The following is a 114,648-nucleotide window of genomic DNA, read 5'->3' on the forward strand; positions in this document are numbered from 1 at the left end:
CTCAGTGGTCGCCGCGACGAGGATGACCCAGCCGTTCTCGACACCGGGCAGGAGAGCATCCTGCTGTGCCTTCGTGAACCGGTGGATCTCATCGAGGAAGAGAACGGTCGACAGCCCATACAGGTCGCGACTGGTCATCGCCTCGTCCATCACCTGTCGGACGTCGCGGACGCCGGCCGTCACGGCGGACAACTCGACGAACCGGCGACCTGAGCTGTGCGCGATCGACTGCGCAATGGTTGTCTTGCCTGTGCCGGGCGGGCCCCAGAGGATGACGGACACGGAACCTTTGTCGCCGGACTTGCTCGTCGCGAGGCTGACGAGTGGCGACCCTGGCTTCAGCAAGTGGCGCTGGCCGGCGACCTCGTCGAGGCTCTTCGGGCGCATCCGGACGGCGAGCGGCACACTGCCTGAGTGCAGCGCCGCTGTCGTATTAGCCATGATGCAAGGCTAACCCGCCGACACCGTGCTCAGCGCACCGGTGCCGCCGACCATTTGGTACGCAGACCGGGGTGACCGTAAAGTTTCAGCAGGGTGAGGAAGCCACAGGCTTCTCCCCCGCGCGACTGCGCACCCGCACCCATGGAGGATCCACGTGGCACCCAGCAGAATCGATGACCGTGCGTCCCGAGCGAACCGTGAACGTCTCAGGGGGTACAAGGCCCGCCAGGCCATGCACGAGTATCGGATCCACCGTCGTGTGCGCGACAACTGGATTGCTGTTATCGCGATCGTCGCGGTGGCCACAGGCGCCACGTTCGCCCAGCTCGCCTATTTCACTGCTGGCCCAGGCAACCCGGTCGCCACCGCTGAGCCCGAGCCCACGGAAACGCCAGCGCCCACCGGTGAGAACGTCGGAGACGTGCCTGATCCGGCCCTGGCCGAAGGCCGCACCTGGACCGGCGCACTGACGATCAACGATGTGCCGCTCGCGATCGAACTCGACGGCGCGGCAGCACCGCAGGCCGTCGCATCCTTCATCTCTCTCGCCCAGAGCGGGTTCTACAACGGCGTTCCCTGCCACCGGCTCACCAACGGCGGCTTCTTTGTGCTCCAGTGCGGTGACCCCGAGGGCGACGGCAGCGGTGGCCCCGGCTACAGCTACGGGCCGGTCGAGAACGCGCCGGCAGACGATGTCTACCCCGCCGGCACCATCGCCATGGCGCGGCAGAGCGGCAACGCATACAGCAACGGCAGCCAGTTCTTCATCGTCTACGAAGAGACGAGCATTCCATCGGATGCCGCGGGCGGTTACACGGTCCTCGGCAAAGTCACCAGCGGACTCGAGGAACTGAAGACTGCAGTGGTCGAGAAGGGCATTGAGGGTGGCGCCACAGACGGCCCGCCGGCCGTCCCGGTCTCGATCACGAGTGTCACCGTCGAATAGCTATCCGGCCCCAAGCCCCGACGTAATAGGCTTGAGCAGAGTTTCCGGTCGCACGCGAGTGTGACACCCACAGCAAGGTGAGGCACGTGTCTAATTCAGAGCAGCAACCATGGGGCCGCGTCGACGAGTCCGGCGCCGTCTTCGTTCGCGAGGGTGACGACTGGCGCGAAGTCGGCCAGTATCCCGATGGCACGGCCGAAGAAGCCCTCGCCTACTTCGAGCGCAAGTACGTCGACCTGGCCGGCCAGGTGACCCTTCTCGAGCAGCGCGTGAAGCGCGGAGCGCCGGCGGCGGATGTAGCCACGGCGGTCGCCCGCCTCGCCAAGAACCTGGACGGCGCCAACGCCGTTGGCGACCTGGAGGGCCTGAAGGCGCGTGTCGCCGCTCTTGACACCACCGTCGGCGAGCTGACCGAGCAGCAGGGCGAAGAAGCGAAAGCGGCCGTCGCCGAGGCGCTGGCCGTGCGCACCGCGATCGTGCAGGAAGCTGAAAAGCTGGCCGCGCAGGACCCTGCGAAGGCCCAGTGGAAGAACACAACCGAGCAGATCAATGCTCTGTTCGCCCAGTGGCAGACGCACCAGCAGGAAGGTCCGAAGCTGCCCAAGGGCGAAGCGAACGACCTTTGGAAGCGGTTCCGTTCCGCCAAGTCGACGATCGAGCAGAACCGCCGCGCGTTCTTCGCTGAACTCGACACGGTGCACCGAGATGCCAAGTCCCGCAAGCAGGCGCTGATCGAGAAAGCCGAAGCGCTGGTTGAAAAGGGCGTCGACGGCATCCCCGGCTACCGGGCGCTGCTCGACGAGTGGAAGCAGTCCGGTCGTGCAGGCAAGCGTCATGATGACGCGCTGTGGGCGCGCTTCAAAGCAGCCGGTGACGCGATCTACGCGGCGAAGTCCGAGGTGGATGCCCGCGACAACGCTGAATTCCAGGGGAACCTCGAAGCGAAACTCGCTCTTCTCGAAGAGGCAGAACCGCTTCTGGCCGAGACCGACCGCGACAAGGTGCGTTCGACGCTCGCCGACATCCAGCGCCGCTGGGATGACATCGGCAAGGTTCCCCGTGACCAGGTCAAGAATGTCGAAGACCGTCTTCGCAAGGTCGAGCAGCACCTTCGCACCATGGACGACGACCACTGGAAGCGCAACAACCCCGAGACCAAAGCGCGAACCGAGGGCCTCGCCGGACAGCTGAACGCCGCCATCGCGAAGCTCGAGCACGAACTCCAGGAGGCGAAGGCATCCGGAGACCAGGCCAGGATCACCGAGGCCACCGACGCGCTCGAAGCCCGCAAGCTCTGGCTCAACGCGCTCTCCTGATGTCGACGTCCGCTCAGCGGTCGAGCCGTCGGCGGCCGACCCCTCCTCCGGCAGCATCCGATCATCCCCGACGGGTGGTGCTCGTCGTCTTCGTCGCGGCGGCCATCGCGTTCGGGATAGTGAGCGGACTCAGCTACGGAAAGCGGTACCTTGCCGAGCCCGTCGACCTGTGGTGGGGCGACCTGATGCTCGAGCAGCGGACGGATGCCGGGCTCTTTCTGGCCTGGATTCCCGCCGTCATCGGCGGCCCGATTCCGATGCTGATCATCGGGCTGGCGATGGTGGGGACGTTCCTGTACCTGCGCTGGAAGGTCGTCGCGCTCACGGTGGCTGCCGCGATGGTGACGTCTGTGGCGATGGCCGCACCGCTCGCCGCTGCGGTCGCCAGGACCCGTCCGGAGACATCCCTCGCAGAGACGGTGCCAACGTCGTTCCCGTCAGGGCACACCGCGATGGCGGCCACGGTTGCGCTGGTTCTGGCCCTCATCTTCCGTCACTGGTTGCTGTGGGTTCTCGGAACGGTGTGGGTCGTCGCCATGGCGTGGTGCCGCACCTACCTCGAGGCACACTGGCTGACTGACGTCATCGCTGGGGCGTTGCTCGGTATCATCGCCGGATCGGTGGCGTGGCTTGCGATCGAGACGGTCCGCCGACGTCGGACACGGACGAAAGAGGAGCAGGGGATGACGGAGTCGCTCCGGTCCTGAGCCCGGGACTCTCCACACCGGCAACGCCAGGTCCGGCTCTACACAGGACCGCTGCACGGAGTTCGAGAGCCGCTGTTAAGGTGCAGGCTTTCCGGCATGGACTGCTTGCCGCCCGTCCTCACCCCGGGAACACTTCCGAACGCCGAACTCGCGGCAGCGAGGCTCGATGGTGAACTCTTCGCCGTCGACGAGGGGTGGGTGTGTGCAGACGAGCCAGACCGGCCCGAACTACGGGCGAGTGCGGTTGCTGCGCTGCTTCCAGCATCGGAGAGCACCCGCCGTCTCATCATGATGGGATTGACGGCGGCGTGGCTGCACGGTGGGACGGATGCTCCACCGCCTTGTCACGAAGTCTGTACGCGACTCGAGGAACGGGCGGCGCTGCGGCTGCCTCGGCGTTTTCTGTTCCGGGAACTGTCACTGACCGAAGCCGACGAGTGCCTGGTCGGATCCCTCCGGGTCACCACACCGGTTCGCACGGTGTTCGACCTCGCGCGGCGCGCTTCGGCGCGAGAAGCTGACCGCTACGCGATCGATAGCCTCGTTAGGGTGTTCGGTATCGGTCCCGACGACGTGGCCCGTAGCATCCGCAGCAGACTGCCTGGTGCGGGGCTTGCCGTGGACCGGATCGCGCTGGCTGCGGCTCAGCCGCCGTTGACCCGATACACGTCGTAGACCGCATCGATTCGGCGGACAGCATTGAGAACCCGGTCGAGGTGGGTGGTGTCCCCCATCTCGAACACGAACCGGCTGATCGCCAGCCGATTGGTGGACGTCGAGACCGTCGCGGAGAGGATGTTGACGTGGTGCTCACTGAGCACCCGAGTGACGTCACTGAGGAGTCCGGCACGGTCAAGCGCCTCGACCTGGATGTTGACGAGAAAGACGCTCTTGGACGTCGGTGCCCACTCAACGTCGATCATCCGTTCCGGTTCCTTCAGCAGTTCCTGCACGTTGTGGCAGTCGCTGCGGTGAACCGATACACCGGACCCACGGGTCACGAAACCCACGATGTCGTCGCCGGGAACCGGGGTGCAGCACTTGGACATCTTGACGAGGATGTCGGGAGCACCACGCACAAGCACGCCGGAGTCGCTGTGCGGCAACCGCCGGGTGCGCCCGCGGACCGGGAAGTCGATGGCCTCGACCTCGGCTTCGCTGTCGCCCTGCAGCAGGGCGGCGACTTTCTCGAGCACCGACTGCGTGGAGACGTGGCCTTCGCCGACGGCAGCGTAGAGCGCCGAGACGTCCTCGTACTTCATCTGGGCAGCGACCTCGGCGAACGAGTCCTGGCTCATGAGCTTCTGAAGCGGAAGGTTCTGCTTGCGCATCGCGCGTGCGATGGCATCCTTGCCCTGCTCAATCGCTTCGTCGCGGCGCTCCTTGGTGAACCATTGACGGATCTTGTTGCGCGCGCGCGTGCTCTTGACGAAGTGCAGCCAGTCCTGGCTGGGCCCTGAGTCAGGGTTCTTCGAGGTGAACACTTCGACCACGTCGCCGCTGTTGAGTTCGGTTTCGAGCGGCACGAGCCGTCCGTTGACCTTGGCACCCATGGTGCGGTGCCCGACCTCGGTGTGCACACCGTAGGCGAAGTCGACCGGGGTCGCGCCGGCGGGGAGACCGATCACCCGACCCTTCGGCGTGAAGACGTAGACCTCTTTCGCGCCGATCTCGAAGCGCAGCGAGTCGAGGAACTCCCCCGGGTCGGCTGTCTCTGCCTGCCAGTCGGAGATGTGGGCGAGCCAGACCATGTCGTTCTCGTTGGCCTTCGCCCCGGCGCTCTTGCCGTTGACGTTCTCTTTGTACTTCCAGTGCGCGGCGACACCGTACTCCGCGTGCTGGTGCATCTCGTGTGTGCGGATCTGGATCTCGACGCTCTTGCCGCCCGGCCCGATCACCGTCGTGTGCAGCGACTGGTACAGGTTGAACTTGGGCGTGGCGATGTAGTCCTTGAACCGGCCGGGGATCGGCGTCCACCGTGCGTGGATCGCACCGAGCACCGCGTAACAGTCACGCACCGAATTCACGAGAATCCGGATGCCGATGAGATCGTAGATCTCGTCGAAGTCACGACCGCGAACGATCATCTTCTGGTAGATCGAGTAGTACTGCTTCGGTCGCCCGACGACCTTGCCGCGGATCTTTGCTGCCTTGAGATCGTCGTTGACCGAGTCGATGACCTGGTGCACGAGCTCTTCACGCTGCGGGGTGCGTTGTTTGACGAGGCTTTCGATCTCGGCGTAGAGCTTGGGGTACAGGACGGCGAACGAGAGGTCTTCGAGCTCCCACTTGATCGTCTGGATACCCAGGCGGTGTGCGAGGGGCGTGTAGATCTCGAGCGTCTCCGTCGCCTTCTTCGCAGCCTTCTCCGGCGGCACGAAGCCCCAGGTCCTGGCGTTGTGCAGGCGGTCGGCGAGCTTGATCACGAGCACGCGGATGTCTTTCGACATCGCCACGATCATTTTCCGGACGGTCTCAGCCTGAGCACTTTCGCCGTACTTGACCTTGTCCAGTTTCGTGACGCCGTCGACGAGCATCGCGACTTCGTCACCGAATTCGGCGCGCAGCTCGTCGAGCGGATAACCGGTGTCCTCGACGGTGTCGTGCAGGAGCGCGGCGGCGAGGGTCTTCGGGCCGATACCTAGATCGGCGAGGATCTGCGCCACGGCGACCGGGTGAGTGATGTACGGTTCACCGCTCTGCCGCTTCTGTCCCCGGTGCGCCCGCTCAGCGACAGTGTAGGCGCGCTCGATGATGGAGAGATCGACCTTCGGGTGGTGCATCCTGGCGGTGCGAACGAGCCGGTCGACCGCGCCGGCCGGCTGGGCCTTCGAGAAGATCCGCGGAACAAGGCGGCGCAAGGAAGCGCTTGACGATTGCGTCTCAGTCATCGCTTGCCTCCTTACGCTCTATTATCCCGCGAGAAAGGGGTGGTCAGATCGCAGGTGCGATGACTGGCTCCACCGAACGCTTACGGGCATCCAAAATCCTGGCGTCACGCTTCCGGATCTCCGGTTCGTTCTGCCGGAACAGCGCGTACAACGGCGCCGCAACGAAGATCGTCGAGTAGGTGGCGACGATGATTCCGACGAACAGCGACAGCGAGATGTCGCGGAGCGTTTCGGCCCCGAGAATGAAGTCACCGATCAGGAGAATGGATGCCACCGGCAGTGCCGCCACCACGGACGTGTTGATCGAGCGCACGAGGGTCTGGTTCACTGCGAGGTTCACCGATTCGGCGAATGTCCGCGAGGAGTTCTCCCCGTCCTCTGTGGTGTTCTCCCGAATCTTGTCGAAGACGACGACGGTGTCATACAGCGAGTAGCCGAGGATCGTGAGGAAGCCGATGATGGCTGCCGGGCTGATCTCGAACCCGCTGGCCGAGTACACGCCCAGGGTGATGATGAGAACGTCGAGCAGCGCGATCATCGCCGCCGCCGACATCTTCCAGGTGCGGAAGTACAGCGCCATGATCAGGAACGCGAGCGCGAGGAAGATCAGGAGACCGGTGATCGCCTGTTTGGTCACGTCCTGGCCCCACGAGGCACCGATGAAGGACGTCGTGACGGCGCTCTCATCCACGTTGAACGCGGCAGCGAGAGCTGCGGCGACCTCGTCGGTCTGCTCGTTGGTCAGCTGGTTCGTCTGCACTCGGACCGAATCGTCGCCCACTGTGGTGACCTTCGCCACGGCGTCAGGAACGACGCTCGCGACGGCATCGGTCGCCTTGTCCTGGTCAGCGGATTCCACCGGTGAGATGGTGAACTGCGACCCACCCGTGAACTCGAAGCTCAGGTTGAAGCCGCCCTTGACCACCGGGACCAGGATCGAGGCGAGCACGAGCAGGATGGCGACGCTGAACCAAACCTTGCGGTTCCCAACGAAGTTGAAGGAACGCTTCCCCGTGTAGAGGTCGTTACCGAATGTGGTCAGGCTTGCCATTAGGAATCCTTCTCCTGGCTCTTTGTGCCGCCCGAAGCGATCAGCTCGGCCTGTTTGCGTTCTGCGATCGTCTGGCGCTTGGTGGCCTCACGACTGGACTTTGCTGCCTTCACCTTGTTGACCTCGGTCGGGGCACGGAACTGCGCCCGACCCCGGTAGACAGCGCCGAGCGCCTTCGGGTCGAGGCCGGAGAGCGGGTGACCGCTGGAGAAGAACCGGGTGCGCGCAAGGAGCTGGAGCATAGGGTGGGTGAAGAGGATAACGACGATCACGTCGATCACGGTGGTGACACCGAGGGTGAACGCGAAGCCCTTCACGTTGCCAACGGCGAGTACGTACAGCACGACGGCGGCGAGAAGGTTGACGCCCTTCGACGCGTAAATCGTGCGTTTGGCGCGCCGCCAGCCGGCTTCAACCGCCGACTCGAGTCCGCGGCCATCCCGCAATTCGTCTCGTATTCGTTCGAAGTAGATGATGAACGAGTCAGCCGTGAAGCCGATCGCCACGATCAAACCGGCGACACCGGCGAGCGAGAGACGGTAACCGTTGCGCCAGGACAGGATCGCAATGACGAGGTAGGTCAGTACTCCGGCGATGATGAGCGACGCGATGGTGACGAAGCCCAGCATGCGGTACTGAAAGAGGGTATAGATCCCGACGAGGATAAGGCCGATGATGCCGGCGAGAATACCGATCTGCAGCTGGCTCGAGCCGAGCGTCGCGGAGATCTGATCGGAGCTCTGCACGGTGAAGCTGATCGGCAGCGCGCCGTACTTCAGCTGGTCGGCGAGGGTCTTCGAGGACTCCTGGGTAAAGTTTCCGGAGATCTCGGGCCTGCCGTCGGAGATGACGGCGAGGGTCTGCGGCGCAGAGATGACCTGGTTGTCGAGCACGATCGCGAACTGGTTCTGCGGGCTCTCCAGGCCGTTCAGGCGGCTGGTCACCTTGGCGAACTGCTCGGTGCCCTCGCGGTCGAACCGGAGGTTGACAGCCCATTCGCCGGTGGTTGCGCCGGACTGGGTGGTGCGCATCCCGTTCGTGGCGTCGGTGATGTGCGAACCCTCGACCTCGACGGGGCCGAGGATGTACTTGACACTGCCGTCGACCTCACAAGCGACGATCGGCTGATCGGCTGGCTGGACGACGCCGGCTTCGACCGGCTGGCTGCAGTCGAAGGCCTGGTACTCGGCCTGCAGTGCCGGGGTGATCTGGCTGAGGTCGCTGGGGCTGGTCGGTTCTGCCGTTGGTGTGTTCGGCAGGGCGGGGTCCGGCGTCGGGTACGGGGTCTCGGTTCCGTCTTCGCCCACGAAGGTGTTCGAGGGCTGACCGGCGACGAGCACCGGGCGGAATTCGAGCTTCGCGGATGCCTCGATACGCTTTCGGGTCTCCTCATCGGCCTTACCGGGGATGGAGACGACGACGTTGTTGCCCTCGGTGTTGACTTCGGCTTCGGACACACCGGAGGCGTCGACACGCTGGCGGATGATCGACACAGCCTGGTTGAGCTGGTCCGATGTCGCCTGGCTGCCATCCTCGATGTTCGGCTGGAGGATGATCTGCGTGCCGCCCTCGAGGTCGAGCGCGAGCTTAGGCGCCCAGCTGGCGTTGCTGGTGAGGATGCCGCCGATGAGGATGGCGAGGAGGCCAAGGGTGATGACACCCAGCCAGGTCAGGGAGCGCCTGGCCATGCGGGTAGGCGACAACTTCGACTGTGCCAACGGCGTACTCAGCTTTCTATGACCGCCCATTCCCGCAGGAGGGCGGGACGGACGCTTCGAGGTGGTGCAGACTTCGGGACGGGCGCCGACAGGGCGCCGCGTCCCTCACGAAGACTACTGGTCGGTGTTCTTCTCACGTGAATCAGAAGCAGGCTTGGTGTCCGTGGTGTCGGCGCTCTCGCCGAACTCGGGCGCTGCAGGGTATGTGGGGTGGTCTTCGTTGACCTGCTCCGGAGCGCTGTCGGAGACATCGTCAGCTTCAGCAGGAGCCACTTCGTCGTCGAGGAAGCGGACGATGGTCTGCTTGTGGACGGTGAGCACGTTGCCCGGGCTTGTCTCGACCTGTACCTTGTCATCGTTCACGCTGAGGATGGTGCCGAAGACACCGAAGTTGGTCATCACCTCTGCACCGGGGACGATCTTCGTCTGCTTCTCTTCGAGGTCCTTCTTGCGCTTCTGTCCGTTGCGGAACATGAAGAAGATGAGGACGGCGAGAATGGCGAGCATGCCAATGCTGAGCGGGTCAAGAATCATGAGTTCTGTGGAGCCTTCCGCGATGAGATCACCGCAAGGTTAGGGATGGGGCCGATAGGCCAATTAAGGATTATAGAACATCGGGCAGTAGAGAACCCTGAGTGTAGGCCACCCCGAAGTGGGCAAACGCCTCTGGAGTCGCCATCCGCCCGCGCGGTGTTCGGGTGATCAGGCCGATTCGCACGAGGAACGGTTCAACCACGCTTTCGACGGTTTCGGCTTCTTCGCCGACGGAGACGGCGAGGGTGTTCAGCCCGACGGGCCCTCCCCCGAACCGGGTCAGCAGAATTTCCATCACCGCACGGTCGAGCCGGTCCAGCCCGAGCTCATCGACGTCGTACAGGTTCAGTGCGGCTCGGACGGATGCCATGTCGGCGTCTGCTCGGTGGACGAGAACGTAATCGCGCACCCGGCGCAGCAGCCGGTTGGCGATGCGTGGGGTTCCGCGGCAGCGGCCGGCGATCTCGGCGAGAGCGTTGTCGTCGATTGGGAAGTTGAGCATCCGCGCCGCCCGCTGCAGCACCTGCTCGAGTTCGGGTGCGTCATAGAACTCGAGGTGTGCGGTGAAGCCGAAGCGGTCACGGAGCGGGTTCGGCAGAAGGCCGGACCGCGTGGTCGCACCCACGAGGGTGAACGGCGCCAGGTCGAGCGGTACCGACGTTGCCCCCTGCCCTTTGCCCACCATGATGTCGATGCGGAAGTCCTCCATGGCGAGGTAGAGCATCTCTTCAGCGGAGCGCGCCATCCGGTGGATCTCATCGATGAAGAGGACTTCGCCCGGCACAAGGCTGGAGAGCACGGCAGCGAGGTCGCCGGCGTGCTGGATCGCGGGGCCGCTCGACATCCGGAGAGGCTTCTGGCTTTCATGCGCGACGATCATGGCCAGGGTTGTCTTGCCGAGACCAGGAGGGCCGGCGAGCAGGATGTGATCGGCGGTGCGGCCCTGGAGTGCTGCTGCCCGCAGCAGGAGTTCGAGCTGGCCGCGGACCTTGGTCTGCCCGACGAATTCGCCGAGGCTCTGCGGGCGCAGAGCGCCCTCGAAGACCAGTTCGGCGTCGGATTGCGGCTCAGGGTCGGTGAGGTCGAAGTCGCTCATGCGCGGACCGCGGATGCTGCGCCGTGCTGGGCGGGACCGAGCTGGGCCAGTGCGAGGCGCAGGAGCGTCTGCACGGGGAACGTCGCGGCATCCGGGTTCGAGGAGATCACGTTGGCGACGGCGTCGACGGCGACCTTCTCTGACCAGCCGAGCCCGACGAGGGCGACGACCACCTGGTCACCGGTTGGCGGAACCACGGTGGATGCTGCAGGTTCGGTGTGGGCGATGAGTTTGCCGGCGAGGGACACGACGATGAGTTTCGCCGTCTTGGGGCCGATGCCGGAGACCTTGCGGAAGACAGCGTCGTCCTCGGTCGCGACAGCGGTCGCGATCTGTCCTGGGCCGAGAACGGAGAGTACGCCGAGGGCCGACTTGGGTCCGACCCCGGTGACCCCGGTGAGCAGTTCGAAGACGGAGAGTTGCTCACGGGTTTCGAAGCCGAACAGGCTCATGGAGTCCTCACGCACGATGAACGAGGTGTGGACGAACGCCTGGTCGCCGACACGGAGGGCGAGGGCATGTTCGGGGGTGACCTGGACCGCATAGCCGATGCCGCCGACCTCGAGAACGACGTTGCCGCCGACGGCTGAGAGGACTGTTCCACGTACGCTTGAGATCACGCTTCCAGCCTACGTTGGGCATCCGACAGAGGAGGGATCGCCACGCTGCCGCGGGTTGACTCCGGATGCTGGCGGCGGCGGGAGTGGCGTCGGTTCGTCCGTCCCAAACGCCGGTTCTCCGGCGGGGTTGTCGACTTCTGCGCCCGATGAGCACGCAGCGCCGTGCCCCAGCTAGCGGCCGCCCCTGGCCGCCTTCTCGGCCTTCGCCCACGCCTCCTGGGCGGGCGTGAGCGTTGTCGCCGCTCCCCCGGATGCAGGGATGCCTCCCCGCCAGGCGTGACAGATGGCGAGTGCCAGCGCGTCGGCGGCATCCGCCGGCTGCGGCGGTTCGGCGAGCCCGAGCACGCGGGCCACCATGGTCGCGACCTGCTTCTTGTCAGCAGACCCGTATCCGGTGATCGCCGCCTTCACCTCGGACGGCGTGTGGAGTCCCACCCGCAGGTCCCGCTTCGCGGCGGCATGCAGTGCAAGGCCGGACACCTGGGCGGTTCCCATCACCGTGCGGAGATTGTGCTGCGCGAACACCCGCTCCACTGCGACCGCCTGGGGCAGGAACTCGTCGAGCGCGTCATCGAGACCCCGCCCGATGACGAGTAGCCGCTGGTCGATGGGCGCATCGATGGCGCTCCGAACGACCGTGTACGACACCAGCCGTGCCTTCCGGTTGGGTTCGACGTCGACGATTCCGATCCCACAGCGTGTGAGGCCGGGGTCGACGCCGAGCACCCGGAGGGTCACCGCCTAATCGTCCTCGGTCTGAAGCTCGGCCTGGGCCTCAGGCGACAGGTCGTAGTTGCTGTAGATGTTCTGCACGTCGTCGGAGTCCTCGAGCGCGTCGATGAGCTTGAAGATCTTGCGCGCGGTCTCGGCATCGACTTCGACCTTGAGGTTCGGCACGAACGCGGCGTCGGCCGAGTCGTAGTCGATGCCGGCTTCCTGCAGCGCCGTACGGGTGGCGACCAGGTCGGACGGCTCGGTGAGGATCTCGAAGGTTTCACCCTCGTTGACCACTTCTTCTGCACCAGCGTCGAGGACGGCGGTGAGGACGTCGTCTTCGGTCGTGCCTGACGCGGGGACGACGATGATGCCCTTGCGTGCGAAGTTGTATGCGACGCTTCCCGGGTCACCCATGGTGCCGCCATTGCGGCTCATGATCGTGCGCACGTCAGCGGCTGCACGGTTCTTGTTGTCGGTCAGACACTCGATGAGCAGGGCGACACCGTGCTGGGCGTAGCCCTCGTACATGATCGTCGTGTAGCTGACCGACTCACCCGACAGACCGGCGCCACGCTTGACCGCGCGGTCGATGTTGTCGTTGGGGACGGAGGTCTTCTTCGCCTTCTGGATTGCGTCGACGAGCGTCGGGTTGCCTGACAGGTCGGCGCCGCCCATCTTCGCGGCGACCTCGATGTTCTTGATGAGCTTCGCGAACGCTTTGGCACGGCGTGAGTCAGTGATCGCCTTCTTGTGCTTCGTCGTCGCCCACTTGGAGTGTCCGGACAATGTGCTCCCTTACTGGATGGCTAACCGCCCTAGTCTAAATCACCCGGCAGGGCTTGCACGGGTTCAGGCTGCGTGTGCGCGAACCTTGTCGAGGAAATAGGCGTGGAACCGGATGTCTCCGGTCACTTCAGGATGGAATGCGGTGCCCAGCAGGTTACCTTGCTCCACTGCGACGACGCGACCGTCGGCGAGTGAGGCGAGCGCTGTGGCCCGCGGTCCGAGTGTGTCGACCACGGGGGCCCGAATGAAAACGGCGTGGACCGGTTCGCCCCCGAGAACGGGAACGTCAAGGTCGGTTTCGAAGGAGTCGAGTTGCGAGCCGAAGGCGTTCCGGCGCACGACGACGTCGAGCCCACCGAGCGTTTGCTGCCCCGCGATGCCGTCGGTGATGCGGTCGGCAAGGAAGATCAGCCCGGCACAGGTCCCGTAGACGGGCAGACCCGATGCGATCGCCTGCTTCAGGGGCTCGGCGAGGCCGAACGTTCTGGACAGTTTGTCCTGCACGCTCGACTCACCGCCGGGCAGGATCAGCCCGTCGACGGCGGCCAGTTCCTCTGGCCGCCGGACGTTGACGACATCCGCACCGAGTCCACGCAGAACGATCGCGTGTTCCCGGAAATCTCCCTGGAGGGCGAGGACCCCGATTCGAGGCGTTCCGCTACCAGCCACGTTCGGCGAGGCGGTGCGGCGCGGCGAGATCGGAGACGTTGATGCCGACCATGGCTTCACCGAGTCCGCGTGACACTTCGGCGATCACGGAGGGGTCGTCGAAGAAGGTGGTTGCCTTGACGACGGCTGCCGCGCGCTTCTCCGGGTTGCCGGACTTGAAGATGCCCGAGCCGACGAAGACGCCATCGGCGCCAAGCTGCATCATCATCGCGGCATCCGCCGGGGTTGCGACGCCGCCGGCGGTGAAGAGGACGACGGGGAGTTTGCCGGTCTCCGCGATCTCGGCGACGAGCTCGTATGGTGCCTGCAGCTCCTTGGCCGCGACGTACAGCTCGTCCTTCGACATCGAGCTCAGCTGGGCGATCTCGCTCTTGATCTTGCGGATATGTTTGGTCGCCTCAGAGACGTCGCCGGTTCCGGCCTCGCCCTTCGAGCGGATCATCGCCGCGCCTTCGTTGATGCGGCGCAAAGCTTCACCCAGGTTGGTCGCACCACAGACGAACGGCACGTTGAAGTCCCACTTGTCGATGTGGTTGACGTAGTCGGCGGGGCTGAGCACCTCTGACTCGTCGATGTAGTCGACGTTGAGCGCCTGCAGAACCTGAGCTTCGACGAAGTGGCCGATGCGGGCCTTCGCCATGACCGGGATGGAAACCTCGGCGATGATCGACTCGATCAGGTCGGGGTCGCTCATCCGGGCGACACCACCCTGCGAACGGATGTCCGCGGGCACGCGCTCGAGGGCCATAACGGCGACTGCGCCGGCGTCTTCGGCGATACGCGCCTGCTCGGCTGTGACGACGTCCATGATGACGCCGCCCTTCAGCATTTCTGCAAGACCGCGCTTGACGCGGTTGGAACCCTGTTCGCCGGTGTTGTTGCTGTTAGTCATAGTGATTTCATCCTAGATCGTTGGGAGAGGAGCGTGCGGCCACGTTTCGCCGGCACGGGTTCAATCGGTGGGCCAGGCCTCCGCGATGGCGGCGCGGACGTCACCGAGGAGTTGAGGCAGCGCTTTCGTCTTCGCGATGATCGGCAGGAAGTTCGAGTCCTGCGCCCAACGCGGAACGATGTGCTGGTGAAGGTGCCCGGCGATGCCGGCGCCGGCGACGATGCCCTGGTTCATGCCGATGTTGAAGCCGTCATTCCTCGACACGGTTCGCACCACAGTCATGGCCGTCTGGGTCAGTGCGCCGATCTCGGCCACTTCCTCAGGCGTTGCTTTGTCGTAGGTCGGGATGTGGCGGTACGGGCAGACGAGCAGGTGGCCGCTGTTGTACGGGAACAGGTTGAGCAGCACGTATGCGTGTTTGCCGCGCGCGACGATGAGGGCATCCTCGTCGTCCATCTGTGGGGCATGGCAGAACGGGCACTCGTCCTTGTCCGGCTGTTGACCGTGCTGGATGTATACCAGACGGTGTGGCGTCCACAACCGCTGGAACTCGTCGGGAACCCCGGCCAGGTGCGCTGCAGACTCGACGGAGTCGGCAATCGGCGCAGCCTGTTCGTTCGGTTCTTCGTGGTCGCCGAGTCCTAGTCGAGCCATGCGGTAGACACCTGCGCATGGCTTGTGATGGACGACACGATCCGTTCGATCGCCTCGTCGACGGGGATGCCATTGAGCTGGGATCCGTCGCGGAACCGGAAGCTGACCGCGCCGTTGGCCCGGTCGTCCTCACCGGCGATGAGCTGGAACGGGATCTTCGCTTTGGTGTGGGTGCGGATCTTCTTCGGCATCCGGTCGTCGCTGTGGTCGACCTGCACACGGACGCCGCGCTTCTTGAGCTTCGCGGCGATCTCGTCGAGGTATGGCGCGTACTCCTCTGCGACGGGGATGCCGATCGCCTGGATCGGAGACAACCAGACCGGGAACGCGCCGGCGTAGTGCTCGAGCAGGATCGCGAAGAAGCGCTCGACCGATCCCAGAAGCGCACGGTGGATCATCGCCGGGCGCTGGCGGGTGCCGTCGGCGGCCGTGTACTCGAGTTCGAAGAGTTCCGGCTGGTTGAAGTCGAGCTGCACCGTCGACAGCTGCCAGGTGCGTCCGATGGCGTCACGCGCCTGGACGGAGATCTTCGGGCCGTAGAACGCCGCTCCACCCGGATCGTCGACGAGCTCGAGACCGGAGTCAAGGGCGACGTCGCGGAGAGTCTGGGTGGCGCTCTCCCAGACGTCGTCGTCTCCCACGAATTTGACCGGGTCCTTCGTCGAGAGCTCGAGGTAGAAGTCGTCGAGACCGTAGCCGCGGAGGGTTTCGAGCACGAACTGCAGCTGGCGGCCGACCTCGTCCTTGATCTGGTCCCGGGTGACGTAAATGTGGGCGTCATCCTGCGTGAGGCCACGGACCCGGGTGAGGCCCGAGAGCGTTCCGCTCTTCTCGTAGCGGTAGACGGTGCCGAACTCGGCTAGCCGGAGCGGAAGCTCCCGGTAGCTGCGCCCACGCGCCCGGAAGATCAGGTTGTGCATCGGGCAGTTCATGGGCTTCAGGTAGTAGTCCTGGCCCTGTTTGGTGACGTTGCCGTCGGCATCCGTCTCCACGTCGATGTGCATGGGTGGGAACATGCCGTCGCGGTACCAGTTCAGGTGCTGGCTGATCTCGTACAGGTGCCCCTTGGTGATGTGGGGTGTGTTGACGAGTTCGTAGTCGTTCTCGATCAGTTGTTCGCGGAGGTAGTTCTCGATCTCGGAGCGGATGATGCCGCCCTTGGGGTGGAACACGGCGAGGCCGGACCCGATCTCGTCGGGGAAACTGAACAGGTCGAGTTCTGAGCCGAGCTTGCGGTGGTCGCGTTTCGCGGCCTCCTCAAGGCGGGACTGGTACGCCCGGAGTTCGTCCTTGGTGGGCCAGGCCGTTCCGTAGATGCGCTGCAGCTGCGGGTTCTTCTCCGAACCACGCCAGTAGGCGGCAGCAACGCGAGTGAGCGCGTAACCGTTGCCGATCATGCGGGTGTTCGGCAGGTGCGGGCCCCGGCAGAGGTCCTTCCACTCGGTATCACCCGTCTTCGGGTTGACGTTGTCGTAGATGGTGAGCTCCGCTCCCCCGACCTCGACGTTTTCGTTGTCCGCGCCCTCGGCCGACCCGCCCTTGAGGCCGATCAGCTCGAGCTTGAACGGCTCGCCGGCGAGTTCTTCACGGGCCTCGTCGTCTGTCACGACCCGGCGGACGAAGCGCTGCCCCTGGCGGATGATCCGGTCCATCTCCTTGGACAACGCCTTGAGGTCCTCAGGGGTGAACGATTCGGCGACCTGGAAGTCGTAGTAGAAGCCGTCGGTGATGGGCGGCCCGATGCCGAGCCGGGCATCCGGGTTGACCTTCTGCACGGCTTGGGCGAGAACGTGCGCCGCCGAGTGGCGCAGAATGCTGAGACCGTCGGCAGAGTCGATCGTCACCGCCTCCACATCGTCGGTGTCGGTGAGCGTCGTCGCCAGATCCTTCAACTCGCCGTTGACGCGCATCGCGACAACGGAACGGTCGGTAAATCTCTCGAATCCGTCAGACACCTGGTTTGCTCCTCTTGTAGTAAGACTCTCCAACTTTAGCGTCGTCGGGCATGACGCTCGTGCCGGTGCCACGCTGAGGTGCTCGCGCCCTAGAGTGAATGCACCCGACGATCAAGAGGAACCGCACCGTGCCCCAACCTTCAGCGCAGCGCACACCGATGGAATCCGCCGACGGGCGGCGTCCGTGAGCGCTCGCGACAGGACCGAGTTTGTCTTCGGCGACCTCACCATGCTTGTCCGGCGGTGGGATTCCGGGCCCGGGGCCGGCGATTCAACGTTCGTCCTCGTCCACGGCATCGGGGTGTCATCACGCTACTTCGAGCGGCTGGCCGAAGAACTCAAGCGCTTCGGCACCGTGTTCGCCGTCGACCTGCCCGGTTTCGGGGCTGCCCCGCGACCTCCACGGCAGTTGACGATCGAAGCCGGGGCCGCCCTGCTCGCCGAATTCGTCCGCTCCGAACAGCTGGGGGGCGCTGTGCTCGTCGGGCACTCGATGGGCAGCCAGTTCGTGGTCGAGACCGCGGCCGTGCACCCGACAGGGATCGGGGCGCTGGTCCTCGCAGGACCGGTCGTGGACGAGCGCGCGCCGAAGCCGTGGCAGCAGGGAATGCGCCTCGGCCGTGACATGCTGCGTGAGACGCCGAGCGCGAACTGGATCGTCGCGACCGACTACGTGCGCAGCGGCATCCGTTGGTATCTGAGGGAGCTTCCCGTCATGCTCGGGTACCGCACCGAAGAAAGACTGCCGCTCGTCTCGGTTCCCGTGCTCGTCCTGCGCGGCGAACGCGACCCGATCGCCCCACACGGCTGGTCGGCCAGGCTCACCGAAACGGCGCGGGACGGCAGGCTCGTTGAGGTGCCGGGGGCCGCGCACGTCGTGCAGCATACGCGGGCAGGGGACGTGGCGGGAATTCTCGCCGACTTCGGCGCCCGCATCCCCGCTATCGAGCCGACGTCTCAGCCACGAGAGCCTCGGCGCTCTTAGCCGGGATGGCTGCGCGTTTCGCCCGGCGAGGCTGGAGGGTTCTGGTCGGAAGCTCCGGTCCGTTCCACACCTTGAGAATCGCCCATGCGACGGCAGTGATCGGAACGGCCAGAATGGCGCCGATGACTCCACCGACGATCGTGCCGGCGGTGAGGGCGACCAGGATGACGAGCGGGTGGAGCTTGAGCGACTGGCCCATGACGATCGGCTGGAGGAAGTTGCCCTCGAGCTGGTTCACGCCGACCGCGATGGCGAGAACGATGAGGGCCGTGACCGGACCGTTCTCTGTGCCGACCAGGGCGACGAGCGCCGCAAGGAGGCTCGCTAGGGTGGCGCCGACGATCGGGATGAAGCTGCTGACGAACACGATGACCGTGAGCGGCAGCGCGAGTGGAACCTGAAGGATGACCAGCCCGAGGCCGATGAAAAAGGCGTCGACGAAGGCGATGATCGCTGTGCCGCGAACGTAACCGCCGAGCACCCGAACCGAGGTTCGACCGATTCGCTTGCCGCGTTCGAGCCGTTCCCCGGACAACGGTTTGAGGAAGAACCTCCACATTTCGTCGCCGTCCTTCAGGAAGTAGAACAGGACGACGATGGCGAGGACCAGACCCGTGACGATGTTCGCCGCCACGGAGACTCCGGCGAGTGCTCCTGAGCCGAATTGGCTGCTGGTGACAAAGTCGATGACCGTGTCAGTGGCATCCTCGATCTGTTGCGCATCGATCGGAAGCGGTCCATCCTTCAGCCAGGCGATCAGGTGGTCGATGCCTTCGACGGCCCGGCGGGCCAACTCATCCCACTGGTTTCGGACGGCGAAGACGATCAGTGTGATGACACCGCCGAAGAAGATTATTCCGGCGAGCAGTGTGACCCAGGCCGCGAGGAGGCCGGACATGAACCGTCGCAGCCAGACGATCGCCGGCGCGGCGGCGGCTGCGACGATCAAAGCGATGAGCACGGGGATGACCACGAGCTTCAACTGGATCATGCCGATGACGGCCACGGACGCAAGCGTGATGATCACGAGAATCTGGACGCTGCGGGTGCCGATGTGGCCCAACCGGTCGGTCCACAGTTCGCGGACGGACTTGTCGTGGCCCTCAGGGCGTTGAATCTCCGGTCGTTGGATCTCTGGGCTCATTTTCACAGAGTAGTTTGTGCATCCGTTCTGCCCGGTGGGGTTGCGCGGCGTGTGGGCGGCCGTGAGTATGCGGTCTCTTCTGATTGCCCACACGCAAAGCCCGCATTCTTGGCCGCTGGTCACGGTACTTTGCAGGTCGGGCACCGTCAAGGTATCGACGGCAAGGCTGGGGAGGCGTAGTAAGGGGGAATGAAGGCACTCACCTGGCAAGGCAAACGCTCCGTCTCAGTCGAAACCGTCCCTGACCCCACGATCGAGAAACCCACGGATGTTGTCATCCGCGTGACCTCCACCGCCATCTGCGGTTCCGACCTGCACCTCTATGAGATGCTCGGCCCGTTCCTGTCGAAGGGCGACGTGCTCGGCCACGAAACGATGGGAGTCGTCGAGGAGGTCGGCGGAGCGGTTACTCGCCTCTCTCCCGGCGACCGCGTGGTGATTCCTTTCGTCATCGCGTGTGGCGACTGCTACATGTGCGCTCGTGGGCTCCACACCCAGTGCGAAACGACGCAGAACACCGAGAAGGGCACCGGTGCCGCGCTTTACGGCTACACCGAGTTGTACGGGTCTGTGCCCGGTGGGCAGGCAGAGCGGTTGCGCGTGCCGTTGGCAGACTTCAACGCCACGAAAGTGGGCCACGACCTGCCGGACGACCGGTATCTGTTCCTCAGCGACATTCTCCCGACCGCCTGGCAGGGTGTCGTCTACGCCGATCTGCCGTCCGACGGCATCCTCGCTGTGATGGGGCTGGGACCGGTTGGGCAGTTCGTCGGCCGGATCGGGAAGTACCTGGGGCATCGCGTTCTCGCGGTCGAGCCCGTGCCCGAGCGCCGGGAGATGGCGGAACGCTACGGCATCGAGACGTTCGACCTGACCGACGACATTGTGGAACGGCTCCGCGACGCCACGGATGGGCGAGGTGCGGACTCGGTTGTCGAAGCGGTCGGGATGGAGGCTCACGGGAGCCCCGGTGCCGCGTTCGCGCAGAGTGCGGTCGGTCTGTTGCCCGATCCTCTCGCGAAGAAACTGATGGACACGGCTGGCGTCGACCGAATGGCCTCGCTCTACACGTCGTTCGACTCCGTCCGCCGTGGCGGCACCGTGTCGTTGAGCGGCGTGTACGCGGGCGAGGCCGACCCGCTTCCGATGAAGACCCTGTTCGACAAGCAGGTGAGCATCCGGATGGGACAGTGCAACGTGCAGCGTTGGCGGAGCGAACTTCTGCCACTCGTCGAGGACCCGGCCGACCCGCTCGGCGCAGAGGATCTCGTGACCCACCGGGTTCCCCTGGACAAGGCGCCGCAGATGTACGAGATGTTCCAGAAGAAGGAGAACGGCTGCATCAAGGTTGTGCTGAAGCCGTGATACCTGAGCGTGGTCACCTGCTCCGGTCAGGACCACTCGGCGCGCCGGGTGGATCCGTCCGGAACAGGTGATGACGCGGCTGGCGCGAGATTTCCGCGTCAGAGGCGACTGCGCTTCAGGATGTCGTCGCTCGGTTTGGTCGGTTCCTCGGACGCGCGGCTCGACTCGACGTCTCCGTCCTGCCGTGAGCGCGGCGCATGCGGTCCAGGGGTCGCCGGTCCGATCCGGTGTTAAACGATAGAAGCCCGGACATTTCTGTCCGGGCTTCTTCTGTGTGAGCGATACTGGGATCGAACCAGCTGGAGCGCGGCGCATGCGGTCCAGGGGTCGCCGGTCCGATCCGGTGTTAAACGATAGAAGCCCGGACATTTCTGTCCGGGCTTCTTTTGTGTGAGCGATACTGGGATCGAACCAGCGACCTCTTCCGTGTCAGGGAAGCGCGCTACCGCTGCGCCAATCGCTCATGCTAATTGCTATGGTAATTCAGTTTTGAGTGTGAGGTGGCGACGGGATTCGAACCCGTGTGGACGGCTTTGCAGGCCGCTGCCTCGCCTCTCGGCCACGCCACCGCGTGTGGTTGCCCACATGCCGTGGTCAACCCGAAGGCTAACCCCAACACTCGAGCGGATGACGAGATTCGAACTCGCGACCCTCACCTTGGCAAGGTGATGCGCTACCACTGCGCCACATCCGCATTTGCTCGCATTCCTGCGTGCTTGAAAGACTCTACTTGATGATGAGCCGAGAAACAAAATCGAGTTACCGTGTTGTCATTTCGCGGCACAAAGACGCGAAAACGGATCCCATGTGGTTCGCGAGCCGGGTCCGGTTCCGGTACGATGAGACGTCGTCGTGAACCGTCAGGTTCGCGTGAAATGGGCGATTGGCGCAGTTGGTAGCGCGCTTCCTTCACACGGAAGAGGTCATCGGTTCGAGTCCGGTATCGCCCACCAGGTCGGCCCGCGGACATCCGTGGGCCTTTTTTCGTTGCACCCCGGGCTGGCAGGCCCAGCACGGGTTGCTCCGGCGAAAATGGCTGGCGAATGTGACGCGAACCAGCCATTATCGACCGAGCAGGCGTCGTTCCGACCGATGTCGACCGAGGCCGGCGACGGAAGCAGGGAGCCGCACGCATGATGCACGATGACGAGGTCCTGATCGACGCAGGGCTCGTTGGTCGGCTTATCGCCGATCAGTTCCCTGAGTACTCCCACCTGCCTTTCCGCGAGGTCCGCTCGATGGGCACGGTGAATGCGGTGTTCCGGATCGGAGGGCGGCTTGCCGCCCGGCTCCCGCGCGTGTTCAGGTGGTCAGGCGACCTGGAGAACGAGCTCGCCTGGCTCCCCGTGCTCCGGCCGCAGCTCCCGCTACCCATACCCCGGCCGGTCAAGACCGGCCGCGCTTCGGATGACTTCCCGATGACCTGGGCGGTCTACGAGTGGATCGACGGTTCGCCGTATGTCGGTGGCGCTATCCACCACGAGGTTGCGGCCGCGCGTGACCTCGCTCGTTTCGTTGCTGCGCTGCGCCGGATCGACCCGACGGGGCTCCTCCAGCGGGCTGAATGCCGCTCCTTGAGCTCGACGCCGTCACTCGTGACGCCCTTCACGCATCCTCCGACGTCATCGACGCTGCGGCGGCCACGGCGGCATGGGACATCGCTCTGGACGGCACGAAGTGGGCGGAGCAACCGGTATGGATTCACACAGACCTGCTCAGGCCGAACCTTTTGGTGAACGACGGCAGGCTGACAGCGGTCATCGACTGGGGCGGAGCCGGCGTGGGCGATCCTGCCGCGGATGTCATTGCCGCCTGGAGCGTCTTCGGTGAGGCCGGCCGCCGGGAGTTCCGGAACGTACTGCAGGTGCAGGACGATGTGTGGAACCGCGCTCGTGGCTTCGCGCTGCACCAGGCTGTCATGATCATTCCCTACTACCGGCAGACGAACCCGGAGTTCGCGAAGATCGCTGCGCGCACCATCAGTGAGATCGTGCACGAGGCAACCTCCTGAACGCGGAGAAGTGCCGTGCACCGGTTAGCGGTACACGGCACTTCCGCCTGAGAGCCCGGGTCAGCCGAGATATGACCTCAGCGCCTTGCCGTCCAGGCTCACTTTGACCAGCTTGGCGACGGGCAACGGGCCCTCAGGGCCGAGTTCGAATGTGTCCGTGGTGAGGTACAGGTTCTTCCCTGCGATCTCAATCGCCGCCGGAGACGAGATCGGGAACTGCGTAACCGCCCCGTCGCCCCACGGCGGGACGACGGAAACCTGGCCTTCGCCGTCTGCTCCACCGAACAACTCCGTGACGAACACGACGCCCTGCTTCGAGACCGCGAGATTCGTCGCGCTGACGAAGCCCTCGGCGAAGGGTTGCACGTCGCCGGACCAGGGGTTCACCTTGTAGACGACTCCGCGCGCGCCGAGGCTCGCATCCTCGGGCCCGCCGGGAAGAGTGCTGACGTACAGCCAGCCCTTTGGGCCCACTTCCACGTCGGTTGGCACCGGCTCGAACCGATACGAGTGGCCAACAACGCACGCCGGCATGCCGAAGGCCTCGGCGGTTTCGGCGGTCACAGCCACCGGGGCCGTCGGAGGAAGTACCGCAACGGTCGAGACGTTCCCGTCGTAACCGACTTTGAGGATGGCGTTCATCCCCGCATCCGCGACATAGACACCCTCTCGCGTAGCCAGGGACGCATATGGGTGTGTGTCGACGGCGCCCTCGTACGTCGGCTGCGAGAACTGCGACGTCGGGTCGGGTACGAATTGAGAGGCGCAGCTTGCGGGCAGATCCACGAAACCGTAGGTGTTGACGGCGTCGGGATTCTCCTGCTCCTCGTGAGCGAAGAGGTCAGCGACCTGGACCGGTTCCTGCCCCTTTGAGACCCTCATGAGCACAGCCCGCGTGTGATCCTGCGCGACCTGTGCGTAATACACGGTATTGCCGCGTGCGCTGACGGCGCTGATCTCATCACCGTCGCCGCCCAGAACGTCAGTCTTCTCGCCGCTAGCTGTCACCCTGGTGAGAGTGCCTGGGAAGTTCTGCGTGATCCATGCGGCCCCATTCGATTGGACCTCGAGAGAGAACGGTGCCATCAGCCCGTCGGCGAGCACCTCCTGGTTGGCGACGATCGGTGGATGATCGCCGTGGGCCGACGCCGGCGTGGCGAGGGCGACTGTGGTGAGGACAGCAGCGCAGACCGCAGCCGTCAGGGTCGTAACTTTCACTCCATGCTCCTTTGCGATGTGGTGACAGAGCACGTCACGACGACATCGCGGGGGCAGGATGACACTCTCTCGACAGGGCAGGTGACAGGCGCATCTGAGCGAAACAGTCATGAGCATTGCTCATGTTCAGCAAACCGTATCGACGATAGCTCGGCTTGTCGAGCCCTTCGCTTGCAAGAGCCGGCGGTCAGTCCAGATATTTGGTCGTGACGAGGATAGCGCGGTGGTCGGATGCTCCAGCCGGGAGGGTCTTGACGTCGTCGATTCCCATGTTGACGCTCGTCACGAAGTCGAAGTGGCCGCGGAAGATCTTGTACCGGGAGTAGGTCCGCGAGTTACTCAGGGACAGCTCGTAGCCCATCTCCTGAATCCTGCGGCGGAGGTTGTTCTTGAAGATCGGGTAGTTGAAGTCGCCGACCATGACCGTGGGAATTCCCTCAGCGAGGGAATGGAGTTCCGCATGCGCCGTCTTGATCTGATGCCGACGCAGCGAGTTAAGGGCTGTCAGCGGCGCCGCATGAAACGATGCCACGAGCATCTCGCGGCCGGCCTCCTTGTCAATGAGCTTCGTTGCCAGGAGTCGTTCGGTGGCCGGCGAGAACAGCCGGTCGTGCAACGACTTCTTCAGTTCGAACGCCGTCGTGGACACCGGCGAGAACCGGTCGACGTTGTAGTAGATCGCAAGTCCGAGCCGGTTCCCCCGAGTGGAGTCGGCCAGCCGCAGGTTGCCCACTTCCGCCGGCAGAAGATTGCTGTCCGCTTCCTGGAGGCACAGGACATCCGCGTCGTACAACGTTTCCAGGCCGAGAAGTTCAGCGCTTGCCGCGTGCTTGCGGAGGTTGTAACTGATGATTCTGATGAGATACCCCGTCCGGACGAATCGATTGGAAAATTCTAACGCTGTGCGGAGACCGTTCGGTTCAGTGCCAGCCGTAGCGAGCAGTGAGGATATCAGCCACGCGCGAGAATCGGGCGGCATCCAGGGCCGCGGCTTCGCGACGCATCCCGTCGGGATACACGCGGAAGATCCGCTCCACGCCGACCCAACTCGGCCTTCCCTGCGAGTCCCAGCTCCCCCGGCCGATGGAAACGAAACTCGACGCATCGCCATGGGGTTTGCTGGTCAGCGCCACCGCCATTACCTCATCACCCTGCCCCGCAGCGACCAGCAACACCGGGCGGTCCTTCCCCCGGCCGTCACGCTCCTCGTACGGCACCCAGGTCCAGACGATCTCGCCCGGATCCGGGTTGCCATCCGTAGACGGCGAATACGCCATCCGAACGGGCCCGATCCTGCTCGGGTCCACCTCGACGGTGGCTCGCGGACCGAAACGGCCGGGCTGATCCTCGCCAGACGGCTCCTGTCCGGCTGGAGTAACCGGCGGCCGGGCGTGGGGTTCGGCAGGCCGACTCAGCAGGCGAACGACGGAATGGACAAGTCGGCCGAGGGATGCCATCAGTGGCGTTCCCCACGATCGCTCGCGCGTTGGCGTGACGGGGCAGGTCGACGGTTCAGCTCTCGGCAGATCATGCGCTCATCATAGTGGCGGGCATCGAACACCTTGATGTGACAAGAACGGCTCGGCCTGATGCATGTGGCGCACGGAACGACAGAACGGGATGCCGCTGTAGGCGGCATCCCGTTCGGGCAAGGTGTCGATCTGAGGAGCTATACGACCTCGAGGGCGTATCCCTCTTCGCCGTGGACCGACGTGTCGACGCCAGCGATTTCGTCTTCGTTCTTGACCCGGAAGCCGAGAGTCTTCTGGATCGCGTACCCGACGACGCCGGCGACGAGGAACGAGTAGACCAGCACCGCGAAGGCGGCGATGAACTGCACGGCGAGCTGCTGGAAGCCGCCGCCGAGGAACAGGCCGGTTTCGGTGGCGAAGAAGCCCAGGTACAGGGTGCCGACGAGGCCACCGACGAGGTGGATGCCGACGACGTCGAGTGAGTCGTCGAAACCGAGCTTGAACTTCAGTTCAACGGCCAGGGCGCAGATCGCACCGGTGAGGACACCGAGGAGGAGTGCCCAGCCCGGGGTCAGGTTCGCACAGGCGGGGGTGATGGCGACGAGGCCGGCGACGGCACCCGATGCGGCGCCGACCGAGGTGGCCTTGCCGTCCTTGAGTTTCTCGATGACGAGCCAGCCGATGATGGCTGCCGCGGTCGCGCCGAGTGTGTTGATCACGATGAGACCCGTGTTGGCGAGTCCGTTGAGCCATTCTGCGCCCGCGTTGAACCCGAACCAGCCGAACCAGAGGATGGATGCGCCGAGCAGCGTGAGCGGTACGTTGTGCGGCTTCTGGATGCCCTTCTGGAACCCGACCCGCTTGCCGAGCACAAGTGCGAGGGCGAGGGCGGCGGCACCGGCGTTGATGTGAACAGCGGTTCCACCGGCGTAGTCGATGACACCGATTCCCGCGTCTTCACCGAAGAGCGCGGTGCCGAGGTTCATGATCCAGCCGCCGCCCCAGACCCACGCCGCGATCGGGAAGTAGGCGAGTGTCGCGAAGATGCCGGCGAACAGCATCCACGACCCGAACTTCGCGCGGTCGGCGATGGCGCCGGAGATCAGGGCGACGGTGATGATCGCGAATGTGGCACCGTACGTGGCGCCGAGGAGGTTCGTGTTCGCGTCCGCACCCTGGGAGAGTGCCGTCAGCCCGAAGTCGGCGAACGGGTTGCCTGCGAAGTCGAGCGGGTTGGCGACCGCGCTCATGTTGAACCCGTAGAGAATCCACAGGACGGTGATGAGGCCGAGTGCGCCGAAGCTCATCATCATCATGCTGATGACGCTCTTGGCTTTTACAAGGCCGCCGTAGAAGAATGCGACGCCAGGGGTCATCACCAGCACCAGGGCGGTGGCTGTGATTCCCCAGGCAATGCTGCCGGTGTCCATAATCGTGTCCTTAAGTTCTCTCGAGTGCATCGGGCTGCCGACGGGGAACGCTGAGCGTTTGTCGGTGTATAGCCAGCTTGGATGCCGGACGTTTCGAGAGCGGTGTACCCGATGTTTCGGGTCTGTTACACGGAGGGCGCCTCTGTAAAAAGAACGTTTCGCAGGTCAGGGAGCCTCGGCCAGCGCGATCATCCGTGACATGGAGCGCAGGTACTTCTTGCGGTACCCGCCCGAGAGCATATCTCCGCCGAACACCTGGTCGAGTGGGATGCCCGTGGCCGAGATCGGTATCTGGGCGTCGTAGACCCGGTCGATGAACGCAACCAGGCGCAGCGCCTCCGTCTGCGAGTGCAGCTCGTGGACGTCCCGCAGACCGATCCGGTCAATGCCGTCGATCAGCTTGATGTACTTCGAGGGGTGGACGGTGGCGAGGTGGGTGATGATCTCATCGAACGAATCATCCGACATCCGCTCCCCCGCATCCGCTGCACCATCCAGCCTGCTGCTGTACGCGTCTGCATCCAGGACCCCGGCGTGGCCGTCGGTCGAGCGCCGCCTGAAGTCGTTTCCGTCGATCCGCAGCGTTGTGAAATGACTCGACATGGCGTGGATCTCGCGCAAAAAATCAGACGCGGCGAACCGGCCTTCACCGAGGGCGTTCGGCGGAGTGTTGGACGTTGCGGCCACTCGTGTGCCTGTCGCCACCAGGTCGGTGAGCAGTCGGGTCATCATCATGGTGTCGCCCGGATCGTCGAGTTCGAACTCGTCGATACAGAGCAAGGCGGACCCGGTGAGCGCCTCCACCGCCTTCGCGTAACCGAGGGCGCCGACGAGGGCGGTGTACTCGATGAACGTGCCGAAGTACTTACGCGGCCCCGGTGCCGCGTGCCACAGGGCGGCGAGCAGGTGGGTCTTCCCAACGCCAAACCCGCCGTCGAGGTAGACCCCGGGCTTGACCTCGGGCTCCTTCTTCCGGCGGCCGAAGAAACCGGAGGCCTTCGATGGCGCCCAGCTGGCGGCGAACGACTCGAGGAGGGAGACCGCCTCTTCCTGTGATGCGAAATCGGGATCCGGGCGGTAGCTGGCGAAGCTGGCATCCGTGAACTGGCGTGGCGGCACCAGGCTGGCCGCGATCTCCTCACCGGTGATTGTCGGCGTGCGGTCGGAGATGCGGAGGCGTGCCGTCTCAGCGGTCTGGCTCATGGGAGAATACCTCGTGTGTCGAAGTCTTTTCGGCGCTGCTTTGCTCGATCCGAGAAAGCTGCGTATCTTCGCGAGAAGAACGAGTCCCAAGCCTAAGGCAGGCGACGCGCCGCACACACACGCCCAGCGACCCCGGAGGTAGACCATGTCCATCGAAACCGACCAGTCCCCCGCCTTCGCCGAGTACGCGCACCCCGACCGCCTCGTCACAACCGAGTGGCTGCAGGAACGCCTGGGAGCCCCAGGGCTTGTCGTCGTCGAGTCCGACGAGGACGTCCTTCTCTACGAGATCGGTCACATCCCGACTGCGGTGAAGATCGACTGGCATACCGACCTCAACGACCCGGTGCTGCGGGACTACATCGACGGCGTCGGCTTCGCCGAACTTCTCTCCGGCAAGGGCATCTCGCGTGACGACACCATCGTTCTCTACGGCGACAAGAGCAATTGGTGGGCGGCTTACGCGCTCTGGGTGTTCACGCTGTTCGGTCACCGTGACGTCCGGCTCCTCGATGGGGGTCGCGACAAGTGGCTCGCCGAAGGTCGCGAGATGACGACGGATGTCCCGGAACGCCCGCGCACGGACTACCCGGTGGTCGAACGCGACGACTCCGTCATCCGTGCCTATAAGGACGACGTCCTCGCCCACCTCGGCAATCCGCTGATCGACGTGCGCTCCCCGGAGGAATACAGCGGTGAGCGCAACACGGCTCCCGCCTACCCCGAGGAAGGCGCGCTGCGCTCTGGGCACATCCCAACCGCGAAGAGCGTGCCCTGGTCGAAAGCGGTAGCCGAGGACGGCACTTTCCGTCCTGTCGCCGAACTGAACGCCATCTATCGGGACGAGGCCGGACTTCAGGACGGCGACGACGTCGTCGCGTACTGCCGCATCGGCGAACGCTCCAGCCACACCTGGTTCGTGCTCCAGTACCTTCTCGGGTTCGACAAGGTGCGCAACTACGACGGATCGTGGACCGAGTGGGGTAGCGCCGTTCGGGTCCCGATCGTGATGGGCGACGAGCCGGGCGAACTCCCTCGCTGACCGATGCGAGCGATCGGGACACTCGGCCCGCCGTCAGGTCCCCATGGGAGGATGGAGAAACCATGATCGAAACTCTCCCCGCCCAGGTAGCCGAGATCCGTGACGAGTTCCTTGAACTCGACGAGAAATCGCGGCTGCAGCTGCTGCTCGAATTCTCGATGGAGCTGCCCGACCTGCCGGAACGGTACGCAGATCACCCCGACCTGCTTGAGCGCGTTGTCGAGTGCCAGTCCCCGATCTTCATCTTCGTCGAGGTGGCCGACGACGGTGTGCACCTGCACGCAACCGCTCCACGCGAAGCGCCAACGACGCGCGGATTCGCGAGCATCCTCGCCCAGGCCATCGACGGCCTGACGGTCGATGAAGTTCTCGCGATCCCCTCCGACTTTCCGCAAATGCTCGGCCTCGGCAAGGCCGTCTCTCCGCTGCGGCTCAACGGCATGAACGGGATGCTGCAGAGAATGAAACGGCAGCTGACGGAGCGCGCGGCGGCCTGACTCGGGGTTCACCCGAGAGTTGCGGCCCAGTCGCTGATCGCCGATGTCCAGCGGTCCTCGTCGTAGTTCCACAATTTCGTGTGCCTGGCGCCGGTGAACGGCGAGAAGGTGACGAGATCCGGCCGCGCCGCGGCGAGGTCATGCGACGCGGACGACGGGACGAAACCGTCATCGTCGCTGTGCAGCACGAGAACCGGGACGGTGAGTTCATCCGCCCGGCTGACGACGTCCAGCCCCGGAAGGTTCACGGCCGAGTCGAGGCCGGTGAGCGCGCGTCCCCACGGACTGGTGATCGCCAGAATCGCGGCGAGGCGGAGCGGAACCGGGATCCGTCCGGCATCCGCCTGGAATTCCAGCACCCGGGCCCAGTCGAGCACGGGAGACTCCAGTGCGATGCCCCGGAGAAGCCCTTTGTGAGCACTGCGCAGTGCGGTTTGCACGGCGATGGTGCCTCCCATCGACCAGCCCATGAGGACCACGTCGCTCGCCCCATGCTCCGCGGCCAGATCGAGGGCAGCGTCGACGTCCTCCCATTCGGTGTCGCCGAGCCTATATAGGCCGTCAGCGCTCGGCGGAGCGTCACCGTCGTTCCGGTACGACACGAGCAGGGCGGAGTAACCCGCATCCCGCCAGACCGGAACGGCACGGAGGCATTCACTTCTCGTGGTGCCTCGACCGTGCACAATGACGACCCAGCGGCCGGTCTCTTCCTCGGCGGGGAACAGCCACGCCGGGGCGTTCCCGGCGTGCGTCGGAACGTTCAGGTGCGTGAAATCGAGACCCAGTTCTTCTGGGCGGGAGTAATACCACCCGCTGAAGGTGGCCGGGCCGCTTGCGGGCAGGTGGTCTGCCGGTGTCTCAAGCCGCCTGGTCACCGTCCCGCCGTTCGTGGAGAGGACGTCCCCGAGACGCAGGTACCGCTCTGGTTCGCCGTAGAACAGGCCGTAGCGGCCAGGAAGCTTTGTGTCCGGGTTCGACCCGAGGGTGATGGTCGCGTTTTCGGCGTCGATGGCCAGAACGTCGCTTTCCCGGAACCGGGTGCGTGCCGGCGTGACCACGCGCCGAGCCACCGTGCCGACGGCGATGACTGCGCTGGTCGCGAGCGTCAGGAGGATTCCGCCGAAAAGCACCACAAGCCGTCGGTTGCGCGCCGGGGAGACCGGGCCGTTTCGGACGGCGTGGCTGTGACGTTTCATTGGCAAGTAACTCTAGTCTGCAAACGTGGCTGATATCCCGATGGGCACCGACGTGCCTCCTGAGTTCCAAAAGGCGCTGGACTCGGTTCGTCGCGCTAAAGCACGGCCTGAACTCGCCGTCACCGAGATCCCCGCGCCGGGCAACCTTGCCCCGTACAGCGTGGCCCTTTCTGCGGACGTCACACCGTCACGGCATGGCGCGGACTCCGAGCTCGGCACCGGACGATTCATCCTCCTCTACGACCCGAGTGAACCCGAAGCGTGGGGTGGTGCTTTCCGGATCGTCTGCTTCGTTCAGGCTCCCCTCGAAACCGACATCGGCCTCGACCCGTTCCTCGCTGAAGTCGCATGGTCCTGGCTTGTCGACGCGCTCAACGCGCGGTCCGCCAAATACGGTGCAGCGTCAGGGACCGCCACGAAGATCATCTCCACCGGTTTCGGCGAGCTGGCAGCGCAGGGCGACGGCGCCCAGATCGAATTGCGTGCCTCGTGGACCCCGTTGGAGAGCGACATCTCGTCACATGTGGAAGGCTGGGGTGAACTGCTCTGCATGCTCGCAGGGCTCCCACCAACAACCGAAGGTGTCACTCTGTTGTCTAGTCGCAGGACGGCGCGTGACTGAACGCCACGTCATCGAGTCGAGGGACGAATACCTCGACGCCGTACGAACCATAGCGGCAGGGAGCGGTCCGATCGCCGTCGACGCCGAACGGGCATCCGGGTACCGCTATTCCCAGCGCGCCTACCTCATCCAGCTCTACCGGCGTGGCGCAGGACTCTTTCTTTTCGACCCACCGGCGATCGGCCGCTTCGACGAGCTGAATGAGGCGATCGCTCCCGCGGAATGGGTTCTCCACGCGGCGAGCCAGGACCTCGCGTGCCTCCGGGAAGTCGGCCTCGACCCGGTCCGCATCTTCGACACCGAACTCGCCGCACGGCTTCTCGGTTTTCCCCGCGTTGGACTGGGCACCGTCGTCGAAGAGCTCCTCGGAATTCACCTGGCCAAGGAGCATTCCGCCGCCGACTGGTCGACCCGGCCGTTGCCGACGACGTGGCTGGAATACGCCGCACTCGACGTTGAGCTCCTCGTCGATGTCCGCGACAAACTCGCGGACATGCTCGACGAGGGCGGCAAACGCACCATTGCCGCCGAGGAGTTCGAGGCCACCCTGGCCAGGCAGCCCAAGCTGCAACGCCAGGACCCGTGGCGTCGGCTCTCCGGTCTCAACACGGTTCGCGGGGCACGGAACCTCGCCATCGCCCGTGAGCTGTGGTTAGAACGGGATGCGTTCGCTCGCGAAAGCGACATCGCCCCCGGCCGCCTCGTCCCCGACTCTTCGCTGGTGGCCGCGGTTCGGGCAGAGCCGCGAAGCCGTGCCGCGCTGGCTGCGGTGCGGGAGTTCAAAGGGCGCGCGTCGCGGAGCGAACTTCCGCGATGGTGGGCCGCGATCGAACGTGGGCTCACGACAGATGACCTGCCGCCGATCCGTGGAACATCAGGAGAAACGATGCCTCCCGCACGGAGCTGGGCCGAGCGGAACCCCGACGCCGACGCCCGCCTCAAAGCAGCGCGGACATCGATTGCGGCGATCTCAGAGGACCTCGCCATCCCGATCGAGAATCTCCTCACGCCCGAACTCCTTCGGCGGGTGGCGTGGAACCCGCCCGAACCGGTGACCGCCGAAACGATCGGCGACGCCCTCGAATCGCTCTCGGCACGCCCCTGGCAGATTGAAGCTACTGCACAGGCAATCGCCTCCGCGTTTGTAGAGTCAAGCCAATTGGCGTCGGAGGCTCCGAAACCCGAGTCGTAGGAAGAATCAAAGGATTCCGGCCACGATTTCGCGCATCTCTAGGATCGGGGTGAACACGAAATTGGAGGCAAAGTGGCCGAATTAGCCGACGTCTTTTTTGTCGATGGTGTGCGGACCCCGTTTGGTCGCGCCGGAGAAAAAGGTCAGTACTGGAACACCCGCGCGGATGACCTCGTCGTCAAAGCGATGATCGGGTTGCTCGAACGCAACCCGGATGTTCCGAAGGAACGCATCGACGAGGTCGGGATTGCGGCCACAACCCAGCAGGGTGACCAGGGCCTCACCCTCGGCCGCACGACAGCGCTCCTCGCCGGTCTTCCCCAGTCGGTTCCTGGCTACGCCATCGACCGGATGTGCGCAGGCGCGATGACCGCCGTGACCCAGATTGGCAGTGCGATCGCGTTCGGCGCATACGACTTCGGCATCGCCGGCGGTGTCGAGCACATGGGACGTCACCCGCTCGGCGGTGACGCCGACCCGAACCCGCGTTTCCTCAGCGAAAAGCTCGTCTCGGCGGATGCTCTCGACATGGGCAAGACCGCTGAACGCATTCACGACCGGTTCCCCCACCTGACCAAGGAACGCGCCGACCGCTTCGGTATGCGCAGCCAGCAGAAGCTTCAGGCTGCATACGACGCAGGCAAGATCCAGCCGGATCTCATCCCGGTTGCGATCCGCAGCGAATCGGGCTGGGGCCTCGCGACCCGCGACGAGGGTACCCGCCCCGAAACGACCATGGAGGGACTCGCGACCCTCAAAACGCCGTTCCGTGCCCACGGACGGGTGACGGCGGGAACCAGCTCACCGCTCACCGACGGCGCGACGGTGAGCCTGCTTGCCGGCAGTTCCGCGGTCAAGGAATTCAAGCTCAAGCCGAAGATGCGAATGGTGAGCTTCGCTTATGCCGGCGTCGAACCGGAGATCATGGGCATCGGTCCTGTGCCGTCGACCGAGAAGGCGCTCCGGAAGGCCGGGCTCACGATCGATGACATCGGGCTGTTCGAGTTGAACGAGGCATTCGCCATTCAGGTCCTGTCGCTGCTCGACCACTTCGGCATCGACGATGACGACCCGCGGGTGAACCAGTGGGGCGGCGCTATCGCCATCGGTCACCCCCTTGCAGCATCCGGTGTTCGCCTGATGACCCAACTTGCCGCCCAGTTCGCCGAGCGCCCGGACGTGCGCTATGGCCTGACCGCCATGTGCGTCGGCCTCGGCCAGGGTGGAAGCGTCATCTGGGAGAACCCGAACTGGAAGGGAAAGAAGTAATCGATATGACCGACTACTCAACCATCGATTTCAGCCCGCTTCTCGCCCACGCCGCCAACGAGGTCGTCACCCACTCCTTCGTGCGAGACGTGTCACTGCCGGATGGCACCGTGATCGCTCTCATCACCCTCGACAACGGACGGGACCACACCCGCCCGAACACCCTAGGCCCCGTCACGCTGATGGAACTGGGCGGCGTGCTCGACGCACAGCGTGCGCGTGCCGCTGCGAAGGAAATCGCTGCAGTCGCGATCATCGGCAAGCCGTTCATTCTCGCGGCTGGCGCCGACCTGAGCAAGGTCAGCGAGGTCGAATCCCTGGAGTCGGCCCGCCTTCTCGGGCAACTCGGCCACTACGTCTACGGCAAGCTCGACACGCTCGGCGTGCCGTCGTTCGTTTTCATCAACGGCCTCGCGCTTGGTGGCGGCCTCGAGATCGCGCTCAACGCGACGTACCGGACGGTTGACGCGTCTGCTGCCGGCATTGCCCTGCCGGAGGTCTTCCTCGGATTGATCCCCGGCTGGGGCGGCGCCTACCTTCTGCCGAACCTGATCGGGATCGAGAACGCCCTGAAGGTGATCATCGAGAACCCGTTGAAGATGAACCGGATGCTGAAGGCGCCTGAGGCGTTCGAACTCGGCATCGCCGACGCGATCTTCCCTGCGGCATCCTTTTTGGAGAACTCACTCGCCTGGGCGGGCAGTGTGCTTGCGGGGAAGACCAAGGTCGCCCGCAAGAACGTCCCAGGGAAGGTCGAGCGTTTGGTCAAGTGGGACGTTGCCATCGGCATCGCCCGCAAGATGCTCGAGTCGAAGATCGGAACCGTCCCTGTGGCGCCGTACGTCGCCCTGGACCTCCTCAAGGCAGCGAAGAGCGGCACCCGCGCTGAAGGGTTTGAGCGGGAGGACGAGGCACTCGCAAAGCTGGCCTGCGGCGACCAGTTCCAGGCCAGCGTGTACGCGTTCAACCTCGTCCAGAAACGTGCGAAGCGACCGGCAGGAGCGCCCGACAAAGCACTCGCCCAGAAGGTCACCAAGGTCGGTGTGATCGGTGCGGGACTCATGGCCAACCAGTTCGCGCTGCTCTTCGTGCGCCGCCTCCAGGTGCCTGTGGTGATCACCGATCTGGATCAGACCCGCGTCGACAAGGGGATCGCCAGCATCCGCGGCGAAATCGACGCGTTGCTGCAGAAGAAGCGCATCTCGCCCGACGAAGCGAACCGTCTGAACGACCTCATCTCCGGCACGACCAACAAGAGCGACTTCGCGGACTGCGACTGGGTCATCGAAGCGGTCTTCGAAGAGCTCGGTGTGAAGCAGGACGTTTTCGCCGACGTCGAGCAGTACATCTCCGACACGGCGATCCTCGCCACCAACACGTCATCACTCTCGGTTGAACAGATCGGTGAGAAGCTGGCACACCCGGAACGACTCGTCGGGTTCCACTTCTTCAACCCCGTAGCGGTCATGCCGCTGATCGAGGTCGTCCGGACACCGCAGACCACCCCGGAGGCTCTGGCCACCGCGATGGCGACCGCAGCCAAACTGCGCAAGAACGCTGTGATCACCAGGGACACCCCCGGTTTCGTTGTGAACCGGGTGCTCGCCAAGCTGCTCGGTGAGGCGATGTACGCAGTGGACCACGGCACGCCGTTCGAGGTCGTCGATAAGGCGGTTGCCCCGCTTGGTCTGCCCATGCCGCCGTCCGAGTTGCTCGACCTCGTTGGGCTCAAGGTCGGCGCGCACGTCCTCGACACCCACCACAACGCCTTCCCGGACCGGTTCTACCGCAGCGAGAACCTGCACAAGCTGGCGGAGTACGGCACCCTCCTCGAGAAGGACTCAAAGGGCAAGGTCAAGGGTTTCGACAAGGGCGCGCTCAAGATCGTCTCCGGAGGTAAGGAACCGCTCACGGCGGATGCCATCCGGCTGCGTCTCGTCGACGGGCTCGCCGACGAAATCCATCGCATGCTGGAGGATTCTGTGGTCGAGGGCCCGGAAGACATCGACCTGTGCATGATCCTCGGTGCCGGCTGGCCGTTCCACATGGGAGGCGTTACGCCGTACCTCGACCGTGAAGGTGCGAGCGAGCGCGTCTTCGGCGGAACGTTCCACGAGCCGCCCATCCGCGGCATCCAGGACTAGGTCAGAGGACAGGAAAGGGACGCGGGGCTTCGGCCTCGCGTCCCTTCGTTGTCTGGCTGACGGGCGGTCGCCCGGTACGCCGCCGGGTTACTGGACGGTGTGCGGGTATTCAGCCGAGCGGCCCTGGAACTCAAGGATCGCCGGGTTCTGCACGATGCCGTCGCGGATCTCTATCGCGCGGCGGATCGTCTGGTTCTGGTCCTCGTCGGTGGGCCCATCCATCACCGTGCTGAGGAATGGCAGCAGCGCTTCGCTGATCTCCCACGTTGCCGAATTCCAGAGGTGTGACGGGGTGTGGTCGACGGCGTAATAGCGGATGTGGTTGCCGACCTCGAATATCGGGTCGTCGAACGACGTCATCTTCGCCCATTCGAAGCCCATTCCCTCGTCGCAGGACACGTCGACGATGAGGCTCCCGGGGCTGAACAGGTCGAGGTCGGCGGTCGACAGGTAGATGACCGGGTTGTTTGGGTCCTGCAGGGTGCAGTTGACGACGATGTCGTGCCCGGCGAGGTACGGTGCAAGCGGTTTCCGCCCGTGGTCGGTCACCACGTTCGACAGAAACGCTCCCTCGTCGTCCTGGTCGAACTGCACGAGGGTGGCGGAGTGGATCGGGAAGCCGACGGCGGCTCGTTCACGCGTGGTCAAGACCTGAACGTCGTGCACCCCAAGTGCGTTGAGCGCCGTGACGGCGCCCCTCGCCGTGGCCCCGAACCCAATGACGACGGCGTTGAGGCGCCGCCCGTAGTCTCCGGTCGATCCAGTCAGTTCCAGGGCGTGGAGAACCGAAGCGTAGCCGGCGAGTTCATTGTTCTTGTGGAACACGTGCAGTGAGAAGCCGCCGTCTGGCGACCAGTGGTTCATCGCCTCGAATGCGATCAGGGTGAGCCGCTTGTCGATGGCGGTCTGGGTCAATTCCCGATCCTGCACGCAGTGCGGCCAGCCCCAGAGCACCTGCCCGTCGCGCAACTCGGCAAGGTCCTCCGCCTGCGGTTTTGGCAGGAGTACGATGTCCGCGTCGGCCAGCAACTCGTCGCGGCCGGCCAGGCGGCCGACCAATGGGCTGAGCTGCTCGTCGGACAGCCCGAACCGTTCGCCGTACCCTGTCTCCAGGATGATGCGCTGTCGCAGTTCAGGTTCGATGCGGTCAAGGTGAAGCGGATGGATCGGAAGACGCCGCTCGTTCTTCTTCCGTGAGGTGGCGAGCACCCCGAGGTGAAGCGGTCGGTCGAATTCGTCGGGGCTGGCGGTCATCGGGAACTCCTTGGGATAGCCGGCGACGGTGCGCGGCCGGGGCTGATAGACGCGCTTAGCCGCGTTGGACGCGCTCGGCAGCTGCTTCGGCCGGCCGGGCAACGGGGATTCGAGTACCGGAAACCTGGGCGAGGATGTCGCGGACGATTCTCTCGGCGGTCAGACCGGCATCCTCGAGGATCTGCTCGCGGGTCGCGTGCTGCAGGAAATCGTCGGGCAGGCCGAGCTCGTCGACGCCCGTGTCGACACCGGCCTTCCGCAGCTCCTGCCGAATGCGGGTGCCGATCCCGCCGACACGGAGGCCGTCTTCGATCGTGATGACGAGTCGATGAGTGTCGGCCAGGTCGACGATGCTGTGCGCGACCGGGACGACCCAGCGGGGGTCGACGACGGTGCTGCCGACGCCTGCGGAATTCAGCAGTTCTGCGACATCGAGTCCAAGCTGGGCCATAGGGCCAACGGTGACGATGAGGACGTCGCGCCGATCATCCTCACGAAGCACGTCGACGCCGTCGGCGGTGCGGCGGATGGCGGGGATGTCGGTGCTGACGTTGCCCTTCGGGAACCGGATCACCGTGGGCGCGTCGTCGATCGCGACGGCTTCGGAAAGTTCCTCCTGCAGGCGTGTCCCGTCGCGCGGCGCGGCGAGGTGGATGCCTGGGACGACCTGGAGGATGGACAGGTCCCAGATGCCGTGGTGCGACGGACCGTCTGGCCCGGTGACGCCGGCACGGTCGAGCACGAACGTCACGCCCGCCTTGTGCAGGGCGATGTCCATGAGGATCTGGTCGAAGGCCCGGTTGATGAACGTTGCGTAGATCGCAACGACCGGGTGCAACCCGCCGAAGGCGAGGCCAGCCGCTGACGTTGCGGCATGCTGTTCGGCGATGCCGACATCGTGGACGCGCTCGGGGAACCGCTCGGCGAACTTATGCAGCCCCGTCGGGCGGAGCATGGCCGCGGTGATCCCGACGATCCGCGGATCCGCCTCGGCAAGCTGGAGCAGCTTGTCGCTGAAGACCCCGGTCCAGGTGGGAGTCGTGCTGGTCGAGATCGCCGCGCCGGTCGACGGGTTGATCTTGCCGACGGCGTGGAACTGATCCGCCTCATCGTGCACGGCGGGAGCGTAACCCTTGCCTTTCTGGGTGATCGCGTGCACGATGACCGGCGCGCCATAGTTCCTGGCCTGGCTGAGCGCTTCTTCCATCGCCTGTTCGTCGTGCCCGTCAACCGGGCCGAGGTACTTGATGTCGAGGTTCGAGTAGAGCGCTTCGTTGTTGCTGAACCGGGCGAGGAAGCCGTGCATCCCGCCACGCACACCCCGGTACACGGCCCGGCCTGGAGCCCCGAGCCGGTCGAACGCCTTCTGGCTGGTCAGGTACAGGTCCCGGTAGGAGCGCCTCGTCCGGACCGTGTTGAGGAAGCGAGCCATCCCACCGATCGTCGGCGCGTATGAGCGCCCGTTGTCGTTGACGACGATGATCAGTTTGCGGGTGTTGTCGTCGCTGATGTTGTTGAGCGCCTCCCACGTCATGCCGCCGGTGAGCGCGCCATCCCCGACAACGGCGACAACGTGGCGGTCGTGCTGGCCGGTCATCTCGAACGCACGGGAGATACCGTCCGCCCAACTCAGCGAACTCGACGCGTGTGAACTTTCGACGATGTCGTGGGGTGACTCGCTGCGCTGCGGGTAGCCGGCGAGTCCACCGCGCTCCCTCAGCCGGGTGAAGTCCTGGCGCCCGGTGAGGAGCTTATGCACATAAGACTGGTGACCGGTATCGAAGACGATCGCATCCTTCGGCGAATCGAAGACCCGGTGGATGGCGAGCGTCATTTCGATCACGCCGAGGTTGGGGCCGAGATGGCCGCCGGTGCGCGAGACTTCGCTCACCAGGAAGGTGCGGATCTCAGCGGCCAGCTGGGTCAGCTGTTCTCTTGAGAGGGCGTCGAGGTCGCGAGGACCCGTGATCGTCTCAAGAAGACCCATCGCGTTCAACTCCCTGTTTTCATTCGAGCGGCCCGCTCGCCGGCCAACTCCCCCACTCTACGCGGCACCCCTCCGCGATTCCTGATGAATCGCGGAGGGGTGCCGTCGTGGTATGGACCCTTAGACGAGGCTCCGCAGAACGTACTGCAGGATGCCGCCGTTCCGGTAATAGTCCGCCTCACCAGGGGTGTCGATCCGGACCACGGCGTCGAACTCGACGGTGGCCTTGCCTGCGGGCGAGTGCTCGGTCGGCTCAGCGACCACGTGCACCGTCCTCGGCGTCGTGCCGGCGTTGAGTTCATCGAGCCCGGTGATCGAGATCGACTCGCTTCCGTCGAGGCCGAGCGACTCCCAGCTCTCGCCCGCTGGGAACTGCAGCGGGACGACGCCCATTCCGATGAGGTTCGAGCGGTGAATACGCTCGAAGCTCTCGGTGATGACGGCCTTCACACCGAGCAAGCTCGTTCCCTTGGCAGCCCAGTCACGGGACGAGCCCGAGCCGTACTCCTTGCCGCCGAGGATGACGAGCGGGATGCCCGCCGCCTGGTAGTTCTGCGACGCGTCGTAGATGAACGACTGCGGAGCATCCGGCTGGGTGAAGTCGCGGGTGTATCCACCCTCGACGCCGTCGAGCAGCTGGTTCTTCAGGCGGATGTTCGCGAAGGTTCCGCGGATCATCACCTCGTGGTTTCCGCGGCGGGAACCGTACGAGTTGAAGTCCTTACGGTCGATCCCGTGTTCGGTCAGGTAGTGACCGGCCGGGCTGTCGGCCTTGATCGAGCCGGCGGGGCTGATGTGGTCGGTCGTGACCGAATCGCCGAGCTTCGCGAGGACGCGGGCACCGGTGATGTTCGTGACCGGAGTCGTCTCCATCGTCATGCCGTCGAAGTATGGGGGTTTCCGCACGTAGGTCGACTCGGGATCCCAGTCGAAGGTGTTTCCGGCCGGGGTGGGCAGTGAACGCCAGCGCTCGTCACCCTCGAACACCGACGAGTACTCGTGGGTGAACATCTCCGTGTCGATCGAGGTGTCGATGGTGTTCTGGACCTCGGCGGCATCCGGCCAGATGTCCTTGAGGAACACGTCGTTGCCGTCGTGGTCCTTGCCGAGGGCATCCGTTTCGAAATCGAAGTTCATCGACCCGGCGAGAGCGTACGCGATGACGAGCGGCGGGCTCGCCAGGTAGTTCATCTTCACGTCCGGGTTGATCCGGCCTTCGAAGTTGCGGTTACCGGACAGCACCGCAGTGACGGCGAGGTCGTTCTCATTGATCGCAGCCGAGATCTCCTCGGCAAGCGGACCGGAGTTACCGATACAGGTGGTGCAGCCATAGCCGACGGTGTAGAAGCCGAGCTTCTCGAGGTCGTCGGTGAGTCCGGCCTTGGCGTAGTAGTCGGTGACGACCTTGGACCCGGGTGCGAGCGTGGTCTTGACCCACGGCTTCGACGTGAGGCCTTTCTTCGCTGCGTTACGGGCCAGGAGGCCGGCAGCGAGCATGACCGACGGGTTCGACGTGTTCGTGCACGACGTGATGGCGGCGATGGTCACCGCTCCGTGGTCGAGCGTGAAGCCTGAACCGTCCTCGAGCGTGACCGTGGTCGGCTTGGACACCGTCTGGGGCGCGTGGCTCCGGTGGGTGTGCGTGTGGCTGCTGTGCTCGTTTTCGGGAGTGTTTCCGGGCGGGTCGGAGGCCGGGAAGGACTCGGAGGTCTCGAGGTCGACGAGGTCGTGCTCAACCGACGTGTAGTTGGTGAGATCGCGCTCGAACTGTGACTTCGCGAGCGTCAGTTCGATCCGGTCCTGCGGGCGCTTCGGCCCGGCGATCGATGGAACGACCGTCGACAGGTCGAGTTCGAGGTACTCGCTGAAGTTCGGCTCGACGGCGGGGTCGTGCCAGAGGCCCTGGATCTTGGAATATTCCTCGACCAGCTGCACCTGCTCCTCGCTGCGCCCGGTGAGGCGCAGGTAATCGAGGGTGACGTCGTCGATCGGGAACATGGCGGCGGTCGAACCGAACTCGGGGCTCATGTTGCCGATGGTGGCGCGGTTCGCGAGCGGGACCTGCGCGACGCCTTCACCGTAGAACTCGACGAACTTGCCGACAACGCCGTGCTGGCGCAGCTTCTGCGTGATGGTGAGGACGACGTCGGTCGCGGTCACGCCGGTCGGGATCGATCCGCTGAGCTTGAAGCCCACGACCTTGGGGATCAGCATGGAGACGGGCTGGCCGAGCATTGCCGCCTCGGCTTCGATTCCGCCGACGCCCCAGCCGAGCACGCCGAGGCCGTTGACCATGGTGGTGTGCGAGTCGGTGCCGACGAGGGTGTCAGGGTATGCCTGCAGGGCGCCGTTGACCGAGCGGGTGTAGGTCACCCGGGCCAGGTACTCGATGTTGACCTGGTGGACGATGCCGGTTCCGGGCGGGACGACCTTGAAGTCTTCGAAAGCGGTCTGGCCCCAGCGAAGGAACTGGTACCGCTCGCCGTTGCGCTCGTACTCGATCTCGACGTTGCGCTCGAGGGCGTTCGGGGTGCCGAACAGGTCGGCGATGACGGAGTGGTCGATGACCAGTTCTGCCGGCGCGAGCGGGTTGATCTTCGTCGGGTCTCCCCCGAGCTCGGCGACCGCTTCACGCATGGTGGCGAGGTCGACGATGCAGGGAACGCCGGTGAAGTCCTGCATCACGACGCGGGCAGGGGTGAACTGGATCTCGGTGTCGGGCTCAGCGGTGGGAACCCATCCGCCGAGCTTCTTGATCTGCTCAGCCGTGACGTTCTTGCCGTCTTCGGTGCGCAGAAGGTTCTCAAGGAGAACCTTGAGACTGAACGGGAGCTTCTCCGACCCCTCGACGGTGTCGAGCCGGAAGATCTCGTAGTCGGTGCCCCCGACCGAGAGTGTGTTTTTCGCCCCAAAGCTATTTACGGTAGACATTGGCCTTCTCCTTCATTGGCACAGGCACGTACACGCCTGCCATAGGTCAATAGTGGTTTCCCGACCCCGTGCGTGGCTAGCAAGGCGAACCTAACCGGCTGCGCAGGCATCCGTTCCGACCATCGACCCTATTTATCTTGATGTCGAGATAACTCTATCAGGAGGCGGCAGGCACTTTCCGGTACAACGCGCGGACCACGAGCCACGTGACGATCAGCAGGGGCGCGTAGAGCGGGATCCCCATGATCAACTTCGTGGCGGCGAGCCACTCGACGTTGCCGGCGAGATAGAGAGGAAGTTGCACGCCGAGCCGGAGAAGGAACATGCCCGCCCAGCAGAGGGTGAGGACGGCAAAGACCCTGCGTTTGAGGGCGACGCGCCGCCAGGCGGTTCCTTCGTTCATGAGATAGCCGGCGATCAGCCCGACGATCGGCCAGCGGACGGCGACCGAGATGAGCAGGGCCGTGGCATACACGCCGTTGGTGATGAAGCCGAGTACGAAGTTGTCTTCCGGGCGGTTGGTCATCAGCGCGAGTGCCGCCGACGCACCCGCCGCGACCAGCCCGCCGAGCGCCGACGTGACCGGCGTGCGCTGCATGAGTCGCACCGCGGTGAAGATCGCAGCCACACCCACCGAAACGGCGAGCGAGAGTGGAAGGTTCTCCGTCAGCGTGTAGCCGATCAGGAAGAGCAGGCCGGGAAGGATCGCTTCCACGATTCCGCGGATGCCGCCCATCGCCTCGAGCAGGACCTTGCCGTTGGGCTGATCCGCCTGGGCAAGGGCCCCCAGCCCGGACCTGGCTGCCGCGCTGCCGAGCGCGGCAGCGATCGTCTCAGCGGCGTCGGGTTCGGTGCCGGTCTTGCGATCGTCGGGAAGTTTCTCGGTCATCGGTCCTGATCAGCTCGTCGGCGTGGCCGAGGCAGGCATCTTGAGAGGGATGAGGTCGCGCGGAGGCATCGGCGCCGAACCGCGGACGACGACGATGCTGCGGAACAGGTCCTCGACCTTCGCAGCGGCATCCGGGTCGGTTGCTCCTTCGCCGGCGATGACGCCACGGAGGAACCAACGCGGGCCGTCGACGCCGACGAACCGGGCGATACGCATACCCGCTGCACCGTCGGAGCCCTGGACGACGGGAACCTCGGCGACGAGCTCCGGGCCGAAGACGCCGTCCCGCTCGGTGGCAGTCCCGCCCTGCTTGGCGATCTGTTCCTGGATCTGCACGCGGGTTTCGTTCCACAGTCCGGTGCTCCTCGGAGCGGCGAACGGCTGGATCTGGAGGGTCGAACCGGCGTAGTCGAGGCCGACCGCAACGATCCGCTTGGTGCTCTCCTCCACCTCGAGGCGAAGGTTCAAGCCTTCACGCGGGAGGATCTTGACCCCGCCGAGGTCGATGTATGGGCGGACGGAGTTCGCCTCAGCCTCGTCGAGCGGGCCTTCGGTGCTCCGATCATCCGGTGCCGACTTCGACAGGTCGGTGCCGAATTCTGCGTCGTCCGTGTCGAGGGTGTCCAGTTCGGCGTCCACGACAGCGGCGTCTTCCACGGTGCTGTCGTGATTGTCGACATCCGCGTCGACGACCGGCTCGGTGTTCTCGATGTCCTTCTGCTTGTTCTTCCTGATCATTCCTTGGGTCCTGTTCCTGAAGTGTTGTACCCGGTGGAGCCGAAGCCGCCATCGCCACGAAGGCTTCCCGGGAGCGTGTCGACCGGCACGAACCGCGCGCGGCTCACGGGCTGAACGATCATCTGCGCGATGCGGTCACCCGGTTCGATCGTGTACGCGTTCGACTGGTCGGTGTTGAGGAGGGTTACCTTGATTTCTCCGCGGTATCCGGCGTCGACGGTTCCTGGTGCGTTCACCACGGTGATGCCGTGTTTCGCTGCAAGACCGGAGCGGGGCACCACAAAGGCGACGTAGCCGTCCGGGAGGGCGATCGAGACGCCCGTACCGATAACGGCCCGTTCCCCCGGTGCGAGGGTTACGGCATCCGTCGATTTGAGGTCAGCGCCCGCATCGCCGGGGTGCGAGTACGCCGGCAGCTCCGGGGCGATAATGAGTACGTCAACGCTTTCGATCACGTGTCGAGGCTAGTGCAGAAGTCTGAATGGAAGTGCCGATGACCCGATATCGCGAACGTTTGTGGCCAGCACCCTGGCTTCTGATCGCCTCGGCACTTGTAATCCCGGCGAGCATGCTTGTCCTTGCTCCCATCTCGATTCCTGCGGGCATCGTGACGGCGATTCTCCTCTACGGCGGTTGCGTCGCTCTTTTTCTCGTCGGGGCTCCCATCATCGAGGTTGACGAGCGGATGCTCCGCGCCGGGCGCGCTCGCGTCTCGCTCGACCTGCTCGGCGAGCCGCGAGTCTTCACCGGGGAGGACGCCACCCTGGAACGTGGGCCACGCCTCGATGCCCGGGCCTGGCTGCTGATCCGCGGGGCCATTGACCCTGTCGTCACTGTTCCGCTGCACGACCCGGCCGACCCGACGCCCTATTGGGTCATCTCGACCCGTCGACCACGAGAACTGGCCGCCGCGATCGAGGGATCGCGACGGCCAGCGGGTGCCAAGGAAAGTCCCTAGGCTGCGCACTCGGCGCAGATCGGTCCGAGCTTTGTCTCGTGGTCGATCTGCGAACGGTGCTTCACGAGGAAACAGTTCACACAGGTGAACTCATCCGCCTGGGGTGGGAGAACGACGACGTCGAGGTCGAGGTCGGAGAGATCCGCTCCAGGGAGGTCGAAACCGCCGGGGTTGTCGGCGTCTTCAGCGTCGACGGATCCGGACAGCTTGTCTGGCACGCGCTCCTTGAGGGCCTCGATCGACTCTGAGTCATCGTCGGTCTTTCGGGGGGCGTCGTAATCCGTTGCCATGTCCATCCACTTCTTATGTTTTCGTCCGATCGCTGTCGGCGGCGATAGTTTGCATGATTACGAGGTGAATAGCAAACCGAGGCCGCTCAGCTCTCGCTTCCCGAAACCAGAACCCACGGCACGCCCACGGTATTCCCAAAGAAACGCGTAAGCCGTGGCACGATTTGAGGAACAAATCACAGCCTGGAAGGCAGTTGATCATGCACGACTTGAAAGTCATTGGCGTCGAGGACGGCGCGCTCATCGCAGCCACCGACAACGGGGAACGTTTTCGGCTTCTCATCGACGACGTGCTGCAGTCGCACGTGCGCCGCAGCCGTCAGGAGCCCACCAGCGGCCCGAAGCTGAGCCCGCGTGAGATTCAGGCGCACATCCGTTCCGGGATGTCGGCCGAGGAGGTCGCGACCCTGACGGGCGCCGACCTCGAGTACATCCAGCGCTTCGAGGGCCCTGTGCTCGCCGAACGTGAGCACATCGTCGGCGCAGCGCTGAGCGTCCAGGTCCTGACGGTCATCGAGCCGACGAGCGACGACGACGACTCGACCTTCGGCGCCGCGATCCGCGCCCGGCTGGAATCGCTGGGTGCCAGTGACGAGCGGTGGACCAGCTGGAAGGAGGCGAGCGGCGGGTGGACCGTCAAGCTCTCCTTCACGGCGTCGAACATCGACCACGATGCACGCTGGAGTTTCGAACCGAAGAGGCAGGCACTTGCGCCGCTCAACGGTGAAGCAGTGACCCTCTCCAAGCAGGGTGAGCTCCCGACGGCGCTGATCCCCCGTCTGCGGGCGGTCGAGCGCGAGGACGCCCACCCGGATGACAGCCGTTTCGACAGCGGTGCCTTCAACTTCCGCACAGACGACAGTGGCGACCTGACCCCTCACATCGAAATCGCCGGGCGATCGCAGTCCTCGTCGAACGCTGCGGCTGCAGCGGCGATCAACCGCTCTGAGGATGGCAATGCCCAGTCCAATCAGACGGCTGACCTGCTGGAGGCGCTGAGGAAGCGCCGCGGCGAACGGGAATCTGCCCACCGCCCGGTTGACGACAGTGCCGTTCGGCCGGCGCCGCGACCGGTGGATGTGCCGTTGGATATCGAGGGAATCAGGCCGAGCTCTCCCACCGCTCCCCCGGAGACCCCGAGCGCATCGGTACGGCCCAAGCGCGGCCGCGCTGCGATGCCGTCATGGGATGAGATCGTCTTCGGGGCGAAGTCCGACGAGGACTGAGCGGGGCCTGAGAGGCTCCTCTTCGTTCCGCGACATCGTCGATCGGGCCCAAAGGGATGCTCCCGAGCACACGAACGACCGTTTGGGACCGATCGATGGCGTGAATGAGCCTTTGGGACCAATCGGTCGCACGGACGAGCCGCCTTACCTCAGCGCTCGAACGCCCCCAGCCGGACGAGCGGCACGATGCGTTCCTCGGCCGTGAGTGACCCGTGCTGCCCGACCATGTTCCGCGCCGCCTGGTCGAGCGGCCTCGAATCGTAGTAGACGACGCGTTTGCGCGCCGCCACGAGCACGTCGCCGATGCGCGGCAGCACGTCCGGGTGCACGTCGCCGAACAGCCCTGCGGCCACCGCGTCGGTTCGAGTGGCAACCCAGGCCCGCTCCCCTTCGCTCTGCTCCCACAGGGTCGCGAGGGCGAGACGGTCGGCATCCGTCGCTCCGGGTTCGAGGTAGAGATGCAGGCACCGGGGTTCGCCTCCGACGTGCCTGACGCCCTCGACCAGCTCTGGCGCCTGATCGAACAGCACGTGCGACCGATGCGGCACATCGATCGAGCCGTGATCGGCCGTGACCAGCACGCCGACCCGTTGCGGGAGTGCCTTCACGAACGACTGCAGCTCCGCGTCGACGGCTTCGAGTCCGCTGAGCCACTGCGGGGACTCCCAGCCGTAGGCGTGTGACGCTTTATCGAGCTCGGGGATGTAAAGGTACGCGAGCGAAGGCTCGCCCGTCGCCAGGATCCGGGCTGCCTCGGCGAACCGCTCAGAAATCGAGTTCGCGCCGCGGTACTCGGCGCCACGGAGCACTGCACGCGTGAATCCTGATGAGCGGAATCTCGAGGGACCGATCGCAAAGCTCCGGATGCCGCCCGCAGCGGCCTGCTCGAACACCGTCGGCTCGCGCTGCCACAGCTGGGGGGTCATCCCCTCGTCCCAGCCGGTGAGCTGATTGACCAGCCGATCGTTGGCCACGTCAAGCGTGCGGTAGCCGACGAGCCCGTGCTGGCCGGGCATCACACCCGTGGTGAGCGTTGTGAGGGCCGCTGCCGTCGTCGTCGGGAAGACCGAGGTGATGGCTTCGCGGGGCCGGGCGGCGAGGAACCGGGCGTGACCTGCACGGGCGGCGAGCTGCGAACGGCCCAGGCCATCGACCACGACGACGACCACCGAGCGGACCGGCGGGAGCTCCAGATCGTTCGGCTCCCGGGCCAGTGAACGTGCCGAATTCGGCAGAACATCGGCAAGGCTTCGGGCTCCGGGTTTTTCGGTGGGTAGCATGGTGGCCATCCGGGCAATTCTGGCATAACCGCTCCGCGGCCGCCGATCGCCCGACCCCCTGCCCCTTTCTGAGAAATCCCGGATGTCCCGCACACACACGCCTCCCCCTGCTGATGACTTCACCGAACGCATCGAAGATGTCGACGTATCCGTCGAAATGCAGGGGTCGTTCCTGGAGTACGCCTATTCGGTGATCTACTCCCGCGCGCTCCCCGACGCCCGGGACGGGCTGAAGCCTGTGCAGCGGCGCATCCTGTACATGATGTCCGAGATGGGACTCCGGCCCGAGCGTGGCCATGTGAAGTCGGCCCGCGTCGTCGGCGAGGTGATGGGAAAGCTGCACCCCCACGGCGACTCAGCGATCTACGACACCCTCGTCCGGCTCGCACAGCCCTTCACTCTGCGGGTTCCCCTGATCGACGGCCACGGCAACTTCGGTTCTCTCGACGACGGACCCGCCGCCGCGCGTTACACCGAAGCCCGGCTCGACGCGTCAGCGCTGGCGATGACCGACGAACTCGACGAAGATGTCGTCGACTTCGTTCCCAACTACGACAACCAGCTGACCCAGCCCGACGTGCTCCCTGCCGCGTTCCCCAACCTGCTCGTCAACGGCGCGAGCGGTATTGCCGTCGGGATGGCCACCAACATGGCTCCGCACAACCTCATCGAGGTCGTCGGCGCAGCACGTCACCTCCTCTCGCACCCGAATGCGACTCTCGACGACCTCATGGAGTACGTGCCAGGCCCCGACCTGCCCACCGGCGGCACCATCGTCGGACTCGACGGCATCAAGGATGCCTACGCCACCGGTCGAGGCAGCTTCAAAACCCGCGCCAAGGTCAGCATCGAGAACCTCTCGGCGCGCAAGAGCGGTCTCATCGTCACCGAACTCCCCTATCTGGTCGGCCCGGAGCGCGTGATCGAGAAGATCAAGGACGGCGTCTCCAACAAGAAGCTCAGTGGCATTTCGGATGTCACGGACCTCACCGACCGCAAACACGGGCTGCGGCTCGTCATCGGCATCAAGACCGGGTTCAGCCCGCAGGCCGTCCTTGAGCAGCTCTACCGCTACACACCGCTCGAAGACGGGTTCAGCATCAATAACGTCGCCCTCGTCGGCGGCGGCCCGCAGACCCTCGGGCTGCGGGAACTGCTCCAGGTGTACATCGACCACCGGATCGACGTCGTCACCCGCAGGTCGTCGTTCCGCCTCGCGCGCCGTAAGGAACGCCTGCACCTGGTCGAGGGCATGCTCATCGCCATCCTCGACATCGACGAAGTGATCCAGGTCATCCGTGCGAGTGACGACACCGACCAGGCACGTACCCGCCTGGTTGAGGTCTTCGACCTGTCGGTGCTCCAGGCCGAATACATCCTTGAGCTGCGACTGCGCCGGCTCACCCGCTTCTCCCGCATCGAGCTCGAAGCTGAGCGTGACAAGCTGCTCGCCGAGATCGCGGAACTCGAAAGGCTCCTCGGCAGCCAGGCTCTCATCCGCAAGCAGGTGGCGGACGAACTGGCGGATGTCGCCGAACGGTTCGGCACACCCCGCCGCACTCTCCTCACCGAAGCGCGCCCGAGCATCGCAACAGCCGCCTCCAAACGGCAGGCGGCGCAGCTGGAAGTGGCGGACACCGCGTGCCGCGTGTTCCTCAGCACGACGGGCAGGGCGGTGCGTGTCGACCGGGTCGAGGGCGAAGAGGCTGTGGAATCAGCCGCTCCTGCCCGGGCTAGGCGACGCACAAAGCACGACGCCGTCCGGTCGTTCCTGGACACCACGTCCCGTGCCGAAATCGGCGCCGTCACGTCCCTCGGGCGACTGATCAAGTTCACAGCGGTCGACCTTCCCGTCGTCCCGGCGAACTCACTCCAGCTCGCCGCAGGCGTCCGGATCGGCGACTACCTCGCCCTCCCGAACAAGGCGGAGCGCATCCTCGCCTTCGTGTCACTCGAGAGCACGATGCCGATCGCGCTCGGCACGCGGCAGGGCGTCGTGAAGAGGGTCACGCCCGGTGACTGGCCGAACAAGTCGGACTTCGAGCTCATCGGTCTCAAACCGTCCGATGAAGTGGTCGGAGCAGCGCAGGCGCCTGACTCCGCGGAACTTGTGTTCATCAGCTCTGCTGCGCAGTTGCTGCACTTCCCGGCATCCGGTGTCCGGCCGCAGGGCCGCGCCGCAGGAGGTGTCGCCGGCATGAACCTCGCAGCAGACTCGCACGTCATCTTCTTCGGAGCGCTCGACCCTGCCGCCGAGAACGTCGTCACGACGGTGTCGGTATCTGCGGCCACGATCCCCGGTACCGACCCGGGTCGGGTCAAGGTGTCGTACTTCAGCGAGTTCCCCGGGAAGGGCCGCGCCACCGGCGGTGTGCGCTCGCATTCCTTCCTCAAGGGCGAAGGCAGTCTCTCGCTCGCCTGGGCGGGCCCAGCACCGGCGCACGCCGTCGGGGCGGACGGGTCGGCGCGGACGATTCCGGATGCCGGCGCGAAGCGCGACGCGTCCGGCACCGCCATCGACTCGGTGATCGGATCGATCGGCAGCGAGATCACGACCGACTGAGCGCCGGTCGCCCCTGAATCGGCGGCTGCCCTGTCGCCGATTCACCCGCTCCAGACCGGGACACCCGGCGTATCGGGTGATGTGGTCCGGACGGGGTGAAGACGCCGCAGGTCCGGCGTCGATGTGGTCCGGAACGGGTGAAGCCGTCGCAGGTCAGGCGTCGATCCGGTCCCGGTTCAACCGGTCAGAGCTCTCTACAATGAACTCCTTGCGCGGCGCCACATCGTTGCCCATCAGAAGTTCGAAGACGTGGGCGGCCTGTTCGGCGTCCTCCATCCGCACGCGTCGAAGCGTGCGGTGCCTGCGGTCCATCGTTGTGGTCGCCAGCTGGTCGGCATCCATCTCGCCGAGTCCCTTGTAACGCTGGATCGGTTCCTTGTACCGCTTGTTCGACTTCTTGAGCTTCGCCAGCAGCGTGTGCAGTTCCTGCTCGGAGTACGTGTAGATCGTCTCGTTGGCCTTCGACCCCGAGTTGATCACGACGACGCGGTGCAGAGGCGGCACCGCGGCGAACACCCGCCCCTCGGTGATCATCGGACGCATGTAGCGGAAGAACAGCGTCAGCAGCAGGGTACGGATGTGGGCACCGTCGACGTCTGCGTCGCTCATGATGATGACCTTGCCGTAGCGCGCCGTCGAGATGTCGAAGCTGCGGCCGGAGCCGGCCCCGATGACCTGGATGATCGCCGCGCACTCCGCGTTCGAGAGCATGTCGGAGACGGATGCCTTCTGCACGTTGAGAATTTTGCCCCGGATCGGGAGCAGCGCCTGGAATTCACTGTCGCGCGCGTTCTTGGCCGTGCCGAGCGCAGAGTCGCCCTCGACGATCATCAGTTCGCTGTTCGCGACATCGTTGCTGCGGCAGTCGACGAGCTTCGCCGGCAGCGAGGAGCTTTCGAGGGCGTTCTTGCGGCGTTGGGTCTCTTTGTGGGCGCGCGCGGAGATGCGGGACTTCATCTCGGAGACGACCTTGTCGAGCACGAGCGCCGTCTGTGATTTGTCGTCCCGCTTCGTCGACGCGAACCGTTCCTTCATGGCGGATGCCACCACGCTGGCGACGATGCTTCGCGCGGCCGGTGTGCCAAGGATCTCCTTGGTCTGGCCTTCGAACTGCGGTTCGGGAAGACGCACGGTAAGTACGGCAGTGAGTCCGGCGAGCACGTCGTCCTTCTCGAGCTTGTCGGAGCCGACCTTCAGCCGGCGGGCGTTCTGTTCAACCTGCTGGCGGAGGAACTTCAGCAGGGCCTGCTCGAACCCGGCTTGGTGCGTCCCGCCTTTCGGGGTGGCGATGATGTTCACGAAGCTCTTCACGACGGTGTCGTATCCGGTCCCCCAGCGGAGGGCAATGTCGACCTCACAAGTCCGCTGAAGCTCGGTGGCGACCATGGCGCCTGAGTCACTGAGCACCGGAACCGTCTCGGTGAACGTGCCGCTCCCGCTGAGCCGCCAGATGTCGGTAACCGGGGTGTCGGTTGCGAGGTGCTCGACGAATTCGGAGATGCCGCCCTCGTACTCGAAGAGATGCGTGTCGGCATCCGCCGTCTCACCAGACCGCCGATCCTCGATCGTCAACCCGAGACCGGGGATGAGGAACGCGGTCTGCCGGGCGCGGGCGATGAGCTCGTCCATTTGGAAGGTGGCGCCCTTGGTGAAGATCTGCCGGTCCGCCCAGTAACGGACCCGAGACCCGGACACGCCCTTCTTAACCTTGCCGACGACCCGCAGTTCACTGCCGAATTCGAAAGGCGTGAACGGGGCGTCCGGGCTTGGTTCCCCTGAGTCGGCGAAGATGCCCGGTTCGCCGCGGTGGAACGACATCGCCCAGGTCTTGCCGTCACGGTCTACTTCGACGTCGAGTCGCTCGCTCAGGGCATTGACGACGGATGCGCCGACGCCGTGAAGTCCACCGGATGCCGCGTACGAGCCCGAGCCGAACTTTCCGCCGGCGTGGAGTTTCGTGAAGACGACCTCGACGCCGCTCAGGCCGGTCTTCGGTTCGATATCGACGGGGATGCCACGGGCGCGGTCACGCACCTCGACGCTGCCGTCTTCGTGCAGCACAACGTTGATGTGATCGCCGTGACCGCCGAGGGCTTCATCGACGGAGTTGTCGATGATCTCCCACAGGCAGTGCATGAGGCCACGTGAGTCGGTCGAGCCGATGTACATTCCGGGGCGTTTGCGAACCGCCTCGAGGCCTTCGAGGACGGAAAGATGGCGCGCGGAATAATCGGAACTCACAATACTCAAGCCTACCGATCCGCCCCTGTGAGGCCGGAAGAGACACGATTTCATCACAGGACCGTACGCGCACAGCGAAATAGCCGACCCAATGGGAAGATATCCAGCCATGCGTGGTTTCATTGGGTAACAGCACATGCTCGAACACCAAGGTCAGGAGGAGCTCATGTCAACTGGAGAACACGGTACCGGACGAGCGGCAAACGGTAGTGTCGACACCCTTGAGCCACAGCTGACCGCTGCGGACCGTTGCGACAGCTGCGGTGCACAGGCTTACATTCGCGTCGTTGTGAAGAGCGGTGAACTTTTGTTCTGCGCGCACCACGGCAAGAAGTACGAGGAGAAGCTGTCCGCGATCGCGCACAGCTGGCACGACGAGTCGAGCCGACTGCTCACCGACCCCCGCTGACTTATCCGGTAGACCCCGGACAAACAAAACCGCCGCCCGAACTTCGGGCGGCGGTTTTGTTGGTGGCAGGTCCACTGGGGAACCCTTTCTAAACCGGACGACGGCCGCCAGACTTATCGCGTGACTTCAGGGCGTACTCCGTGGGTGTTGCATGTCGACCTCGACCAGTTCATCGCGGCGGTCGAAGTGCTGCGATATCCCGAGCTCGCCGGCAAACCGCTGATCGTGGGTGGGCGCGGCGACCCCTCGGAACGGGCGGTAGTGTCGACGGCCTCGTATGAGGCACGCGCGTTCGGCGTCGGCTCCGGGATGCCGTTGCGGATCGCCGCCCGGAAGGTTCCGGATGCCGTGATCCTGCCGGTCGACGCTGAAACGTACCTGGCGGCATCCCGCGAGGTCATGGCGACCCTCCGTGAGCAGCCCGGCGCGACCGTTCAGGTGCTGGGCTGGGACGAAGCGTTTCTCGGAATCGATACTGACGACCCCGAGGGCTACGCCAACCGGGTGCAGCGGGCGGTACTGGAGAACACCCGGCTGCACTGCAGCGTGGGCATCGGCGACACACTCGTTCGTGCGAAGGTCGCCACCGGGTTCGGCAAACCCCGCGGAGTCTTCCGGCTGACCGCCGACAACTGGCTGGATGTGATGGGGAGCCGGCCGACCATCGACCTGTGGGGCGTCGGGCCGAAGGTCTCCCGTCGCCTGTCCGGGCACGGCATCACCACCGTCGACGAACTCGCTTCGGCGGACGCGGACACACTCGTCGGGGAGTTCGGCCCGAGGATGGGCCCGTGGTATCGCCAGCTGGCACGCGGCGAGGGGGCGCGAGTGGTCGACGACGCCCCCTGGGTGGCTCGCGGCTACAGCCGGGAGACGACCTACCAGCGCGACCTCACGACGTCCGCAGAGGTGGAAGCCGCGGTGCGCGACCTGGTCGACCGGGTGTTGCAGGATGTCGAAGCTGAGGCACGCCCGGTGATCGGCGTGACCCTTAAGGTGCGATACGCGCCGTTCATCACGAAGATTTTCACAAAGAAAATCCCGGAGACCGCGGACCGTGAGGTCGTTCAGGCGCGGGCTCTCGACCTCGTTGGCAGGCTCGAGGAGAACCGGCCGGTGCGGCTCCTCGGCTTCCGCGCGGAGATGACGATGCCCGACGTCGCGCGGGACGGACACACCCCGACGCGGAGCGGCTGGTGAGAGCGCACACCGCTCCCCTGCCGCGCGGACGGCAGACCGGGCGCGAACGACAAACCGCCGCCCGATTCCGGGCGGCGGTTTCATTGTTCGTTCGGCGAAATCAGGCAGGCACCTTCGCGAGGAGGATGCCGCGGGCGAGGTCGATGACCGCGTCAAGGTCAGCGTGCTCCGGCCCCGGTCGATACTCAAGGCCAGCGCGCTGTGCGGCAACCTCGATGAGAGAGTCAGCCACAGCCGGGTTCAGCACGAGGAACGGCCCATGGCAGTGGGTTCCGATGCTGTTGCGCACCCGAGCGCCTTCCGTGCCGTCACCGTTTCCGAAACCGTTGCGCACGCGGCCGAGGGCTTTCTGGTCGGGGCGACCGGTGTAAATGGAGGTGTGGTTCTCCGTACCGATGAGCAGGCCGAACTCGCTCTCGACGGCGAACGCCTCGGTGATGATGCGTTTTCTGCTGCTGTCGACAGATCCGGCGAAGACGCCGGCCCCGGGGAACACCTCGGTGGCGCTCAGTCGGAGAGACGTTGAAAGCAGGTGGAAACCGGCGCCAGCAGCAACGATCACGACCCCCGCTTCAGACCACGCACGGAGCATTGGCGCGATGCGATCGACGTCAGCGGCGATCGCCCGGACGGCACTGGACGAACCGGTGCCGATGAGGACGATATCCGCCGACTCGGGCAGCTCACCGCCTGACGAGTAGCTGAGCTCTTCGACATCGAGGCCGGCCAGCCGCATGCGGCGCACAAGTGCGGTGCGGTTGCCGACGTCTCCGTTGAGGGAAAGGTCACCTGGGTACAACTCAAGAACGCGAATACTCATGCGGCACCCGCTTCCAGGTCTTTGTAACCGAGGTAACGGCGGGTGGCCATCATCTGGTCGTAGTCGAGGAAGAACGTGTGGCGACCGCTCTTCGGCTTGGGGCCGTCCAGCATCCGCTGCACGGCCTTCGTGATGTCAGGTTCGATGACACCGAAGTCCTTGCCCTCATACGCGAGGCGGAGGGCCACGAACGCGCCCTTAGGACCCGAGATGACGTCGACGTGGTCAAGCCGGCTGAGATCGGCGGCGTACAACCAGGACGGATCCTTGCTGGATTCGTCGTAGGCGAACAGCACCGAGTCCGGGGTCTCCTGCAGGTAGTCGAGGTTGAGCTGCAGGCTGGCGAGGTTCTTCAGCATGAGGATCTCGACCTCGACGCCGTTCACCTGCAGGATCTCACCGCGGCCGTAGACCGTCTTGGTGGTCTGCACCGCGGAGATGGCCTTGGTGATGTCGAACCGGTCCCCCAGGTTGCGGGCGGCGAGGGTGAACGCTGCAGCGATGTCGACGGCGTAGTGGATGCCGCGAGACGGCATGCGCACTTCGTGGACGGTGCCCGCGAAGGCGATTTTCGCGTCGTAGCCGTCAGCATGGACGACCTCGGCCACGGCGTGGCGGACGGCGGTCGTCGCAACGCCCGAGAAGTCGCGCGCTGAAACCTGGCCGTGGGGCGCTGACGCCTGGACCTCAGGGGTGACGCCGAAGTATTCGACGGCAAGCCGGCCCTCTGCCTCGAGTTCGCTCCCGAGGGTGCCGAGGAAGTTGTCGTCGCGGTTCAGGACAATGGACGACCCGATCTCGGCGGCGATCCCACGGAACATCTGGGCGACCTTGTCCGGTTCACCGAACCGGTAGATCTGATCCACGAGGAGGTTGAGGATGACAGCAGTCTGCGGTTTCAGCTGTCGTGCGATCACCGCGCCGTAACCCTCATCGATCTCGAGGATGGCGATGTCCGCGTCCATGCGACCGGTCAGGGAGGTCTCGGCGAGCATGGCGGAGGCGATGCCCTGGGGCATGTTCGCGCCGGACGGGTTGGTGAAGACCTTCAATCCGTGCTCACGCATGATCGCGGAGAGCAGGTTGGTCGTGGTCGACTTTCCGTTCGATCCGAGGACGAACACGACACCATATGGGAGCTGGGAGGCGACGTCACGCATGACGTTCGGGGCCAGCTTCTGGACGACGACACCCGGCATCGCGCTTCCGCCACCCCGCAGCCGCGTGACGAAACGCGTCAGGCGGCCGGCGAGGATAGGAAGGACATAGTGAAGGCCGGTCGACTTACTCAAGGTAGTCCCGGAGCGACTGCGACCGGGACGGGTGGCGCAGCTTGGCCATCGTCTTCGATTCGATCTGGCGGATGCGTTCGCGGGTCACGCCGAACGTGTCACCGATCTGGTCGAGCGTCTTCGGCATGCCGTCACCGAGACCGAAGCGCATCCGGATGACGCCGGCTTCACGCTCGCTGAGCGAGTCGAGCAGGCTCTCCAGCTGCTTCTGCAGCATGGTGAACCCGACGGCGTCGGCCGGTACGACGGCTTCGGTGTCTTCGATGAGGTCACCGAATTCGCTGTCGCCGTCTTCACCGAGCGGGGTGTGCAGTGAGATCGGTTCGCGACCGTACTTCTGCACCTCGATGACCTTCTCAGGGGTCATGTCGAGTTCGCGGCTGAGTTCCTCAGGGGTGGGCTCGCGACCGAGATCCTGCAGCATCTGCCGCTGGACTCGTGCGAGCTTGTTGATGACCTCGACCATGTGCACGGGGATTCGAATCGTGCGGGCCTGGTCCGCCATGGCGCGGGTGATGGCCTGGCGGATCCACCAGGTCGCGTACGTGGAGAACTTGAAGCCCTTGGTGTAGTCGAACTTCTCGACCGCGCGGATGAGACCCAGGTTTCCCTCCTGGATGAGGTCGAGGAACTGCATTCCACGGCCCGTGTATCGCTTTGCCAGGGAAACGACGAGACGGAGGTTCGCACCGAGGAGGTGGCTCTTGGCGCGTGCGCCGTCCTTGGCCACCCACTGCAGTTCGCGGCCGAGCTGCGTGCGCTTCTCGGTCTCGTCCATCTGCGACAGTTTGTCTTCGGCGAAAAGTCCGGCTTCGATCCGCATGGCGAGTTCGACTTCTTCGGCCGCGTTGAGGAGCGCGACCTTTCCGATCTGCTTGAGGTAGTCCTTGACCGGGTCGGCGGTGGCGCCGGTGATGGCCGAGGAGTAGACGGGGACTTCGTCCTCGTCGTCAACGAGCGAAAGGACGAGGGCGCCCTGCGGCAGCGCTTCTGCTTCTTCTGCCTTCTTCTTGCGGGCCTCTTCGGCTTCTTCCCGTTCGGCGTCCGTCTGGTCGACGTGTACCTCTTCGGGCTGCTCTTCTGCCTTCTTCTTGGCGGGTCCGCGCTTTGCGGGGGCGGCCTTCGCTGCCGCCGCCTTCGGGGCGGCCCCGTTCGCTTCGGCCTCGGCCGCCGCCGCCTTCTTGAGGGCAGCTGCCGTCGGGGCCTTCGTGGTCGTAGTCTTGGCGGGCGCCTTCTTGGCGGGCGCCTTGGTCTTCGCTGGAGCTGTCTCCGCGACCGCGTTCTTTGTTGCCGTGGTGGTTTCTTCCGTTGCCGAAGTTTGTGCGGCCTTGCTGGCCATAGGAGCACCTTTCAGCCCGGGAGCGTGTTAGTCACGGACACCGCTCTTGGGCCCAGATTGTTTTCGGACATTACTAAGACCCATGTCAAGCCCTGATGCTGTGCACGCGTCACCAGACGCGGCCAGAACGGACTTGAACGGGTCCTTAGTACACATTATGTCACGTTTTGATGTGAGAACGAGCCATCCCGTGATCACCGTCGTCCGCGACGGCGACGAATCGCCTCAAGAGCTGCAACCCACAGAGGGCCTACCTGTATTCCCTCTTCTTCGACGATCCGCCGGCGTGTGCGCCGCCTGGCGAGAATCAGCATCACCACACCGAATCCGATGACGAGGTACTGGACGAGGAATGCGAGCCGGAAGGCATCCAGCCGATACAGCTCTTCGGGTGCCGCGCCCGCAGGTGACTGGGAGTCGAGGATCAGGCCGATGAGGAACATCATGATGAAGCTGGCCAGGAAGCCGCCGACGTTCACGACGCCGTTGGCGGACCCGAGAACACGAACCGGGTTAAAGGTACGGGCGAAATCGAAGCCGATGAGCGAGCCAGGGCCTCCTGCCCCGAGGACCACGAGAAGCATGATGAGCAGCCACAGCGGCGGGGTTCCCGGCCAAAGCAGCAGGGCCGTCCAGGCGAAGGCGATCGCGATGACGATCGCCAGGACCAGATTGCTCCGCCGGTACGGGTACCGGGCCGACAGCAGCCCGAGCAACGGGCCGATGAGAACACCGGATGCGACGATCACGAGGAGCATGGACGCCGCCGTCGCCTCTGACAAGCCGAGGCCGTAGACCATGAACGGGTAACCCCAAAGCAGGGAGTACACCGTTCCTGACGACTGGGTGACGTAGTGGGACCAGAACCCGAGCTGCGTGCCCGGGCGGCGGAAACTGGTCTTGAGGGAGCTGATCGCCTCTCGGAGGCTCTCGGCGCGCCTGCCTTCTGTGGACTCGGCTGGACGGTCGCGGATGACGGCGAGGGCGAGCACGAGCGCAAGGGCGACGAAGGACGCGGCCGCGAGGAAGGCAGGGGTCCAGCCGAGTGCATGCAGAAGCCAGGCGAATGGAATCGCGGACAGGATCTGCCCGGCCTGTCCGAGGTTGCCCACCCACTGGGACAGCTGCGGCACGATGGGCCCTGAGAACCACGAACTGACGAGGCGCATCACCGAAACGAAGATCGCCGCGTCCCCGGCGCCAACGAAGACGCGCCCGAGCACCGCAACGGAGATCGTCGGTGAGAACGCAAGCACGACCTGACCAACGACAAGGAAGGAAAGCCCCGCGGTGATGAGAACCCGCGGTCCGAGCCGGTCGATGAGCACCCCGACGGGCACCTGCATGCCCGCGTAGACGACGAGCTGCAGGACGGCCAGCGCCGACAGGGCGGAGGCTCCGGCATCGAATCGCTCGACGGCAGACACCCCGGCGACACCGAGGGTGGAGCGCTGCATGACGGCAGCGATGTAAGCGAGAACCCCGACCCAGAACACGAGCCAGGATTTCGCAGAATTCATAGCTCCAGCCTATGGCAGCGCGTGACCCCCCTCCGTCCCGCTACGTCGGAGAGCCCGCAAACGCTACGATGTCGGCTCGCCCGGCGGGCGCTGCTCGTCAGGGCCCTTGCGACCCGCGAGGAACTTCTCGAGCTCTGCTGCGATTTCGTCGGCAGACGGAAGCGTACCGTCGGAGTCCATGAGCGGCGACTTCAGGGCGCTGCCTTCCATGTAGGTGTCGTACCGCTCCTCGAGGGTGCCGACGAGCCTCTTCAGTTCTTCATTGCCGCCGACCTGCTCGTCGATGCGCGAGACGAACTCACGTCCTTCTTCACGAAGCTCGTCTGTGGGCAGGATGAGCCCTGTCGCAGCGCTGATGCTGTCGATTGCCGCGATCGCGGCCGTTGGGAACTCGGTGTCCGCCAGGTAGTGCGGGATAAGAAGGGCGAAGCCTGCGACGCCTGACCCGCGCTCGGTGAGGCGGTACTCGAGAAGGTGCAGCACGTTCGACGGGACCTGCGTGTGGGGTCGCCAGACACTCATCGACTCGATCAATTCTTCGCGCGTGCCGCTGACCGTGACTCCGATCGGCCGGGTGTGGGGAACAGGCATCGGAATGGCGTGCACCCAGGTCGTCCGCGCCACCCGGAATCGGTCGATCAGGCCGATGAGGTCGCTCACGAACCGTTCCCAGAGAAAATCGGGCTCGTAGCCGGTCAGAAGCAGGAATGGGTGGTGCAGGTCGTCGTAGGCGAGGGACACCTCGAGCCTCGGCGGCGTGTACTCGGTGAGGTGGTCCTGGTCGAAGTAGATGATCGGCCTGCGGGCACGGTAATCGAGCAACAGGTCGTTGTCGAAGACCGCGACCGGTTCACTTTCGAACGCGCCACGCGAATAGTCGTTGAACTGCCCGGCTGCACCACCGGCGTCAGAGAACCCGGTGAGCGCCACGACGAGGTCGAGACCGTCGGGCACGTCGGATGCCGCAGCCGTCAGCTCGAAAAGATCGCCGGGATAACTCATACCTCTACTCTAATCGGCGACCAGCAGCGCCGGCGCGGCCACGCAACGCGCAGAGCGAACACGACCGATGGCGTCTCGAACCGAGCGTCTAGCATGAGAGTCATGTCTGTCCCCGCGCTCTCGGTGTCCTCTTCCTCCCCCCTCGACTCCACGGCCGACGTCCTCGTCATTGGAGCGTTGAGCTCCGGCTCGTCCGCCGTGCTGCACGCCGTCGACGGCTTTGTTGCGGTTGGCGAGCTTTTCGACGCGATCGGCGTCACCGGATCCGCCGACCAGCTGGTGCGGATCCCGGCCTCCGTCGGATCCGCGAGGAGCATCGCGATCATCGGGCTCGGATCGGATGCCGGGACGAACAGCCTGAGGAATGCAGCCGGGTCAGCAGTACGCCAGCTGGCCGGAGCCGGCACCGTCGCGTTCGCCTTCCCCACGGCATCCGCCACCGACGTCGAGGCGATCCTCGAGGGTGCCGCCCTCGGTGGTTACACCTTCACCGCGTTCCGGAACACCTCTCTTGACTCCGCAAAGCCTGGCGTCCAGGGCGTCACCGTGCACCTCGCGGGCGACGCTCGCGCCGAGGTCTCGTTCGACGCCGCCGTCACGCGCGCCGGGATCGTCGCCGACGCTGTGGCCCAGGTCAAGGACCTCGTCAACACTCCCCCGGGCGACCTGTACCCCGCCGCCCTCGCACAGGCGGCAGCGGATGCGGTTTCCGAACTCCCGATCGACGTCACCACCTGGGATGAAGACGCGCTCGCCGCCGACGGTTTCGGGGGAATCCTCGGAGTGGGGCAGGGCTCAAGCCGCGGGCCGCGGCTCGTCAAGCTCGCCTACTCCCCCGACGGCGCGACGAAGCACCTCGCCCTCGTCGGCAAGGGCATCACCTTCGACACCGGCGGGCTGTCGCTGAAACCGGCGGCATCGATGGTCGGGATGAAATACGACATGACGGGGGCGGCATCCGTTCTCGGTGTGATCGTTGCAGCCGCCCGGCTTGAGTTGCCTGTCCGGCTGACCGCGTGGCTGTGCATCGCCGAGAACATGCCGTCCGGTACGGCGATCCGCCCAAACGACGTGCTTCGAATGAAGGGTGGCCGCACCGTCGAAGTGACCAACACCGACGCTGAAGGACGGCTGGTCATGGCCGACGGCCTCGTCGCCGCAAGTGAGGAACATCCGGACGCCATCATCGACATCGCCACACTCACCGGCGCCGCCATTGTGGCGCTCGGCAAACGCTTCACGGGCGTGATGGGTGACGACGACTTCACAGCCGATGTGCTCGCCTCCGCGCGATCGGCCGGCGAGCCGATGTGGCAGATGCCGTTTCCGGCCGAAACCCGCGCGCTGCTCCGGTCGGACGTCGCGGATCTGGCGAACGCCAAGGTGGGAAACACCGCAGGCGGGATGCTCGTCGCCGGTGTCTTCCTCAAGGAGTTCATCGGTCCCCAGAGCGACGCGGACGACGCCCCGACCATTCCGTGGGCGCACCTCGATATCGCCGGCCCGGCGAACAACCCGGACGCTCCTTTCGGTTTCACGGCGGGAGGACCCAGCGGCGTTGGGGTTCGCACGCTCGTCAAGGTGGCCGAAGAGTTTGGTCGCCCGTAGTAAGGTCGTATGGGCTAGTCAGCCCCCAATCGTCGCCAACCCGACCCCGTGTCGGCGACTCACGCACGAACCCAGATGCACAAGGGAGAAGCTCAGTGTCGGAGCAGAATTTTGACATCGTCGTTCTTGGTGGTGGAAGTGGCGGATACGCAGCAGCTTTGCGCGCATCCGAACTCGGTTTCACCGTCGGACTCGTAGAGAAGGACAAGCTCGGTGGTACCTGCCTTCACCGAGGTTGCATCCCAACGAAGGCGCTCCTGCACTCGGCTGAAGTTGCCGACGTCGCACGGGAGTCCTCGAAGTACGGTGTGAACGCAACGTTCGAGAGCATCGACATCGCTGGGGTGACCTCCTACCGTGAGGGCATCGTCGCCAAAAAGTACAAGGGTCTTGCCGGACTGATCAAGGCCCGCGGCATCACTGTCATCGAAGGTGAAGGCCGACTGACCTCCCCGACGACCGTCCAGGTCGGCGAAACGACGGTCACCGGCAAGAACGTGATCCTCGCCACAGGCTCATACAGCCGTTCACTCCCCGGCCTCGACATCGGCGGCCGTGTCATCACCAGCGAGCAGGCACTCCAGCTCGACTTCATCCCACAGAAGGTCGCCGTGCTCGGCGGCGGCGTGATCGGCGTGGAGTTCGCGAGCGTCTGGAAGTCCTTCGGCGCCGATGTCACCATCATCGAGGCTCTCCCCCACCTCGTCCCGAACGAGGACGAAGCGATGAGCAAGGGTCTTGAGCGTGCCTTCCGCAAGCGCGGCATCAACTACTCTCTCGGCGTGCGGTTCCAGGGTGTCACCCAGGACGAGAACGGCGTGGTCATCACGCTCGAAGACGGCAAGACCATCGAAGCTGAGCTTCTGCTCGTTGCCGTCGGTCGCGGCCCGTCGACGGCGAACCTCGGCTACGAAGAGGTCGGCGTCACCATGGATCGCGGCTTCGTTCTCACGAACGACCGCCTCGAGACGAACATCCCGGGTCTTTACGCCGTCGGCGACATCGTCCCCGGCCTGCAGCTCGCACACCGCGGCTTCCAGCAGGGAATCTTCGCCGTAGAGGAGATCGCCGGGCTGAAGCCGGTCCTCATCCCCGATGTGAACATCCCCAAGGTCACCTACTGCGACCCCGAGGTCGCGTCTGTCGGCCTCACCGAAGCCAAGGCGGCTGAAGAGTACGGCGCAGACAAGATCACCTCGTACGAGTTCAACCTCGCCGGCAACGGCAAGAGCGAGATCATCGGCACCACCGGAAACGTCAAGGTCATCCGCGTCAACGACGGTCCCGTCATCGGCGTGCATATGATCGGCGCCCGGGTCGGCGAATTGATCACCGAGGGCCAGCTCGCGGTGAACTGGGAAGCGTACCCGGAAGACCTCGCTCCCCTGATCCACGCCCACCCGACGCAGAGCGAAGCTCTCGGCGAGGCGTTCCTGCACCTGGCGGGCAAGCCGCTCCACGCACTGTAGGTCGCACCCACCCGGGGGCGATCAATCTAAGCTACATATTCAAGAACTCGTTTCAAAGGAGACAAGGTCATGGCAGAATCCGTAAGCCTTCCGGCGCTCGGTGAGAGTGTCACCGAGGGTACGGTCACCCGCTGGCTGAAGAACGTTGGAGATCGGGTTGAGGTCGACGAGCCGTTGCTCGAGGTTTCGACCGACAAGGTCGACACCGAAATCCCATCCCCCATCGCCGGCGTGATCGAAGAGATCCTCGTGCAAGAGGATGAGACCGTCGAGGTCGGCACGGCACTCGTGAAGATCGGTGACGGTTCTTCCTCCGGCGGCGAGGCCCCGGCCGAAGAAGCTCCGGCAGAAGAGGCTCCGGCAGAAGAGGCTCCCGCCGAGCAGCCGGCTGCCGATACACAGGAAGAGGAAGCCCCGGCCGTCGAGCCCTCCACGGAGGTTTCTGAAGAGGCCGCTACAGCTCCCGAGTCTGCCCCAGCCGGCGAAGCAGCTCCGCCAGCACCGGCTGCACCTGAACCTGCCCCGGCTGCGTCCGCGCCAGCACCAGCTCCGGCAGCACCGGCTGCACCAGCACCCGCTCCTGCAGCGCCCGCCGCACCTGCTGCTCCGGCAGCCGCCCCGGCCGGCGACTCGCTCGGCGGAAGCGGTTACGTGACCCCGCTCGTTCGTCGCCTCGCCAACCAGCAGGGTGTCGACCTCTCCACCATCACCGGCACAGGTGTTGGCGGACGCATCCGCAAGGAAGACGTCCTCCAGGCAGGCTCGACGGCATCCGCTTCTGGAGCTCCGGCCAAGGCCGCTCCGCTCGAGGTGTCGCCGTTGCGCGGAACCACCCAGCCGATGTCGCGACTGCGCAAGGTTGTGGCAGAGCGCGCGGTCATCTCGATGCAGTCGTCGGCTCAGCTGACCAGCGTGGTCGAGGTCGATGTCACCAACATCGCGACGCTCCGTGACCGCGTCAAGAACGACTTCCAGTCGAAGACCGGCAACAAGCTTTCGTTTCTCCCGTTCTTTGCGCTGGCGGCGGCCGAAGCCCTCAAGGCTTACCCGGTCGTCAACGCGACGATCGACGGCGACTCGATCGTTTACCCCGACCACGAGAACCTGAGCATCGCGGTCGACACCGAGCGCGGCCTGCTCACCCCGGTCGTGCGCGACGCAAGCGAACTCAACCTCGCTGAACTGGCCGCTCAGATCGCTGACCTCGCCGAACGGACTCGCGAGAACAAGCTGAAGCCTGACGAGCTCTCGGGCGGAACGTTCACGCTGACCAACACCGGTTCGCGTGGGGCACTCTTCGACACCCCCGTCGTGTTCCTGCCGCAGGTTGCGATCCTCGGAACGGGAATCGTCACCAAGCGCCCCGTCGTCGTGAAGGCCGCGGGACAGGAAGCCATCGCGATCCGCTCGATGGTGTACCTGGCCCTCTCCTACGACCACAGAATCGTCGACGGAGCTGACGCGTCACGATTCCTCGTCGCCGTGAAGAACCGCCTTGAGGAAGGTAACTTCGAGGCTGACCTCGGAATCTAATTCGGTTCGAACAGATCACGCAGACGCCAGCCGGTGTTCGTCCTCACAGCGAGGACGAACACCGGCTGGCGTTCTTCTGTTGCTGTCGTCTGCATGAGCGCAAGATCGCCAGAGGACTGCACGAGCTCCACACCCGAATCAGAGACCTCCGCGAGGGTCGACTGGGTCCCCCGCGCCTCGCCGAACTGATGGGCGTCGGCGTCCGCGAGGGCAGAGGCCGGCTCAGCATATCCGGCGACACAGGCGGCTGACCCTGCATCCAGGCAGCGAGACCTCAAACCAAGGAGACGCACGGTGGCCGCGACCGGGTCGTCTCCGGGTCCGCCATAGTCCACGTCGACTGGTGCGGTGACAGTGCCATCGTCAGGGGCCTCGCCGCCCGCCCGGGCAGGTGACGCCCGGGCTTGGGCGTCCGATGGCATCGACGATTGACCCGTGCGTTGTGCCCCGGCGGCCGGAGCCGCCGACTTAGCCGCCCGGTCGGGAATAGCCGCGAGCCCGGCGAGGAGGACGACGATGAGCAGCACAATCCCGAAGCAGACGGCTAGCGCCCGCCCGCGCAGCACTCGCTCGGCCCACGCGTCCACCCCACATGCCTCAATGGCAGTAACTACCCTGCCAAGAACGGGAAGCTCGCCGATCGCGTGACGCGGCCCCATAACCGCCGTGCCAGGGCCCTGCCGCCGCGCACCGCGAGGTGCGGCGCCGGCGCCCGTCGCACGCCGGTCGGCGACCAGGACCACCGGTAGCGCAGGCGCCAGCGCGAAAAGGCGGCACTCCACCTGCCTGAGAAGTGATTGCTCCTGACTGTGAAGAGAATCGCCATCAAAGCCGGCGCCAGTCTGAGACTCAACCCAGTCCGAGACGCTGGCGAGTTCCGCCCGAGCCCCCTCGTCGACGGCGTTTGCCACAGCGGCGATGAGCGCCCCGAGCGCACGAACGTCGGCACGAAACCCGGGCGGCGGGTCGTGTCCGTCCTCCCCCGCTGGCCGCAGCGTGTCGAGCCCGCCGAGGACTGGCCGTCCGTCCGGGCAGAACAGTACGGTTGCCGCTGTGATCCCGCCAGAACAGAGCCCCTCGGCGTGCACTGCCGCCAATCCTGCCGCGAGCGGGGCGAGGATGGTGACTGCCTCCCCGAGCGCGATGTTCGAGCGGGACGAGAGAAGGGTGGCGAGGCTCCAGTCGGTCCTCTCATAGGCGAGGACGATCCGGCCGTCCGTGTCGGTCGCCACATCGACCAACGCCAGGACGTGCGGTGACGAGAGCCGGCCGTGCGCGGCCACCCGCCGCTCTACGGCCTCTGACGCTCGTTCCACGGTGATGCACAGCGTCTCGTCCTCGCCGGGCGCCAGAGCAAGCCATGCGCTCGTTCCGGCGGTACCGGCGACTCGGCGGAGAAGCCGGTACCCGGCCACCGCGCCGCCAGGGGCGAGTGCATCCTGTGGCGGCGAGGGTGCCGGCGCGATCGGAAAAGTCATGAGGGGATGCTCGCAGGCCCACGCGCTGCCTGTCAGAGAATCAGCCGGGCTGGGGAAACCACGGCGAGTGGAGATGAATGTGAGGGAACCCTCCGGCTCATGGTCGGGAAACCGGGCCGACGAGCACCCGCAATGCCGGTATCCTTATTGACATGGCACGAAAAGAAAAACCCGTCAAGGCGGCGAAGGAACCCGGCCGTCTGAAGCAAATGGGGCAGGTCTTCCAGATGACCCGCCGCTACGACAAGAGCGTCGTGTGGTGGATGCTCCTCGGCTTCGTCGGCAGCGTCGCCATCACCGTTGCGGCAGCCCTCATCTTCTCCCCGGGAAGCATTCTCGCACTCGTGCTGTGGATCATCGCCGGTCTGCTCGCTGGAGTGCTCGTCGCCATGATCATCCTCGGTCGTCGCGCTGAGCGCGCCGCCTACGGTCAGATCGCCGGGCAGCCCGGCGCCGTGGGTGCCGTGTTCCGCAGTTCACTCCCCCGCGGCTGGCAGGGCAGCGAAATGCCGATCAACGCCAATGCACGAACCCAGGATGCGGTGTACCGTGCTGTCGGACGCGGCGGCGTCGTTCTCGTCGGTGAGGGCCCGCGGTCACGCGTCGGCCGGCTCGTCGATGATGAGAAGCGCAAGATCAATCGTGTCGTTCCGAACGTGCCGGTCACTGTGTTCTTTGTCGGCCCCGACCAGAACTCGGTGCCGCTGTACAAGCTGACCAAGTCCTTCCGCTCCGTGAAGAAGACGCTGACCAAGCCCGAGGCCCTTGCCGTTGTCAACCGGCTCGCCTCACTCAGCGCCGGTTCACTGCCGATCCCCAAGGGTGTCGACCCATTCAAGGTTCGCCCGCAGCGGGCACGCTGACCCCTTCAAACGACGAACCCGCCCTGGCTCTGGCCAGGGCGGGTTTTCGTTGTCCGTGGGGTAAAAACCAGCGGATGCGTCAGATCCGGATCAGAACAGTGCCGGCGGTCCTGTCGTGGAATCCGCGCTGGTCCGAGTCCCAGACGAGTGCGGGGAGAATCACCACGAGGAGAAGGGTGCGTACGGCTGGGCGCCACAGGCCGATGTACCCGCCCGCGAGAGGGACCACGCGGAGTCCGACGAGCCGGTGGCCGACGCTGCCACCCGTTGTGGCGATGAAGATGATTTGAAGGACCGCGAATACGACGCTGTTCGCCCAGCCGTTGCCGATGCCGACCGTGCCGGGGAAGAACACGGAGACGATGAGCAACGCGGATGCCCAGTCGATCGCGAGGGCTGCGAGCCGTCGACCGACCCGGCCAATACTGCGTGGGCCGTGCTCGGGCAGGCCGAGACGCTCACCCGGGTAGCGGCTGGGTGCGGTATCGCCGAAATCGGCGGCGGGCTTTGGAACACTCGACACACTCCGATCCTACGCGGCGGGTGCCCGTGTAACATGCCAGAAACATGGGTGTGACCGTGGGGTAACCGCGGGTCATTACCCTCGTCAGAGGTTGCACAATGCATCCTGCTCGGTTTCAACCCCCTTTTGGAGTTCTCCATATGTTCAGCGATTCATCCGAGGTGCTTAAGTACATCAAGGACAACGACGTCAAGTTCGTCGACATCCGTTTCACCGATCTGCCCGGTGTCCAGCAGCACTTCAACATCCCGGCATCGACCGTCGACGAGGAGTTCTTCACCGTCGGCCAGCTGTTCGACGGTTCGTCGATCCGGGGCTTCGCCAACATTCATGAGTCGGACATGCAGCTGATTCCGGATGTCACCACGGCGTATCTCGACCCGTTCCGGGTCGAGAGCACGCTCATCATCCTCTTCGACATCTACAACCCGCGTAACGGTGAGATCTACTCGAAGGACCCGCGCCAGGTCGCGAAGAAGGCGGAGAAGTACCTCGCCTCCACCGGCATCGCCGACACGGCGTACTTCGCCCCTGAAGCTGAGTTCTACATCTTCGACGACGTCCGCTATGAGATCAACCAGCACAAGAGCTTCTACTCGGTCGACTCCAGCGAAGGCGCGTGGAACTCGGGCAAGGAAGAAGAAGGCGGCAACCTCGCCAACAAGACCCCGTACAAGGGCGGCTACTTCCCGGTCAGCCCGGTCGACCAGCACGCAGACCTCCGCGACGACATCTGCCTCAAGCTGATCGACGCGGGCCTCATCCTTGAGCGCAGCCACCACGAGGTCGGCACCGCCGGCCAGGGCGAGATCAACTACCGTTTCGACACGATGGTGCACTCGGCTGACGACATCCTCAAGTTCAAGTACATCGTCAAGAACACGGCACACCAGTGGGGCAAGACGGCGACGTTCATGCCGAAGCCGCTGTTCGGCGACAACGGTTCGGGAATGCACACCCACCAGTCGCTCTGGAACGGCAGCACCCCGTTGTTCTACGACGAGGCCGGTTACGGCGGACTCTCCGACGTCGCTCGATGGTACATCGGTGGACTTCTCAAGCACGCCCCCGCTGTGCTCGCTTTCACGAACCCGACCGTCAACAGCTACCACCGCCTCGTCCCCGGCTTCGAAGCACCGGTCAACCTGGTCTATTCGGCCGGTAACCGGTCAGCGTCGATCCGTATCCCGATCACGGGCACGAACCCGAAGGCCAAGCGCATCGAGTTCCGCGCACCTGACGCTTCAGGCAACCCGTACCTCGCCTTCGCCGCCCAGCTGATGGCAGGCCTCGACGGAATCAAGAACCGCATCGAGCCGCACGAGCCCGTCGACAAGGACCTCTACGAGTTGCCGCCCGAGGAAGCGAAGAGCATCCCTCAGGTTCCCGCATCTCTCGAGGCCGCTCTCCAGGCCCTCGAGGCCGACCACGAGTTCCTGCTCCAGGGCAACGTGTTCACGCGCGAGCTCATCGAAACCTGGATCGACTACAAGCGCGAGCACGAGATCAAACCGCTCGCTCAGCGCCCGCACCCGTTCGAGTTCGAGCTCTACTACGGCGTGTAATTCTTCAGCACTGAAAGAGACCCGCCCGTCCCGTCTTCATGACGGGTGGGCGGGTCTTTTTCGTCTGTCGCCGGCTCAGCGCGCGGTGGGCTCCGGGCGGACCGGACCGCCATAGAACTGTTTCTCGAAGACGCTGCGCGCGCGTCGAGTGACCTGCAGATAGTCCTCTTCGAGCTGCGCCGCCGAGCCGGGAGGATACTCGAGCACGCGCGCGATCCCTTCCAGCTGCATCCGGTCGCTCGGCAGCACGTCCGTGGTCCTGTTGAGCCACAGGGTCATGGCGGATCGCAGCCGGGAGGCGAAGATCCACGCGGCGCGCAACCGGTCGGCCGTTTCCTTCGAAACCAGGTCGTTTTCGAGAGCCACGTCAAGCGCCTCGAGGGTGCTCGTCGTCCGCAGTCCACGGGTCGTCGCTGCGTGCTGCAACTGGAGCAACTGGACGAACCACTCCACATCGCTGAGTGAGCCCCGGCCCAGTTTGACGTGACGGGTGGGATCCGCGCCCTGGGGCAGCCGCTCATTCTCCACCCTGGCCTTGATCCGCTTGACCTCACGCACGGCGCTCTGGGCAATGGCAGCCGGGTACCGGATGCCGTCGGCAAGCGCTTCGAAATCGGCCCGGAGTTCCTCATCGCCGGCGACTCCTCTTGCCCGAAGCAGCGCTTGAGCTTCCCAGGTGAGCGACCAGCGCGAATAGTATGCGCGATACGACTCCAGAGAACGGCACACTGGTCCGTTCTTGCCCTCCGGGCGCAATCCGATGTCGAGGTCGAGCGGCAGGCGGTGATCCTCACTCAGCCGGTTCAGCTCCGAGACGATGCGGTTCGCGGCCAGATGCGTTTGCTCGTTCGGCAGTGTGGTGACCCGGTAGACGTACATGATGTCGGCGTCCGAGCCGAAGCCCAGTTCAGATCCCCCGTACCTGCCCATTCCGATCACGGCGAACTCGAGCGAGTCCGGTCCGAGCCCGTCGGTCCGGCGGATAATTCGGAGGAGCCCGCCGATGGTTGCCGTCGTGACATCCGTCAGCCCTTTGGCGAGATCACTGATCGGCAGCGTGCCCGTCACGGAGCCGAGAGCCAGCCTGAGAATTTCGCGCCGACGGAGCCGGCGGATCGCTTTCGCGGCGGGACTATCGGTGTCGTGGCGGCCGAGGATCGCGCCGATTTCGTCGTCGAGTGTTGCCAGGGACCGCGGCCGGAGTTCTGACTCGTGTTCGAGCCAGGCCGCCGCTTCAGGTATCTGGTCGAGGAGCTCGCCGATGAACCGGGAGCCGCTGAGCACGTGGGTGAGCTTTTCGGCGACACCGGACGAATCGCGGAGCATGCGCAGAAACCAGTGGGTGGTGCCGAGTGATTCGCTCAGTCGGCGGAACGCGAGCAGTCCGTAATCAGGATCGGCGCCGTCGGCGAGCCAGCGCAGCATCACCGGCAGAAGGTTCCGCTGGATGATCGCACGGCGCGATACACCGGCGGTCAGCGCGGCGATGTGGGTCAGGGCACCCTGCGGGTCGCGGAACCCAATCGCGGCGAGGCGTGCACCGGCCTGCTCCGGGCTCAGCAGAACCTCCTCTTCGGGCAAGGCGGCGACGGCAGAGAGCAGTGGCCGGTAGAACAGTCGTTCGTGGAGACCGCGGACCTCGTGCTTGGTGCGCTCCCAGAGTGCGACGAGGGCTTCACCGGTAGGTGCGAACGTTGACGCACGCGCAAGCACCCGGAGTGCGTCCGGGTCCCGCGGCATCAGGTGAGTGCGGCGGAGGCGCTGCAGCTGGAGCCGGTGTTCGAGGACCCGGAGCAGGCGATAGTCAGACGCGAACTCGGCTGCTTCCTCCCGGCCGATGTACCCGTGTTCGGACAACGCCGTGAGGGCGGCGATTGTGCCGCGTTCACGGACGCCGGGTTCGGCCGCGCCGTGTACAAGTTGTAGCAACTGAACGGTGAATTCGACGTCGCGGAGACCGCCGGGGCCGAGCTTGAGCTGGTAGTGCACCTCGTCGTTCGGGATGTTCTCGGTGACCCGCTCGCGCATCCGCTGGACGGATTCGACGAAATTCTCCCGCCCGGCGCTCGACCAGACCAGCGGCGAGATCGCGTCGACATAGCGTTGCCCGAGCTCGGGATCCCCGGCGAACGCGCGGGCTTTCAGAAGGGCCTGGAACTCCCAGCTCTTCGCCCACCGCTCGTAATATGCCAGGTGCGACTCGAGGGTGCGTACGAGCGCTCCCTGCTTGCCCTCTGGACGGAGGTTCGGGTCCACCTCCCATAGCTCCGGTTCGATGTCGGGCTGGCTGATCCCCCGCATGCAGAGCACAGCGATCCGCGTGGCGATGTCGACCGCGCGGGCATTGCTCAAACCGTTCTCTTCATCGCCCGCGGCCACGAAGATGACGTCGACGTCGCTGACATAGTTGAGTTCGCCGGCTCCGGCCTTGCCCATCCCGATGACCGAGAACCGGGTGCGAGCCACCTCGTCGGCCCCGAACCGCCCGGGTCCGGAGGTAGCCGTGGTCAGCTGGGTTCTCGCCACAGCGATGGATGCTTCGAGAGCCGCCGCCGCGGCATCCGACAGGGCCTTCGCCACGTCGTCGAGCACGTCTCTGGGGTCGTCGGCAGCAAGGTCGTGGGCGGCGATGCGGGCCAGCCAGCGCCGGTACCGCACACGCAGCCGGGTGTAGCCCTCGTCTTCACCGTATGCGGCGAACCCGTCGGTCGCGCCGACGGCATCGAGCAGGCTCTCGGCGAGTTCGGCCCGAGTAGGCAGGCTGCCTTCCCGTTCGGTGAACGCCGACAGTTCTTCCGGATGCCGCGCGAAGAAGTCTGCAAGGCCGGCGGATGCTCCGAGAATCCGGATCAGAGGAATCCGGTGGTGCTCCTTGCCCAGCGCGGCAGCCACGGCGTCCGGGTCGGCGCGAGCCAGGGTGAGCAGTCCACGAAGTGCTTCGTCAGGGTCGGCGGCCTTCGCGAACGCAGGAAGCACCTCGTCGAGGTCGAGGGGCACCGCTTCGCCGAGCTCCTCGATCTGGGCACGCACACCGCTCAGTGCAGCGAAACCCAGCCGGGCAAGTTCGGTGAGAGTGGCCTGGTCCCGTCGCATCCGCAGTCGATCTACAGGATCTCGATGTTCTTCGCCAGCTCGAACGGTGTGACCTGTGCGCGATACTCCGCCCACTCTTGGCGCTTGTTCAACAGAACATAGTTGAAGACCTGCTCGCCGAGCGTCTCAGCGACGAGCTCGGACTCCTCCATCAGCTGGATGGCGTGGTCGAGGCTGGCCGGGAGTGCCGAATAACCAAGGGCGCGGCGTTCGGCGTCGCTGAGGCTCCAGACGTTGTCCTCCGCTTCCGGCGGAAGTTCGTAGCCCTCTTCGATTCCCTTGAGGCCTGCCGCGAGAAGCAGCGAATAGGCGAGGTACGGGTTCGCTGCTGAGTCGATGGCGCGGTATTCGACACGGGCGCTTCCGCCCTTGTTCGGCTTGTACAACGGCACGCGCACGAGCGCTGAGCGGTTGTTGTGGCCCCAGGTGACGAAACTCGGTGCCTCGGCGAGGCCGTTGTTGCCGACGGTACCCCACAGCCGCTTGTACGAGTTGACGAACTGGTTGGTCACCGCCGTGATCTCGGGGGCGTGGTGCAGCAGGCCGGCAATGAACTGGCGGCCGATCTTCGACAGCTGGTACTGGGCACCTGCCTCGTAGAACGCGTTGGTGTCGCCTTCGAAGAGCGAGACGTGCGTGTGCATGCCAGACCCTGGCTTGTCGGAGAGCGGCTTCGGCATGAAGGTGGCGTAGACCCCCTGCTCGATGGCGACCTCCTTGATCACTGTGCGGAAAGTCATGATGTTGTCGGCCGTGGTGAGGGCGTCTGCGTAGCGCAGGTCGATCTCGTTCTGGCCTGGTCCCGCTTCGTGGTGGCTGAACTCGACGGAGATGCCGAGGTCCTCGAGCATCCGCACCGAGCGCCGACGGAAGTCGTGCGCCGTGCCGCCCGGAACGTTGTCGAAGTAGCCGGCGGAGTCGACCGGGATGGGGCCTTCAGGCCCGATCTGCGCAGACTTGAGCAGGTAGAACTCGATCTCGGGGTGCGTGTAGAACGTGAACCCGCGGTCAGCGGCTTTTTCGAGTGTGCGCTTGAGCACGTTGCGTGGGTCCGAGAGCGCAGGACGCCCGTCCGGCGTGGTGATGTCGCAGAACATCCGCGCGGTCGGGTCGATCTCGCCGCGCCACGGCAGCAACTGGAACGTCGTCGGGTCCGGGACGGCGAGCAGGTCGGATTCGTACGACCTGCTGAGCCCCTCGATCGCTGAACCGTCGAAGCCGAGCCCCTCCGCGAACGCGCCTTCCACCTCTGCGGGAGCGATCGCCACCGACTTCAACGTGCCGACCACATCGGTGAACCAGAGACGAACGAACTTGACTCCCCGCTCCTCGATGGTCCGAAGAACGAAATCGCGTTGCTTATCCATCTGATCCCCTCGAAAAGTACGTCGCGCTGCTGCGTTCTTAGGCTATCCGGTTCCCGCCCCCGGCGTGGTAAACCGGGCCGCTTTCACCGGCCGGGAGCATCGCTAGACTGGCGCCATGTCTGAGCCATCGAAGCCCGCAGCATCCGCTAGCCCCGCCCGAGTCCGCACCCGCCACTTTCAGCGCGCCAAAGAGCAGGGCATCAAGATCACCGGCCTGACCAGCTACGACATGCTGACGGCCACCATCTTCGACGAGGCCGGAATCGACTTTCTCCTGGTCGGCGACTCCGCTGGCAACACAGTGCTCGGCTTCGACACGACCTTACCCGTCACTGTCGACGAGCTCATCCCGCTGACCCGTGCCGTCGCCGGCGCAGCGAAACGCGCTTTCGTCATCGCCGATATGCCGTTCGGATCGTACGAGAACGGCCCAGAGGATGCCCTCAAGACCGCGTTCCGTTTCATGAAGGAAACCGGCAGCCAGGCCGTGAAGCTCGAGGGTGGCGAACGCAGCCACGAGCAGATCCGTCGCATCGTCTCGGCCGGCATCCCCGTCATGGGACACATCGGCTTCACCCCGCAGAGTGAGCACGGTCTCGGCGGGCACATCATCCAGGGCAGGGGCGCCGCGCTGGAGCAGCTGCTCCGCGACGCACGCGCCGTTCAGGATGCCGGTGCGTTCGCCGTCGTCCTCGAAATGGTTCCCGCTGAGGCCGCTGCACGCGTGACCGCCGAACTCGACATCCCGACGATCGGCGTCGGCGCCGGGCCTCACGTGTCTGGGCAACTGCTCGTCTGGACCGACTTCGCCGGCCTGACGACCGGTCGCATCCCCTCGTTCGTGAAGCAGTACGCGAACCTGCGTGGTGCGCTGACCGATGCCGTCACCACATTCAGGACCGAAGTCGCCGACGGTGTCTACCCCGGTGAGGAACACAGCTACAGCTGAGCGCTTAAGGCACAGAGAAACGGATGCCGTCCCGCGCGCGGCGAGGGACGGCATCCGTTCGTGCGTGCGGACTAGCGGTCGTCGGCGGCCTCTTCGGCCGCCCAGGCTGCGGCTCGTTCACGGAGACGCTCGGGTGCGTGCGCTGCTTCTTCCGCGGTGGCGAACGGACCGGCCCGGTCGACGGCCGGTGATTCGTACCCACGCTCGACGGCACCGGTCTTCATGTTGTACCAGTACTGCTTCGACGGATCCTCAGACATGAGATGTCCCTTCGCTGATGGCTAAGCTTGATCCTATGCCTAAGGACCGCAACGGACATCTGATTCCCGGCGCTCAAACTGCCCTGCGAAATGTGCCCCCCGGCATCCCCCGCCCCGAGTATGTCGGCAAGAGCGCACCGCGCCCGTTTACCGGTTCTGACGTCTACTCCCCCGAGGCCGTCGAGCGCATCCGCCGTGCCGGTCGCATCGCCGCGGATGCCATCGCGCTGGTCGGTGAGAACGTACGGCCGGGAATCACAACCGATGAACTCGACGAGATCGGGCACCGGTATCTGGTCGAGAACAACGCGTATCCGTCGACCCTGGGCTACCGCGGCTTCTCGAAGTCGCTGTGCAGTTCGGTCAACGAAGTCGTCTGCCACGGGATCCCCGACAACACTGTTCTCGAGGACGGCGACATCGTCAACATCGACATCACCGCGTTCGTCGACGGCGTCCACGGTGACAGCAACCGCACTTTCGTCGCCGGGGAGCCGACCGAAGACGTACGACTGCTGGTGGAGCGCACCGAGGAATCCCTTCGCCGCGGAATCAAAGCCGTCGCCCCCGGTCGCCAGGTAAACGTCATAGGCCGGGCGATCGAGTCATACGCGAAACGCTTCGGTTACGGCGTCATCCGGGACTTCACCGGCCACGGCGTCGGTGAGGCGTTCCACTCGGGGCTGATCATCCCCCACTACGACTCCGCTCCCCAGTACGACACCGTGATGGAGGTCGGTATGGTCTTCACCATAGAACCTATGCTCACCCTCGGCACGCACGAGTGGGACATGTGGGAAGACAACTGGACCGTGACGACGAAGGACAAGAGCATGACTGCACAATTCGAGCACACCCTCGTAGTCACCGAACGCGGTGCCGACATCCTCACTCTCCCGTCGACGGGAATGGCGGCGTGAGCGGCATGGCAGTCGGGATCGACATCGGTGGGACCGGAATCAAAGGCGCTGTCGTCGACCTCTCGACCGGTGAGCTGCTGAGCGACCGGATCAAGATCCCGACGCCCAAGGGCGGAACCCCCGAAGGCATCATCCAAGAGACGGTAAAGCTGGTGGATCAGCTGAAGGTGAATGATCCGGATGTTCCGGTCGGCGTGTGCTTCCCGGCTGTCGTCAAGCGCGGGATCACCCTTTCGGCTGCCAACGTCTCGAAATTGTGGATCGGGCTGGCAGCCGAGGACTACTTCGAAGACGCACTCGGCCGCGACATCACCTTCGTGAACGACGCCGACGCGGCCGGCTACGCGGAGGCATCCTTCGGTGCTGCTCGCGGGGTCGACGGGCTGGCGATCATGACGACGCTCGGCACCGGGATCGGCACCGCGCTCCTCCACAACGGGGTTCTCGTGCCCAACGCCGAGTTCGGGCACCTCGAGATCGACGGGCACGACATCGAGAAGCGGGCGTCGAACGCCGCCCGCGAGCGCGAGGACCTGTCCTGGGCGGACTGGGCTGCACGGTTGCAGAAGTTCTACTCCGCCCTCGAGGCTTACCTCTCCCCCGACCTGTTCGTCGTTGGCGGCGGTATCTCGAAGAAGCACGAGCATTTCCTGCCGCGTCTCAAGCTCACCGCGCCCATCGTGCCGGCCGTGCACCGCAACAACGCCGGCATCCTCGGTGCAGCGGCACTCGCGGTGCGGACGATCCCGCCGCTGAGCTAAGCCTCGCCGGGTGAGAGGGTGAATGGGCCGGCTGATACGCCGGGTTCTGTTCAGGTGCTTGCGCACCTTGGACGACCATCTCTCTCGAGACTGCGTTACCGCAGCCTTCCAGCGGTCTACCCGAGGACGGGACGAGCAGCCCCATAGTCCTCTGTCTGACCTTGCTCCGGGCGAGGTTTACCGAGCCGGCCGGGTCACCCCGGCCGCTGGTGGTCTCTTACACCACCGTTTCACCCTTACCTGGCGCTTGCGCGCCGGGCGGTCTACTTTCTGTTGCACTGTCTCGCGGGTTACCCCGGGTGGGTGTTACCCACCGCCCTGCTCTGCGGAGCCCGGACGTTCCTCGGCGCCATTACTGGCGACGCGGCCGTCTTGCCGACCCATTCACACGTCCAGCTTACCGGGCGCCCGCATCCGCAGTACGTGAGTTCGCGCCCTGCGGGTGCGCGGCATCGGTTGAGTGACGGCCGCGACACCCCTTCGATCGGGCCGAAAAGGTGGTCCATCGTCGGCTCGAGTTGCCATTCGGGACCGATCGATAGGGTGAACGACCATTTGGGGCCGATCGACACCTGCCGCGACGGATGCTGTCGCGGACGGATGCTGTCGCGGACGGATGCTGTCGCGGACGGATGCTGTCGCGGACGGATGCTGTCGCGGACGGATGCTGTCGCGAACGGATGCTGTCGCGAACGGATGCAGTCGCGAACGGATGCTGTCGCGAACGGATGCTGTCGCGCCGGATGCAGTCGCGCCGGATGCTCCGGGACTGCGGCAATGGCACCGGTTCACGCGTTTCGGTCGGAAACACCCGCCGCGGTGAGTGTCCACGACCGAGGCGGGTGAGTTCGCGCGTCGTGGCGCCCGGGACCCCCAGCCTCATGGCCCGACGGATCTCCCTGGCGGCAGCGGCTCCGAGACAGCGGCACCGGCACCGGTTCACGCGTTCCGGACGGAAACACCCGCCGGGGTGAATGTGCCCGACCGAAGCGGGTGAGTTCGCGCGGACCTACGCCCCGCGCCCTGCACCGACGCTCACCAGAGGCCGGACTCCTCCGTGCGAACCATGATCGCGGAGCACTCCGGGCACTGGATGACGTCGTCGATTTCCGCCGCCCGGACCTTCTGGAGTTCGTTGCCGGTGAGGGTGATGGTGCAGGCTCCGCAGGTGCCGGCACGGAAGAGCGCGGCGCCCGTTCCGCTGCGGGTACGGACCTTCTCGTAGAGCGCGAGAAGGTCGCCGGCCACCGAGTCCTCGAGCACGCCGCGCTGGGCGGTGAAGGTCGCGCGCTCCTGCGACAGGGAATCGAGCGCAGCCTTGCGCCGGGCGGCGATGTCGGTGAGCTTGGCCTGGAGTTCCGTGTCGATCGCCTGAGTGGAGGCCAGCTGCCCTTCGGCCTCCTCAACCCGTTCCATCACCACGATCTCCATGTCTTCGAGATTGTTCTTGCGTCGACGGAGCGACTCGAGTTCGCTCTCCAACGCCGTCACGTCCTTCACCGATGAGGTGTGGTTCACCCGCTCGGTATCGCGGGCGATCCGTGCTTCGACCACCGCGGCATCCGATTCGAGGCGTCCCAGTTCGGTCTTCGCGTCTTCGAGTGCTCCGAGCTCAGAGGCAAGCCGTCCGCTCAGTGCTGTGCGCTCTGCCGACACCTGGGCGTATTCCGCCGACTCGGGGAGGCTCTTCTCACGGTGGGCGACACGGACGAGACCTGCATCGATGGTCTGCAGTTCGAGCAGTTTCTTCTGCTCGGCGAGGCTGGATTTCACGTGGGTTCTCTCTGAGTTGTGCTGCGTGGTGCTGAGTCGTGCTGCGGGTGTCCTGCCAGATTACTGGGTCACAACGAAATCCCACGGGTCGGTGCGCAGGTCACTGACCGCGATGTCCAGATCGGGCAGGAGCTTCCCGAGCTGCTCAGCGGCGCGGTCGAGCCACAGCCATTCGCTGGCCCAGTGGGAGACGTCGATGAGCGCTGGGCCCCCCGCGACCCGCGACTGCTCGATCGACTCCGATGCCGGATGATGCCGCAGGTCGCTGGTGATGTAAACGTCGGCAGATCGCACTCCGGCCTCGCCGAGCAGTGAATCGCCCGCTCCCCCGCACAGGGCGATGCGCTCGACAATCCGGTCGTAGTCGCCGGCGACCCGGACTCCGGTCGCCGTTGCGGGGAGTACCTGCCCAATCCGGTGCGCGAGGTGGCCAAGCGTTGTCGGTTCGGCCAGCATCCCGACACGGCCGATCCCTGTCGACCCGTCGGCATTCGGAACCAGAACCTCGACCTGTTGCAGGCCGAGCAGCTGAGCGAAGATTCCTGACGTGCCCTCGTCGACGACATCGGCGTTGGTGTGCGCGGCGAGCAGCGCACATCGCCCGCGGATGAGCGCTGTCAGGACGGAACCTTTGTACCGGTCGGCCGCGATGCTCGTGACTCCGCGAAGCAGAAGCGGGTGGTGGACGAGAAGGAGGTCGGTGCTGGTCGCCAGTGCTTCCTTGACGACAACGTCGACAGCGTCCACGGCGAGGAGGATGCGGGAGATCTCGTCGTCGGGATGTCCGGCGATCAGCCCTGAGGCATCCCACCCTTCCGCCCCGGAGATCGGCCAGAGTTTCTCGACGGCCACGGACACGTCAGCGAGGGAGTAAGACACCCCTTAAGCCTAGCGATCCGCCTGCCGGAACATGCCGGCAGGCGGATCGGTCAGTCGGACTGGATCAGTACCAGTTCTTTGCCTGTGAGTGCGACCAGGCGGCGCAGGGGCTGCCGTAGGCACGGTCGATGTAGTCAAGGCCCCACGCGATCTGGGTGGCGGCGTTGGTCTTCCAGTCGGAACCGGCGCTTGCCATCTTGCTTCCGGGAAGTGCCTGCGGGATGCCGGTGGCGCCGCTCGACGCGTTGTACGCGGTGTACGACCAGCCGGACTCTTTCTGCCAGAGCTTGTTGAGGCAGTTGAACTCGCCTGAACCCCAGCCGTACCGGGACGACGCCATCTGCGCGGCGACAGCGCGGGCACCGTCGCCGGTGTTTGCGCTGGCGCGCTGTTCGGCGGCGGCGGCTTCGGCTGCTTCGGCTGCCGCCTTGGCGGCGGCTTCGGCAGCGGCCTTTGCGGCCGCAGCGGCAGCAGCCTGCTCGGCGGCGATTCGGTCAGCCTCGGCGACTGCGGCCTGAACTCGCTGCTTCGCACCGTCAGTGATAGAGGCAAGGGCGGTCACAGTAGCGGGCTTCAGCGTCTTGTACCCGGAGAGGGAGGCCACGGACGCCGTCAGCGGCGCGGTGTCCACCTTGTCTTGCGCGGCGGCGGCGACGGCGTTCGCATCGGCGATGGTGGCTTCGGCCAGCTGGTGGGCTTCAGCTTTCTCGGCTTTGGCCTCAGCGACCTTCTTCGTTGTGCCGTCGAGCGTGGTCGCAATGCCGGTGAGGGAGCCGGAGAGGGTTGCTCCGGACTCGGCATTGGCGGAGTTCGCCTGAACGGTGATGCCGGATGCCGCGAGGATTCCAGCGGCAGCCAGGGCGACAATCATCGGCGCCCGGTTGGGCTTCTTTGAGGTGCGCGCTTCTTTTCGCGACGCGGGAGTGGGTTTCTGTGCAAGGTTGAGCATGGGTCTCCGTTGTGGTGCCCCGCGGTTCAGCACATGCGGAAGCAAAGCCTCGGTGAAGTGTGCCGAAAATTCAGGGGTCAACGGGCGAGAAACTTCTACCATCGCAAACACGCGGGCAAAACCTGCACGTGCTCAGCGGCTACATGGGGTGACGGTCAATGTCGGGAGTCACAGCGGCAGGAGCCGGCTGCACGCCAGCGCGATTGGATCTGCGCCAGCGGCTGAAGCAACCTATGCTCCTGCATGTTTCTGTGAGGAATATGAACCGAACCTGTGAAACCCATGTGTGTGGCTCGGTCCCCGGTCAGGACGGGAGCTCGTCAACGACACCGATGAAGCGACTGCCGATGCCGTCAACTTCCGTGCGAACGCGCCCGGGTTGGGGCTCAGGCAGTTCGTCCGAACCGTGGTGTTCGCAACTCAGGTAGGCGAATTCAGGCCACCACTTCTTGGGACGCACGGATTCTGTGAATCCGCAGATGTCACAGGTCAGTTGCACCCACACCGGCTTCTTGCCGGTGCGATTCGCCCGCGATTGAGCGAGCCAGGCTGGCGGGTTTTCGTTCAGCTCCGAAACCTCCTCGACGGAGAGTCGCCCGGGGATGCCGTGGCGCACGGCCATTTCCAGCGGAATGTCCAGGCGGAGGGCGGCTTCTCGTCGAGTAATCATCTCGATCAATCGTAAGCGATGCGCCTGGAAGCGGCCGCTAAGTCTAATAACCGGGGCTGCGGCCGGTCTAGTGCTTTCCGGCAGGAAGGCGACAGGCGGAGAGTCGAAGCCGGTCGGCATCCGTCGTCCATGAGATTGGGGAGGGCACCATGTATTTCCACGTGCAACAGCTGATTCACGAGATTACCCAGGACGAGCCGGACCCGGCGGCCGCGAACGCACTACAAGAGGGGCTTGGTGGTCAGTTCGGTGAGATGCGCACGATGATGCAGTATCTGTTCCAGGCCATGAACTTTCGGGGCCCGGCGGGCAAACCGTATCGGGATCTCCTGCAGGGCATCGGGACCGAGGAGATCAGCCACGTTGAGCTGATCGGGACGACGATCTCCCGGTTGCTAGACGGGTCACCCAGGTACCAGGGCAAACCGGAAGATCCGCTGGACAAGCCGGGATCCGACGGAGCAACGCCGCTGAACATCGCGCTCGACACGGGCAACATCCACCACTATCTCGTCGCGGCTCAGGGAGCCCTGCCGGTCGACGCGGCCGGAAACCCCTGGCTCGGCAGCTATGTCTACAACTCCGGCAATCTCGTGCTTGACCTGCTTTACAACCTCATGCTCGAGTCGACCGGTCGGCTGCAGAAGTGCCGGATCTACGAGATGACCGACAACAAGACCGCGCGATCGACGATTTCGTACCTCATCGTGAGGGATCAGGCCCACGAAAACGCGTACGCGAAAGCGCTCGAGAGCCTCGGGGTGAAGTGGAACACCGTCCTGCCGATTCCGAAGACCAACGCCGAGAAGTTCCCTGAGGTGAAGAAACTCCTCGACCTGGGCCTGCAGAGCAAGCAGTACACGTTCGACCTGACCGGGCATTCCGAGGCGGGCAAGATCTTCCAGGGCATGTCCCCATCGAACGACGGCACCACGCTGGATGCCAGCGAGCAGGCGCCAGCAGGCGCGCCGCTGACGATCGCACCTGAGCGGTTCGAAGAATTCTCACCAGGCCTCGATCCCGAGCTGCTCGCGCTCATCCAGGCGACGGCCGACATGGAACTTGCCGACGTGGATGCCATGTTCGGGCCCGTGAAATCCGGCGTCGTCTCGTCGGTGGATGCGGCATCGACCGGCGCCAAGGGCGAGAAGACATCTCAGTGAACCGGATGCCGCGGGTCATCGGCCGGTGCCGGCGACCCGCGGCGCCTCCGCACCATCACGGTCGTTCGACAGGCGTCCGCCGATAATCATCCGGTCCGGGTGAGGACCGTCCCCCGAACCGGGCGCAAGCTTCAGTTCACTCCCACGATGTGAACGGAACACCACCATGGATCCCATCGGCACGGCCACGCTGTCCGGACTGTTCATCGCCTGGCACGCCGGCGTTCGGTAGGGCCCGGTGTCACCGCCAACCGACGTGCGAACTACCGCCGCCACCGGATGGACGTTGGCGCCGCTCGCGCTCGCGCAGTTCATCTGTTCGTTCGCCGGTTCGAACATGAACGTCATGCTCAACGACATGAGCCACGATCTCAACACGACCATTCAGGGCATCCAGAGTTCCATCACGCTCTTCCTGCTCGTGATGGCGGCACTGATGATTCCGTTTGGCAAGCTGACCGTCCAGCTCGGGCGGAAGACCTGCTTCATGCTCGGGCTCGCGGTCTACGGAGTCGGAGCCGTGATCAGCGCGGTGTCACCGGGCCTCGGCGTTCTCATACTGGGCAACTCGGTTCTGGAGGGTGCAGGGACCGCCCTGCTCATCCCGCCGGTCTACATCCTCGTCACGATGTACTGGACGGGTCTGGCCGAGCGGGTTCGCGTGTTCGGGATCGTCAGCGCTGCCGGCGGAGTCGGCGCTGCGACGGGTCCCCTGATCGGCGGATGGATCACCGACACGCTCAGCTGGCGAGCAGCCTTCTTGTTCCAGTCGCTGATTATCGTGATCATCCTGATTTTCGCCGCGCGCTTGAAGGATCCGCTCCCCCGCGAACCGGGTCGGCCCTTTGACGTGATCGGTGCCGTCCTCTCGGCACTCGGGCTGATCCTGTTCGTGATCGGCATCCTTGCCCTCGACAACAATGTCTTCCTGTCGTTCGGCCTGATGGTGGCCGGCGCCGGTGTCATCACTGTGTTCTTCTGGTGGGTGCGCCGCCTGCAACGGAAGGGCCGGGAGCCGTTGCTCTCGACCGCGCTCTTCCACAACCGCGTCTCGAACCTGGGGCTGGTGACGCAGAACTTCCAATGGTTGCTGCTGATGGGGGTCTCCATGCTGGTGGCGAGCCTTCTGCAGGCGGTCCGCGGCTACAACGCGATCGAGACCGGGGTCATCTTCAGCGCCACGACCGTCGGAATCCTGGTGTCGTCGCTGTCGGTCAGCAGGTTGGTCCGTCGGTTCGCACAGCGTTCGCTGATCATGGCGGGGTTCCTCATCACGGCCATCGGCCTGGTTCTCCTTCTCATCGTTGCAGCGGTACCAGGCGCCTGGGCGTTCGCACCCGGCCTGCTGGCGGTCGGGTTGGGGCTCGGGCTCACGCTCACCCCCAGCGTCAACGTGGTGCAGTCCGCCTTCCCCGAGGATGAGCAAAGCGAGATCTCCGGGCTCTCGCGCAGCATCTCGAACCTCGGCTCGAGTTTCGGAACGGCGATCGTCCAAACGCTCCTCGTCTTGCGCGCGGACGCATCGGCAGACGGCTATCTGTTTGCGATGGTGCCGCTCATGGTGGTCACCGTCGCGGGAATCGTCGTCGCAAGTTTGCTGCCCGGCCGCTCGAAGGCGCCAGGCCGCACAGCGGCCGCCGCGAATCAACGTTGAAAAAGAAGGATCACCGTCATGAACGAATACCCCCCGATCGCGGAGCACGGCCTGATCGGCGACTTGAAAACGTCGGCGCTCGTGTCGACGGATGGCACGATCGACTGGTTCTGTAGTCCCCGCTTCGACTCACCCAGCATCTTCGCCTCACTCCTCGACCACGCAAAGGGCGGCTATTTTCGAGCGCACCCGCACGATGACGCGTACGAGAAGAAGCAGCTCTACTTCCCGGACACCGCGATTCTCATCACCCGGTTCCTCACCGAGCAAGGAGTGGGCGAGGTCATCGACTTCATGCCGGTGAGTTCAGACGCTGCGGACGAGCGTCATCGCCTCGTGCGGGTCCTGCGCTGCGTCCGCGGAACTTTCCACTTCGACATCGAAATCGCACCGCGTTTCGACTATGGGCGGTTATCGCACGAGTTGACTCTGAACGAGGCGGGCGCGGCGTACACGGCGGGCGATTCGACGTTGACGCTCAGCCCGATCCTGGACAGCGATGACGAACGCCTTGCGACATGGAAGACCGACGACGAGAACGATCTTCATATCTCGCTTCCCCTCGTCGAAGGGCAGATGCGCGAACCCGTGCTCGACGCATCCCTCCTGAAAATGGCGCAGGTGGGCTTCGTGTCGCCCCACGACCCGATGTGGCAAGACACCCTCACCGCGATCGCATCAGAACTCGTGTCGGACCGCCTCGTCTACCGGTACGACCCGAGCGCCTCGCCCGACGGGCTCCGTGGTTCGGAGGGGACATTCTCGCTCTGCACTTTCCTGTATGTCGACGCACTCGCCCGTTCCGACCGACTCAATGAGGCTCGTGTGATCTTCGAGAAGATGCTCACCTATGCCAACCACCTGGGCCTCTTCTCGGAGGAGATCGCGCTGACCGGCGAGCAGCTTGGAAACTTCCCGCAGGCGTTCACCCACCTGGCACTGATCGACGCAGCCATCACCCTCAACGAGCGGCTGGATGCCGCGCGGGCACGGCGTCGGTGACCTCGCTCGCTTCGCTCGTCGGACGGATGCCCAGCCGCCCGGCACGTTCCGCCTCGGTCAGCTTCGCACCATGGCTTCAGCTTCATCAGCCGCGCTAGGCGTCGTGGTGGCCTCCTGGGCAAGGATGTGTGCGACATCGCGAGCGCTGCCGCATAGTGAGGATCGTCCAAGAGGTCGGCAACTGGCGGTCGAGGAGCGACCAAGTCGAACGACGGACTGGTCATGACCAGGACCTTGGTGCATCGGTCGAACAACTCGAATACGTCGTGCAGCGGCGGCTGTCCGTAGCTTGCCACCACGGCGTTGAGTCGTGGCAGGGTACGGCCCAGGAGCCACGAAACGGTCTTCGGGGCCAGCATGTCCCTCGTCCGGCGAAGTACCCCCGGGCCTGGTGACCAGCCGCTCCCCATCAGGGGCAGGCCCGGCGTCGGCCGCAGGTGGATCTGTGCAAGCAAAGCGGCGGTTGTAAGGCCGGTCGACCGGGCCCCGATCAGAATTCCCGGCAAGCCATCCGCCAGGACGGCATCCACAGGGAACTCGCGAATGGTCGCCACCACTCGGCGGCGAGACCGATAGCCGGCGGGACGGTCCCTCCGCCGTCGATCACCGCCAACAGGAACCGGGCACTGCTCTGCCCCAGATGTTCAGCCATCATCGCCCGGCGCACGACAGATCACGTGTGGCGCGCTGAGTGTCAGCAACTCGTCGACCATGACCATCTCCTCACTGATCGGCGTCGGCCCACGTGAGATCATCCTCGGCTGCGAGAACTGTAACGAGCTTGTCCCTTGGAGGATACGGGGCGCTGCCCGTACCGGTACCCCGGTGGCCGAGCGATCGACAATATCCACGGCTCTACCGCCTGCGCCGGTAGAATTCTGACTACTCGGCGGGAGGGAACCCAATGGCCGGTGAACGCACCTACCCCGTGCTGCCATGCGCGGACCTGGACGATGCACTCTCGTTCTACGTCGCGCTTGGGTTCACCGTCAGCTTCCAGCAGCGCCGTCCTTATCCCTGCGCGGTCGTGGAGTTGGACGACATCGCGATCCATTTGTTCGCCTTGGAAGGCTTCGATCCGGCGACCTCGTACGGTAGCGCCATCATCACCGTCGCAGAGCCCGGTGAGCGCCACGACGCGTTCAGGGCGGGGCTGCGGGAACGCTTTGGCAAGGTTCCGGTTAAGGGCATCCCGCGCCTGCTCCCCCCGCGGCGCAAGGCAGGCACCGCGACCGGGTTCTCGGTTGTGGACGTTGGCGGTAACTGGCTCCGTTTCTATAAGGAGGGCTCGTCCGAGGACGAGGCGACGGAACGACGATCCGGCTGGGGCGAGTGATCGACGTCGCCGCACGACAAGGGGATTCTCGCGGTGACGACGCCCAAGCGATCGCGGTCCTCGACGCAGGACTCATCCGCTATCCCGACGCGCCGCCGATCGACGTGTTCGAGGCGCTGCTCTACCGCGCGGAACTCAAAGTGCGTACCGGAGCGGACCCAGCCTCCGACCTCGCCGCCGCGAAGGCACTGCTGACCGAGAATCAACTCGGCGCAGAGGCAAATCGAGCGATGACGGAAGCAGCTGAGGCAGCGCGTTCATAGCGGCTGCCCTCGTCATAGCATGGTGTGATATGCCGAACGCTGAAGTTCTGGTGCTACACGGCTCACCGGGCTCGGGGAAGAGCACCCTCGCTCGCGCCTTGTTTGAGCAGCTGCGTGTCGCTGACCAGTCGGTGGCGGTAATCGATCCGGCTCAACAACGGCCGTGGGTGGCCGACCGCAATAGACGGCTGAGTCATGTCAGCGGAGCGTCGGCAGCATCGCTGGAAGTCACGTTTTGGTCGCCCTGATCATCACCTTCGGCCACCAGCGGCGTGATTCGCACTCCGGCGATGCGCCGGCGCTCCAGCGCGGTGACCTGGATTGTGGCCCCTGGTACGTCGACGGCATCACCGACCACCGCGAGTCGCCCGAGATGCTCCGTGATGAATCCGGCGATCGTGTCGGAAGATCCCCGGGGAATGGCCAGTCCCGTCAGCTCCTCGAAGTCTTGCAGGTTCAGCCGGCCGTCCACGACGCCGCCTGCCACAGTGGGCTCGATGGCGGTGTCGTATTCGTCGAAGATCTCCCCGACCACCTCCTCGAGCAGGTCTTCGAGCGTGATGATCCCGTCAGTGCCGCCGTGTTCGTCCACGACGACTGCGATGTGATGCCCGTCGGCACGCATCCGAGTCAGAGTCGGAAGGACGCGCGCGGTGGACGGCAGATAGGGAATGGCACGGGCGATCCGTTGAAGGGACCGCTCGGGGTCTTCTGCGGCTGTCTCGAAGAGGTCGCGGACGTGGACGAACCCGGTGATGTCATCGATCGACTTGTCGACGACCGGATAACGGGAGAACGGCAGCTCGCGAACTTGCACGATTGTCTCGGCGAGGGTCGCAGTTTCGTCGAGGGCGACGACCTCGGGGCGCGGTCTCATGACCTCGCTGATCTGCCGTCCACGCAGGGACAATACGTCGTCGAGGATCCGTCGCTCATCATCGGGCAACCCCTGGTGCGTTGCCACGATGTCACGGACCTCCTCGTCGCTCATCTCGTCGGCAGTCTTGTGCGGGTCGCCGCCCAAGAGGCGCACGAGGGCGTTAGTCGAGACGGACAGCAGCCAGATAACGGGGCGCATGACGATTGCGAATCCGTCGAGCACCGGAGCGACGGCGTATGCGAACTGGGCGTTGCGTTGGATGGCGAGGCGCTTCGGCACGAGCTCGCCGAGCACCAGCGAGAGGTAGGCGATGATCAGCGTCAGCACGAGTGTCGCCAGCGTGAGCGCGAGTTCGTCCGATGCGCCCCACATTACGAATAGCGGGGCGACAGAAGGCGCGATCGACGTGGCCCCGTAGGCGGCCGAAGCGAAGCCGGCGACGGTCACGCCGATCTGCACCGCGGAGAGGAAGGTGTTGGGGTTGCGCGCGAGGCTAGCGACCTTCGCACCCCGGCGACCACGCGCGGCGATCGCGTTGATCTGACTCTCGCGCAGGGTCACCAGAGCCATCTCGGTCGCAGCGAAGACGCCGCCTACCAGGACGAACACAATGACGAGGGCGATGTTCCAGAGGAGGCCGCTCATCGGCCTGAACTTTCGAGGTCGGAGGCTGACTTAGAACAGCGCTGACACGTCAAGAGAGTTCTTTCTGTGTCTCGTTGGTCGGGTGGAGGAGGTCATCATCGTCGCGGCGGTCGCCACGGGTCTTCAGCAGGCTGGCGGTCGTCGCCACGGCGATCGTTGTGCCGATGAAGACCAGCGAGAACCAGATGGGGATCTCGGGTGCCCAGAGCATCGGCTCGCCGCCGTTGATGAACGGCAACTCGTTGACGTGCATGGCGTGCAGCACCAGCTTCACACCGATGAATGCGAGGATGACTGCGAGCCCCTGCGCGAGGTAAATCAGGCGCTCAAGCACGCCGCCGATGAGGAAGTACAGCTGGCGCAGGCCCATCAGCGCGAATGCGTTGGCGGTGAAGACGATGTACGCCTCGTCGGTCAGACCGTAGATCGCCGGGATCGAGTCGACGGCGAAGATGACGTCGACGAAGCCGATGGCGATAATCGTCAGCAGCATCGGGGTGACGAAGCGGCGGCCGTTCTTGCGCACTGTGAGGCGATCTTCGTGGTACTCGTCAGTAACCGCGAGGTGACGCCGAACGAAGCCCATAAACCGGCCGTTCGCAGGGTTCGACTCGCCGTGCGCGAAAGCCTGGCGATACGCCAGCACCAGCAGTAGCGCGCCAAAGACGTAGAACACCCACGAGAAGTTCGCAATAAGGGTGGCGCCAACGGCAATGAAGATCCCGCGGAGGATCAACGCGATCACAATGCCGATCATCAGCACTTTCTGCTGGTAGATCTTCGGCACCGCGAAACCCGTCATCACAAGAAGGAAGACGAACAGGTTGTCGATCGACAGCGCCTTCTCGGTCAGATAGCCAGCGAAGTACTCGCCGCCGTACGTCCATCCCGAAACGACGCCGATCCCGATGCCGAACAGGAGCGCGAGTCCAATATAAAAGGCCGACCAGCGGGCGGATTCGGCGATCGACGGCTCATGCGGCTTGCGCACGTGCGCGAAGAACTCGTACACGAAGAACGCGATCGTGACAGCAATGGTGATGACCCAGACGAGTGGGGTGATGTTCAAGGGTGGCTCCGAAGTAGGCGTGACTGATTGACACCAAAGTCTTCTCCATCCCTGCGATGAGGGACCGGTGACCCGGGATGCGAACGCATCCGTAGTGACGAGCCGGCCGTTTCGGAGTACTCCCCTTGGAGTAGAGATATTACGGGAGCCCGGTGAACTGTTCCTGAGAAATCCCCGTATGGCGCGTTGCCGGCGAGCAGCCTGAGTAGGAGGATCGCGGCTCGATGCTGTGCGCGGTGGGCCCCTAGAGGTAGATGAGGCCGACGGTCAGTCGACGCTCGGCGATCTGTCGCTTCCTACGTTGTCCTTGTTGTCGCGACCGCCGAGAATACCCGGCCACTGGTCGAACCCGTGGCTGGTCAGACCGTAGAAGGCGGGCAACAGCAAGAAGATCACCGACGCCACCAGCGGGTTGATAAGGACACCCGCTGTTCCCGCCGCCAAGTAGAGCACGACTCCTATGAGGGCACGCGGGCGCTCGCGCGCGAAGTAGGAATCATCTACTTCCTCCTTAGTGAGGTCAGGGTGCCGGGCCAAATGCGAGAAGAACACGAGCCACGATAGGCAGAGCAGTCCCCCAACGAGCGCGTAAAGCCCTACGGCGACTCGCTCGTCGGCCAGATTGCCCGTCCTGGCGGTCTCGGCGATTACTGCTGTGGGCCAGGGGACCAGTGCAAGCGTCGCCAGGACTCCCAGATTGGCCCATTGCAGACCCCGGTCCATCTCCCGGATTCTGCTGAAGGCGGCCTTGTGGTTCAGCCAGATCACGGCCAGGTAGGTGTACGAGGCTGCGTACGCCAGGTAGGTCGGCCACTCCCCCAGCAGGGAGGCCAGCAGTTTCCCGGGCTCGGTCTCGCGCGGTCTAAGGTCAAGTACGAGGAGCGTGATGACGATCGCGATGACAGCGTCGCTGAAGGCCACGGCACGGCTGGTGTCCGAGCGCGTTGCCTTCTCTCCCCGCTTTGGCATGTTGCCCTCGCCTTCTTCTGCCAGCGCGTCGACCATGCGCGATGTCAGACGCGATCGCCCGTCGATGGGGTCTGGGTGTGTCAGCTCGACTGATTGTTCTCCGCGAACTCCTGAATTATTCGTTCGCAGAATGCGGGGAGATCGTCCGGCGATCGGCTCGTAGTGATCGTGCCGTCGGTGACCACCATCTCGTCGACGACATCCGCTCCGGCGTTGCGGAGATCGGTGCGGACGCTGGGCCACGACGTGATGCGGCGACCTCGCACCCGGTCGGCTTCTGCCAAGGTCCACGGTCCATGACAGATGGCTGCAACGGGTTTGCCGGAGTCGACGAAGTCGCGTACGAATGCGACAGCGGTGGAATCCATTCGGAGTTTATCGGGGTTGACCGTCCCACCCGGGAGTAGGAGCGCGTCGAAATCGTCGATGACGACATCCTGCACGCTCCGATCCACGGGGAACGTGCCGGCGTCGTCCAGGTCATTGTTGCGTGCCGCGATTTCCCCGGTCTTGATGGAGACGAGGGTGGTCAGTGCGCCAGCTTCGTCCAACGCCTGTCGTGGCTGCTCGAGCTCGACCCGCTCGACGCCATCGGTCGCCAGGATCGCGACTCGCCGACCGTTCAGTTCGCCGGCCATGTCACGCTCCCATGGATGCGACGTTCTTCGTAGACAACTGCTCTCATTTTCTTACCTTTCAGCGATACTGATGGACGAATGGATTTCAGCGTGCAATGACGGATGCCACGGGTGACCTCGGTTCTCGTAACTGATTTGTGGGCACCTGCCGGCATACGCCGCCGCGTATGCACCCTGCTTCTACGGCTGGAAGGCGGCTGGTCACCGACGACGGCTGAGACATCCGCGCCCTCGCGCAGGCGAGCGTGAAGCTCGAATCCTACGTCGCCAGGCGCACTATCCAGCCGGATCTCCAGTAGCTCAGCGATCCGCTGCAACGGCTGCGGGTAGCCGTAGTGGGAGAAGGCCGCCGCTGTCTTCACGCCCATCTCCGCTCCTCCTGATCGGAGGGCGAGACTCTGCGAGAGGCGCCCTCGAGCTTGCATGCGCTCAGCATAGGCACGAGAAACCGATGGACGTAGGGCCTTCACCTACGCAGACGACAGGAGGACAATGTGGTTCGAATTGGTGGTGAATGTGGGCCGATGGGACACCGTCAACGCGCGTTCGCGCTACGGGATCCCGTTTCTGGACGTATCTAAGCTGCTCGGCTGGTGCTACGACATGCTGTCCGTGTCGGGCGACGGGACGTCCGTCTGCTCGCTTTCCTCGATAGCGTCCTGAGGCGTCGGCAAATCCGGCTCCTCGACGTGCCCGTCGCGGAGGGGCACATCATCCGCTGAATAGCCTTTCGTGCCCTCGCGCTCTTTTGGCCCGCCGAAGTTTGCACTGCCTGCATCTGGTGTCATCATCATCGTTCTCCTGAGTCCCGGTTGGTCGGTGGGCGCCGGTACGAAATCAGACGGTCCCGCCGTTTGTGGAGCCTTGACGTTTCCATTGCATCATCTCCGGTACACCCTGCCAACCGTGCTGAACGTGAAATCTTTCATGCGAGCCCGCGGTGGTTCGGATCGCCCGCCAATGTGGTCGTACTTCCTCAGGCACCGGGAGGGGTCCGGCGGGCGGTTCCGCGATTGAGCGCAAGGTGCCCACCCAAAAAGCCGGCTCCCGCCGCGATCGCGTTCCCCGCCAGGCCGAGCATCGTCCCTTGGGTATAACGGCCGAGCTTCCGCGAGATCAGGGAACCGAGGAAAAGGAAGATGGCTGCGTCGGCGCCTAGTGCGTGCACCGCGCCGGTTCGACGCTCGACGCCCTTCAATTCCGCCCAATCCCCGGCTCCTGCGATAGCGGTCGGGATTGCTGCCGCCAGCCCAACTCCAACCAAGAGGGTAGCCCCGCGACGAGCCTGAGATCCACCGGTCAGGTCGAGGATTGAAGCGCTGATCCAGGGCCCGAGGGTCAGATCGGTGAGGAGCGGATGTATGGAGTGTCCAAGGACGCTGGTGTGGAATGGGCTGCGCCGTGCCCAGTCGAGAATCGGCCGGTACACGAACTCTTGGGCGGCAGCCACCCGCTCGGAGACGCGACTCTCGCCCACGGCTCGGGCTAAACGTTGTGGCAGTGACAATCCGTCCATGATCGTTACGGTACGCCGAGGCTGTGCGACTGTACAGAGACCCGCCCGTACCAGGCCACGGCGGCCGTCGCCAATTCGGCGACGTGCCCGGGCGGCCAGTGCCAGTTCACGTTTCCAACAGTTCCCGTCGGCACGCGTCTGCTGGTCACGAGTGTTTCGGCCCAACTCGGCCGGACCCACGACACCATCGTGTTGGAAGGTAACGGAGTGACGTACTTCGTGTCGAAGAGCCACCCCGACCTCAGCGATGTGACCGCGCCGGTCAGCCTCTACTACGAAGCCGGAAGCACGCCTACGGCGCGTGTCTTCGCACCCGATACGACACAGCACGTGTCTCTGATCATCACCCTCGTCGGCCAACTCCACGCCGTGTAGTGACGCTCGCGGCGTCGATTGACCTCGTAGGAGCTCGGCTCGGCGACCAGCACGTCTTCGCTCGGGAGGAGATGAGGTATTTGGTCATTGTGCGCACACCTAGACAACGCTCGGGTGCATTAAGGAAAGTGGGCCCTACCGGGATCGAACCGATGACATCCACGGTGTAAACGTGGCGCTCTACCAGCTGAGCTAAAGGCCCTTCCTGCCCGAAGGCAGCAGTTCATGTTACACGGGTCAGACAGGCTGGCGTTGCAGCTCGTCGAGCGCAGCCCGGTACGCAGCCAACGGGCGCACTTCGCCCGGTGCCGTGATGAAGCTTGCACGGATGATTCCGTCGGTGTCGATCAGGAACGTCGCCCGATTTGCAAACCCGTTCTCAGGGAGGAACACCCCATACTCCTTGCTGACCTGGCCGTGCGGCCAGAAATCAGCGAGAAGGGTGAAGTCGTAGCCCTCCTGCTCGGCCCACGCCCGCAACGTGAACTTGGAGTCCACTGAGATTCCGATCAGCTCAACGCCGGCATCTTTGAAGAGAGCGAGGTTGTCGCGCAGTTCGCACAGTTCACTCGTGCACCTCCCCGAGAAGGCCAACGGGAAGAAGACCAGCGCAACCGGGCGTTTGCCACGGAAACTGCCGAGCTGGATGAGTTCGCCGAACTGGTTCTGCAATTCGAAATCGGGGGCTCGAGTGTCATTCTCGAGGGCCATGTGAAACGTCCTTTCAGGCGGGTCGCCTGCATTCGGGGGCGCCGGGTCCGGCGCATCGGGCAAACCCACATGCTAGACCTCCAACCCGTGCGTTCCAAGGCAGAGCGCTGGATGTCGCCGATCGGCCGATCGAGTCGCTAGGCTGAGTCTGGTGCCAGCTCGGTCTTTACCCCGACCACAACTGACAATTTGCACCGTGAGAATCAGGCACGATCTGCCCATACAGAAAGGTCGACGGGTGACTGTAAACGACCAGGACCCCTACTCGGTGAACAACTTCGATAAAGACCCCGAAGAAACCGCCGAGTGGCAAGAGTCACTCGATCAGCTCGTCGCAGCACACGGTCACGGCCGGGCCCGCGAGATCATGTTGAGCCTCTTGAAGCGCTCGCGTGAACTGCACCTTGGTGTGCCGATGGTCCCGACCACCGACTACATCAACACGATCGCCCCCGAGAACGAACCTGAGTTTCCCGGCGACGAAGACATCGAACGCCGTTACCGTGCCTGGATCCGGTGGAACGCCGCAGTTACGGTGCACCGAGGACAGCGCCCCGGGATCGGTGTCGGCGGGCACATCTCAACCTACGCCTCATCCGCCGCGCTGTACGAAGTCGGGTTCAACCACTTCTTCCGCGGCCAGGACCACCCAGGCGGCGGCGACCAGATCTTCATCCAGGGCCACGCCTCCCCCGGCACCTACGCCCGCGCGTTCCTCGAGGGACGCCTGTCGACCGACCAGCTCGACGGTTTCCGGCAGGAGAAGTCACAGGCACCGAACGGCATCTCGTCGTACCCGCACCCCCGGCTCATGCCCGACTTCTGGCAGTTCCCGACGGTGTCGATGGGCCTCGGACCGATCAACGCGATCTACCAGGCGCAGCTCAACAAGTACCTGACGAACCGCGGGATCAAGGACGCCAGCGACCAGCAGGTCTGGGCGTTCCTCGGCGACGGTGAAATGGACGAGGTCGAAAGCCGCGGACAGCTCCAGGTCGCAGCAAACGAAGGCCTCGACAACCTCAACTTCATCATCAACTGCAACCTGCAGAGGCTCGACGGGCCCGTGCGCGGTAACGGCAAGATCATCCAGGAACTGGAGAGCTTCTTCCGCGGCGCTGGCTGGAACGTCATCAAGGTCGTCTGGGGCCGCGAATGGGATGACCTGCTCGCCCGCGACGACAGCGGCGCGCTCCTCAACCTCATGAACGTCACGCCTGACGGCGACTACCAGACTTACAAGGCCGAAAGCGGCGCGTTCGTGCGCGAGCACTTCTTCGGTCGCGACGAGCGCGCTCTCAAGCTCGTGGAGAACTACTCCGACGACCAGATCTGGAACCTCAAGCGCGGCGGTCACGACTACCGCAAGGTCTACGCGGCGTTCAAGGCGGCATCCGAGCACAAGGGGCAGCCGACGGTCATCCTCGCGAAGACGGTCAAGGGTTACGGTCTCGGGCCGTCGTTCGAGGGTCGCAACGCGACCCACCAGATGAAGAAGATGACCCTCGACAACCTGAAGACCTTCCGTGACGAGATGCGTATCCCGTTCACGGACGCGCAGCTTGAAGAGAACCCGTACCTGCCGCCGTACTACCACCCGGGCGACACGGACGAAGCGATCCAGTACCTGCACGAACGCCGTAAGGCCCTCGGCGGTTACGTGCCGGAGCGCCGTTCCAAGTACACGCAGCTGACCCTGCCCGACGAGTCGACGTATGCGATCGCGAAGAAGGGTTCAGGCACCCAGGAGATCGCCACGACGATGGCGTTCGTCCGCTTGCTCAAGGACCTCATCCGGTCGAAGGACTTCGGCAACCGGATCGTCCCGATCATCCCCGACGAGGCACGCACCTTCGGCATCGACGCGTTCTTTCCGACCGCGAAGATCTACAACCCGAACGGCCAGCACTACACGTCGGTCGACCGCGAACTGCTGCTGGCGTACAAGGAAAGCCCACAGGGCCAGATCCTCCACGTTGGCATCAACGAGGCCGGTGGCGCCGCCGCGTTCACCAACGTCGGCACGTCGTACTCGACTCAGGGTGAGCCGCTCATCCCGATCTACGTCTTCTACTCGATGTTCGGGTACCAGCGCACCGGCGACGCCTTCTGGGCCGCCGGCGACCAGATGGCGCGCGGGTTCATCATCGGCGCGACTGCCGGTCGCACGACCCTCACCGGTGAAGGACTCCAGCACGCTGACGGTCACTCGCACCTTCTCGCATCCACCAACCCGGCCACCGTCTCGTACGACCCGGCGTATGGCTACGAGATCGGGCACATCATGCGCTCCGGCCTTGAGCGGATGTACGGCGGACAGCACGAAGACCCCAACGTGATGTACTACCTCACCGTCTACAACGAGCCGATCGTGCAGCCGGCCGAGCCCGAGAACCTCGATGTCGACGGCCTGATTCGAGGCATCTACAAGCTCAACGAGTCCTCGTCTCCCGGCCCCAAGGTGCAGCTTCTCGCATCCGGCGTCGCGGTTCCGTGGGCCATTGAAGCCCAGAAGCTGCTCGGAGATGACTGGGGCGTGTCCGCCGACATCTGGTCGGTCACGTCATGGACCGAACTGCGCCGCGACGGCATCAAGGCCGAGGAACACAACTTCCTCAACCCGGATGCCGAGAAGAAGGTTCCGTACGTCACAGCGAAGCTTCAGGAGGCGAAGGGACCCTTCGTCGCCGTCTCGGACTTCATGCACGCTGTGCCCGACCAGATCCGGCAGTTCATTCCGGGCGACTTCGCGACGCTCGGCGCCGACGGCTTCGGCTTCTCGGACACGCGTGCTGCGGCACGGCGGTTCTTCAAGATCGACGGGCCCTCCATGGTGGTCCGCGCTCTTGAACTGCTCGCCGACCGCGGCGAGGTCGACCGTTCAGTGCCCGCCCAAGCGATCGAGAAGTACAAGCTTCATGACGTCAACGCGGGAACCACCGGCAACGCCGGTGGTGAGAGCTAGAGCATCAGCTCCGCGCCCGTGCCACGATCGAAAAGTGAGACCCTCGCCTGGCTGCGAAGGCTGTCTGGCGAACTCGCGACGACGACGCTGAAGAAGCTCGAAGACACGCTGCCCTGGTACGCAGAAATGCCGCCAGGGCGGCGGTCGGCGGTCGGCCTGGTCGCCCAAGCCGGCATCGCCTCGTTCATCGCGTGGTTCGACGACCCCAAGTCGACACCATGGATCGCGGCGGATGTCTTCGGTGCGGCTCCACGGGAATTGTTGCGCTCGGTGAGCCTGCAGCAGACGCTGCAGCTCATCCGCGTCACGGTCGAGGTCGTCGAAGCGCGGTTGAAGGACGGTGGCGCTGAGGACCTTCGCGAAGGCATCCTCCTGTACTCGCGGGAGATCGCCTTTGCTGCCGCCGATGTCTACGCCCGCGCCGCCGAAGCGCGCGGTCTGTGGGACGCTCGTCTTGAAGCTCTCGTCGTTGACTCGATTCTCTCGGGTGAAGCCGATGACGAACTGCCGAGCCGGATCGCCGCACTCGGCTGGCACGGCCACGGCGAGGTCGCTGTGCTCGTCGGCACCACCCCGCCCCAACTGGACGTCGACCAGCTGCGCCGCACGGCACGCCACATGGCCGCGGACGTGCTCATTGGAGTGCAGGGCGGACGTCTCGTGCTCGTCATCGGGCGCGCGGAAACCTCGCACGGCGTCGATGACGAGGAGATCGGCACCGCGGCTTCGCTGAGCTTCGTCGAGATCGCCACCCAGCTTGAGCCGGGTTTCGGTTCCGGGTATCTCGTTCTTGGACATGCTGTGCCGACGCTCGTCGAAGCGTCGAAGAGCGCTCGCGCCGCCCTGGCCGGTTTCGCCGTTGCGCGCGCCTGGCGTCACGCGCCACGGCCCGTCCAGGCCGACGATCTGCTGCCGGAGCGCGCCCTCGCCGGAGACGCGCTCGCACGCACAACCCTCATCGAGCGGATCTACCGCCCGCTGCAGGCGCACTCCACCGAACTGGTGACCACGCTGTGGTGCTACCTCGACAATGGCCGGTCGCTCGAGGCGACCGCGCGCGAACTCTTCGTCCACCCGAATACCGTGCGTTACCGCCTCAAACGGGTCTCCGATGTGATCGGCTGGGACGCCACCGGCGCTCGCGAAGCGCTGATCCTGCAGTCCGCCCTCATCCTCGGTTCCATCGCCGAACCGGATGCCGTCAAGCGGAGGCGCTGAGAAGCATCCGTTGCGGTATGTGTGACATGCACAAGGGAACCTGCCATTCTTGTGTGGTGTTCAACACACGCATCTGCACAGCGATTGGCAGACTTGTACCGTGATTGTTCTCGTATGCCCAGGTCAAGGTTCCCAGACGCCCGGCTTCCTCACCCCGTGGCTCGAAGACCCGGCAAACAGGACACTCCTCGAGCAGTACTCCGAGGTCGCTGGCCTTGACCTCGTCGCACACGGCACCACCTCAGACGCCGACACCATCCGGGACACCCGGGTCGCCCAGCCGCTCATCGTCGCCGCCGGTCTCCTCACCCTCCGCGCATTGACGGCGAACAGAGGGTTGCCTGCCGCGACCGCTGTCGCTGGGCACTCGGTCGGCGAGATCACCGCCGCTGTCGTCGCCGGCGTGCTCGACGAACTCACGGCGATGCGTTTCGTCGCCGCACGGGCGACAGCGATGGCTGAAGCCGCTGCTGCCGTGCCCACCGGGATGAGCGCCGTCCTGGGTGGAGACCAGGACGCGCTCCTCAGCCGGCTCGACGAGCTCGGGCTGCAGCCGGCCAACTTCAACGGCGGCGGCCAGATCGTCGTCGCCGGGACGCTCGACGCTCTCGCGGAACTCAGCGCGGCGCCCCTCGCCGGGACGCGCGTACTCCCCCTCCAGGTCGCCGGAGCATTCCACACGCGGTACATGGAATCCGCCCGCACGACACTGGACTCGACCGCCCAGTCGCTGCAGGCATCCGACCCGGTGCGCACCCTCTGGACGAACGCCGACGGCACCGTTGTCGACTCCGGCTCCCGTTTCGTGGAGCTTCTGGTCGGCCAGGTGGCCTCGCCCGTTCGTTGGGACCTCACGATGGAGGGGATGCAAGCGGCCGGCGTCACCGGCATCATCGAGCTGGCCCCGGCCGGCGCCCTCACCGGACTGGCCCGCCGCGGCCTGAAGGGCGTACCCGCCGTCGGCATCAAGACCCCGGACGATCTTCCGGCCGCCGTCGACCTGCTCGCAGCGTGACCGCCGACCGACCTCGCCCTACTTCCACGCCAAACGAGAGAGACGCATTGACTACACCAATTCTGCGACAGTCCCAGGGGCCGGCTTTCACCCGGATCCTCGGGTTCGGAGCGGCCCGTGGCGACATCTCCGTTCCCAACGAAGACCTCATCGGGCCGATCGACTCGTCCGACGAGTGGATCCGCCAGCGCACCGGCATCATCACCCGCACCCGGGCCAGCCAGGACCTCCTCGCTGTGGATCTGGCGACGGATGCCGCAAAAGAGGCGATCGAGGTCTCCGGTGTGGACCCCGCGCTCATTGACGCCGTCATCATCGCGACGATCAGCAACATTCAGCAGACCCCGTCGATGGCGGCCGTGGTCGCCGACCGCGTCGGCTCGAACCCCGCCGCCGCTTACGACGTGAACGCGGCGTGTGCCGGCTATCCGTACGCGATCGCCCAGGCCGACGCGCTGATCCGGTCAGGCGCGGCCACCTATGTGCTCGTCATCGGCGCTGAGAAGCTCTCGGACGTCGTCGATCCGACCGACCGGTCGATCTCCTTCCTGCTCGGTGACGGCGCCGGCGCCGCAGTGATCGGCCCAAGCGAGTACCCCGGAATCGCCCCGACCGTCTGGGGTTCCGACGGCTCGAAGGCCGGCGCTGTTGCCATGAACGCGACACTTCAGGAGTACCGCCGTGGAGAAGCCGAATGGCCCACCCTCCGCCAGGAAGGGCAAACCGTCTTCCGCTGGGCAGTGTGGGACATGGCGAAGGTCGCCAAGCAGGCCATCGAGGCCGCGGGCATCACGCCCGACCAGCTGGCCGCCTTCATCCCCCACCAGGCCAACATGCGCATCATCGACGAGTTCGCGAAGCAACTGAAGCTTCCGGAGAGCGTCGCGATCGCACGAGACATCGAAACCACCGGCAACACGTCCGCCGCGTCGATCCCGCTGGCTGCGCACCGCCTGCTGCAGGAAAACCCCGAACTGAGCGGCGGCCTCGCCCTGCAGATCGGGTTCGGAGCCGGCCTCGTGTTCGCGGCGCAGGTCGTCGTCCTGCCCTGAATTTTCCCGGCCCGGCGCGCGATTCACGCGCTACCCACCCCAATAGACTGTTTCACGGTCAATCGATACTCAAGGAGATAACACCATGGCACTGTCCACCGAAGAAGTCCTCGCCGGTCTGGCTGAACTCGTCAACGACGAGACAGGCATCGCCGCAGACACCGTCGAACTCGACAAGTCCTTCACGGATGACCTCGACATCGACTCGATCTCGATGATGACGATCGTCGTCAATGCAGAAGAGAAGTTCGACGTCAAGATCCCCGACGAAGAGGTCAAGAACCTCAAGACCGTCGGCGACGCCGTCGACTTCATCGTCAAGGCGCAGGCCTAACCCGTTTCAGTGATGTGCGGGAGACCGGACCGAGCAAGTCCCGGTCTCGTCTCCCGCTCTCGCGGACGTGCCATTCCCCTTCGTATCGCTGACCAGCACCAGGAGAGTTCCACGCATGACCAAGAAAATCGTCGTCACCGGTATCGGTGCCAGTTCGCCGCTCGGCGGAACCGCTCCAGAGTCCTGGAAGGCACTGCTCGCGGGCGAGTCCGGCATTCGAAGCCTGGAATACGACTGGGTCGCTGAGCACAACCTGCCCGTCACGTTCGCCGGTGAGGCGAAGGTGCGGCCCTCTGAGGTTCTCGAACGCCAGGAGGTCAAGCGCCTCGACCCCTCGAGCCAGTTCGCACTGGTCTCCGCCCGAGAGGCCTGGGCGGATGCCGGCTCCCCCGACGACGTCGACCCACTTCGCGTGGGCGTCGACTACTCAACCGGCATCGGTGGCCTCTGGACCCTCCTCGACGCCTGGGACACGCTGCGTGAGAAGGGTCCCCGACGGGTCCTGCCGATGACGATCCCGATGCTCATGCCCAACGCTGCTTCGGCCGCAATCAGCATGTCCATTCCGTCGCGCGCATACTCCCGCACCGACGTCTCCGCCTGCGCTTCGAGCACCGAAGCCATCGCCAACGCCTACGAGCACCTGCAGGCGGGACTCGCCGACGTCGTCATCGCCGGTGGAACCGAGTCGGTCGTTCACCCCCTGCCCATCGCTGCGTTCTCGGCCATGCAGGCCCTGTCACGTCGGAACGACTCCCCGGAGACGGCATCCCGCCCCTACGACGTCTCCCGTGACGGATTCGTGCTCGGCGAGGGCGCAGCATCCATCGTCCTCGAGACCGAAGAGCACGCGCTCGCCCGCGGCGCCCGCATCTACGCGGAACTCGCCGGCGGTTCGGTCACAAGCGATTCGTACCACATCACGGCACCCGACCCGGAAGGGTCAGCCGCAGCCCGCGCCATGCTCGGAGCGCTCGAGCGGGCAGACGCGAGCCTGAGCGACGTTTTGCACGTCAACGCGCACGCGACGAGCACGCCGGTCGGCGACATCGCCGAATACAACGCGCTGCTCCGCGTCTTCGGCGACCACCTCCCGAACATCGCGGTGTCGGCGACGAAGGCTGCCACAGGTCACCTCCTCGGCGGCACCGGTGCTCTCGAAGCGATCTTCACCATCCTCGCGCTGCACGAGCGCACCGCTCCGCCGACGATCAACCTCTCCGAGCAGGACCCGGCGATCCCACTCGATGTGGTCACGACACCTCGTGACCTGGGATCACGCGACGTGCTCGCGCTGAGCAACTCATTCGGGTTCGGCGGCCACAACGCAGTCGTGGCATTCCGCAGCTACTGAGTCACGCAGCTGCTGGCTCGCAGAACAGAACCCCCGGCGGTGATCCGTCGGGGGTTCTTCTGTTCACAGGACTTCGCTGTTTCAACGGCGAACCGACCGGGAAATCACCAATCGGAGCGCATGGTGCCACATCCGCGGGTCCTGCAGCTTGAGCGCGGGACGATCAACCGACCTTGTGAAGCCAGATCACCGAGGAATCATCGGATGCGTGCCTGAACGGTTCCAGCTCATCGTCCCAGGCTGAACCCAGGGCGATCCGCAGTTCGCGGTGCAGTTCGTCTGCGTTCGTTCCCGCCAGTTCCATGGCGTAACGGATGCGATCCTCCGGCACGACGATGTTTCCCGCGGTGTCCGTCTGGGCGAAGAAGATCCCGAGGTCAGGCGTGTGCAACCAGCGGCCGCCATCCGAGCCGGGGGTCGGGTCTTCGGTCACCTCAAATCGGAGGTGCTCCCACCCGCGCAGGGCTGACGCGAGAGCTGCTCCCATGCCCTGGTAGCCCTCCCAGTAGAACTCGGTCCGCTGTGCCCCCTTGAGGACCGGCTGGTCCTCCCAAGCGAAGTTCACGGCACGACCAAGAGCGCGCCCAGCCGCCCATTCAACGTGCGGGCAGAGCGCGCGCGGAGAGGAGTGAACCAAAATCACCCCTCGTGCGACTGATGCCATCATCTTCTCCTCCATCTCCTGTGGTACGTCTTCCCCAACGACCATGGAGATGCCAAAGCGTGCAGCATCGTGTGAAATTGTCGGCATAAGGCCGTTGCAGTCATTATGCCCCAGTCAGCAGCCAAATAACAACGGCGGAACTACAACGATGTCCTTGCTTTCGGCCTGCTCGCCGCTGATCTATACCCGGTAGAGTTCAACGAAGCAATGAGCAATGGAGGTGTCATGGCGGTCAAGGACGGCATTCTCGCGATCCTCTCTCTGGGCCCCGGATACGGTTTGGCTCTGCGGGACGAACTCGTCACGCGTGCACCGCATCGGGTCGGCCTCAACGTCGGTCAGGTTTACAGCACGATCGACCGCCTCGGCCGGAGCGGTCTTGTCGCGTCGGGATCGACGACGGACGATAACCTGCCGCTGTACACACTCACAGCCAGCGGTGCCGACGCAGTGGACCGGTGGCTCGCGGTCCCGGTCGCCCCCGACCCGCGCTCATGGGCCGACCTCCTCGACCAAATCCTCATCGGCTCGAGCCTGCCAGCTACGGATTGGGCGGGTCTGCTCAACCGGCATGAGCGGGGCTGGCGTTCCTACGTGGCGGATTTCAAGGACGCCGACGCCGACCCGGCCGTCCGCCCTCGGGTCACCAGGTCAGCCTCCCGGCTCTGGGCACAGGCGGCGCTGGCCTGGCTCGACGAGACTCGAGAGGCGTTCACGACCACCGATCCCGCCCTGCCGCTCCGCGGCAGCCGCCCGCAGCGCGGTCGGCGTCCGCAGCCGCCCGACGCAACAGTGGCTTGAGCAACCACCACAACGGCGATACGCTGCCCCGCATGCGCGAGACTTTCACCGTTGGTCAGTCGACGCACCCGATCGAGGAGTTTGCGGCCTTGCTGCAGGCCCATGGCGTGTCGGTTGTGGTCGACATCCGGAGCATTCCTCGTTCGCGCCACATCCCGCAGTTCGGTGAGGACGAACTGCGAACCAGCCGGCCGGGGTTCGGGCTCGGCTGCCGCCGGCTCGAGGCGCTCGGCGGCCTGCGACGTACAATGACCGACATGACCACGTTCGCCCAGGTCGAAGAAACAACCATCACGTACCCGCCGATTCCGGAAGCGGTGTAGCCGGTGGCGGCCCGCGGAGGAGCACGGCAGGCGGTCGAGGTCGACGGCAGGAGGATCACCGTAACCAATCTGGACAAGGTCATGTACCCGGCCACCGGCACCACGAAAGCCGACGTTCTCCGGTACTACGCCGAGATCGCCGAGATCATGGTGCCGTACACGGCCAACCGTCCAGCCACCCGCAAACGGTGGGTCCATGGAGTGGGAACAGCGGAGCATCCCGGCGACGTGTTCTACCAGAAGAACCTCGACGAATCAGCGCCCGACTGGGTCGCCCGGCGCTCGATCGAGCACAGCGGCGGCCCGAACGAATACCCACTGGTGAATGACCGCGCGACATTGGTGTGGCTAGCGCAGATGTCTGCGCTCGAGATCCACGTGCCTCAGTGGCAGTTCGAACGGACAGGGGGCCGCCGCAAACCCGACCGGCTGGTCCTGGACCTCGACCCGGGCGAGGGCGTCGGCCTCGAGGGGTGCGCCGAGGTCGCCCGCCTCGCTCGCGACATCCTCACCGATATGGGGCTGGACCCACTCCCGGTCACGAGCGGAAGCAAAGGCATCCACCTGTACGCTCCGCTTGACGGGCGGTGGACGTCGGATCAGGTATCGGCTGTGGCGCATGAACTCGCGCGCGCACTCGAGGCCGACCACCGGGACCTCATCGTCAGCGACATGAAGAAGTCGCTGCGTGCCGGCAAGGTACTCGTCGACTGGAGCCAGAACAACCAGGCGAAGACAACGATCGCACCGTACTCGCTTCGCGGCAGGCTGACTCCGATGGTGGCTGCCCCGCGCAACTGGGACGAACTCGCGGCGCCGTCACTGAGGCATCTCGATTTCGAGGAGGTGCTCGACCGCGTGGCGAAGCACGGAGACATCCTGTCCCCGCTGCTGGCCTCACGCGATGCGGGGCTCGAGCCGACCCCGCGTCACCTGGAAAGTTTCGAAGCCACCCCTGAGGCCCGGGACCGCCTCTCGAAGTACCGCAGCATGCGGGACGGCTCGAAGACACCTGAGCCGGTTCCGGATGTTGTCGCGCCGTTGTCGACCGGTAATTCGTTCGTGATCCAGGAGCACCATGCGCGGAGATTGCATTACGACTTCCGCCTTGAATACGACGGCGTGCTGGTGTCGTGGGCAGTTCCCAAGGGGCCGCCGCTGGATGGCGCCGAAAACCACCTCGCGGTGCAGACGGAGGACCACCCGCTCGAATACGGCACGTTCGAAGGGACCATTCCGAAAGGAGAATACGGGGCGGGTGAAGTCACGATCTGGGATTCGGGGACCTTCGACTTGGAGAAGTGGCGCGAGGGCAAAGAAGTCATCGCAACCCTGACCGGCAAACCGGGCGGAGGTCTTGGCGGCGTTCCCCGCCGCTACGCGCTGATCCACACGAGCCGGCCCGGTGCAGAGAACAACTGGCTGATCCACCTCATGGACGGCACAAAAAAGAAGCCGGAATCCAAACTGCGCAGGGCGGCCGTGACATCCCTGCCGGCATTCGCTGCTTCCTCGGCCGCCCCGGTTCCCCGCCCGTTGCGCTCCCCCATGCTGGCGACCACCGGCACGGCCGCCGACCTCGATGCTGATGAGGACTGGGCCCTAGAGATGAAGTGGGACGGATACCGCGCCGTCGTCTACCTGGACGGTGATGACGTCTGGTTGATGAGCCGAAACGGCAAGGACCTCACTGCGACGTTCTCCGAACTGGTGAAGCCGCTCCGGGAGTCTGTGAAACCGCGATCCGCTGTGCTGGATGGGGAGATCGTCGCGCTCGATCGCAAGGGCCGACCGAACTTCGGCTTCCTGCAGTCCCGTGCCGGCCTGACCGAGGAAGAGTCTGCCGCCCGCTCGGCAACGATCGAACTGATGCTCTTCGACCTGCTCGAGCTCGACGGACACGACATCACGGCGGACGAGTACGACGTCCGCCGAGCAGCTCTCGCAGCCAGTGTCACACCGACCGGGCCGGTGCAGGTTCCGGAGGAATTCGACGGCGACATCGAGGCGGCGCTCGCATCGAGTACGTCGTTCGGCCTGGAAGGGGTCATCGCGAAGGTTCGCGACAGCGGATACACCGAGGGGCGCCGATCCCGCGCGTGGATCAAGCTCAAGCACCAGCGGACCCAGGAGGTCGTCGTCGTGGGCTGGCGCCCCGGAAACGGCAGCGCCGCCGGTGGCATTGGATCGCTGGTTCTCGGAATTCCGGATGCCGACGGCATCCGTTACGCAGGCCGCGTCGGCACCGGGTTCTCTGACGCGGAGCGACGCGCGATGCTCACCCGATTCCGGGCTCTGGCGCGAAAGTCTCCCCCGGTGCATGATGCACCGCGGGACGAACTGTTGCACGCCCAATGGATTGAACCCGAGCTCGTCGGTGAAGTCACCTATATGGAGTGGACGAGCGCGGGGTCGCTGCGTCACTCGTCATGGCGTGGCTGGCGGCCCGACAAATCGCCAGCCGACGTGAGGGTCGAATGACTCTCGTCGGCCCATCACGCTTAGGGCGCTTCGGGTCCCTGTCCGATGCTCAGCCAGGCGTTTGCACCTTCGGTCTGTGAACGGGAGCTTTCGGCGGGATCTGACACCCGGGCTTTCTTCATCGACTGCAGCTGACGCTCGACATCCGCGTTCACCACAAGTGCTGCCAGTTGTCGCTCGATATCGGCATCCGGCGCGGCCGTGAGGTCACGCAGAGCACCGCTGGAGAGCAGCTCGTCGGTGGCGGCGGCGCGAGCCCGCATCTGTGCCACCCGCTCGCGGGCGCGTTCGAGGCTGTCGCCCACGTCGTTCATCTGGGAGCCGATACCGCCCAGCGCCTCGTTCACCTTCACCTGCGCCTGCGACGCCGTGTAACTGGCCTTGATCGTTTCCTTCTCGATCCGGAAGGCGTCGACACGTTCGGCGAGACGGCGCTCCTTGTCTTGCAATCCAACCGTCTGCCGTTGCAGCGCGATGAATTGCTCGCGGAGGGTGGCGACCTGGCTCTCGAGGAAGGTACGCCGTTCCAATGCGACGCGGGCGAGGTCTTCACGGCCCTGATCCATGGCCTCCTGTGCCTGGCCGGCCAGCCGACCGTAGCGGACGCCCATTTCCTGGCCTTGCAACTCGATCCGCTTCTTTGCGGTCGCGACTTCGGCGAGCCCTTGCCGCACCTGCTGGAGCATTTTCACCAATTGGTCGTAGCTGTCGTCGAGCAACTCGCGCGGATCTTCAACCTTGTCGAGGCCCCGCGACGTCTTGCTGCGCAGGATGCTTCGAATCCGTGACGTGTTGCTCATGTTTTGCCCCCGTGCTCAATGCTTGTGTTCCACCCCTGGGAAGGCGTCGGATGCGCCGCGGTGCGCTTTGGGAGAACGCCCCACCCGTTGAGTTCATGCAGCTCCTGCATACCGGCGCGCACTGCCGTCACTTCGCGGTCGACCTCGGAACGCAACGCGTTCAGACTGTCGTCCGAGGTCTCCTCGAGCCCGGACCCGACTGCCGAGCGCACCCGCCGCACCAGCTGGACGACCTGATCGACTCGCTGGCGGGCGGTGGGCAGCATCTGAGCCAAAACGCCGAAGTCCCTCTCGCTTTCGAGGAGCTGCAACTGCGAGTCCAATCGAGCGGCCTCGCCCTGGAGACGCCGAAAGAGCTGGGGAAGCTCACCGCGCGGGCCTTTGTTGCGCACGGCGAGGTCGATCGCAGCCTGGCCGCTGTCGAGGGTCTCCTTGAGTCGTACCCGCAGCTTGAGGACCTCACGTTGCGGCCCCGAGCTCAGCCGTGCGCGGAAACGCAGGGTCGTGCCGTTGATGGCGAGGTTGCGGCGCATCCGTTTGTAGACGGAGCGTACAGCGAGGACCAGCGCAACATTGGTGACAACAACCGTCGATCCGAAGGTGAGGAGCAGCCAGCCTAGCTCGTCCATGATGACCGCCGTTTATGGGCGCCGACGTTGGGGCGGCGTGACCGCGCTGCAACGCCGTCAGGGATGTTCCTCGACCTGACCCCGTTTTGCGTGTTGGAGTTCATCAGTTCGCCTTCATCAAGCAGCCACGCGATACTGCCTCGCACCACGTCTCACGGGCTAGGCTACCCCTCTCATCCCTCCGCTTCTAGGGCGCTCGGGCGGTTGGCAGGTCATCTGCAGCCGCGCGTAAACCGGGTCCCTGGCTCGTGCGTCGTAGTCTGGTCGCGCCGATGGACGTAGCCTTGAGCCATGCCCGTCAGTTCAGTTCGCGCCACACGCCGGTGCATGATTACGGACCCCGAGCCCTGTAGCGAAGCGGTCGAGGACGATGCGCCGCTGGGCCTGTGCCCTTACCACCTTCAGATCGCCCACGACTGGGTGGCGCACGATGCCGGTGTGTCCGACCTGTTGCCGACACCCTGCCTTGCGTGCGGGGCGCGCCTGGGAGTGCGCTATCCGTCCGGGTGGCTGTGCGCGGTCTGCGAATGGAGACTGGGCGACATCCCCGACGGTGAGAGCGTCGCCCCACGGGTAGACGTCGTGTACTACCTCCGGTACGGGGATCGGATAAAGATCGGGACGAGCGTCAATCCCCGCCAGCGTTTCGCCGGCATCCGTCATGACGAACTTCTCGCGTTCGAACGCGGGAACCGGCTGACTGAGCGGAAGCGTCACGCACAATTCGCGGCGCACCGTCTCGATCGCAGCGAATGGTTCGCGGCCAGCGACGAGATCCTCGCGCACATCGACGTTCTTCGTGCCGGCATCGATGACCCGTGGGCGCAGTACGCCCTGTGGCGGAGCCAGCAGGCGGCGCTTCACGGCTGAACTCGCTTCTCGGTATGACGCCGAAGGGCGGCCCGCTTGCGCGAGCCGCCCGCTTCCAGCTCCTCGACCCGGCCTCGCGGGACTTCTACCCGGACTGGGACACGTTTGCTCAGATCTGCGTCGCCATCATGCGGGCGGAAGCCGGCCGAGACCCCACGACCGCGGGAAGCAGGACCTCGTCGGCGAACTGTCGACGCAGAATGAGACGTTCCGCGCGCTCTGGGGCGCGCACGATGCGCGGAGCCACTACACCGGAACGAAGCGATTCCACCACCCCGACGTGGGCGAGCTCATCCTCGCGTACGTGGAACTCGCCATCACCGCCGAGCCCGGACTCATCCTCATGATCTACACAGGCGCGCCCCGGATCACCCTCCGCAGAGCGGCTCGGAATCCTCGCCTCCCTGACGGCCAACCGGAGCGTCGCTCTGCCCAAAGGCTGAACCAGCGCGCCATGGTCTGCGGATGCAACGCGTGACGTCGGCCGACCGTTGACATCGATCGGGCATCCGAGTAATACCGTCTACGAACGCATGATCGAGCGCTCCCTTCCGCGTACATACGGTCAATTTCGGGCGCGCTCCCTGAACTACCGAAAGGATCCGACATGCGCACACGATTCATGGCAGCCGTGGCTTCGCTCGGTCTGGTCGTGGGCGCTGTGGCGCTCCCCACAGCCGCGACGGCGACAACGGCCGACTCGTCGAGAAGCTTCCTTCCCTTCTCCTTCACCCGTTTGACCGGCGCAGCGGAAGTACCGGGCCCTGGGGACCCGGATGCTCGCGGCTTCGCTTTCGTCCGATGGGACACTACCGACGGTACCGTTTGCTACAACGTCTTCATCCGGAGGATCGCGCCAGCCACAGCAGCGCACATCCACGTCGGCGATGAGAACACGGCAGGTCCGGTCGTACAGCCGCTTGAGGCCCCAACCGACGGCTACTCCGCCGGCTGTGTCGACAATGATGCGCTCGCCGCGGCGCTCGACTCTGACCCGGGCAACTACTACGTCAACGTGCACAACGTCGACTTCCCGGCTGGAGCGGCGCGCGGTCAGCTCGACTGACGGCTGCCGCGCCACTTCACGCGTTTCGGATCCAAACATCCGTCATGCCGGATGTTTGGATCCGGAACAGGTGATCCCGTGGGCAACGCCTGCCACAGGAGCGCCCGTCCTCATTGTCATGCCTCCCGTTCTGGGATTAGGTTGGGCGCATGGAGCGACTTCAGCCGCGCGCGACAGTGGGGGTCCCGGTCTTTGCTCTTGCTTTGGCGGCCGGGGCCGCCGCTCTACCCGGCGTCGCCGATGCCGTCGGATTCCTCAGTGACAGTGCGGAATCGTTTTTCGTCCTCACCTGGCTGCTGGGCTGGGTACTCCTCACCTGGTCGGCCGTCGTTACCGGCGTCTATGCCGCCGTGCTCGGTCGGCGCTCGATTTCTCGCCGACCGGTTTACGGTTCAGAGGTAGCGCTCACGGTCGCCGCGGGCTCGTTCATCGTGCTCGTGATAGCGATCCACCCGCTGTGGGAAACCGGTTCAGCCGTCGGCTGAAACACTCGGCGAGCCCATAACCGACACAGGGAGAAACTGATGCCTGCCAAACGCAATCCGCTCGAAGACCTGCGCGAAACCGTCAGCCACCTGGCCGAGCAACTCAAACTGCCGGGCTCCGAACGTGTCGATGATCTGGTGGGTGACCTGTTCGGTGGGCGGCCAGGGCCCGCACGACCGCTTGAGGAGGTGCAGGCCGAACTCGACGCCCTGGTCGGGCTGGAGACAGTGAAGGAGCAGGTGCGGGCGCTCGTGGCGTTGCTGCAGGTGCAGGCACGGCGCAAGGCGCATGGTCTGCCGGAAGTGGCAACATCCCAGCACCTGGTGTTTCTCGGAAACCCTGGCACCGGCAAGACCACCGTCGCGCGACTGCTCGCCGAGATGTACCGGGCGGTCGGGCTGTTGCAGAAGGGACACCTCGTCGAAGTCGACCGGTCGGGTCTCGTCGGGCAGTATGTCGGCGCGACCGCCATCAAAACGGACCGCGTCATCCGGCGCGCTTTGGACGGTGTTCTGTTCATCGATGAGGCGTACGCCCTGGCTCCTGAGGACGGCCGGATGGACTTCGGCCCCGAGGCGATCGAGATCCTGCTCAAACGGATGGAGGACCACCGCCATCGCCTGGTGGTGATTGTGGCCGGTTACCCTCGACTGATGGAGTCATTCCTGCTCTCCAACCCGGGCCTGCGCTCCCGGTTCGCCCGCGAGATCGCCTTCCCTGATTACTCCCTTGACGCGCTCCAGACGATCTTCAACCAGATTCTCGCGCAGCACGAATACACACTGGAGCCCGGCGCTGATCAGATGCTGCGCCGCATCCTCGACGGCCTTCACGCCGGTGAAGACTCAGGCAACGCGCGCTTTGCCCGCACACTGTTCGAACAGGCGCTCAATCGCCAGGCGCTGCGGCTGTCGCTCGACGAGGACCGGAGTCTCGACGCGCTCGATCGTGACGACGTGATGACGCTCACGACGGAGGACATCGTCTCGGCCGCGCGCGCCCTGGGTGAAGAACTGGCGCCAGAGTTACCGGAGCCCGAACCATCCCGATGGTGGCGCTGGCTGACCTAACCGATTTGGTGCCGTCCGTCGGCGGGATGCCACAGCCGCACACGACGGCAGAGGCCGAATGTGTGTCACCGCTCTCGCTAGGCTCAAGTGAGATTCGTGGTCACAGCTGGGAGGCGCGCATGTCGGGAACGCCTCGCCGTACCCTTCTCGTCGGGTGCGGCAAACTCGGCACTCGTCTGGGGCTGCGTTTAGTCGAGTGCGGCGACCAGGTCTTCGCTCTCCGCCGCAACATCGGCCAGCTTCCGTCATCGTTCGCCGCCATTGAGATCGACCTGGCACTGCCAGCGCAGACCCCACTCCCTGACGTTGATGCGATGGTCATCACCCTGACACCCGGCACTCAAGACCCTTCCGGAAGCCCAGACGCGTATGTCACGGCTCTGGACCACCTCGCAGCAGCATTGCCTCGCGTCCCGAACCGGGTGGTCTATGTTTCCTCGACGCGGGTCTTCGAAGGGCGAACGGACGAGCGCGCACTCACCGAAGACGACGACCCCAAAGCCACCACCGACCGTGGCAGGATGCTACTCGCCGGCGAAGCCCGGGCTCGCGAACTGTTCAACGCCCACATTGTGCGGCCCGCGGGAATCTACGGACCTGGTCGTGAATTCCTCATATGGACGGTGCGCGCTGGCGCACCGGTCCAGTATGCGAGACGAACGAACCGAATCCACGAGACCGACCTCGTTCGCGCTCTGAAACGGATGCTCACGGACGACGCGCCGCCGTCGATCCTGCACGCCGTGGACCAGTCCCCCGCACCACTGGGCGAGGTCGTCGCTCACATCGCCGAGCGACTGAACGTCGATCTGCCGCCCAGACTCCAGCCCGAAGTGGAAAGTGGAACGATTCTAAGCGGGGCGCGGCTCTTAAACCTGCTTGGCTCGTTGAGTTATCCGACGTACCGGTCGGGGTACGACGATGTCATCGTCCGACCCAACCACCGGGGTTGAGCCGCAGCGATCAGCCCGCCGGAGCGCGCCGCGACATCCGGTTCCGACCCCACTCATGCCGCCAGCCACCCGTCTTGTGTGTGAGCGGGTGGCTGGCGACCGGTGCTTCAACCGAGCTGCTTGGGCGGCTCCTAGAGAGTTCCACCCGCGGGGCGGCCCCTGTCAAGCAGCGGGTCTGTCTCCATGAGGGTCGGGTCCCCCTCCACCGGGTACACCGTCTCCGGCAGCGCGTCAGTGTCAGGCGTCAGTGTGACGTCCGCTTCCAAATCCGTGTCCTCGTTCTTCTTCTTGCCGGCGGCCACACCGGCAGCAGCAGCGGCAGCAGCAGCGATTCCGACGCCCGCGGCGACCTTGCCCGAGATGCCCGCCTTACCGCTGTCACCCCGTGATTCGGCCGCGGCCTCAACGCCCGGCTGATCGGCAGCGGCGCCGGCGTCAACGGATCCTCGCCACGCTCCCGTGGCATAGCCTTCGGATTCGATGAATGCCTTGAACCGGCCCAGGTCACCCTCGGCCTGGTTCTCGACCACGTTGAGCTTGTCACCGATCTTCTCAACGAGGCCCTCGGGCTCGTACTCGAGGACAAGATGCACCTGCGTCTGTCCGCCTCCGACATCCTCAAAGGTCACCGAGCCAGCGTTCGTCGCCCCCTCCGTCGCAGCCCACGACACCTTTTTGTCGGGCACCTGCTCCAGGATGGTCGCGTTCCACTGCCGACGGACACCAGCGATTTCCGCAACCCACTTGAGGTGCTGATCATCGAGCTGAGTGACGGACTTGACGCCTCTCATGAAGTGAGGGAACTCTTCGAACTGGGTCCATTGGTTGTACGCGATGCTGAGCGGGACGTTAACGAGAATGCTCTTTTCGACCTTCGTGCTCATGTCGTCTCCTTCTCTGAGTGTTCTGGTGCGTGTATGCGCACCGATTCGCAACTGTAGGCAGGCGCCGTCGAGACGGGATACCCCCTTGCATTTGTCGACGAGCAACAGGACCATTCCCCGTCCCGGGCGGCGCGCCAGGCACCGTGCCCGACGTCGCCCTCGACGGGGCGATCCTCCCACCAGAACAACGACACGCCTGGCTAAGACGAGAGCGGCGAGTCACCCTACGGCGGCCCGCCGCTTCATGCTGCCGGAACGGGGCAGCTCACGTCTTCGATGTGGTCTCGCCCGTCGCCGCCGGAAGCTCTTCGTCACCCGTCTCGTTCGCAGCGGCTGCCTGGTCGCCCTCAGATTCTCCTCGCACGAGCGGCAGTTCCTGCTCCTGCCCCTTCTCTGCAGCGGCGATGGCATCAGCGGCGCGCACCAGACTCAAATGCGACAGTGCCTGCGGGATATTTCCCACCTGAAGGCGTCGAACGGGGTCGTACTCTTCGCTGAGCAACCCCAGGTCGTTGACCAGTGTTGTGAGCTGGCCCATGAGCTTCCTCGCGTCGAGCACGCGCCCCGATGCGGCGTACTGTTCGACCAGCCAGAACGAGCAGGCGAGAAACGGATGCTCCGTTCCGGCCAGTCCGTCGACTCCGGTCTCCGCGCGGTAACGCAGGAGCAGCCCGTCCACCATCAGCTCGTCCTCAAGGGCAGCGACCGTGCCCAGCATCCGAGGATCATCCGGCTCGAGAAACCCGATCTGCGGGAGTTGCAGCAGCGCGGCATCCACCGCACCGGTGTCGTAGTGCTGCACGAAAGTATTGCGCTCGGCGTCGAAGCCCCGCGCCATGATCTCCTCGTACACCTGGTCGCGAAGTGACGCCCACCGTTCCGCGTCGCCCGGAAGTCCGAATTCGGTGATGCCGCGCACGCCGCGGTCGAAAGCCGCCCACACCATGGCGCGCGAGTGGGTGAAGTACCGCTCCTCGCCGCGGATCTCCCAGATGCCCCGGTCGGGTTTGTGCCAGTTCTCCTCGAGGAACTTCAACAGCGCCAGCTGCAGCGGCCAGGACGCCTCGGACTCTTCGAGGCCGGCGGTGCGCGCGCCGTGCAGTGCCACCATCACTTCACCGAAGATGTCCCACTGGCGCTGTAGATAGGCCGCGTTCCCGACCCGCACGGGAACTGCGCCACCGTAGCCGGATAGCTGCGGCACCTCGAACTCGGGCAACCGTCGCTCGCCGCCCAGCGCGTACATGATCTGCACATCCGCGGGGTCGCCGGCGATCGCGCGCAGCAGCCACTGCCGCCACTCCTCCGCCTCGTCACGGTACCCATGTGTCATGAGCACGCCGATCGTCAGGGCAGCATCGCGAAGCCAGACGTATCGGTAATCCCAGTTGCGCACCCCGCCGTCCTCTTCGGGGAGGCTCATCGTTGCGGCGGCGACGATACCCCCGGTGTCTTCGTGGGTCAGGGCCCGCAGAACCAGAAGTGACCGCTGCACCTGCTCGTCGAACGGCGCCGGCGGGTTGCTTCGACGGGCCCAGTCCTCCCACCACCCCACAGTGCGTCGCAGGGCGCCATCGACATCGGTCGGCTCAGGCGGCTCGAGATAGGACTTGTACCAGGTCAGCACGAGGTCGACGATCTGGTCTTCGACCACCTCGAAGTCGGCGATGTGCCGCAGTCCGTCTGCTCGCAAACGCGGCCCCTGGATCAGCACGGCATCCGGACCTGCTGTCGCCAGAAGAGCTGTGCCGCCGTCATACGGCAACTGGCGGATCCATGGCACGGCGGCGCTGTAATCGAATCGAAGGCGCAGGATCTGACGGAATGACACCTTGCCTCGCAGCCCGCGCACGCGCCGCACGAGGTTGGCGCGCTGGTCGTGCAGCGGCATGAACTCGATCACCTCCGCCTCACCCTCCTCCGTGCGCCAGAGCGTGCGGAGAACGAACGTGCCGGGAAGGTACGCGCGTTCGGTGTGTGTCACCTTGCCGCGCGGGGCGAGCGTCCAGTGACCGGCGTCTTCGGGGCCGACGAGCGCAGCGAACATGGACGAGGAGTCGAAGCGCGGCATGCACAGCCAGTCGAGCGTGCCCTTCCGCGAGATCAGCGCCGCCGTGTGCAGGTCTCCGATGAGCGCGTAGTCCTCGATCGGGTACGGACGATCTGTCGAGTCCGGCTCCTGAACAGAAGTTGTCTTCTTCGCTGCAGTCACGGATGCACCATATTCCCGCCACCCCTCCTGCGCGAGGGGGTGGCGCCTGCCGGAGTGCGCTCATCGAGCGAGGCCACTACGCCGCGGGCAAGATTCTTCTGGCCACACGCGCCGATTGCGCGCCATACTCAGAGCCGGGTAGAAGGAGCGAGCAGATGACACAGACCCGCATTCACAACCTCTCCATTTCGCTGGATGGTTTCGCGACCGGCGAGGGCCAGGCACTCGACGCACCCATGGGGCACGCCGGCATGCGGCTGGCCGGGTGGATGTTCGCCACCCGCTTCGGTGCCCCGATCCTGGAACGCAGTGGCGGTACTGCCGGCGTCGACGACGCGTTCGCCCAGCAGAATGAGCCGGGCATCGGCGCCGAGATCATGGGCGCCGGCAAGTTCGGCCCGCCCGGCTGGCAGGACGACCCCGATTGGAAAGGCTGGTGGGGCGCGAACCCGCCCTTTCACACGCCGACGTTTGTTCTGACTCACCGCCCGCGACCGTCGATCGGGATGGAGGGTGGTACCACCTTTCACTTCCTTGACGCCACAGCGGTCGAGGCGCTCGACGCCGCCAGTGCGGCCGCCGAAGGGCGCGACATCCGCATCGGTGGAGGCGCAACAGTCGTGCGCCAGTTCCTCGCCGCCGGTCTGGTCGACCACATGCACCTGGTCCAGGTGCCGATCGTGCTCGGTCGTGGCGTCAGGGTGTGGGACGGGCTGGAGGGACTCGAGGCCGATTACGACATCGAGGCGGTCTCGGCGCCCAGCGGGGTGACCCACCTCACCTTCGACCGGAAGACCGCATAACGGCCTCTCGAGGCATGGGTGCCCTCGCCCCTTCACTTGCACCTAGGTAGGTCGTGCCTGCCCGC

At 65.0% G+C, this 114,648-nt stretch carries 105 protein-coding genes, 5 tRNA genes, 1 other RNA gene and 1 pseudogene; 51 read left to right on the top strand and 61 right to left on the bottom strand.

All coding sequences use genetic code 11. The features are described from left to right. A partial coding sequence (locus tag BM197_RS11710; protein WP_143095065.1) for an AAA family ATPase occupies positions 1-441 on the bottom strand: 441 nt, incomplete at its 3' end. Positions 442-595: 154 nt separating this feature from the next. Between BM197_RS11710 and BM197_RS11715 the strand changes: the two genes are divergently transcribed. The 4 genes from BM197_RS11715 (at position 596) to BM197_RS11730 (ending at position 4,085) form a co-directional block, all read left to right on the top strand. Next, positions 596-1,387 carry a peptidylprolyl isomerase gene (locus BM197_RS11715; protein WP_090711745.1) on the top strand — a complete coding sequence of 264 codons (792 nt, stop codon included), beginning with the start codon at positions 596-598 and terminating at the stop codon, positions 1,385-1,387. 86 nt (positions 1,388-1,473) lie between these two features. Further along, positions 1,474-2,703, top strand: a complete 1,230-nt coding sequence (locus BM197_RS11720) for a DUF349 domain-containing protein (RefSeq protein ID WP_090711747.1) — start codon at positions 1,474-1,476, stop codon at positions 2,701-2,703. Then, the gene (locus BM197_RS11725) at positions 2,703-3,410 is read left to right on the top strand and encodes a phosphatase PAP2 family protein (protein WP_245762517.1); all 708 of its coding nucleotides are present in this window, start codon (positions 2,703-2,705) and stop codon (positions 3,408-3,410) included. The genes BM197_RS11720 and BM197_RS11725 overlap by 1 nt, the downstream gene beginning before the upstream one ends. 96 nt (positions 3,411-3,506) lie before the next feature. Continuing rightward, positions 3,507-4,085 carry a type IV toxin-antitoxin system AbiEi family antitoxin gene (locus tag BM197_RS11730; RefSeq protein ID WP_090711749.1) on the top strand — a complete coding sequence of 193 codons (579 nt, stop codon included), beginning with the start codon at positions 3,507-3,509 and terminating at the stop codon, positions 4,083-4,085. Here the strand turns inward: BM197_RS11730 and BM197_RS11735 are convergent. From BM197_RS11735 to thrS, 12 genes are all read right to left on the bottom strand, one after another. Then, on the bottom strand, positions 4,055-6,301 hold the full coding sequence (locus BM197_RS11735; protein WP_090711751.1) for a RelA/SpoT family protein: 2,247 nt from the start codon (positions 6,299-6,301) through the stop codon (positions 4,055-4,057). The genes BM197_RS11730 and BM197_RS11735 overlap by 31 nt on opposite strands. A 43-nt stretch (positions 6,302-6,344) precedes the next feature. Continuing rightward, positions 6,345-7,352 carry a protein translocase subunit SecF gene (gene secF / locus BM197_RS11740; RefSeq protein WP_090711754.1) on the bottom strand — a complete coding sequence of 336 codons (1,008 nt, stop codon included), beginning with the start codon at positions 7,350-7,352 and terminating at the stop codon, positions 6,345-6,347. Further along, positions 7,352-9,040 (bottom strand): protein translocase subunit SecD, encoded by a 1,689-nt coding sequence (secD, locus tag BM197_RS11745; protein ID WP_245762518.1) that lies wholly within the window; start codon positions 9,038-9,040, stop codon positions 7,352-7,354. The genes secF and secD overlap by 1 nt, the downstream gene beginning before the upstream one ends. 144 nt (positions 9,041-9,184) lie before the next feature. Continuing rightward, entirely contained in the window at positions 9,185-9,604 is a 420-nt protein-coding gene (yajC, locus tag BM197_RS11750) for a preprotein translocase subunit YajC (protein WP_090711758.1), read from the bottom strand. 70 nt (positions 9,605-9,674) lie between these two features. After that, entirely contained in the window at positions 9,675-10,700 is a 1,026-nt protein-coding gene (ruvB, locus tag BM197_RS11755) for a Holliday junction branch migration DNA helicase RuvB (RefSeq protein WP_090711760.1), read from the bottom strand. Beyond that, complete coding sequence (ruvA, locus tag BM197_RS11760; RefSeq protein ID WP_090711762.1) at positions 10,697-11,320, bottom strand: Holliday junction branch migration protein RuvA; 624 nt, start codon at positions 11,318-11,320, stop codon at positions 10,697-10,699. The genes ruvB and ruvA overlap by 4 nt, the downstream gene beginning before the upstream one ends. Positions 11,321-11,491: 171 nt before the next feature. Next, positions 11,492-12,058 carry a crossover junction endodeoxyribonuclease RuvC gene (gene ruvC, locus BM197_RS11765; protein WP_090711764.1) on the bottom strand — a complete coding sequence of 189 codons (567 nt, stop codon included), beginning with the start codon at positions 12,056-12,058 and terminating at the stop codon, positions 11,492-11,494. Positions 12,059-12,061: 3 nt separating this feature from the next. Continuing rightward, a complete protein-coding gene (locus BM197_RS11770; protein WP_090711766.1) occupies positions 12,062-12,823 on the bottom strand; it encodes a YebC/PmpR family DNA-binding transcriptional regulator in 762 nt (253 codons plus the stop codon). A gap of 63 nt (positions 12,824-12,886) precedes the next feature. Continuing rightward, positions 12,887-13,492, bottom strand: coding sequence for a pyridoxal 5'-phosphate synthase glutaminase subunit PdxT (gene pdxT, locus BM197_RS11775; protein WP_090711768.1), 606 nt, complete (start codon positions 13,490-13,492; stop codon positions 12,887-12,889). Then, positions 13,482-14,384 carry a pyridoxal 5'-phosphate synthase lyase subunit PdxS gene (gene pdxS / locus BM197_RS11780; RefSeq protein WP_090711770.1) on the bottom strand — a complete coding sequence of 301 codons (903 nt, stop codon included), beginning with the start codon at positions 14,382-14,384 and terminating at the stop codon, positions 13,482-13,484. The genes pdxT and pdxS overlap by 11 nt, the downstream gene beginning before the upstream one ends. A gap of 60 nt (positions 14,385-14,444) precedes the next feature. Further along, positions 14,445-15,038 carry an HIT family protein gene (locus BM197_RS11785; protein ID WP_090711771.1) on the bottom strand — a complete coding sequence of 198 codons (594 nt, stop codon included), beginning with the start codon at positions 15,036-15,038 and terminating at the stop codon, positions 14,445-14,447. Continuing rightward, complete coding sequence (gene thrS / locus BM197_RS11790; protein ID WP_218151869.1) at positions 15,026-16,948, bottom strand: threonine--tRNA ligase; 1,923 nt, start codon at positions 16,946-16,948, stop codon at positions 15,026-15,028. The genes BM197_RS11785 and thrS overlap by 13 nt, the downstream gene beginning before the upstream one ends. 229 nt (positions 16,949-17,177) lie before the next feature. On the opposite strand from thrS, the gene BM197_RS11795 reads away from it, so the two are divergent. Continuing rightward, on the top strand, positions 17,178-17,978 hold the full coding sequence (locus BM197_RS11795; protein WP_245762519.1) for an alpha/beta fold hydrolase: 801 nt from the start codon (positions 17,178-17,180) through the stop codon (positions 17,976-17,978). On the opposite strand, the gene BM197_RS11800 is transcribed toward BM197_RS11795, so the two are convergent. Further along, the gene (locus tag BM197_RS11800) at positions 17,935-19,122 is read right to left on the bottom strand and encodes an AI-2E family transporter (RefSeq protein WP_090711775.1); all 1,188 of its coding nucleotides are present in this window, start codon (positions 19,120-19,122) and stop codon (positions 17,935-17,937) included. The genes BM197_RS11795 and BM197_RS11800 overlap by 44 nt on opposite strands. Positions 19,123-19,311: 189 nt before the next feature. Here BM197_RS11800 and BM197_RS11805 point away from each other — a divergent pair, with 189 nt between their 5' ends. Beyond that, positions 19,312-20,487 carry an alcohol dehydrogenase catalytic domain-containing protein gene (locus BM197_RS11805; protein WP_090711777.1) on the top strand — a complete coding sequence of 392 codons (1,176 nt, stop codon included), beginning with the start codon at positions 19,312-19,314 and terminating at the stop codon, positions 20,485-20,487. 391 nt (positions 20,488-20,878) lie between these two features. On the opposite strand, the gene BM197_RS11810 is transcribed toward BM197_RS11805, so the two are convergent. The 3 genes from BM197_RS11810 to BM197_RS11820 all read right to left on the bottom strand — a co-directional run bounded on the left by BM197_RS11810 (position 20,879) and on the right by BM197_RS11820 (position 21,181). Then, positions 20,879-20,950, bottom strand: a tRNA-Val gene (locus BM197_RS11810). Between the two features lie 35 nt (positions 20,951-20,985). Further along, positions 20,986-21,056: transfer RNA gene (locus BM197_RS11815), tRNA-Cys, on the bottom strand. A 53-nt stretch (positions 21,057-21,109) separates the two neighbouring features. After that, positions 21,110-21,181, bottom strand: a tRNA-Gly gene (locus tag BM197_RS11820). A 183-nt stretch (positions 21,182-21,364) separates the two neighbouring features. On the opposite strand from BM197_RS11820, the gene BM197_RS11825 reads away from it, so the two are divergent. The 3 genes from BM197_RS11825 (at position 21,365) to BM197_RS16740 (ending at position 22,498) form a co-directional block, all read left to right on the top strand. Then, positions 21,365-21,440 (top strand) — tRNA-Val (locus BM197_RS11825). 180 nt (positions 21,441-21,620) lie between these two features. Further along, entirely contained in the window at positions 21,621-22,223 is a 603-nt protein-coding gene (locus BM197_RS16735) for a phosphotransferase (RefSeq protein WP_143095066.1), read from the top strand. Then, on the top strand, positions 22,145-22,498 hold the full coding sequence (locus BM197_RS16740) for a phosphotransferase (RefSeq protein WP_342714585.1): 354 nt from the start codon (positions 22,145-22,147) through the stop codon (positions 22,496-22,498). The genes BM197_RS16735 and BM197_RS16740 overlap by 79 nt, the downstream gene beginning before the upstream one ends. Before the next feature lie 60 nt (positions 22,499-22,558). On the opposite strand, the gene BM197_RS11840 is transcribed toward BM197_RS16740, so the two are convergent. The 5 genes from BM197_RS11840 to zapE all read right to left on the bottom strand — a co-directional run bounded on the left by BM197_RS11840 (position 22,559) and on the right by zapE (position 27,821). Next, on the bottom strand, positions 22,559-23,716 hold the full coding sequence (locus BM197_RS11840) for a ScyD/ScyE family protein (protein WP_090711781.1): 1,158 nt from the start codon (positions 23,714-23,716) through the stop codon (positions 22,559-22,561). A 187-nt stretch (positions 23,717-23,903) separates the two neighbouring features. Then, positions 23,904-24,575: an endonuclease/exonuclease/phosphatase family protein gene (locus BM197_RS11845; protein WP_090712110.1), complete on the bottom strand. Its 672-nt coding sequence runs from the start codon at positions 24,573-24,575 to the stop codon at positions 23,904-23,906. Positions 24,576-24,636: 61 nt separating this feature from the next. Further along, entirely contained in the window at positions 24,637-25,173 is a 537-nt protein-coding gene (locus BM197_RS11850) for a type II toxin-antitoxin system PemK/MazF family toxin (protein ID WP_090711783.1), read from the bottom strand. A 212-nt stretch (positions 25,174-25,385) separates the two neighbouring features. Further along, positions 25,386-26,618: an ammonium transporter gene (locus BM197_RS11855; protein ID WP_090711784.1), complete on the bottom strand. Its 1,233-nt coding sequence runs from the start codon at positions 26,616-26,618 to the stop codon at positions 25,386-25,388. Positions 26,619-26,783: 165 nt separating this feature from the next. Then, a complete protein-coding gene (gene zapE, locus BM197_RS11860) occupies positions 26,784-27,821 on the bottom strand; it encodes a cell division protein ZapE (RefSeq protein ID WP_090711786.1) in 1,038 nt (345 codons plus the stop codon). A 145-nt stretch (positions 27,822-27,966) separates the two neighbouring features. On the opposite strand from zapE, the gene BM197_RS11865 reads away from it, so the two are divergent. Continuing rightward, a complete protein-coding gene (locus BM197_RS11865) occupies positions 27,967-28,863 on the top strand; it encodes a sulfurtransferase (protein WP_090711788.1) in 897 nt (298 codons plus the stop codon). A 62-nt stretch (positions 28,864-28,925) separates the two neighbouring features. Next, complete coding sequence (locus BM197_RS11870; protein WP_090711790.1) at positions 28,926-29,360, top strand: SufE family protein; 435 nt, start codon at positions 28,926-28,928, stop codon at positions 29,358-29,360. An 8-nt stretch (positions 29,361-29,368) separates the two neighbouring features. On the opposite strand, the gene BM197_RS11875 is transcribed toward BM197_RS11870, so the two are convergent. Then, positions 29,369-30,556: an alpha/beta hydrolase family protein gene (locus BM197_RS11875; RefSeq protein WP_090711792.1), complete on the bottom strand. Its 1,188-nt coding sequence runs from the start codon at positions 30,554-30,556 to the stop codon at positions 29,369-29,371. A gap of 40 nt (positions 30,557-30,596) precedes the next feature. Between BM197_RS11875 and BM197_RS11880 the strand changes: the two genes are divergently transcribed. The 4 genes from BM197_RS11880 (at position 30,597) to BM197_RS11895 (ending at position 35,783) form a co-directional block, all read left to right on the top strand. Further along, on the top strand, positions 30,597-31,178 hold the full coding sequence (locus BM197_RS11880; RefSeq protein ID WP_090712112.1) for a DUF3000 domain-containing protein: 582 nt from the start codon (positions 30,597-30,599) through the stop codon (positions 31,176-31,178). Continuing rightward, the gene (locus BM197_RS11885) at positions 31,171-32,370 is read left to right on the top strand and encodes an HRDC domain-containing protein (RefSeq protein WP_245762520.1); all 1,200 of its coding nucleotides are present in this window, start codon (positions 31,171-31,173) and stop codon (positions 32,368-32,370) included. Before BM197_RS11880 ends, BM197_RS11885 begins: the two co-directional genes overlap by 8 nt. Positions 32,371-32,442: 72 nt before the next feature. Further along, entirely contained in the window at positions 32,443-33,639 is a 1,197-nt protein-coding gene (locus BM197_RS11890) for a thiolase family protein (protein ID WP_090711795.1), read from the top strand. A 5-nt stretch (positions 33,640-33,644) separates the two neighbouring features. Further along, on the top strand, positions 33,645-35,783 hold the full coding sequence (locus BM197_RS11895) for a 3-hydroxyacyl-CoA dehydrogenase NAD-binding domain-containing protein (protein ID WP_090711797.1): 2,139 nt from the start codon (positions 33,645-33,647) through the stop codon (positions 35,781-35,783). 87 nt (positions 35,784-35,870) lie between these two features. On the opposite strand, the gene BM197_RS11900 is transcribed toward BM197_RS11895, so the two are convergent. From BM197_RS11900 to dut, 6 genes are all read right to left on the bottom strand, one after another. Beyond that, positions 35,871-37,037: a N(5)-(carboxyethyl)ornithine synthase gene (locus BM197_RS11900; protein WP_090712114.1), complete on the bottom strand. Its 1,167-nt coding sequence runs from the start codon at positions 37,035-37,037 to the stop codon at positions 35,871-35,873. A 55-nt stretch (positions 37,038-37,092) separates the two neighbouring features. Further along, positions 37,093-39,024, bottom strand: coding sequence for a 1-deoxy-D-xylulose-5-phosphate synthase (gene dxs, locus BM197_RS11905; protein WP_090711799.1), 1,932 nt, complete (start codon positions 39,022-39,024; stop codon positions 37,093-37,095). 120 nt (positions 39,025-39,144) lie between these two features. Then, positions 39,145-41,955 (bottom strand): aconitate hydratase AcnA, encoded by a 2,811-nt coding sequence (gene acnA, locus BM197_RS11910; protein WP_090711801.1) that lies wholly within the window; start codon positions 41,953-41,955, stop codon positions 39,145-39,147. A 157-nt stretch (positions 41,956-42,112) separates the two neighbouring features. Next, entirely contained in the window at positions 42,113-42,844 is a 732-nt protein-coding gene (locus BM197_RS11915) for a DUF3159 domain-containing protein (protein ID WP_090711803.1), read from the bottom strand. A 9-nt stretch (positions 42,845-42,853) separates the two neighbouring features. Then, positions 42,854-43,582 (bottom strand): DUF3710 domain-containing protein, encoded by a 729-nt coding sequence (locus BM197_RS11920; RefSeq protein ID WP_090711805.1) that lies wholly within the window; start codon positions 43,580-43,582, stop codon positions 42,854-42,856. After that, a complete protein-coding gene (gene dut, locus BM197_RS11925; protein ID WP_090711807.1) occupies positions 43,579-44,037 on the bottom strand; it encodes a dUTP diphosphatase in 459 nt (152 codons plus the stop codon). The genes BM197_RS11920 and dut overlap by 4 nt, the downstream gene beginning before the upstream one ends. Positions 44,038-44,075: 38 nt before the next feature. Here dut and BM197_RS11930 point away from each other — a divergent pair, with 38 nt between their 5' ends. Continuing rightward, positions 44,076-44,540 (top strand): DUF3093 domain-containing protein, encoded by a 465-nt coding sequence (locus BM197_RS11930; protein WP_090712118.1) that lies wholly within the window; start codon positions 44,076-44,078, stop codon positions 44,538-44,540. Here the strand turns inward: BM197_RS11930 and BM197_RS11935 are convergent. Continuing rightward, positions 44,537-44,830 (bottom strand): DUF4193 domain-containing protein, encoded by a 294-nt coding sequence (locus tag BM197_RS11935; protein WP_090712116.1) that lies wholly within the window; start codon positions 44,828-44,830, stop codon positions 44,537-44,539. The genes BM197_RS11930 and BM197_RS11935 overlap by 4 nt on opposite strands. A gap of 200 nt (positions 44,831-45,030) precedes the next feature. On the opposite strand from BM197_RS11935, the gene sepH reads away from it, so the two are divergent. Further along, positions 45,031-46,056 carry a septation protein SepH gene (sepH, locus tag BM197_RS11940; protein ID WP_090711808.1) on the top strand — a complete coding sequence of 342 codons (1,026 nt, stop codon included), beginning with the start codon at positions 45,031-45,033 and terminating at the stop codon, positions 46,054-46,056. A 149-nt stretch (positions 46,057-46,205) separates the two neighbouring features. Here sepH and BM197_RS11945 read toward each other — a convergent pair whose 3' ends face one another. Then, positions 46,206-47,345 (bottom strand): alkaline phosphatase family protein, encoded by a 1,140-nt coding sequence (locus tag BM197_RS11945; RefSeq protein WP_090711810.1) that lies wholly within the window; start codon positions 47,343-47,345, stop codon positions 46,206-46,208. 73 nt (positions 47,346-47,418) lie between these two features. On the opposite strand from BM197_RS11945, the gene BM197_RS11950 reads away from it, so the two are divergent. Then, positions 47,419-49,899: a DNA gyrase/topoisomerase IV subunit A gene (locus tag BM197_RS11950; RefSeq protein ID WP_090711812.1), complete on the top strand. Its 2,481-nt coding sequence runs from the start codon at positions 47,419-47,421 to the stop codon at positions 49,897-49,899. 153 nt (positions 49,900-50,052) lie between these two features. Here BM197_RS11950 and BM197_RS11955 read toward each other — a convergent pair whose 3' ends face one another. Continuing rightward, entirely contained in the window at positions 50,053-52,143 is a 2,091-nt protein-coding gene (locus tag BM197_RS11955; protein ID WP_090712120.1) for a DNA gyrase/topoisomerase IV subunit B, read from the bottom strand. Positions 52,144-52,306: 163 nt separating this feature from the next. On the opposite strand from BM197_RS11955, the gene BM197_RS11960 reads away from it, so the two are divergent. After that, positions 52,307-52,549, top strand: a complete 243-nt coding sequence (locus BM197_RS11960) for a DUF7455 domain-containing protein (protein WP_090712122.1) — start codon at positions 52,307-52,309, stop codon at positions 52,547-52,549. Between the two features lie 120 nt (positions 52,550-52,669). After that, on the top strand, positions 52,670-53,749 hold the full coding sequence (locus BM197_RS11965; RefSeq protein ID WP_483869183.1) for a DNA polymerase IV: 1,080 nt from the start codon (positions 52,670-52,672) through the stop codon (positions 53,747-53,749). 100 nt (positions 53,750-53,849) lie between these two features. Here BM197_RS11965 and BM197_RS11970 read toward each other — a convergent pair whose 3' ends face one another. The 5 genes from BM197_RS11970 to BM197_RS11990 all read right to left on the bottom strand — a co-directional run bounded on the left by BM197_RS11970 (position 53,850) and on the right by BM197_RS11990 (position 59,722). After that, complete coding sequence (locus tag BM197_RS11970; RefSeq protein WP_090711816.1) at positions 53,850-54,569, bottom strand: type 1 glutamine amidotransferase; 720 nt, start codon at positions 54,567-54,569, stop codon at positions 53,850-53,852. After that, positions 54,566-55,861, bottom strand: coding sequence for a Mur ligase family protein (locus tag BM197_RS11975; RefSeq protein ID WP_143095068.1), 1,296 nt, complete (start codon positions 55,859-55,861; stop codon positions 54,566-54,568). The genes BM197_RS11970 and BM197_RS11975 overlap by 4 nt, the downstream gene beginning before the upstream one ends. Next, complete coding sequence (locus tag BM197_RS11980) at positions 55,854-57,200, bottom strand: RNA polymerase sigma factor (RefSeq protein WP_090711821.1); 1,347 nt, start codon at positions 57,198-57,200, stop codon at positions 55,854-55,856. The genes BM197_RS11975 and BM197_RS11980 overlap by 8 nt, the downstream gene beginning before the upstream one ends. A gap of 194 nt (positions 57,201-57,394) precedes the next feature. Continuing rightward, positions 57,395-58,720 carry an MFS transporter gene (locus BM197_RS11985; RefSeq protein WP_090711823.1) on the bottom strand — a complete coding sequence of 442 codons (1,326 nt, stop codon included), beginning with the start codon at positions 58,718-58,720 and terminating at the stop codon, positions 57,395-57,397. 63 nt (positions 58,721-58,783) lie between these two features. Continuing rightward, the gene (locus tag BM197_RS11990) at positions 58,784-59,722 is read right to left on the bottom strand and encodes a proteasome assembly chaperone family protein (RefSeq protein ID WP_090711825.1); all 939 of its coding nucleotides are present in this window, start codon (positions 59,720-59,722) and stop codon (positions 58,784-58,786) included. Between the two features lie 102 nt (positions 59,723-59,824). On the opposite strand from BM197_RS11990, the gene BM197_RS11995 reads away from it, so the two are divergent. From BM197_RS11995 to sucB, 3 genes are all read left to right on the top strand, one after another. After that, positions 59,825-61,330, top strand: coding sequence for a leucyl aminopeptidase (locus BM197_RS11995; RefSeq protein WP_090711828.1), 1,506 nt, complete (start codon positions 59,825-59,827; stop codon positions 61,328-61,330). 95 nt (positions 61,331-61,425) lie between these two features. Next, positions 61,426-62,799, top strand: coding sequence for a dihydrolipoyl dehydrogenase (lpdA, locus tag BM197_RS12000; protein WP_090711829.1), 1,374 nt, complete (start codon positions 61,426-61,428; stop codon positions 62,797-62,799). Between the two features lie 69 nt (positions 62,800-62,868). Continuing rightward, on the top strand, positions 62,869-64,332 hold the full coding sequence (gene sucB / locus BM197_RS12005) for a 2-oxoglutarate dehydrogenase, E2 component, dihydrolipoamide succinyltransferase (protein ID WP_090711831.1): 1,464 nt from the start codon (positions 62,869-62,871) through the stop codon (positions 64,330-64,332). Here the strand turns inward: sucB and BM197_RS12010 are convergent. Beyond that, a complete protein-coding gene (locus BM197_RS12010; RefSeq protein ID WP_143095069.1) occupies positions 64,329-65,810 on the bottom strand; it encodes a serine/threonine-protein kinase in 1,482 nt (493 codons plus the stop codon). The genes sucB and BM197_RS12010 overlap by 4 nt on opposite strands. Before the next feature lie 152 nt (positions 65,811-65,962). Here BM197_RS12010 and BM197_RS12015 point away from each other — a divergent pair, with 152 nt between their 5' ends. Further along, positions 65,963-66,673, top strand: a complete 711-nt coding sequence (locus BM197_RS12015; protein ID WP_090711836.1) for a DUF4191 domain-containing protein — start codon at positions 65,963-65,965, stop codon at positions 66,671-66,673. A 79-nt stretch (positions 66,674-66,752) separates the two neighbouring features. Here the strand turns inward: BM197_RS12015 and BM197_RS12020 are convergent, their stop codons facing one another. Further along, complete coding sequence (locus tag BM197_RS12020; RefSeq protein ID WP_090711838.1) at positions 66,753-67,196, bottom strand: RDD family protein; 444 nt, start codon at positions 67,194-67,196, stop codon at positions 66,753-66,755. Positions 67,197-67,336: 140 nt separating this feature from the next. Here BM197_RS12020 and glnA point away from each other — a divergent pair, with 140 nt between their 5' ends. Continuing rightward, positions 67,337-68,761 (top strand): type I glutamate--ammonia ligase, encoded by a 1,425-nt coding sequence (glnA, locus tag BM197_RS12025; RefSeq protein ID WP_090711841.1) that lies wholly within the window; start codon positions 67,337-67,339, stop codon positions 68,759-68,761. Between the two features lie 75 nt (positions 68,762-68,836). Here glnA and BM197_RS12030 read toward each other — a convergent pair whose 3' ends face one another. Together BM197_RS12030 and BM197_RS12035 are read right to left on the bottom strand one after the other, a co-directional pair. Continuing rightward, a complete protein-coding gene (locus BM197_RS12030; protein ID WP_090711843.1) occupies positions 68,837-71,854 on the bottom strand; it encodes a bifunctional [glutamine synthetase] adenylyltransferase/[glutamine synthetase]-adenylyl-L-tyrosine phosphorylase in 3,018 nt (1,005 codons plus the stop codon). A gap of 11 nt (positions 71,855-71,865) precedes the next feature. Beyond that, positions 71,866-73,221, bottom strand: coding sequence for a glutamine synthetase family protein (locus tag BM197_RS12035; protein WP_090711845.1), 1,356 nt, complete (start codon positions 73,219-73,221; stop codon positions 71,866-71,868). 115 nt (positions 73,222-73,336) lie between these two features. Here BM197_RS12035 and panB point away from each other — a divergent pair, with 115 nt between their 5' ends. Next, positions 73,337-74,170, top strand: a complete 834-nt coding sequence (gene panB / locus BM197_RS12040) for a 3-methyl-2-oxobutanoate hydroxymethyltransferase (protein ID WP_090711847.1) — start codon at positions 73,337-73,339, stop codon at positions 74,168-74,170. 71 nt (positions 74,171-74,241) lie between these two features. Here the strand turns inward: panB and BM197_RS12045 are convergent, their stop codons facing one another. Then, positions 74,242-74,430, bottom strand: coding sequence for a hypothetical protein (locus BM197_RS12045; RefSeq protein ID WP_090711849.1), 189 nt, complete (start codon positions 74,428-74,430; stop codon positions 74,242-74,244). A gap of 35 nt (positions 74,431-74,465) precedes the next feature. On the opposite strand from BM197_RS12045, the gene map reads away from it, so the two are divergent. After that, positions 74,466-75,350 carry a type I methionyl aminopeptidase gene (gene map / locus BM197_RS12050; RefSeq protein ID WP_090711851.1) on the top strand — a complete coding sequence of 295 codons (885 nt, stop codon included), beginning with the start codon at positions 74,466-74,468 and terminating at the stop codon, positions 75,348-75,350. Between the two features lie 5 nt (positions 75,351-75,355). Next, positions 75,356-76,111, top strand: a complete 756-nt coding sequence (gene ppgK, locus BM197_RS12055; RefSeq protein WP_090711853.1) for a polyphosphate--glucose phosphotransferase — start codon at positions 75,356-75,358, stop codon at positions 76,109-76,111. Positions 76,112-76,130: 19 nt separating this feature from the next. On the opposite strand, the gene rnpB is transcribed toward ppgK, so the two are convergent. The 5 genes from rnpB to BM197_RS12080 all read right to left on the bottom strand — a co-directional run bounded on the left by rnpB (position 76,131) and on the right by BM197_RS12080 (position 80,382). Next, an RNA gene (gene rnpB, locus BM197_RS12060) (RNase P RNA component class A) lies at positions 76,131-76,494 on the bottom strand. A 652-nt stretch (positions 76,495-77,146) separates the two neighbouring features. Next, complete coding sequence (locus BM197_RS12065) at positions 77,147-77,884, bottom strand: zinc ribbon domain-containing protein (RefSeq protein ID WP_090711855.1); 738 nt, start codon at positions 77,882-77,884, stop codon at positions 77,147-77,149. Positions 77,885-77,944: 60 nt separating this feature from the next. Further along, entirely contained in the window at positions 77,945-78,763 is an 819-nt protein-coding gene (locus tag BM197_RS12070; RefSeq protein ID WP_090711857.1) for a Nif3-like dinuclear metal center hexameric protein, read from the bottom strand. A 64-nt stretch (positions 78,764-78,827) separates the two neighbouring features. After that, the gene (locus BM197_RS16335; protein ID WP_177216824.1) at positions 78,828-79,712 is read right to left on the bottom strand and encodes an aggregation-promoting factor C-terminal-like domain-containing protein; all 885 of its coding nucleotides are present in this window, start codon (positions 79,710-79,712) and stop codon (positions 78,828-78,830) included. Between the two features lie 304 nt (positions 79,713-80,016). Then, positions 80,017-80,382, bottom strand: a complete 366-nt coding sequence (locus tag BM197_RS12080; RefSeq protein ID WP_090711859.1) for a hypothetical protein — start codon at positions 80,380-80,382, stop codon at positions 80,017-80,019. 149 nt (positions 80,383-80,531) lie between these two features. Here BM197_RS12080 and BM197_RS12085 point away from each other — a divergent pair, with 149 nt between their 5' ends. The 6 genes from BM197_RS12085 (at position 80,532) to BM197_RS16845 (ending at position 86,048) form a co-directional block, all read left to right on the top strand. Beyond that, positions 80,532-81,545, top strand: a complete 1,014-nt coding sequence (locus tag BM197_RS12085) for a manganese catalase family protein (protein WP_090711861.1) — start codon at positions 80,532-80,534, stop codon at positions 81,543-81,545. A 256-nt stretch (positions 81,546-81,801) separates the two neighbouring features. Next, on the top strand, positions 81,802-83,199 hold the full coding sequence (locus tag BM197_RS12095; RefSeq protein WP_245762521.1) for an MFS transporter: 1,398 nt from the start codon (positions 81,802-81,804) through the stop codon (positions 83,197-83,199). 18 nt (positions 83,200-83,217) lie between these two features. Then, positions 83,218-84,201 (top strand): trehalase-like domain-containing protein, encoded by a 984-nt coding sequence (locus tag BM197_RS12100; RefSeq protein ID WP_090711867.1) that lies wholly within the window; start codon positions 83,218-83,220, stop codon positions 84,199-84,201. 904 nt (positions 84,202-85,105) lie between these two features. Beyond that, the gene (locus BM197_RS12110; RefSeq protein ID WP_090711871.1) at positions 85,106-85,537 is read left to right on the top strand and encodes a VOC family protein; all 432 of its coding nucleotides are present in this window, start codon (positions 85,106-85,108) and stop codon (positions 85,535-85,537) included. Continuing rightward, positions 85,534-85,800 (top strand): hypothetical protein, encoded by a 267-nt coding sequence (locus BM197_RS12115; protein ID WP_090711874.1) that lies wholly within the window; start codon positions 85,534-85,536, stop codon positions 85,798-85,800. Before BM197_RS12110 ends, BM197_RS12115 begins: the two co-directional genes overlap by 4 nt. 29 nt (positions 85,801-85,829) lie before the next feature. Beyond that, the gene (locus BM197_RS16845) at positions 85,830-86,048 is read left to right on the top strand and encodes an ATP-binding protein (protein WP_143095070.1); all 219 of its coding nucleotides are present in this window, start codon (positions 85,830-85,832) and stop codon (positions 86,046-86,048) included. Here the strand turns inward: BM197_RS16845 and BM197_RS12120 are convergent. From BM197_RS12120 to BM197_RS12145, 7 genes are all read right to left on the bottom strand, one after another. Continuing rightward, positions 85,994-87,325 (bottom strand): hemolysin family protein, encoded by a 1,332-nt coding sequence (locus BM197_RS12120; protein WP_090711876.1) that lies wholly within the window; start codon positions 87,323-87,325, stop codon positions 85,994-85,996. The genes BM197_RS16845 and BM197_RS12120 overlap by 55 nt on opposite strands. 49 nt (positions 87,326-87,374) lie before the next feature. Beyond that, positions 87,375-88,394: a TerC family protein gene (locus BM197_RS12125; RefSeq protein ID WP_090711878.1), complete on the bottom strand. Its 1,020-nt coding sequence runs from the start codon at positions 88,392-88,394 to the stop codon at positions 87,375-87,377. A gap of 267 nt (positions 88,395-88,661) precedes the next feature. Continuing rightward, positions 88,662-89,399 carry a TMEM175 family protein gene (locus tag BM197_RS12130; RefSeq protein ID WP_245762522.1) on the bottom strand — a complete coding sequence of 246 codons (738 nt, stop codon included), beginning with the start codon at positions 89,397-89,399 and terminating at the stop codon, positions 88,662-88,664. Between the two features lie 44 nt (positions 89,400-89,443). Further along, entirely contained in the window at positions 89,444-90,001 is a 558-nt protein-coding gene (locus BM197_RS12135; protein ID WP_090711880.1) for a type 1 glutamine amidotransferase domain-containing protein, read from the bottom strand. Further along, on the bottom strand, positions 89,986-90,369 hold the full coding sequence (locus BM197_RS16130) for a hypothetical protein (RefSeq protein WP_143095071.1): 384 nt from the start codon (positions 90,367-90,369) through the stop codon (positions 89,986-89,988). The genes BM197_RS12135 and BM197_RS16130 overlap by 16 nt, the downstream gene beginning before the upstream one ends. A gap of 228 nt (positions 90,370-90,597) precedes the next feature. Then, positions 90,598-90,795, bottom strand: a complete 198-nt coding sequence (locus BM197_RS12140; RefSeq protein WP_090711882.1) for a hypothetical protein — start codon at positions 90,793-90,795, stop codon at positions 90,598-90,600. Between the two features lie 182 nt (positions 90,796-90,977). Then, positions 90,978-91,517 carry a DUF2231 domain-containing protein gene (locus BM197_RS12145; protein WP_143095072.1) on the bottom strand — a complete coding sequence of 180 codons (540 nt, stop codon included), beginning with the start codon at positions 91,515-91,517 and terminating at the stop codon, positions 90,978-90,980. Positions 91,518-91,724: 207 nt separating this feature from the next. Here BM197_RS12145 and BM197_RS16340 point away from each other — a divergent pair, with 207 nt between their 5' ends. Continuing rightward, positions 91,725-91,892, top strand: coding sequence for a hypothetical protein (locus BM197_RS16340; RefSeq protein ID WP_177216825.1), 168 nt, complete (start codon positions 91,725-91,727; stop codon positions 91,890-91,892). A 129-nt stretch (positions 91,893-92,021) separates the two neighbouring features. On the opposite strand, the gene BM197_RS12150 is transcribed toward BM197_RS16340, so the two are convergent. Next, positions 92,022-92,094 (bottom strand) — tRNA-Val (locus BM197_RS12150). A gap of 35 nt (positions 92,095-92,129) precedes the next feature. Then, positions 92,130-92,603, bottom strand: coding sequence for a peroxiredoxin (locus BM197_RS12155; protein WP_090711886.1), 474 nt, complete (start codon positions 92,601-92,603; stop codon positions 92,130-92,132). A 238-nt stretch (positions 92,604-92,841) separates the two neighbouring features. Here BM197_RS12155 and aceE point away from each other — a divergent pair, with 238 nt between their 5' ends. From aceE to BM197_RS12185, 6 genes are all read left to right on the top strand, one after another. Beyond that, positions 92,842-95,568: a pyruvate dehydrogenase (acetyl-transferring), homodimeric type gene (gene aceE / locus BM197_RS12160; protein ID WP_090711888.1), complete on the top strand. Its 2,727-nt coding sequence runs from the start codon at positions 92,842-92,844 to the stop codon at positions 95,566-95,568. Between the two features lie 18 nt (positions 95,569-95,586). Continuing rightward, complete coding sequence (locus BM197_RS12165) at positions 95,587-96,786, top strand: PucR family transcriptional regulator (RefSeq protein ID WP_090711890.1); 1,200 nt, start codon at positions 95,587-95,589, stop codon at positions 96,784-96,786. Positions 96,787-96,886: 100 nt separating this feature from the next. Next, complete coding sequence (locus tag BM197_RS12170; protein ID WP_090711892.1) at positions 96,887-97,801, top strand: ACP S-malonyltransferase; 915 nt, start codon at positions 96,887-96,889, stop codon at positions 97,799-97,801. Between the two features lie 47 nt (positions 97,802-97,848). Further along, complete coding sequence (locus BM197_RS12175; RefSeq protein WP_090711894.1) at positions 97,849-98,853, top strand: beta-ketoacyl-ACP synthase III; 1,005 nt, start codon at positions 97,849-97,851, stop codon at positions 98,851-98,853. 85 nt (positions 98,854-98,938) lie between these two features. Then, positions 98,939-99,187 carry an acyl carrier protein gene (locus tag BM197_RS12180; RefSeq protein ID WP_090711896.1) on the top strand — a complete coding sequence of 83 codons (249 nt, stop codon included), beginning with the start codon at positions 98,939-98,941 and terminating at the stop codon, positions 99,185-99,187. 115 nt (positions 99,188-99,302) lie between these two features. After that, positions 99,303-100,541 carry a beta-ketoacyl-[acyl-carrier-protein] synthase family protein gene (locus BM197_RS12185; RefSeq protein ID WP_090711898.1) on the top strand — a complete coding sequence of 413 codons (1,239 nt, stop codon included), beginning with the start codon at positions 99,303-99,305 and terminating at the stop codon, positions 100,539-100,541. 163 nt (positions 100,542-100,704) lie between these two features. Here the strand turns inward: BM197_RS12185 and BM197_RS12190 are convergent, their stop codons facing one another. Beyond that, complete coding sequence (locus BM197_RS12190; RefSeq protein ID WP_090712126.1) at positions 100,705-101,208, bottom strand: DUF3145 domain-containing protein; 504 nt, start codon at positions 101,206-101,208, stop codon at positions 100,705-100,707. Between the two features lie 204 nt (positions 101,209-101,412). On the opposite strand from BM197_RS12190, the gene BM197_RS12195 reads away from it, so the two are divergent. Genes BM197_RS12195 through BM197_RS12205 form a run of 3 tightly spaced genes read left to right on the top strand, consistent with a single transcriptional unit; the run spans position 101,413 to position 104,810 of the window. Then, positions 101,413-102,006, top strand: a complete 594-nt coding sequence (locus BM197_RS12195) for a PadR family transcriptional regulator (RefSeq protein WP_090711900.1) — start codon at positions 101,413-101,415, stop codon at positions 102,004-102,006. Positions 102,007-102,038: 32 nt separating this feature from the next. Continuing rightward, a complete protein-coding gene (locus BM197_RS12200; protein WP_090711902.1) occupies positions 102,039-102,329 on the top strand; it encodes a DUF488 domain-containing protein in 291 nt (96 codons plus the stop codon). Between the two features lie 3 nt (positions 102,330-102,332). Then, positions 102,333-104,810 carry an ATP-dependent DNA ligase gene (locus BM197_RS12205; protein WP_090711904.1) on the top strand — a complete coding sequence of 826 codons (2,478 nt, stop codon included), beginning with the start codon at positions 102,333-102,335 and terminating at the stop codon, positions 104,808-104,810. A gap of 20 nt (positions 104,811-104,830) precedes the next feature. On the opposite strand, the gene BM197_RS12210 is transcribed toward BM197_RS12205, so the two are convergent. Then, entirely contained in the window at positions 104,831-105,610 is a 780-nt protein-coding gene (locus tag BM197_RS12210) for a PspA/IM30 family protein (RefSeq protein ID WP_090711906.1), read from the bottom strand. Then, on the bottom strand, positions 105,607-106,239 hold the full coding sequence (locus BM197_RS12215) for a hypothetical protein (protein WP_090711908.1): 633 nt from the start codon (positions 106,237-106,239) through the stop codon (positions 105,607-105,609). The genes BM197_RS12210 and BM197_RS12215 overlap by 4 nt, the downstream gene beginning before the upstream one ends. Before the next feature lie 291 nt (positions 106,240-106,530). On the opposite strand from BM197_RS12215, the gene BM197_RS12220 reads away from it, so the two are divergent. The 6 genes and pseudogenes from BM197_RS12220 to BM197_RS12245 all read left to right on the top strand — a co-directional run bounded on the left by BM197_RS12220 (position 106,531) and on the right by BM197_RS12245 (position 110,684). Next, entirely contained in the window at positions 106,531-107,109 is a 579-nt protein-coding gene (locus tag BM197_RS12220; protein ID WP_245762523.1) for a GIY-YIG nuclease family protein, read from the top strand. A 44-nt stretch (positions 107,110-107,153) separates the two neighbouring features. After that, positions 107,154-107,552 (top strand): annotated as a pseudogene (locus tag BM197_RS12225) (MmyB family transcriptional regulator); the annotation flags it as partial. 164 nt (positions 107,553-107,716) lie between these two features. Next, positions 107,717-108,175 carry a CHRD domain-containing protein gene (locus tag BM197_RS12230; protein WP_090711911.1) on the top strand — a complete coding sequence of 153 codons (459 nt, stop codon included), beginning with the start codon at positions 107,717-107,719 and terminating at the stop codon, positions 108,173-108,175. Between the two features lie 149 nt (positions 108,176-108,324). Continuing rightward, a complete protein-coding gene (locus BM197_RS12235) occupies positions 108,325-108,660 on the top strand; it encodes a hypothetical protein (protein WP_090711914.1) in 336 nt (111 codons plus the stop codon). Between the two features lie 39 nt (positions 108,661-108,699). Next, positions 108,700-109,731 (top strand): AAA family ATPase, encoded by a 1,032-nt coding sequence (locus BM197_RS12240; protein WP_090711916.1) that lies wholly within the window; start codon positions 108,700-108,702, stop codon positions 109,729-109,731. Between the two features lie 119 nt (positions 109,732-109,850). After that, positions 109,851-110,684: a sugar nucleotide-binding protein gene (locus tag BM197_RS12245; RefSeq protein WP_090711918.1), complete on the top strand. Its 834-nt coding sequence runs from the start codon at positions 109,851-109,853 to the stop codon at positions 110,682-110,684. Positions 110,685-110,815: 131 nt separating this feature from the next. Here BM197_RS12245 and BM197_RS12250 read toward each other — a convergent pair whose 3' ends face one another. Next, positions 110,816-111,568 (bottom strand): SRPBCC family protein, encoded by a 753-nt coding sequence (locus BM197_RS12250; RefSeq protein ID WP_090711921.1) that lies wholly within the window; start codon positions 111,566-111,568, stop codon positions 110,816-110,818. Positions 111,569-111,833: 265 nt separating this feature from the next. Next, positions 111,834-113,780, bottom strand: a complete 1,947-nt coding sequence (locus BM197_RS12255; RefSeq protein ID WP_245762524.1) for a glycoside hydrolase family 15 protein — start codon at positions 113,778-113,780, stop codon at positions 111,834-111,836. A gap of 155 nt (positions 113,781-113,935) precedes the next feature. Here BM197_RS12255 and BM197_RS12260 point away from each other — a divergent pair, with 155 nt between their 5' ends. Next, complete coding sequence (locus tag BM197_RS12260) at positions 113,936-114,583, top strand: dihydrofolate reductase family protein (protein ID WP_090711923.1); 648 nt, start codon at positions 113,936-113,938, stop codon at positions 114,581-114,583. The last annotated feature ends 65 nt before the right edge of the window (positions 114,584-114,648 follow it).

The sequence above is a fragment of the Mycetocola miduiensis genome, from assembly GCF_900115155.1.
Lineage (GTDB): Bacteria > Actinomycetota > Actinomycetes > Actinomycetales > Microbacteriaceae > Mycetocola_A > Mycetocola_A miduiensis.

Bases quoted from the DNA above. Each gene is read 5' to 3' on its own strand.
- BM197_RS11990 (WP_090711825.1), bottom strand. From the start codon at position 59,722: ATGAGTTATCCCGGCGATCTTTTCGAGCTGACGGCTGCGGCATCCGAC.
- BM197_RS11855 (WP_090711784.1), bottom strand. From the start codon at position 26,618: ATGGACACCGGCAGCATTGCCTGGGGAATCACAGCCACCGCCCTGGTG.
- BM197_RS16845 (WP_143095070.1), top strand. From the start codon at position 85,830: ATGCCGAACGCTGAAGTTCTGGTGCTACACGGCTCACCGGGCTCGGGG.
- BM197_RS12195 (WP_090711900.1), top strand. From the start codon at position 101,413: ATGAGCAATGGAGGTGTCATGGCGGTCAAGGACGGCATTCTCGCGATC.
- BM197_RS12185 (WP_090711898.1), top strand. From the start codon at position 99,303: ATGACCAAGAAAATCGTCGTCACCGGTATCGGTGCCAGTTCGCCGCTC.
- BM197_RS11930 (WP_090712118.1), top strand. From the start codon at position 44,076: ATGACCCGATATCGCGAACGTTTGTGGCCAGCACCCTGGCTTCTGATC.
- dxs (WP_090711799.1), bottom strand. From the start codon at position 39,024: ATGGGTCTTCTTGAGACGATCACGGGTCCTCGCGACCTCGACGCCCTC.
- BM197_RS11920 (WP_090711805.1), bottom strand. From the start codon at position 43,582: ATGATCAGGAAGAACAAGCAGAAGGACATCGAGAACACCGAGCCGGTC.
- BM197_RS11915 (WP_090711803.1), bottom strand. From the start codon at position 42,844: ATGACCGAGAAACTTCCCGACGATCGCAAGACCGGCACCGAACCCGAC.
- BM197_RS12240 (WP_090711916.1), top strand. From the start codon at position 108,700: ATGCCTGCCAAACGCAATCCGCTCGAAGACCTGCGCGAAACCGTCAGC.
- sepH (WP_090711808.1), top strand. From the start codon at position 45,031: ATGCACGACTTGAAAGTCATTGGCGTCGAGGACGGCGCGCTCATCGCA.
- sucB (WP_090711831.1), top strand. From the start codon at position 62,869: ATGGCAGAATCCGTAAGCCTTCCGGCGCTCGGTGAGAGTGTCACCGAG.
- BM197_RS16335 (WP_177216824.1), bottom strand. From the start codon at position 79,712: ATGCTCAACCTTGCACAGAAACCCACTCCCGCGTCGCGAAAAGAAGCG.
- BM197_RS11900 (WP_090712114.1), bottom strand. From the start codon at position 37,037: ATGACCGCCAGCCCCGACGAATTCGACCGACCGCTTCACCTCGGGGTG.
- thrS (WP_218151869.1), bottom strand. From the start codon at position 16,948: ATGCGCGTCAACGGCGAGTTGAAGGATCTGGCGACGACGCTCACCGAC.
- BM197_RS11880 (WP_090712112.1), top strand. From the start codon at position 30,597: ATGGGCACCGACGTGCCTCCTGAGTTCCAAAAGGCGCTGGACTCGGTT.
- BM197_RS11950 (WP_090711812.1), top strand. From the start codon at position 47,419: ATGTCCCGCACACACACGCCTCCCCCTGCTGATGACTTCACCGAACGC.
- BM197_RS12135 (WP_090711880.1), bottom strand. From the start codon at position 90,001: ATGGCCGGCGAACTGAACGGTCGGCGAGTCGCGATCCTGGCGACCGAT.
- zapE (WP_090711786.1), bottom strand. From the start codon at position 27,821: ATGAGCCAGACCGCTGAGACGGCACGCCTCCGCATCTCCGACCGCACG.
- BM197_RS12180 (WP_090711896.1), top strand. From the start codon at position 98,939: ATGGCACTGTCCACCGAAGAAGTCCTCGCCGGTCTGGCTGAACTCGTC.
- BM197_RS11735 (WP_090711751.1), bottom strand. From the start codon at position 6,301: ATGACTGAGACGCAATCGTCAAGCGCTTCCTTGCGCCGCCTTGTTCCG.
- BM197_RS12210 (WP_090711906.1), bottom strand. From the start codon at position 105,610: ATGAGCAACACGTCACGGATTCGAAGCATCCTGCGCAGCAAGACGTCG.
- BM197_RS12145 (WP_143095072.1), bottom strand. From the start codon at position 91,517: ATGGACGGATTGTCACTGCCACAACGTTTAGCCCGAGCCGTGGGCGAG.
- BM197_RS11985 (WP_090711823.1), bottom strand. From the start codon at position 58,720: ATGAATTCTGCGAAATCCTGGCTCGTGTTCTGGGTCGGGGTTCTCGCT.
- BM197_RS11730 (WP_090711749.1), top strand. From the start codon at position 3,507: ATGGACTGCTTGCCGCCCGTCCTCACCCCGGGAACACTTCCGAACGCC.
- BM197_RS11850 (WP_090711783.1), bottom strand. From the start codon at position 25,173: ATGGCATCCCTCGGCCGACTTGTCCATTCCGTCGTTCGCCTGCTGAGT.
- BM197_RS12110 (WP_090711871.1), top strand. From the start codon at position 85,106: ATGGCCGGTGAACGCACCTACCCCGTGCTGCCATGCGCGGACCTGGAC.
- BM197_RS12260 (WP_090711923.1), top strand. From the start codon at position 113,936: ATGACACAGACCCGCATTCACAACCTCTCCATTTCGCTGGATGGTTTC.
- acnA (WP_090711801.1), bottom strand. From the start codon at position 41,955: ATGTCTACCGTAAATAGCTTTGGGGCGAAAAACACACTCTCGGTCGGG.
- BM197_RS11945 (WP_090711810.1), bottom strand. From the start codon at position 47,345: ATGGCCACCATGCTACCCACCGAAAAACCCGGAGCCCGAAGCCTTGCC.
- BM197_RS12190 (WP_090712126.1), bottom strand. From the start codon at position 101,208: ATGATGGCATCAGTCGCACGAGGGGTGATTTTGGTTCACTCCTCTCCG.
- BM197_RS12010 (WP_143095069.1), bottom strand. From the start codon at position 65,810: ATGACTTTTCCGATCGCGCCGGCACCCTCGCCGCCACAGGATGCACTC.
- ruvB (WP_090711760.1), bottom strand. From the start codon at position 10,700: ATGAGCGACTTCGACCTCACCGACCCTGAGCCGCAATCCGACGCCGAA.
- BM197_RS11725 (WP_245762517.1), top strand. From the start codon at position 2,703: ATGTCGACGTCCGCTCAGCGGTCGAGCCGTCGGCGGCCGACCCCTCCT.
- BM197_RS12235 (WP_090711914.1), top strand. From the start codon at position 108,325: ATGGAGCGACTTCAGCCGCGCGCGACAGTGGGGGTCCCGGTCTTTGCT.
- pdxS (WP_090711770.1), bottom strand. From the start codon at position 14,384: ATGACTAACAGCAACAACACCGGCGAACAGGGTTCCAACCGCGTCAAG.
- BM197_RS12015 (WP_090711836.1), top strand. From the start codon at position 65,963: ATGGCACGAAAAGAAAAACCCGTCAAGGCGGCGAAGGAACCCGGCCGT.
- BM197_RS11960 (WP_090712122.1), top strand. From the start codon at position 52,307: ATGTCAACTGGAGAACACGGTACCGGACGAGCGGCAAACGGTAGTGTC.
- BM197_RS12155 (WP_090711886.1), bottom strand. From the start codon at position 92,603: ATGGCCCTCGAGAATGACACTCGAGCCCCCGATTTCGAATTGCAGAAC.
- secF (WP_090711754.1), bottom strand. From the start codon at position 7,352: ATGGCAAGCCTGACCACATTCGGTAACGACCTCTACACGGGGAAGCGT.
- BM197_RS11865 (WP_090711788.1), top strand. From the start codon at position 27,967: ATGTCCATCGAAACCGACCAGTCCCCCGCCTTCGCCGAGTACGCGCAC.
- BM197_RS16735 (WP_143095066.1), top strand. From the start codon at position 21,621: ATGATGCACGATGACGAGGTCCTGATCGACGCAGGGCTCGTTGGTCGG.
- map (WP_090711851.1), top strand. From the start codon at position 74,466: ATGCCTAAGGACCGCAACGGACATCTGATTCCCGGCGCTCAAACTGCC.
- BM197_RS11970 (WP_090711816.1), bottom strand. From the start codon at position 54,569: ATGAGTATTCGCGTTCTTGAGTTGTACCCAGGTGACCTTTCCCTCAAC.
- yajC (WP_090711758.1), bottom strand. From the start codon at position 9,604: ATGATTCTTGACCCGCTCAGCATTGGCATGCTCGCCATTCTCGCCGTC.
- BM197_RS12200 (WP_090711902.1), top strand. From the start codon at position 102,039: ATGCGCGAGACTTTCACCGTTGGTCAGTCGACGCACCCGATCGAGGAG.
- BM197_RS11980 (WP_090711821.1), bottom strand. From the start codon at position 57,200: ATGGCCAGCAAGGCCGCACAAACTTCGGCAACGGAAGAAACCACCACG.
- BM197_RS11800 (WP_090711775.1), bottom strand. From the start codon at position 19,122: ATGAGCCCAGAGATCCAACGACCGGAGATTCAACGCCCTGAGGGCCAC.
- BM197_RS12035 (WP_090711845.1), bottom strand. From the start codon at position 73,221: ATGGATAAGCAACGCGATTTCGTTCTTCGGACCATCGAGGAGCGGGGA.
- BM197_RS11995 (WP_090711828.1), top strand. From the start codon at position 59,825: ATGTCTGTCCCCGCGCTCTCGGTGTCCTCTTCCTCCCCCCTCGACTCC.
- glnA (WP_090711841.1), top strand. From the start codon at position 67,337: ATGTTCAGCGATTCATCCGAGGTGCTTAAGTACATCAAGGACAACGAC.
- BM197_RS16130 (WP_143095071.1), bottom strand. From the start codon at position 90,369: ATGGGCGTGAAGACAGCGGCGGCCTTCTCCCACTACGGCTACCCGCAG.
- secD (WP_245762518.1), bottom strand. From the start codon at position 9,040: ATGGCCAGGCGCTCCCTGACCTGGCTGGGTGTCATCACCCTTGGCCTC.
- BM197_RS12120 (WP_090711876.1), bottom strand. From the start codon at position 87,325: ATGAGCGGCCTCCTCTGGAACATCGCCCTCGTCATTGTGTTCGTCCTG.
- BM197_RS11895 (WP_090711797.1), top strand. From the start codon at position 33,645: ATGACCGACTACTCAACCATCGATTTCAGCCCGCTTCTCGCCCACGCC.
- BM197_RS12085 (WP_090711861.1), top strand. From the start codon at position 80,532: ATGTATTTCCACGTGCAACAGCTGATTCACGAGATTACCCAGGACGAG.
- BM197_RS11935 (WP_090712116.1), bottom strand. From the start codon at position 44,830: ATGGCAACGGATTACGACGCCCCCCGAAAGACCGACGATGACTCAGAG.
- panB (WP_090711847.1), top strand. From the start codon at position 73,337: ATGTCTGAGCCATCGAAGCCCGCAGCATCCGCTAGCCCCGCCCGAGTC.
- BM197_RS12100 (WP_090711867.1), top strand. From the start codon at position 83,218: ATGAACGAATACCCCCCGATCGCGGAGCACGGCCTGATCGGCGACTTG.
- BM197_RS11875 (WP_090711792.1), bottom strand. From the start codon at position 30,556: ATGAAACGTCACAGCCACGCCGTCCGAAACGGCCCGGTCTCCCCGGCG.
- BM197_RS12080 (WP_090711859.1), bottom strand. From the start codon at position 80,382: ATGATTACTCGACGAGAAGCCGCCCTCCGCCTGGACATTCCGCTGGAA.
- BM197_RS12215 (WP_090711908.1), bottom strand. From the start codon at position 106,239: ATGGACGAGCTAGGCTGGCTGCTCCTCACCTTCGGATCGACGGTTGTT.
- BM197_RS12250 (WP_090711921.1), bottom strand. From the start codon at position 111,568: ATGAGCACGAAGGTCGAAAAGAGCATTCTCGTTAACGTCCCGCTCAGC.
- BM197_RS12030 (WP_090711843.1), bottom strand. From the start codon at position 71,854: ATGCGACGGGACCAGGCCACTCTCACCGAACTTGCCCGGCTGGGTTTC.
- BM197_RS12130 (WP_245762522.1), bottom strand. From the start codon at position 89,399: ATGGTCGACGCGCTGGCAGAAGAAGGCGAGGGCAACATGCCAAAGCGG.
- BM197_RS12045 (WP_090711849.1), bottom strand. From the start codon at position 74,430: ATGTCTGAGGATCCGTCGAAGCAGTACTGGTACAACATGAAGACCGGT.
- BM197_RS11870 (WP_090711790.1), top strand. From the start codon at position 28,926: ATGATCGAAACTCTCCCCGCCCAGGTAGCCGAGATCCGTGACGAGTTC.
- ppgK (WP_090711853.1), top strand. From the start codon at position 75,356: ATGGCAGTCGGGATCGACATCGGTGGGACCGGAATCAAAGGCGCTGTC.
- BM197_RS12245 (WP_090711918.1), top strand. From the start codon at position 109,851: ATGTCGGGAACGCCTCGCCGTACCCTTCTCGTCGGGTGCGGCAAACTC.
- BM197_RS11805 (WP_090711777.1), top strand. From the start codon at position 19,312: ATGAAGGCACTCACCTGGCAAGGCAAACGCTCCGTCTCAGTCGAAACC.
- BM197_RS11785 (WP_090711771.1), bottom strand. From the start codon at position 15,038: ATGGCTCGACTAGGACTCGGCGACCACGAAGAACCGAACGAACAGGCT.
- BM197_RS12230 (WP_090711911.1), top strand. From the start codon at position 107,717: ATGCGCACACGATTCATGGCAGCCGTGGCTTCGCTCGGTCTGGTCGTG.
- BM197_RS12140 (WP_090711882.1), bottom strand. From the start codon at position 90,795: ATGATGATGACACCAGATGCAGGCAGTGCAAACTTCGGCGGGCCAAAA.
- BM197_RS12220 (WP_245762523.1), top strand. From the start codon at position 106,531: ATGCCCGTCAGTTCAGTTCGCGCCACACGCCGGTGCATGATTACGGAC.